Source organism: Calothrix sp. NIES-2098 (assembly GCF_963875125.1).
In the GTDB taxonomy this organism is placed as follows: domain Bacteria; phylum Cyanobacteriota; class Cyanobacteriia; order Cyanobacteriales; family Nostocaceae; genus Aulosira.
This window is the reverse complement of sequence record NZ_CAWNKJ010000001.1, coordinates 6,711,859-6,827,201: the sequence shown is the minus strand read 5'-3', so window position 1 is coordinate 6,827,201 and position 115,343 is coordinate 6,711,859. Positions and strand designations below refer to the sequence as shown.

The following is a 115,343-nucleotide window of genomic DNA, read 5'->3' as shown; positions in this document are numbered from 1 at the left end:
TGTATCTGCTCAGTAGGAGCAAACTTTAACTGCACCTGTGGCTTTAAGGCTTTCTGAAATTTATTAACTACTTGACCAGGTATAGAACCTTTTAATAGCTGTACTTTCAGTTGCGCCTGGTTACTTCCCCCACAGCCAATCAACAGTTGTGAAAGTGCTAATGTACCTGTGGCTAATAAGAATGAACGTCGATCCATTGAATTTGAATATAAATTTTAGATTATAACTATCTTAAGCATGGGAATACCAAGTTTTCTGGCATCAAGGCAAGATATATAGCAATCCGATTGGATTTTGAGAAATCACTCGTAGAGGTGGGGAACAGAGAATTGGCAATGGGGAGCAAAAAGAAGGGAATTTGAAGTGGAGGAAATTTGTTCCCAAATCTGATGAGATTTCGATATATACCAAAGCTAGTTGCTACTTTTTCAAATTATAGTTTTATCTCACTTCTGGTAGATGGTAATTATCAGCTGCCCTTGCTTTAATTGCCATAGGGGTAGTGGCCTAGATGCTGAAATCTATTGTATTTTTTATTTTGTAATTTTGAATTATTAATTTGTTAGGATTTAACTGCTGCTATTGGATTTACGATTATTTCTGAGTGAGATTTTTTTTAATTGTTTCGATCGCTTAATTCTTAATCATTTCTTCGGTTTCTCCCTTAATGTCAGAGTTACGTAATAAATCGAGTCAGGCAGCAATAGTCCAACGTGATTTTAATCACAAACTCATCTTTAACAAATTGAATAAGTTGGCTTGAAATAGGCTGATTTAGCCAATATTACCGATCAAATCGAACAGTTTACCCACTTTAATTGAGAGTATCGCTGAACAAGAGCAGCTAACTTCATTTTTCTTAACAAGACTATTTGGGTTTACTGAGAAAAATATTTAGATATATTTATAAGTAATGAATTTAATCTCACATTCATACAGAGTGTGGGAAAAATTAAATAATTCATAAGTATATTTAAGACTGACAGTAAATTGAATAACATAGAGAAAATATGCGGATTAGGGTATTAAATGGAGCCATTACAAAAGCAGATCATGACTCTGAGCTATAAACTGGACGCCCTCTGCCAAGTCATTGAAGAGCTTGACAGTAAGGTTTCTCAAACTTTATCAGAGTGTTCTTTAGCCAGAACTCAGGCAAGAGATAGTTATTCAGAAACTAGCGAAGCCGTGCATTATCACCAGTTCAAAACAAATTTAAATTACAATTCCGAACTGGAACACAAGGATGTATTGGCAGATGGCATTTATACAGATACAAATCGCCAGGGTGGAGAAAAAAGCCTGTCGCCGGAAATTCAAATACAACGACTAACAGCACAATTAACAGCAGCATATAATCGCATTGCAGCCTTAGAAGAACAATTACTGCGGGAGAGAATTCACTAATTTGACATTAGTCCAAGAAATTTATCTGAACTTTCTGAATCTTGGCATCCGCTATTGGTTATTGAATCTGCTCAATCGCTCAAGTTGTTTTTCAATGGCTTCCAAAAGTTGGTTTTGTTGCCAATCTAAACTCAGATGGGCAGCGATCGCAGCTCCTCCAGCACCCATGCCTTCTTTCACAAATCCCTGCTCGTAAGCTTGGAGTTGGGGATAACGAGAATCAGTAAAACTTAGTTCAGTTGCTAGTAAGGGTGGGGTTTTCCCGCCCTTAATTATGTCTTCTTTACCTAAGCTGAGGGCTAATTCTACCGTAGCCCCAGTTGGATCTTCGGCTACCCAGCGAGTTGTACCTACCACTACTTCTTCGGGTTGCCAAGCTAAAGTGTAAGTTTGAGCGATCGCATTCATCAGTGCATATACTGCTAACATTTGCGTCCCACCAGCCAGCAACACACCACAACTACGACTAGCTGCGATCGCCATTCCCGCTACTACCACCTGCATTGGATCGCCCACTGCGGCGACAAGTTGGAGAGGATCTACAGAAGCAGGGGTGCGAGAAAAAGTCTTTTCTAAACCTGCTTGTACCAATTCCCATTTTTGTTCGTGGTTACAAACAGGATGACTGCTGTTAACTTTCCCCTCAGCTGGTATTCCCAAGCCAGTTAAAATTGCCAAAGCAGTAGTAGTACCGCCAACTACACACTCGCTGAAAATTACATACCCTTGTTGGCTATTAGCAGCTAACTGAGAACCCCAAAGTAGCCCTTGTTCTAGCAAGTGGTGTACTGTTGCTAGTTCCATCGCGTTACCTTGGCTTAAACATTTAGCGGGAAATCCCCCTAAATTAATAGCGGGTACTGCTGGGGGTTGGGGTAAACCAGCATTAAATAAATAAACAGGAATTTTCAGCGCCTCCACTACCGCACGAGAAATTAGTACGGGTGAAGCCCCCGCAGTCAGTGGTGGAAGAGGATACTTGGGCTGATGTTCTGCACCGTAGTATAAAAATTCAGCATCCGCACAAGCTGTATACTTCCGATCCTCCGGAGTCAGCCCAGCCGCAGAAATCCCCGGAATTAACCCAGTTTCAGTAAATCCTAAAATACAGGCAAACACAGGTAAGCGATCGCGGTACTTAGCAATCCAAGCTTCACCCTGTGCTATTTGAGTATAAATATTAATCATGGGTCAAGGGTCAATAGTTATTTGACTTTGGACTCTGGACTTTTGACTCTTGACTTATTCATAATCCATCAAAACCTGTACCCAACGAGGCGGACGCGGAATGGGATTTCCCAGACGATCCAACAGCAGCCATGCTGCCAGGTGGACGATAAATAAATAGATAAAATTATTGAACATAATCAAAGCGATCGCTCCGATTTGAATCCAAAACACGCTAGGATTTACCAATAATTCCAGCTTTAGGAACAACCACTCCATTAGTTCTGTTACCTGGTTGATTGCATAAATCCAAAGATCTTCACCAGATAACACAGACAGTAACCATACCCGGAAAAACGCTCCCAAAGTACCTAGTAACATACCCAAGGTAATAGAAACTATCCAGGGGACACGACGATTCCATGTCGATCCTAATAGCACGCCCATAAAAGCATAAGGCATGACGAACAGCAGACTGCGAACTGGCCCCATCAACACTGCTAGCAGCAATCCAGATGTGACTGCTGCCATCCAAGCTGCTCTTTTGCCCCAACGGAGATAAACTAGAGCGATCGGTACGGGAAAAAATATTCGCAATACTGGCCCCAAGGGAAAGTAAAAATTAATAAACCAAATCAAGCTAGCAGTACTAGCTAAAAATGCCGTTTCTACCATTCTCAGGGGTGCATCAACCTTCAGTTGCGGAGGTCGCAGCGTGCTTTGATTCCCAAATTTGTCTAGCCGTTGATTGTGGTTAGTTTGAGATTCAGAGGATGGGCCTTGCTCTGGCTCATCTGGCAGAGAATCTAAAATGCTCATATTTGACAAGTTTTTAAACGATCATTCTTTCCAAGGCTGACAAATCAGGAATATGAATCATATCCTGATCTCGTCTAATCAACCCTTTTTTTTCTAGCCTTGTCAACACTCGTGTTACTGTTTCCCGTGCCAGTCCACTTAAACTGCTCAATTCCCGGTGCGGTAAATTGGGAATTTCTGTTCCTCCTGTCTGCGCCTTTTTTCCCTGTCCTTCTGCCAAAAATAGCAAAGTATCTGCCACCCGCGACTGACTATCAGATTCTCGTAGGCGCAGTCTGCGATTGACTTGTCGCAAGCGTCGCGCCATCAGTTGTGCCAATCGCATTCCTGCCATTGGTTCTGTCTGAAGTAACTTGACAAAATCTTGAGACGGCATACTGCCAATCACTGTGGGCGTTAGCGTAATTACATCGGTAGAGCGCGGTACTTCATCTAGCGCCGCCATTTCACCAAACAATTCTCCCTTGCCTAGAATATTCAACGTCACCTCTTTCCCTTCTAGGTTGTAGGTGCGAATTTTGACCCATCCTTCGACAATAAAATATACCGAACCACCCCAGTCATTTTCCAGTAGAATTACCTGATTAGCCGGGTGTGTACGGGTGACAAGATGGGTGAGGGCTGGTTCCACAACCAATTCTGGCAATCCCTGAAAAAAGGGAGCCGAGATCATCCAGGGATTTGTAGGTGTCTGTAGGCTATATCGGTCTTCCATTACTACATCTTGATTACATACTTATTAAATAAAGCTGTTGGATACACAACAAACGAGAGTGCTATGTTTAGCCTAAGCTATCAAAGCACAGCCCTTTACAAAAATAAAACTAAACTATGTTACACAAGAATGCGGTATGAGCGTTGTTTATCAATAATCTTTCACTATGGATTGAAACCTAGCGATCGCTATGCATTAAACAGTGTGTTACACTTCAAGGCCTTGTTGAAGGGCTAACTTTAGAACATAAGTAAACAACCTTAATGATACTCAAGGTAGTTAATTTTTGCTAACCTAAAACTTTTAGCTGTTGTCAGCAATATACAACGAATTACAACAAAGCTTCATATTTTGCTTGTTTTTTGATACACAAAGCGTTGGTTTACCAAAAGTAGTTTGTGCTGTTACAATTTTTTCTATTTTTTATGCTATGAAGTCTGAGAAGCTACAACATTGGTTGTCTGGTGAGATAGAAAAGCACCCAGTAGGCTGCCGTGCTGTTGAAACTGCCAAACGCCTAATTTGTAGCTGTCCAGCCGATCCTCTCAAACAGGTAGTAATTGACGATAGCCAAGATTCCCAAAATCAATAAGATATACAGAATGGCGCTCAGAAATCCGGCGGGTAAAAGTCAAGCCTCTTAATTTCCATAATTGTAAATTAATTTAAACAGCAATTGACGTAAATTTCTACATAAGGTATCTAAAGTGACTTCTCACACAGATGAAATTCAAAAATTGATCGCAGACATTGACAACTTACTTGCCAATAACGACAAGCGTCTGTCTAAGTTGTTGTCTACTCAGGCGCAGGAGCCAAGAGAGGTATTAGAGCGTACTCGCGACTTTCTCAATAAGCTGGGAGAAAGTGAGTCATTGTCTCAGGATGGTCAAAATAAATCCGCACACACCAAACCGCTATCACCTTTATTAGCAAAATTTGTCGATCAAAATAATCAGCAGGCTTTAAGCCAAAACAAGCAATACAACGAAGAACAGAGTACAGCGACGCTGCTGCAAAAATTAAATAGTGAAGTCTCAGTTTTGCTCCAGCCGTTGCAAGCAGAATTATCAGGATTATTGCAAGAGCGAGCTAATCTGGTGCAAGAAATTCGGCAATTAGAGCAAAGGCGATCGCAAAATTACTCTCTCAGCCAGCAGCTAGCAAACCAAGAACAGATAATTAACGACTGTTTACAGGCACTTACCAATCGCTTGGTGCCAACTTTATCCTCGCAGTTAGCTCAGAGTTTGGCAAATTTACCGATTTCTCACGCCACCAGTAATAACGCGAATTTAGATTCCACACCCAGCACCAATTCAGATCCGGTAGAGCGCTTAAATAGCTTAGGTAGAGAATTCGATCGACGCCTGCTGTCGTTGGATGGAACTGTGAATGTTGTTTTTGAAGCCCTACAGCGCAACATTCATACTTATCACGAATCTTTATCGCAAGCGATCGCCCGAATGCACTCTCAAGGATTGCAAGGCGAACAGGTAATGGCCAGCTTTTTGAATAACTTGACGCAGTATTTACAGCAATTTCCTGGTAAGACAGACAATATTAATTTCCAAAGCTTACAGTCAGCCGATCCCCAACCAGAGTTAGAAATTCAGCGATCGCTAATCCAACCAAAACAAGATACTGCTAACACAGAAGATTTAGATGCAGTGCTGTTGGAACTGGTTCCAGATGCACCACCATCTTCCCAAACAATTACAAATCCAACTCCAACTACATTACAGTCAGAGAGTTCCCCAGTAGATGAAGTAGACGAACTTTATGCCAGTTTGTTTCAAACTGAAGATCTAACTACAAAGGTTGTTGCTAATGACATATCACCACCAGCAGATGTGACTTTAGCGGCTATAGATATCATCGATAGCACACCTGTAGATGCGGCTGTAGAAACAACTGCGAGTATCAAAGAACAAAATTATCCTCAACTAGAAGCAATTCCAGATTCCCCTGCACAACCAACAGATTCATCAGTGGAATGGGAAGATTTATTTTTTGAGGAGGTTACAGATACAACTAGCTTGCCAGTAGCAGCAGTCACCGCCACAGAAAATCGAGCTAGCGTTGATACAATTGCAGCGTTGACAGACTTAGTAGTTGATTCAAGTACCGAACAGCAGGTAATTCCAGCTTCATCTCCTCCCAAAGAAGTTATCAAAACTACAACGATCGCACCTGCTGCGCAAAAACCGGAAGTAGTGATTCTTGATGAAGAACAAGATAAAGCCTTAGATAACTATATTGCTGCCTCACCACAGGAAAATTTACTTTCCCCAGAAGTAGCTGCTACGATGCCAGATATTTCATTGGATGATGAGCAGTTGCAGTTACTGGATCGAGATTTGGCTAACTTTGATGGCTTACTAAATTCCGCTGATGAAGAATCCTCTGTTGAGGAATTAGTCGAAAAAACTCCACCTGCGGCTTTTACCGATACACCTCAACCAGAAGTGGAGTTAGACTTTAGCCCAATAATTGAAAAAAAAACTTCGCTTTCTACTGCGCAAGGGTTAAAAAATCCCGAAGTTTCATCTCAAGAGATTCTCAAGTCGCGCTGGTATTTAGGAATTGATTTAGGCACAACTGGGATTTCTGCCACATTATTAAATAGCTCTACTTTTGTTGTCTATCCTATCTATTGGTCAGCAGAAAACCAAGCAGGAGCCAGTTCTTTTCAGCAATCATTTCGTTTACCAGCAGAAGTTTATCTGCCTACGGCTTCTGTTCCTCAAAATGCGACTGAAAGCGCAGAAAACTTGCCTAGCAATGCTGCACCAGCCAAAAATACTCTTTACTCAGCACAATTAAAACCCTATTTACAACTAGCTATTCCCTACAAAAATGCTAGGCAAAAATGGGAACCCGTACTGCAATTTAATGAGTTTTCAGCAGGGCCGTTAATTTGGGTTGTGCGATCGCTCTCAAAACTGCTATTAACTTTAAAATCCGATCGCCAAAGTACTACTCAAGGTTTGACTGCTGCGGCTGTTGGTTTAGATGAAGCAAGTTTCCGTACCATTATTAATAACCTGGCTGGTGCAATTTGTACTTGTCCATCTAGTTGCTCGGAACAATATCGCTTTAATGTGCGCGAAGCATTACTGACGAGCAAATTAGTTCAACATCCCCAGCAAGTATTTTTTATTGAAGAAGCGATCGCCAGTCTTTTAAGCGTACTGAATACTGCCAAAGGTGAAACAGTACAATTAAGTACTAATCAAGGTTTGCGTCCGGTACAAATCAACGAGCAACCACTATTAGGAAACACTCTGGCGTTAAATATAGGAGCCACAACCACCGAAATGGCTTTGGTTGATTTGCCAGAAAATTTATCAGAATTCACCCATCATGATTTCATGCTCCACAACTTTGCCTATGGAGGCAAGGGTATTGAGCAAGATATTATCTGCCAACTACTTCTACCACCAAAATCTCGGCGATCGCGAGCCGAAATTCAAGGTGATAGCTCTATCAGCAGTCAGCCTGGACTTTGGCAATCGACTATTCCTGGTTTAGACCAGATGCAGTGGCAAAGTTTGGGTTTGGAAGAATTGGAACTTCCACGAGTCGGAGAACCCGATATTAGCGCTCGCGTTCGCCTCCAGCAGCGTTTAGAAAGTTCGCTTTTAGGGCAAGCAGTACTTGATGCCGCACTAGCTTTGAAGTTGATTTTACAACACCAAGAATCTTTCACTTTAGATTTAGCCGACCAGCGATGGGTGTTGGAACGACGAGATTTGGAGAGCCAAGTATTAGTTCCATTTGTCCGCCGCCTCAACCGCGAACTTAACAAGTTGTTGGTAGCTCGTGGTATACCCACAGAAGCAATTAATCAAGCTATTTTGACTGGTGGAGGAGCTTCCATTTCCACAATCAACCGTTGGCTGAAGCAGAAACTCCCCAACGCCAAAATAATTCAAGATTCTTATTTGGGTGAAAATGGCGCTCCTAGTTGTAGCCGAGTTGCTTATGGTTTGGCGATGTTACCCCTACATCCCCTGGTTTTAGACATACCGAGACAACAATACACCGATTATTTCTTGTTTACAGAATTACTGCGGCTGTTACCAGACCGACCTTTATCTTTTAGTGAAGTTATCCACTTATTTGAGGGACGGGGCGTTAATACCCGCACTTGTCAGCAACGCCTCTTGGCTTTCTTAGAAGGTGAATTACCTGCGGGTTTAATACCCAATAGTCCTGATGACTCTTGGCTCACCCAAAGTTCTCAAGATAACCCAGATTATCATGCGATCGCCTCAGCCCCACTTTTTGAAAAACAAGGTAATCTCAGCTATCGCCCTAATTCCCAGCAACTTCTGTCTCTGCGTCGCTATCTCGAAGCAATCAAGGCTAGTACTCGCCAATCTTTAGAAGAACCATACACGCTGAATTTTTCTCTAGAGGTTGCGCATTCAGCATAATTACTAATTCGTAATTGGTAATTAAACCGAGGGTTAGAGTTCCCAACCTTAAATGGGTTGTAACGTTATGGGTGGGGTTTAAATCCCCATTCATAACGTAATTACTAATTAATACCAATTCAAATAATGTTTGCAACACATAAATTCTTTGTATGGGGACAGCACCCATAATCTTTTGGTATATCAAAATTATCTTACTGACGCCATGCCCCTACTTATCTGTCGCATTCTTTTTTCACATTGGTATAACTCTTAAAAACTGTTCGTAGTCAGAGCTAAAGTCTTGGCTACGAAGTCTTTACATATCACGTATTGACAAATTTTCCGAAAATATACTGAAACTTTATAATCTCAACCTAAATTCAAAGATTGTATAAAGTTAACGTAGAAACGTAAAAAAATTGTCTATATTAGCACTCAGTACACATCTCAGTAGAAACTGAAAATACAGTAGAAACGGTAAAATTCAGCGAAAACCGAAGGCCAATTATGTCCATGTCTACTTTTACTACTGATGAAAAAGGCTGTACTGTGGATAATCTAACTTTATTGAGTCACATTGATTCTGTTAATTTATCGCCACAGCCTTTACACCCTTCTATCAGCAGCACAACAAAACGATTAATCGATATTTTCGGTGCCATTATCGGACTAGCGATTACAGCCCTAGTAGCAATTCCTGTATCCCTTGCTACTTTTATTGATAATCCGGGTCCGATATTTTATTGCCAAGTGCGTTGTGGCCTTGACGGTAAACCCTTCCGTATGTGGAAGTTTCGCTCGATGATTGTCAACGCTGACAAACTTAAGCATCTGGTACAAAACCAAGCTCAAGGTCACATTTTTAAATCTGTAGACGACCCGCGTATTACCCGCGTGGGTAAATTTCTGCGGCGCACCAGTCTAGACGAATTACCCCAGTTTTGGAACGTTCTTTTGGGAGACATGAGCCTAGTTGGCACTCGTCCACCTACCCCTGATGAGGTAATCAACTACGAACCACACCACTGGGAAAGATTGCGAGTCAAGCCAGGTATGACTGGCGAATGGCAAGCAAACGGTCGTTCCAGCATTAACGATTTTGAAACTATCGTCAGCATGGATATCGATTATCAACGTAAGTGGTCTGTAGGTTACGACCTGAGTCTAATTCTCAAGACTATTCATGTAGTGCTTTTAAAAAGCGGTGCTTATTAATGTTGTTGCCACTCTTACCAATTAGGGTGCGCCTATCTCAAGATGAGACAAAGTTCAACATTATGAATTCAAACTCCAACTGTTGTGGGAATTTAGAGAATTTATAATATTGAATTTTGAATTGTTTAACCTTTAACCCCACTACCAGTTTCCGTAGGTACGATATAGCGTTGCAAGAAGAGAAAAAGTACCAATACAGGGGCAATAGATATTACCGAACCAGCAGCTACCAAACGCCAATCAAGAGAAAAAGTACCTGCAAGCTTTGCGACTCCTAGGGGAAGAGTATAGAGATTTTCGTCTTGAATAATAATTAACGGCCAAAGAAAGTCACTCCAAGAACCGATAAAGACGAAAATAGCCAGAGTCACAAGTGCCGGACGAATGGCTGGCAACATAATATACCACCACAAACCTAACTCGGAGCTGCCATCCATACGGGCAGCTTCTTCTATTTCTTTAGGAACGCTCATGAAGGCTTGGCGTAACAAAAAGATGCCAAAGGCAGAAGCTAAACTCGGAAAAATCATACCCAAATAAGTGTTTCTTAAACCTATTTGGACTGTCAAAATATATAGAGGAATCATCACGATTTGAAAGGGAATCATAATCGTGGAAACAATCCCGATAAAAATCCAATCTCGCCCAGGAAATGATAATCTTGCTAAAGGGTAAGCGGCTAAAGCACAAAAAAGCAGATTTAAAATAACAGTAAGTACCGCTACTAAAGTACTGTTATACAAGTACTGGGCAAAAGGTAGAGACTGCCAAACACTAGAGAAATTATCTAACGTTGGTTGACTGGGTAATAACTGCGGTGGTGACTGTAAAATATTTTCTGTGGGTGATTTGAGAGAGGTACTGATTAACCACAGTAAGGGGAACAGTGTGAGGATTGCGATCGCTCCCAATAGCCCATATATTCCTAATATTTTCAGTTCTGATTTGTGATTTTGCCAATTAATCATCTGCTTGGTTTCTATTGTTGATTATGATGGGGCAAGAAGATAGCCTCAAAATTTCTGTAAAAACCGAATTTTATAGTTTGCTCAATTTAGTTTCCGTAGCAACAAAATGTAAGGGTTTATCCCAATGTTCTACAGGTATTTGGGGTATATAAGCAAAATCAAACACAATTCCGATAGTGGGCTTTGTTGCCCATTCTGGAGAACTCAGCAAGCGATCGTAATAGCCGCCGCCATAGCCTAAGCGATATCCTTGGCGATCGCAAGCCAGACCAGGAACTAAAATTAAATCAACTTCTTCTGGCTTGATAACTGGCGCGTGGGGATGGGGTTCGCTGATACCATAACTACCGATAGCTAAACTATCTTCAGAATTCCAGAAGTGCCAATGCATAGATTTGCCTACACAACGCGGAAATCCCCAACGGTATTTATTATCTGTAAATAGCGGACTCAGGTCAGGTTCTTGGCGAAAACTGAAATAAGCAAGTATGGTTTTTGCTTGAGTAAATAAAGTAGAGGTTTGCAGTTGCGTACAGATGCGATCGCTTTTTTCTCTCCACTCATTTGTGTGCATTGATTGCCGTTTTTTCAGCAGCGTCCGCCTGAGTTTTGTTTTATCTAATTGTGAATGATGTAGTGTCATCCTATTCCAACATTTCCGAGTCAATTCCTAAAGCCTTGAGTTGTTCAGGCGAGAGATTACGCAACTTTTCGACAATTCGCTCCCGCTTTTCTCGTTCAATTATGGCGCGTTCCTCACCTGTTAATAATAAATTTCCTTGTGCATCCCACCAGCGCAACCAAGGTAACTCGGCATTTTGATACAATCCCTGCCAGATTCCTAACTCTACCCCTAATGGTGCAATGGGGTAGTGGCCGCGATCGTTGGGTGTCATTAGTTGATAGGCATTATCTCCCAGGTGATAAACTTCAACCTGCGCCTTTGCAACTTCGTAAATTCCATAATAGGGGACGCGAATTGCTTGTTCGTAGACCCAAAACTTGCCAACATTTCCTGCTTCCCCTTGAGATGGCGGCGTTCTATCCCTTTCCTCTGCGCCATCTCCAGAGACAAATTCCAACACAATCAACGGCGCAACATACTCTTTCCACAGCACGTAAGAACGCCGCATTTTGCCATCGAGAGTTGGCGGTACATTTGGTACATAAAACCAATCAGGCGCTTCCGCACCTTTTTCTGGCGGATCTGTTAATCGCCAGTAGATACCAGAATCTTGTCCAATACAATATTGACCGTCAGGATGCAGTTGTTCTAAGACAGGTTTAATTGAATCTGTAATTAGTATACTTTGGGGATGCTCCTGAAGATTTTTCGCGCCAGTTCGCACAACGGGGGGAACCCTCGCAAGCGACTGGCTCACGAAAGTACCATCTGAATCTGGTAGCTGAGTGTGGTCAGGTAAAGTTAATGCCGATAGGGAAGTCATAGGCTTTAACCAAGGGTTTATCTAAATTTTATTTTAGACTGAGATTTAAAAAATTTATGTAGATTCAACTTTGGCTAAACGCCACTGTTTTGCCATATTTGAATTAAGAAATTCGGTCATTTTATTGACAATTTTATAAGGGCACAACAATGTTGTGCCCCTATCCATCTGTTGCTTTATTTTGTTTAATTAAGATAAGCTAAATCCAGAGTTTTTCTGCAAATTCTGCAAAACATTCTGATGCTTTAACATCAAAGAGCGTTAGAATTAATTTGATTGTTATGAAACACCAGGATTATCGGAATTTTTTATCTGTTGCAAAATTTGCTCAACTTGATAAGCTTTTTCTTTTCTATTTTGTGATTTGAAGATATTTAAAGCCTTTGTGAGAGAAGCTAAAGCCTCGTCTCGCTTATTTGTTTGCCACAGTGACAGTGCTAAATTAGTTAATGCATCAGCATAATCAGGATTAATTTCTAAAGCTTTGCGATATTCAACCATTGCTTCATCCCAGCGGCTTTGGCTGGCATAAACAATGCCGATCGCATTGTAAGCTAAGGCATATTTTGGCTTGAGGCGGAGGGCTTCTTGATAGGAACTAATTGCTTCGTCTAATCTCTTTTGCTGAAACAGTACATTTCCGAGTTGAAAGTGTCCAAAAGAGTCTTCGGGGAATTTTTTGAGGAATTTACGCAAACTTTCCTCTGCACCTTTAAAATTGCCTTGGCTGTATAAAGCATTCGCTTGTTGAATAAACTGCGATCGCTCTTGAACAACTGAGTCTTCAAGCTGTGCTAATTTTTGCTCTCTAGTCTTAAAGTTTTCTTGCCCAGTGAATTTGTCAGCAGAAGTTTTAGGAGAATGTAAATAATTTTGTGCAGTTACGGCTAATACTGAGGGTGAAATCAAAATTGTAGTTATGATACTCAGTGTTATGTAACTAAGAGGTTGAACAAATACTGATTTAAATCCGTTGTTCAGCTTCATTGCCTCAATCCCTCAAGAGTGTTCCGATCCCTATGATAAATTGAGGTGCGTTAGCCGATCGCAAACACACCTCAATATTTATTGACTGGCAATGATGTGTCAAATGTTCCACAGTGAGTCATTAGTTATTGGTTATTCGTACTTTGACTTTTGACTATGGACTCTTGACTATTGAATAAGTTACGCTCCTTCACGCAGCTTATCTAATACACTGCGGTCTTCTAAAGTTGAGGTATCGCCAGCTACTTCTTGACCAGCAGCAAGATTTCGCAGCAATCGCCGCATAATTTTACCCGATCGCGTTTTTGGCAAAGCGTCTGTAAAGCGAATTTCACCAGGACGAGCGATCGCGCCAATTTCTTTGACAACGTGTTGCTTGAGTTCTTTACTCAAATCTTCACTGGGCTGGTAAGTACCTTCTAAAGTCACAAAAGCGACTACTTCCTCACCTTTAAGTTCATCTGGTTTACCAACTACCGCTGCTTCTGCAACCGCCGGATGGGATACCAAGGCGGATTCTACTTCCATTGTTCCCAGGCGATGACCTGATACATTCAGTACATCATCTACCCGTCCCATTACCCAGAAGTAACCGTCTTCATCTCTTCTTGCCCCATCACCAGCAAAATAAGTATACTTGCCATCTTGCGGGGGTATATGTTCCCAGTAGGTACGGCGGAAGCGATCGGGATCGCCGTAAACTGTGCGCATCATTCCCGGCCAAGGATGGCGTACTGCTAAATAACCACCTTGGTTGTTGGGTACAGAGTTACCTTCTAAATCTACGATATCTGCGAGAATGCCAGGGAAGGGAAGAGTTGCTGAACCGGGTTTGGTGGGAATTGCGCCTGGTAGGGGTGTAATCATGATACCGCCAGTTTCCGTTTGCCACCAAGTATCGACAATCGGACAGCGTTCGCCACCAATGACTTTGTAATACCACATCCAAGCTTCTGGATTAATTGGTTCGCCAACTGTTCCCAGCAAACGCAAGGACGACAAATTGCGTGATTTGGGATGGTGTTCGCCCATCTTAATAAATGCGCGAATTGCTGTAGGTGCAGTATAAAAAATGTTGACGCCGTATTTTTCAATCACATCCCAGAAACAGCCAGGATTAGAACCACGAGGCGCACCTTCATACATCAGCGTTGTTGCACCGTTGGAAAGGGGGCCGTAAACAATGTAGCTATGTCCTGTAATCCAACCGACATCGGCAGTACACCAATATACATCTGTATCTTGCAAATCAAAGATCCATTTTGTGGTCATGTGGGTATATAAGTTATACCCAGCCGTTGTATGCACCACACCCTTGGGTTTGCCAGTACTACCAGAAGTGTAGAGAATAAACAGCAAATCTTCGCTATCCATTGGTTCGGCGGGACAATCGGCTGACACACCTTTTTGTAAATCGTGCCACCAATGGTCGCGTCCTGGTTCCATATGAGTTTGTTGCTTTGTACGTTCGACGACAAGCACATTTTTCACGTTGGGGACAGCGTTATTTGCTAAAGCTTTGTCTACTTGTACCTTGAGAGGAACGATCGCATCTTTGCGCCAGCCACCATCAGCAGTGATTACCAATTTAGCCTCAGCATCGATTAAGCGATCGCGTAAAGCTTCCGCACTAAAACCACCAAAGACTACACTGTGAGGTGCGCCAATTCTCGCACAGGCTAACATTGCGATCGCCGCTTCGGGAATCATTGGCATATAAATACCGACGCGATCGCCTTTTTGAATTCCCAATTGTTTCAGCACATTGGCAAACTGGCAAACTTCCCGATGGAGTTGGGCATATGTCAGCGTCCTGGAATCCCCAGGTTCGCCTTCCCAAATCAGTGCAGCTTTATTCTTACGCCAAGTTGTAAGGTGTCTATCTAGGCAATTGTAAGAAATATTTGTCTTACCGCCGACAAACCATTTTGCAAAAGGCGGTTGCCAATCTAGTACTGTGTCCCATTTTTGGAACCAGTGCAACTCAGTTTCGGCTAATTCCGCCCAAAATTTTTGCGGATCGGCTTTGGCTTTGTCGTAAAGACGTTGGTAATCTTCCAGACTTTTAATATGAGCGTTTTGAGAGAATTCCGCAGCAGGTGTAAATAAACGCGTTTCTTGTAGGATTGATTCTATTGTCGGCTGAGACATGATTGTACTGAAATTGTTGACTGAAAACTATTCTGTACTGCAAGTTACTCAGAAATGTTTTGTTTTTCGTTAAGAAATCAGAAGTCTTGGCGAATAAAATTCGCAGCTATACCAACAAAGTTTGCTCCTACCGACTAAGACTAAATTGCAACCTGTATTTGTCAGTTTTGCTTGTGGAGTTGCGGTTTCTCACATCCTGAACTCTGTTAAATCTGTGCTTCTGGGTTAGGAAAAATTACTTTTTAACCATAGAAGCATAGATAAAAACTTATGAAAATAGACATCCTGCCTTCATATTTTATTTTCTAGGTTTAATGAGAGTGGGTAATTTGAGCTAGCCTGTAATTTTTCTGTATAAATTATGAAAAATTACCTGTCAATTTCACGCACATATTAGAGTATCTATAAAATCTGATTTAAAAACTCTATTAATGAAGCTAGATTTACAAAGATTTTTTGACAGTTGCAACCCCAGTAAGACTTTGGTCTTAGAAAATCCTGAGGAAAGGCAATATTATATTGATTTTGCTTCAGTACGGGGTGGCAAAGTAATTGAAGCGTTAGGACGAACTATTACACGGCTTGCGCCAAATAAGCCTACTTGCCAATTGTTTACTGGGCATATTGGTTGTGGCAAGTCTACGGAATTGCGGCGACTGGAAGCTGAGTTAAAACAGCAAAATTTCCATGTAGTGTATTTTGAGTCCACTCAGGACTTAGATATGGCTGATGTGGATGTTACAGATATTATGCTGGCGATCGCGCGGCAGGTGAGTGAAAGTTTAGAAGCTGTGAATATCAAAATTCGACCTGGTTACTTTACTGGGTTGCTGAATGAAGTTATCGATTTTTTGCAAACACCGATAGAGTTAAAGGCAGAAGCAGAGCTTTCTTTGCCGCTAAAAATTGCCAAAATTACCGCTAAAACTAAAGATAGCCCAAAGCTGAGAAGTCGCTTAAGGCAATACTTAGAGCCGCGCACTAATAGTATTTTAGATTCAATTAATCAAGAAGTTTTAGAACGTGCCACCCAGGAACTCAAAGCTAAGGGTAAAAATGGGCTGGTGGTGATTATTGATAACTTGGATCGAGTAGATCCGCGAGCAAAAACTACAGAGCGATCGCAACCTGAATATTTATTTGTCGATCGCGGCGAGCAGTTACGCAAACTCAATTGCCATGTAGTTTACACCATTCCTTTGGTGCTGATGTTTTCCAATGAAATTGAAGCGCTGAAAAATCGCTTGGGCGGAGGTATGGCTCCCAAAATTTTACCAATGGTGCCAGTGCAGTTGCGAGATGGGGGAGACTATGAGGAAGGATTAGCGCTTTTGCGACAGATGGTGTTAGCTAGAGCTTTTCCGGGGGTGAATCCTGACAGTCGGTTAGCTTTAATTACAGAAATATTTGATACACCTGAAACTTTAGATCGGCTGTGCCGTATTAGTGGCGGTCATGTGCGCAACTTGTTGGGGCTACTCTACAGTTGCCTTCAAGTAGAAGATCCACCTTTATCACGAGAATGTCTGGAAAATGCTATCCGCGAATACCGCGAAGGACTAGTATTAGCGATTACAGATGATGAGTGGGATGCACTGCGATTAGTTGTGCAGAAACAAAGCGTTAGTGGTGAAGTGAACTACCAAGCTTTATTACGCAGTTTGTTTGTCTTTGAATATCAGGATCGACAAGGGCGTTGGTTTGGGATAAATCCTGTATTAGCAGAAGCAAAGCAATTTCAGGTATGAGTGAGTCACTAAACCCCGATGATGTAACTGCCCAAAATGAGCGATCGCTTTCTACTCTCATTAGAGCAATTGTAAATGCCCAAGGTCGATTTTCGCTAATTTTAGTGCGCTGCAATTATGGCGGCATACAAGAACAGATATTAGCCGAAGTACGACAGCGTTCTGGGTTAGATATTTTAGCGATTAACCTGCAAAATTCATCAGGCAATCTTTATTCAATCATGACAGCCGAGATTGGCAAGACTCAACCAAATGCTGTCATGATATTTGGCTTGGAATCAGTAGGGAATTTAGATGATTTTCTCGTTTCGATTAATCGCTTACGGGATGATTTTCTGCACGATTTTCCCTTTCCTTTGGTGTTGTGGATTAACGATTTGGTGCTGCAAAAACTGATAAAGTTAGCACCAGATTTTTATAGCTATGCTCCTGTACCAATTCGGTTTGCGATCGCAACTCAAGAATTATTCAATTTTCTCCACAAAGAAGCAGAGGAAATATTTACCAAAATCTTAGCCGCTGGTGCAGATCAATTTCTCGATAATGCTGCGCTCAACTTAACAATAGGTGCAGGTAAACGCTTTGAAATTGAGTCAGCATTGCAGGAATTACAAAAGCGTGGATGCGAACAACCAGAAATAGCAGCTAGCCAGAAATTTATTTTAGGGCGTGATGCTTATGCGAAAAATCAAATGGAGGAATCGCGCCAACTTTATGCTCAAAGTTTAGCATTTTGGTGGCAGCAATTTATTGATGAAAATCACAATCAAGAATCAGCAGCTTTAATTCAAAAAAATTTAGAAAAGCAAGCCTGTATACTGTTCCATCTTGGTTTATGGTGGCGCAGATACGCAGTTTTACATCGCGCAGAATATGACAAAGCCTGTCGCTGTGCCCGGAATTATTATCAGCGATGTATTAAGAGATTGCAAAAAGCCAATCGTCCCGATCTAGCAGCTAATTTTATCAACGTCTTAGCAGAAGTTTTGCAACAGTTGGAGGAATGGGAAAAGTTAGAAACTATTGCTAAAAAAGCTGTTGAATTACACACAAAATATTACAATCCGATTAGATTAGCTAATGCTTATGCTGCCTTCGCTGAAGTAGCATTAGCTAAATCGCAATGGAAACAAGCCAAGGAATATGCAGAAATAGCTATTAATAAAATTTCCCAAACTTCCAGCCAAGACCAAAATTGGGGTATTCAATATTATATGAGTTGGTATTTGTTATTACTAGCTCAAAGTAAACGCCATCTTGGTCAGTTACAAGAAGCACTCAATAATCTGGAAATTGCTAAAGAAGAATGTAAGCCAGAATATAATCCTAAATTATATATTCGGATATTAGAAGAATTAAGAAATTTCTACTTTGAACAGCATCAATATTTAACAGCATTTCATCTTAAACAAGAACAAAGTTCTATTGAACAGCAGTATGGTTTACGCGCTTTTATTGGTGCAGGTCGCTTACAATCTCAAAGACAGGTTATTCATCCGGCTTTAGTAGCACTTAGCTCAGGTGAATTATACAACAGCGTGTTAGGGGCAGAGTCTAAAGAAGGGACTATTGCTCAAGAAATTGTTGCTTCTGGTCGCAAATATGATGTTGATAAATTAATTGAACGCATTAGCCGCGATGACCACAAATTAATAGTGATTCACGGCCCCTCAGGTGTGGGTAAAAGTTCTTTATTGACAGCGGGTTTAGTACCAGCATTGCATCAAATTACTGTATTTGAGGGTCGCAATATTTTACCTGTGGTGGTGCAGGTTTACACCGATTGGGTGGAAGAGTTGGGGAATTTATTGCAGAACACCACCCCAGAAGCGGAGAGAGGGGAAGGAGAAGGGGGACAAGGGAGACAAGGGGGAATTATTGAGGAATTGCGGCGAAATGTAGAGCTTAATTTGGTGACAGTTTTAATATTTGACCAGTTTGAGGAATTTTTCTTTAATTGTCCTAATCCAGTTGAGCGAAGAAAGTTTTGGGAGTTTTTACATCTTTGTTTAGATAGTTTTGATTTGCCTTATGTCAAGGTAATTTTGTCATTGCGGGAAGATTATTTACATTATTTATTAGAATGCGATAAGCTAACAAATCTGGAAGTTACTAAAAATGATATTCTTAATAAACAAACTCGCTATGCTTTTGGAAACCTTCAGCCAGAAGCAGCTAAGTTAGTTATTCAAAGTTTAACAGAACGGTCTTTTTATTTAGAGCCACAACTCATAGATGAATTAGTTAGAGATTTAGCAGGTGAATTACTGGAAGTACGCCCGATTGAGTTGCAAGTGCTAGGGGCACAATTGCAAACAGAAAATATCACAACACTGGAGAAATATCAGCAAAGTGGCCCGAAAGATAAATTAGTCGAGCGATTTTTAGATGCCATAGTTAAAGACTGTGGCGCAGAAAATGAACGTGCTGCCCAGTTAGTTTTGTATTTGCTGACAGATGAAAACAATACTCGCCCTTTGAAAACTAAAGCTGAGTTAGCAGCAGCTTTAGCAGCCGAAGCAGATAAATTAGATTTAGTATTAGAGATTTTAGTTACATCAGGAATCGTATTTTTAATTCCCCAATCTCCCGCCGATCGCTATCAGCTAGTGCATGATTATCTTGTAGCTTTTATTCGCCAACAACGGGGTGCGGAATTACTAGCAGAATTAGAAAGAGAAAAAGAACAGCGCAAATTGATAGAAGCGAAGTTAAATAAAGTTTTAAAACGGCGACTGCGCGAAGCTTATCTAGCAGGCTTAGGCTTGGCTACATTAGCAGTTGTAGCAGCAGTATTTGGTGTGCAATCATTTATTGCTAATATCAATGCCCAAATTAACCTTATAAGTACCTCTAGTGAAGCATTCTTTGCCTCAGAACAAGATAAAGAAACTTTAATTGAAAGTTTAAAGGCAGCAGTAAAACTGCAAAGCACACCCCAATTGTGGGTAGCATCTGATACTAGAACTCAAGTTATAGTGACATTGTGGCAAGCAATATATGGTGTAAAAGACATAGAACTCAAAAGCTTCACTGGTCATAACGATTGGGTTTTTAGCGTCAGCTTCGCCCCTGATGGCAAAACCATTGCCTCTGCAAGTCTTGACAACACTATCAAACTCTGGAGTCTGGATGGTAAGCTCGTCAAAACCTTCACTGGGCATAGCGCTGGGATTTATAGCGTTAGCTTCTCTCCCGACGGCAAAACCATCGCCTCCGCCAGTGCTGACAATACCATCAAACTCTGGAGTCTGGATGGTAAGCTCGTCAAAACCTTCACTGGGCATAGCTCAGAAGTTTATAGTGTCAGCTTCTCTCCCGACGGCAAAACCATAGCTTCCGCCAGTGCTGACAACACCATCAAACTCTGGAGTCTGGATGGTAAGCTCGTCAAAACCTTCACTGGGCATAGCTCAGAAGTTTATAGCGTCAGTTTCTCTCCTGACGGCAAAACCATCGCCTCCGCCACTCGTGACAACACCATCAAAATTTGGAGTCTGGATGGCAAAGAACTCAAAACCTTGACTGGGCATAGCGTCAGCTTCAGCCCAGACGGCAAAACCATCGCCTCTGTTGGTGGTGACAACATCATCAAAATTTGGAGTCTGGATGGCAAAGAACTCAAAACCTTCATTGGGCATAGGGGAGAAGTTTATAGTGTCAGCTTCGCCCCCGACGGCAAAACTATTGCCTCCGCCAGTCATGACAACACCATCAAAATTTGGAGTCTCGAAGGCAAAGAACCCAAAACCTTCACTGGGCATAGCGATTCAGTTTCTAGCGTCAGCTTCGCCCCCGATGGCAAAACCATTGCCTCCGCCAGCCGTGACAACACCATCAAAATTTGGAGTCTCGAAGGCAAAGAACCCAAAACCTTTAGCGGATATAGCACATATAATACTCCTGCATATATCAATCCTGAATATATCACTTCAGTTTCCAATGTTAGTTTTGCCCCAGACGGCAAAACCATCGCCTCTGTTGGTGGTGACAATGTTGGTCGTAACAATACCATCACAATTTGGAGTTTGGATGGCAAGGAACTCAAAACTTTCACTGGGTATAGCGTCAGCTTTGCCCCAGACGGCAAAACCATCGCTTCTGCCAGTCATGACGACACAATCAAACTCTGGAGTTTGGATGGCAAGCTGCTGAAAACCTTCACTGGTCATAGCGATTTGGTTTCTAGCGTCAGCTTTGCCCCCGATGGCAAAACCATCACTTCCGCCAGTCATGACAACACAATCAAACTCTGGAGTTTGGATGGCAAGCTGCTGAAAACCTTCACTGGTCATAGCGCCCCAGTTTATAGTGTCAGCTTCGCCCCCGATGGCAAAACCATCGCGTCCGCCAGTCGTGACAAGACCATCAAACTCTGGAGTTTGGATGGCAAACTGCTGAAAACCCTCACTGCGCATAGCGCCCCAGTTTATAGCGTCAGCTTCGCCCCCGATAGCAAAACCATCGTGTCCGCCAGTCATGACAAGACCATCAAACTCTGGAGCCTGGATGGCAAGCTCATCAAAACCTTCAAAGGGCATAGCGCCCCAGTTTATAACGTCAGCTTCGTCCCTGACGGCAAAATACTCGCCTCTGCCAGTCATGACAAGACCATCAAACTCTGGAGCCTGGATGGCAAGCTTATCAAAACCTTCAAAGGGCATAGCGCCCCAGTTTATAACGTCAGCTTCGCCCCCGACGGCAAAACCATAGCCTCTGCTAGTCGTGACAATACGGTAATTTTATGGAATCTAAATTTAGACAATCTTGTGGTTTTGGGGTGCAATTGGTTGCAAGATTATTTGCCTAATCATCCTGAGACTTTAGCAGAATTACAGCCATGCCAAAACCAGTTTATGCTAATGACAGCAGCCACAACTTTAGTTGCCCAAGGTGAGGAGTTAGCCAGCGTAGGTGAAGTGGAAAAGGCAGTTACCAAGTTTAAACAAGCAAAGCAATGGAACCCTCAATTACATATTAATCCAGAAACGAAAACAGAAACTTTAAACTTGATTTTTCAAGGCAAAGAATTGGCGAAACAAATTGATATTCAGGGTGCGGTCGCTAAGTTCAAAAAAGCACAGAATTTAACCCCTAATATCGACCTTGAGCTAAAAACAACAGGTTTAGACAATAATCCAGAAGCATTTGCTAGAAAGCTTGCAATCTCAGAATTAGATAGCCTAAAAAATGGACTGTCAAGCAAAGGCGATTTTAAAAAAGCTATTTCAGCCTATGCTAAAGCTGAAAAAATCGACCCAAAACTAGAAATAGCTGCTGACGATTGGAACATCCTATGTTGGGACGGTAGCTTGTATGGGTATGCAGCTAATGTCATGTTTGCCTGTGAAAAAGCAGTTACTCTTGCACCCAAAAATGGAGATATTCGCGATAGCCGTGGTCTTGCTAGGGCGCTAACTGGCTATAGTAAAGGCGCGATCGCAGATTTTCAAGCGTTTATTCAATGGTCTAATGATTCTGAGCAGAAATCAAAGCGCCAAGCTTGGGTTAATGACTTAAAGGCTGGTAAGAATCCGTTTACAGAGGAAGAGTTGCAGAAGCTACGCCAGTAGTAAGCTTAGAGCTAAGGCTGGAATTCCCAGCTCATCTTGCACACAAACAAAGTCCGCCTGCGCCAACTGAGAAAAAATGGAGTGTTTGAAACTTACGCAGGTAGGTTGTGTCTGTTTAAATGCGGCTTCTAACCACCCTGTTAACCGATCGCATTTTTTTTGCTACGCTTGCAGTTTTCGGCGTTGCGATCGCAGTTACTTTTTCAATAATTTCCACATCTGAACCTAGCACTTGCGGTTTTTGTTGTTGCGCTGGTGGTTACATTTGCTGCACTGGCGACTTTTTTTGCTGCGATCGCGGTTTCATTTGTTGCACTGGCGACTTTTTTTGTTACGCTCCCAGTTTAGATCTGTTGTACAGGCGACTTTTTTTGCTGTGATCGCAATTTTAATCCAGTATTTTCCCGCAAGCATTTTAGTTAATTTATTACTCAAGCTGATGTAGACACAGCTCGTCGTAGATATCGCTCTCTGATTTTGGTATTTTAGTCAAGCCAAAATACAGTCAAATCAAAGCTTTGGCGATGAAGGCTTAAAAAAGCGATCGCTCTCAATAACTTTCCTGCCTTCTGCCACGCCAGTCGCTACAAGTCGGCAAAGCCGCCCAATGCGCTGGCTCCCCTGCCTTCTGCCCTCTGCCTTCAAAACATTAAATTTTTTGGAGTGTCATGTTACACTCAACAGACCTTACTTACCCTGATATTGCGTGAATGCAACAGTCTTCAGAATGCACCACAGCCAAGTTAAGCTGGATAAAAGTAGCAATTTTTTGCGCTTTTGAGGACGAAATTCGCGCTTTGCTGTTAATTTTAATTTTCCCTGCTTGAGATACCTGGAATGCTAGATCGAATTTTTGATTATCTTAATTTTCACTTCAGCGTCGAAGCTCCTATAGTCCTGCTAATCCTGATTTTTTTAGAAGCGGTGCTATCTGCTGATAATGCGATCGCTCTCGCTGCGATCGCCCAAGGATTGGAAGACAAACAAGTTGAGCGTCAAGCCCTGAATTTGGGTTTGGTTGTGGCTTATGTGCTGCGGATTACCCTAATTCTGACTGCAACTTGGGTACAAAACCTCTGGCAATTTGAACTCTTGGGCGCTGCTTACTTGCTGTGGCTAGTATTCCAACATTTTACTTCCCAAGAAACCGATGAGGAGCATCACCATCACGGGCCGCGCTTTAAATCTATATGGCAAGCGATCCCGGTAATTGCCTTTACAGATTTGGCATTTTCATTAGATAGCGTGACAACTGCGATCGCGGTTTCTCAAGAAAAATGGTTAGTACTAACAGGCGCAACCATTGGGATTATTACCCTGCGCTTTATGGCAGAATTATTTATCCGTTGGCTAGACGAATTTGAAAACCTAGAAGACGCAGGCTATATGACGGTGGCTTTAGTAGGTTTGCGTCTGTTATTGAAGGTGGTGAACGACGATCTAGTGCCACCAGAATGGTTAATGATTACTGCGATCGGTCTAATCCTAGCTTGGGGATTTTCCAAACGCACTGCCAATACAGTACCCCAAGAACTGCCTGAAAAGAGTGAAGTGTCTAAGTAGAAGAAGGGAATAGGGTATTGGGTATGGGGTATTGGGAAGAAAACCTCCCACACTCCCCACACCTCCCAAACTCCCCTCCCTCTTCCTTAACTCTCTACTCGTGCAACCAAGGAGTTAATTCTGGTTGCCAATTAACCAATTCCTCATCCTTAAACCACAGAGCAACTTCTTTTTGCGCTGTTTCCGGAGCATCTGAACCGTGGATGATGTTACGACCGATGTTGATCCCCAAATCACCGCGAATGGTTCCTGGTTCTGCATTTAAAGGATTAGTCGCACCAATTAGTTTTCTTGCAGAGGCAATTACACCTTCACCTTCCCAAACCATCGCTACAACAGGGCCAGAGGTGATAAATTCTACTAATCCTGCAAAGAAAGGTCTTTCGCGGTGAACGTCGTAATGCTGTTCAGCTAATTCCCGGCTGGGTTTGAGCAGTTTTAAACCCACGAGGGTAAAACCTTTTTTTTCAAAGCGACCGATAATTTCACTTACCAATCCGCGCTGTACGCCATCGGGCTTAATTGCTAAAAATGTGCGTTCCAAAGCTATCTCCGAAAACTTAATAAATTTTTCAAGATCAATTATCTTATGCCAGTTGTAAGAAGGAAGATGTCAGGTGTATTTCCACTGACCGCTTAGTCCTGACTTTTGACTCTTGACCAATCAGAGTTTATCTCAGAAATTATCACTGGGTGCATTTGCGATCGCGGATGAATGCGTTAAATTGAAAATTCGTGGGTGAAACACAGAGGTCAGGAAGAAATGGGTGTTGAGTCAACTGCTACATCTGAAGAGGTAGTTAAGCTGTCGTCCAATGGACACAAACCGGAAGTGAAGAACAATAAGCAAAAAAAGCTTTTACCACCTAGTATTAGTACGGAAGATTCGCCTCGTTCCTGGAAAATAGAGGACAGCGAAGCTCTGTATCGTATCGAAGGTTGGGGACAACCTTATTTCTCGATCAATGCTGCCGGTCATGTGACTGTTTCCCCCAAGGGCGATCGCGGCGGTTCTCTAGACATGTTTGAATTAGTCAACGCCTTGAAGCAGCGCAACTTAGGGCTGCCGATGTTGATTCGCTTTTCTGACATTTTAGAAGACCGGATTGAGCGCTTAAACGCTTGTTTTGCCAAAGCGATCGCCCGCTATAACTATCCTGGTGTCTATCGTGGTGTATTTCCTGTCAAGTGCAACCAGCAACGCCATTTGATTGAAGATTTGGTCAAGTTTGGCAAACCCCATCAATTTGGTTTAGAAGCAGGTTCCAAGCCAGAATTAATGATTGCTCTAGCTATCTTAGATACACCGGGAGCATTGTTAGTTTGTAATGGCTATAAAGACCAGGAATACATCGAAACGGCGATGTTAGCTCAAAGGCTAGGACAAACCCCAATTATCGTCCTCGAACAAATTGAAGAAGTCGATTTAGTCATTGCTGCTAACCGTCAGTTAGGTATCAAACCTATCTTAGGAGTACGGGCAAAACTCAGTACCCAAGGTATGGGACGCTGGGGAACCTCAAGCGGCGATCGCGCAAAATTTGGTCTAACTATGCCTGAGGTAATCGAGGCAGTTGATAAGTTGCGCGAAGCTAACTTGCTCGATTCTTTGCAGTTAATGCATTTCCATATCGGCTCGCAAATCTCAGCCATTAATGTGATTAAAGATGCCATCCAAGAAGCCAGCCGCATCTACGTAGAGTTGGCAATGCTGGGTGCTGATATGAAGTATCTCGATGTCGGTGGTGGCTTGGGTGTAGATTACGATGGTTCCCAAACCAACTTCTACGCCTCGAAAAACTACAATATGCAAAACTATGCCAACGACATTGTGGCAGAGTTAAAAGATACCTGTGCGGAACGGCAAATTCCCGTACCAACGTTAATTAGTGAAAGCGGGAGAGCGATCGCTTCCCATCAATCGGTGCTGATTTTTGATATTCTCAGTACCAGCGATGTCCCCCTCGATCCCCCAGAACCTCCACAAGAGGGCGAATCCCCCATCATTAATTATCTGTGGGAAACCTACCAATCAATTAACAAAGAAAATTATCAAGAGTTCTACCACGACGCCGCCCAATTTAAAGAAGAAGCCATTAGCCGTTTCAACTTGGGTATTTTGCGCTTGCGAGAACGTGCTAAAGCCGAACGCCTCTACTGGGCTTGTTGTCATAAAATACTTAACATCACTAGACAGCAGGATTACGTACCCGACGAACTAGAAGACTTGGAAAAAATCATGGCTTCTATTTACTACGCCAATATATCGGTGTTTCAATCAGCACCAGATTGTTGGGCGATCGACCAATTATTCCCCATCATGCCCATACACCGTCTAGATGAAGAACCAATACGGCGGGGAATTTTGGCAGATCTCACCTGCGATAGCGATGGCAAAATCGACCGTTTTATTGATTTGCGCGATGTCAAATCTGTTTTAGAGCTACACACCTTTAAGCCAGGCGAACCCTATTATTTGGGAATGTTCCTCAGTGGAGCTTACCAAGAAATCATGGGTAATTTACACAACCTGTTTGGCGACACTAATGCCGTTCACATTCAATTAACGCCCAAAGGCTACCAAATTGAACATGTCGTCAAAGGCGATACCATGAGCGAAGTCGTCAGCTACGTGCAGTATGATTCTGAAGACATGGTAGAAAACATCCGCCAGCGTTGCGAAAAAGCTTTGGAAGAAAAGCGCATCACCCTAGCAGAATCGCAACGACTCCTGCAAACCTACGAACAGAGTCTCAGAAGATACACGTACTTGAATAGTTAGGTGAAAAGTCAAGAGTCCAAAGTCAAGAGTCAAATAACTAATGACCATTGACTCTTGACCCTTGACTTTTGACTAAATCACAGTCGTATTGAGAAGTTCTGCGATCGCTTGTCGCTCAGCTGGAGTTTGAGATGGCGGTGCTTGACGCGCATCGGTAATCAGCCAGTCTAAAGCCGCAGCTTGAACGTCAATCGTTGCGCCAGTTTTATCGACGCAGTAACGCCCAAACACCAGCTTATCGACTAAGCGGACTCCCGGCCCCAAACGCGACCATTCAAAAATGACGCTGTTTTCTACAGTCGCGCCACTGCATATCCAACAATTGGGGCCAATCATCGCGGGGCCCACAATTTTGGCTCCGTCTTCAATTCTGGTCATACCACCAATGTAAACTGGGCCTGTGATATCCACTTTGTCCCAATTCACAGCTACATTTAAGCCAGTGTAGATCCCAGGGGCGACTTCATGACCGGGGATTTGCACATTTTTAATTTCACCCAAAAGTACGCCCTGAATTGCTCGCCAGTAGTCGGGAACCTTACCAATATCTACCCATTCAAAGTCCATTGGGATAGCATAGAAAGGCGCACCAATTTCTACGAGTTTGGGGAAGAGCTGGCTACCAATGTCGTACTCAACTCCAGAAGGGATATAGTTAAATACTTCTGGCTCAAAAATGTAAATACCCGTGTTGATGTTAGTGCTGAGAGCTTCTTCTGTTGAGGGTTTTTCTTGGAAAGCTTTCACACGGCCATCGTCGTCAGTCACGACCACACCGTAGCTAGAAACTTCTTCTAAAGGTACTGATTTGGAAATAATGGTAGCGATCGAACCTTTGGCTCTATGCCATTTGACTGCTGCTGTTAAATCTAAGTCAATTAAAGCATCACCGCACAATACCACAAAGGTATCGTCAAAAAACGGCGAGAAATCTTGGATGCGCCGCATCCCGCCAGCCGATCCAATAGCTTCCCCAACTAGTTTACCGTCGTCATCAATTTTGCCTTCAAAAGAATAGCCAATCTGTACGCCGAACCGCTGACCATCACGAAAATAGTTTTCGATTTCTTCAGCTAAATGGCTAACGTTGACCATAATTTGGTCAAAACCATGTTGACGTAACAGTTCCAGTAAAAATTCCATCACTGGCTTTTGCAGGATGGGAATCATCGGTTTCGGGATTGTGTAGGTAATCGGACGAACACGAGTACCTTTACCCGCCGCAAGAATCATCGCCTTCATAAAGATTTATTCCTCAACCACAAGCCAGTTTACTTTCAACGAGTTATGCTTCATTGCTCTATTATGTTTTTATTCATCCCTGATAGCAAAAATTACGGGAAGTTGCGGGCTGTTGCAACTAGCGGTAGAGCGAAATAACAAGCGAACGGTGAGATTTTTATTTACTTAGATTTTAGAGTTTACTGATGCAACAGCGGTAGATTCTCTAGATAGCCGGATGAGAGTTGCTCAGTTGATTGGCTGCTCCAAGGGTTGGCAAGTGCTAGCGGAATCTCTGAGTAAGCGAATTTTAATCTCCTGGTAAAACTCTTCCTGCAATAGCTCTACTTTAGATTGAGCTGATAGCAGTAGTAGTGCCCAGAAAACACTTACTAAGTGACTGTGTTCTGATACATGGGCCGAGCCATTTTGGTGTGGTTGTTTGCTTTGAGTCCATAACTCTACAAGCTCCTCCAAATTCAGCCAGTTTTGCTCCAAATGTAACTTTGCTGCCGAAAGCTGCAACACCTGCTCTAGTTCCCCAGCTACTTCCGTCAGATTTTCCTGGTGAGCCAATTCTAGGGCAGCTCGCATAGATTGGACAGTTGGCTGACGCCGAGGGCGGGCAGGTTTGCTACTTTTTTGGACAAGTTTGAGCTGGTTCGCCATGATCTGCAATTGCTCGATTAACTCTTGCAGAGTCACGCGACGTTTTGGTGGTGGCATGGCTGCTGGACGGCGACGCAAGTGATGCTCTAGGGGCAGGCGAGGGGTTGGATGTAACAACCCATCTTCACTTTCAAGCAGTTCTTCATCTAGTGTAACTGCTTGTTCGTCTGCTGCTGTTTGTAATTGCATTAAGGTGTTGGCCTTAAATAACACCAACATTGATGCTGATAAGAAAGCCTGTCCAGATTGAGACAAGTCGGCTTCATAGCCTCTTGCTGTGGACTCCGGTGCCATTAGTTCTAAGTAACGGTCAATCACCTCAATGACCTGAACATCCCAAGGATCGATTTCTCCTTGTTCAGCTTGTTGAATTAGAAGTGTAATTGTTTCTAATAGCTCGGATGCATCCATTAATTAGTTTCTGTAATTAAGATAAAAGTACTTAAATTAAACATTGGACTGATGAGACTAGTAAGTGATACTTTGTTTGTAAAAGCATCATTTGCTACGATGTTAAGAAAAATTAGCACAGAGCTTATTTATCTCATTAAGAGTCAAAAATTACCTAGCAAATTATACTTAATTTTTCTAAAAATGGGGATTTAACTCTATTGTGAATTTTGATTTCAGATTGGGTAACTTTAATTGTCAGGCATTTTGAAATATAAATTAATTACAAATTAACTAATTAAGAGTATGGTTATGTGTTTAAAAACTCAAGTATAATATGATTATGTTTATACTTGAACAACAAGTATAAAACAGTAATTTATCATACTTTATACGGAAAAAATTTTGTATATTTGGTTAATTAAAATCGGTAATTTAGCTAAAAAATTGCTGAAATTACAAGATAAAACTTGAGTAAATTCTCGTGAGGCGATGTCTATGCTTTGGACAAGATAAAACCCGCAATCTAGAAGAATTTAGCTCGATTAAATTAAAATTTTTTAAGTTTTACTGTCTTCATCGCAGTCAGAATCATAAGTAATCTTAAAAGGCGAGACAAATTCCCCTGTTTGACCGCCCTTAATCGCATCAAAAGTGCCTTTGATAGTACCTGCAATCGGCACAGCAACGAGCGTTCCTAATAAACCAGCGATTTCAAACCCCATTAAAATAGCCACAAAAATCCAAATGGGGTTAAGTCCAATAAAGTCACCGAGTAACTTAGGAGCTAAAAGGTTATCTTTAACCTGCTGCAAAATAATCGCCGCCAAAGCAACTTGAACTGCTAACCACCAATTTTGCAGTAGCACTAGTATTGTTACTAAACCAATACCAAGAGTTGCACCCACAAAGGGAATCAATTCGGCTATGCCAATGACTATGGCAAACAATAAAGCAAATGGAACCCTCAGAACTAAAAAAACTGGAGTGAGGGTAACTACCATAAATAGCCCTAATAACAACTGACTGAGAAAAAAGTTCTGAAAATTTAAGCGTAAGGATGCAGTTAAGGGGATTCTGATATTAGATGGTAACAGACTTACTAGACCCAACCAGACGCGATCGCCATACAGAAGCATATAAAACGCCAGCACGACTACTAATACAGAATTCACCAATCCTGATAAGAGCGTTCCGGCAAATCCTACGGCACCCGAAGCTAGCTGCTGCACTAAATTCTGAATACTAGCATTAATTTGATTAGTTACCACTCGCAAATCTATGGGTAAACGCCGCTGTCTGGCCAAAGCTTCCACTTGTTCCAGGTTTCTTTGGCTGCTGCTTAACCAATCGGGGATTTTATTCAAGAGTTGAATTGATTGGTCAATTAGCATCGGCACTAAGGTTACACCCAAAATCACCACCAGTGTTAAAGTCACAAGCAAAACAACGATTACAGCTTGTGCATGAGTGATCCGCGCCCGTTTAAAAAAATGAACTGGATAATTTAATAAAAAAGCCAGAATTGCCGCAATGCTTAAGATAGTGATCGGATGCTGAAAATAATGAAATAGTACAGAGAGCAGCCAGACATTGAGAGCGATAATCGGGCCGCTCAGACCATAAATTAATAAACGTTGAAGGGAGGCTGAACGGCGCATCATACCAATTTAGGATTGAGGATTGGATTGTTAAGCACGATCTCAAATACTACCTATCCCAATTTGGTATTAAATGCAATCTTTTTTCAAGACTCCTCAAAAGAATTTGCTTAACTGGCATTGGTACAGCTCGCCATAATAGATATTTTGGACAAAGACATATATACGTATATCCGATCGCAAGGAAGTTAATCACGATGCATCAACCTATTGCCGACCTTCGCAAAGATTACACCTTACAAGATTTAAGCGAATCTGAGGTTGACCTTAATCCTTTTATACAATTTAAACAATGGTTCGAGCAGGCGTTGTCAGCCCAACTTCCCGAACCCAATGCTATGACTATAGCAACCGCCACACCAGACGGTAAGCCCTCAGCGAGAATGGTACTACTCAAAGATTTTGATGAACGGGGCTTTGTTTTCTTCACCAACTATAACAGCCGTAAAGGGCAAGAACTAGCAGAAAATCCCCAAGCGGCATTGGTCTTTTGGTGGGCAGAATTAGAACGCCAAGTTCGGATTACAGGAAGGGTAGAGAAAGTTTCCGAACCCGAATCAGATCGGTATTTTTACAGCCGTCCGGAAAATAGTCGCCTGGGTGCATGGGCTTCAAATCAAAGTGAAGTCTTAGCCAGTCGAGAAGAATTAGAGCTAAGGTTGCAGGAGCTCCAGCATAAATATGAAAATCAGGAGATTCCCAGGCCTGCTCATTGGGGAGGTTTACGAGTAATTCCCACAGAAATTGAATTCTGGCAAGGAAGGTCAAGCCGCCTGCACGATCGCTTGCTCTATACTCGTTTAGATAATGACAGTTGGCAAATCGAGCGTTTATCACCTTAATCACTGGTAGCCAAGATACCCGACTTTTAAAAGTCGGGTATCTAAATCGAACTACTTTATTCCGCAACAGCACTTTGAGAAACTGCTGCTTTAGGCGCAAACTGAATCCTAGGATCTGGCATAAAAGTATATCTGAGATACAGCCCACCCCAGACAAATAAAGCAATCAGCAACGCCCCAATACCGAGAGGACTGGGAAGCCAGAAAACTACTTCTATGTGGTTTAATTCCCCAGTTCTCAGTTTCCACACCAATTGATTTCTGTTCTTTTCCGGCTCGATCGCATTTTCGGCTATGGGAATGTTTTTGGCTCCGAAGGGGGCTTTCAAGCTAAAATCCAAATCGAGAATTGAACCTGTGTTCGTTAGAACGTTACCGTTACTGGCAATCAAAGATAGCGATCGCAAATCCAAATCATAAATTAAGCGATTCCGTACAAACAGTAAAAAGTTGTTCTGCTCTATGAGCAAGTTTGATTCAATTTTCGGCAATTCTGAATTTGATTCGGATTGCACAGCTTCAGCTTTTTGATTTGTGCGGGAATTAAAAAACTCGTTAAACTTCTCTTGGAGTTCTTGCCCATTATTGAAGGGAATTGTCACAATCACTTCTTCTGGAGAAATTCGCTTGGTTTTTCCCTCTAGTTTCCGAGCGCGACGTTCTATACTATTTAGCCATTCGTAGACATAATCGCCGCTAAAACTGGTGAGTCGTTCTCCTAGTTTAATATGCTGCACCAATTCCCCGTGATTGGAGTTGTCAAAGTTAACGCCTACATCGTACTTGACACAACCAGATAACAGCAAAGAAGCTAACACTACCATCCACAAAATCGGTTTGGGAATTTTAGCGTTGCGGCTGTTTTGTGGAGTAGCAAAGCTGCGGTTAATTGGCTTGGGAACAGTAAATTTTGTCAACAATTCTCTGTGTTTGCTCACAAAACTTAATGGGCTAATTAACCATACTAAAATCTTTCGTAAAAACGACCAATTCATTAGTATAAATCTCCGAAACTATGGAATATTTAACCAATCTTTACTTCTAACTCTTGGCACTGTTGATGTAAAGAAAGTTTTCCTTAAAAACTCAACCAAACCAAGTAAGAAAGTATTAAGCCAATGACAATTAATCCTAGCCAGATAAAGCGATTATCTCTGGTATTGACTTGGCTGAGATCGACAAATTCCGGTTCCGCAGATTTCTTTTGTCCAGAAGCTTGACGAGGATTGACAGTTACACGAACTTGTGAATCATTGTCTGGTAATTTGCCTAAATCGGGAATTTCGGTCATCCACTCACTAGGTCTTTTGAGTTTTGGTGCTTTTAAGATGTAGAGTAAATGCCGAGCTTGTTTGTTAGTTTCTGAATAAGGATGTCGCTTGAGTCGTTCGCAAAGTGCGATCGCATCCTCTGTTCTTCCAGCCGCTTCATAAGCTGTCACTAGCCAAATATCAACTTCACCCGCAAAGCGAGAATTGCGCGATAAAAGTGCGCTGGCTTTTTCCAGATTTTCTACAGCTTCTCGGTATTGCCCACTTTCAAAAGCAACTCTCCCAGCTTGGTAGCGAGATCTGGCAATTTCTAAACTTTCTGCATTCACGTTCTGTACACAAATTAATACTGCTTTAATTTATTTTGCCAATCTCGGTAATCTTTGTGGAATCTTTAATGAATCTGGCAAAATTAAATTAGAGAGAGATTTAAAATTTTCATTAAGTAGCTACAGGGATTTGTTAAGTATTTGTAGCTAATAATTCCAGGTTCTCAAAATTTACGGGGAAGCAAAATATGGATAACATCAAGAATTGGCTGGGTGCAGGTATAACTCTAGCATTGATGAGCGCTACAATTGCCCCCGCTGCTGCTCAAACAGTGAGGATTATTAATGGTGTCGTAAAAGAAGTACCAGCCGAGAGTTCGTATATTTACACAAGTCCGATTACTACTCCCATACCCATAAATCAAACAGAGGGCTCGTATATTTACACAAGCCCAACTGCGACGCCCATACCTCTCAATCAACCAGAGAGTTCGTATATTTACGCTAGCCCAACTGCGACGCCCATACCTCTCAATCAAACCGGGAGTTCGTATATTTACACTAGTCCAATTGCGACACCCATACCCATAAATCAAACCGGGAGTTCGTATATTTACATTAGCCCCATTGGGACACCCGTACCTTTAAATCGAGTGACAAGGTACAAACATACACCTAGCAACAATAATTTCTACTATCGCCGTCGCTCCAATTACTACCGACCCAGAACCACTATTTACTCTTATCCGCAATATCAGCGAACCATTATCAATCCCAGTATCACTTATCCGAACATGGTTAATCCCATCTTCCGCGACAAGCCCCTGAGAAATCCCGTGTTTGAGGAGCGTTCCCGGTATCATGAATACCGCCAACCTTCTAGAGGAAGAACACGGGGAATTTTCCTGTATCCGCGTTAATGGGAATTTTCAAGCGCAAAAATCCTTAAAATTGCCTAAAAATACATAGATAGAAGTAATTTTGCGTAGCTATGAAATAAAAACCCCTCTAACTCTCTTCGCCAGTTACGAAGGAAAGTAGAGGGGTTTTTACTAATGACAAATGACAAATGACAAATGACAAACTAATCAAAATCCCATTAACGGGTCTTTTGGTGTCGGTTGCGATTCCAAATATTTTAGAAAACCGTGTAATTCATCTTCTGTAAGTAAAGTCCGCCCTCGCTTACCGTAGGTTTTAATTAAATGCTCTCTTCCTTGTTCTGGCGTCCAGCCTAAGCGCTGAAGCTCAACATCAGTTTTGGCAATGACATCAGATAAATCCACGGGTTCGCTTTTCTTCTTTTTCTTCCCTGTCCCTGTTGGCGCAGTTGCATCATCTGAAGAACTATAACTGCGGGGTGTAAACGGAGTGACATTACTAGGAGTTACCGCTGTTAAGGGTGGGTTTTCCGGCTGACTAGCAGATGTAAGTTCTAAATTTTCGATTGGGGTATCAAATTGGGCTTCTAGGTTAGTACTTAAAGGAAAATTCCGATTGAAGTCTTGGCTGTAGATATCGCTTTTACTTGTGCTGTGGGTATCTATTGGTAATTTTTCCTTGTCTGTAGTGAGGGAATTTGGTTGGCTGTGCTGTTCGCTGGAAGGTGGTGTAAATACTTCCTTGCTACTGGTGACAGACCACTCACTGCTTGCAAAGTCCGGTTCTTTTGTAGAGGAATAAGCAGATTCATTCACACCACGAGTTTTACTCAAGGAAGGGTTAGTCTGTACTGGCGATGTGACTGGTGAAGAAAAGGCTGCTGTTTCCGCAGGCGTGTTTGCTATTCCCAAAACCATCAGCGCCCGATTTCGTGCTTGGTCTTCTGCTGCTTCCACTGTTTCTGCTGCTGCTAAACCAGTGGCACGGATAACGCCTTCAATTTGCACGCTAGCACGAACAATATATTTTCCTTGAAAAATTTGCACTAACTCTGAAATAAGACTACCTTTGGGATACAAGCTCTGGAATTGAGCCAACATAATACTGCCACCAATTTTAAGTCTGTTGAATAAGGGGGTTGATACTACCTATGTATACAAGCTAGTACCGCTTGCCGAGTAAGTCAAAATCCAAAATCTCAAATCATGACTTTGCCATGCTCTGATGAAGAGAGGTAATGTTCGCACCTCACTCCTGTGTCCCGATTGTAGCAGTAGCTCTTTTGCAAGAACATTTTTGGCTACTGCGGGCTAAATCTGAGTAGGATAGCCTTCAATGCTATACTAATTACCCAATTCGATATGCAGAACTATTTCTTAGAAGTGCGCTCTAAATCTACAATAATGAAGATAAGGTTCGCCCTCACTGCCCGTTAAGCTGCTTACCTAATTGTTACCGATTCTACATATGGGAAAGTTAGGTCGATCGGCAGTTTCTCCTAGTTAAAAATCAGAGTCTAATGGCGTAAAAGTACCTTGAGTCTAGACAATTAAACACCACATCCCCTGTATAACGTTTTTGGGTAGCATGGATATTTCTACCAACCCAGCACTCAAAAATCAGTCGCGTAATTACTTTGTGGGGCAAAATTCCGATCGGGCGTGCTTTGTCAGTTGGACTGGATAAAGGAACTCAAACGCAGGCTAACTCTGAGATTTTCGTGCAGTGAGAAGTTTGTAGACAATTCTGCGGATTTTCGCAGAGTGGGTCGGTTTCCTTTTCCCTGAGAACTTCAGAATCCCTGCTTGAGGGTATTTAGTTTCTAGCTAGTGTCTGTAGTTCGTAAGGGTATACAGGAAACAACCAAATTAAAAGAAAAATGATGTTTTGACCAAAGGTCGGTTCACTGCATGGAATTTTCAATCGCTACACTCCTTGCCAATTTCACCGATGATAAATTGGTAGCTCGTAAAGTTTTGGAAAAGAAACTTGGCTGCGAGGATGAAATTAGTTTACAAAAACTTCACATTGCCCTAGACATATTAGAGAAAATCGGGATTTTAGTTAAAGAACGCGGCAAATATCGCCGGGTTGTAGAAGAAGGATTGATCGAAGCAAAACTTCGTTGTTCTAGTAAGGGCTTTTGCTTTGCAATTCAAGATGTAGAAGGCGCTGAGGATATTTACATTCGTGAAAGCCATCTCAGTAATGCGTGGAATGGCGATCGCGTTTTAGTTAGAGTTCTCAAAGAAGGTAGTCGCCGCCGTTCTCCCGAAGGCGAAGTGAAGCTGATTCTCGAACGCTCTAATCACACTTTACTCGCCCGAATTAAGCAAGTCGAAAGCGGCTTTCGTGCGGTTCCTCTTGACGATCGCCTGCTGTTTGAACTCAAATTGCAAACAAATGGCATGAAATTAGAACAAGCCCTCGATCACCTAGCCCATGTGGAAGTGCTACGTTACCCCCTTGCACAATATCCGCCACTGGGTCGAGTGGTACAAATCTTAGGTAGCGACGCCGAAGCCGCTGCTGATATAGATTTGGTTACTTGTAAGCACGATTTAGGCCGTAATTTCCCTGAGGCAATTCTAGAAGCAGCTACCAAGTTGCCCAAAAGACTACTGAAAGCAGACCTGAAAAATCGCCAGGATTTACGCAGTTTGTTTACCTTCACCATCACCGGAGTCAACGGCGATCCAAAAGTGGTAGAAAATGCCTTGAGTTTGGAAAAAACTGCTAAAGGCTTTTGGCGTTTGGGCTTTCACATCAGCGATGTTTCTCACTTTGTCCAACCAGACGAAGCCCTCGATCGCGAAGCACTCAAACGGGGTAGGTCAGTGTATCTGGGCGAATTAGTACTGCCAATGTTACCCGATACAGTAGCCGATCGCTGTTCTTTAGTTGCAGGAAGCGATCGCTTAACTCTCTCATTTTTAATTACCATCGACCCGAAAACCGGAGAGATAGAAGAGTGGGAACTTCAACCCAGCGTGATTAATGTCGATACCGCCCTGACGAAACAACAAGCTCAAGCAATTCTCAATGGTGAATCGCACAAGCAATCCGAACAAGTTGTTCAGACATTGCAAGACCTGGAAGAATTACGGAAAGTTGTGAAACAGGTGCGTTTGGCTCGTGGTAGCTTGCAGTTAAATTTGCCGCCTAGTCAAAATCCCTACAACGATGAGGGAATTTTAGGAGCTGTGGTGGTCAATGATTTACCCGTGCATTCTCTGTTAACAGAGTTAGTACTGTTAGTAAATCAATTGATAGCCAGCCATTTCAGCGCTTTGGGAGTCCCTGCAATTTGGCGAGTTCAAGGTACGCCCGACGCCGAAGATGTGCAAGAAATGCTGAAATTGGCGATCAATTTAGGTGTGGAACTGGCGCTAGAACCAGAAGTAGATATCCAACCCCTAGATTATCAACATCTAACTAGGGCGTTTGTGGAATCTGCCTCCGAGCAAGTACTGACCTATTTGTTGCAAGATACACTCAAACCAGCGAGTTACAGTACTGCTAAAGCTCCCCACTTTGGACTGGCGCTCCCGCAATATCTGCACTTTACTGCTCCCTTGCGGCGATATCCAGATTTGCTGTTGCAGAGAGTGTATTATACGTTACTCGAACACGGACGCGATCGCCGTAACACCCGTGTCAGAGAACGTGTTAATCTGCGCCACTCCTCTTCCCATATAGAAATTAACTGGAACGTTTTACCCCCAGAATTACAACAAGAACTGCAAAGCGATTTGACGCGGGTAATTATCCAAATTAACGACCGCGAAAAAGAAGTTCAAGAAGCCGAAGCCGATTTAGCTGGGCTGCAAAAAGCTCAACTAATGAAACAGCGCATCGGTCAAGTTTTTCAGGGAGTAATTACAGGCGTACAATCCTACGGTTTCTTTGTGGAAATTGAAGTCCCCGCCGCCGAAGTTGAAGCTAGCACTCAACTGGGCGTACCACTGCGAGTCGAAGGATTAGTCCACGTCAGTTCCCTGAAAGACGATTGGTATGAATATCGCGCCAGACAACAAGCTTTATTTGGGCGGAAAAATCGCGCTTCTTACAGACTAGGCGATCGCGTTTCTGTCCAAGTCAAGAGTGTTGATTACTACCGTCAGCAAATTGATTTAGTCACTGTGGGTAGTGATGGCGTAGCTAAAGGTTTAGATATCAGCAGCCCAAATGATGATTTGTCAGACATTTACTTAGCATCTCATCTCGATCCTGCTGACTTAGAACCTTATGGGGAGGATGAGTAAATCCACGACAAATAAAGTGTTGAATAATACTCTTCCTTTAATTCTCGGCGTATCAGGTGCATCCGGTCTGATTTACGCCGTTCGTGCCCTGAAATTTCTGCTAGAAGCAGATTATCAAATTGAACTGGTGGCCTCCAGATCGACCTATATGGTTTGGCAATCAGAGCAGGATATCCGAATGCCAGCTGAACCCCCAGCTCAAGAGCAATTTTGGCGCGAGCAAGCTGGAGTAAGTGTCTCTGGTAAACTACGCTGCCATCCTTGGAGTGATGTTGGCGCTGGCATTGCTAGCGGCTCCTTTCGTACCTTAGGTATGATTGTCATGCCATGTAGTATGAGTACCGTGGCCAAATTAGCAGTTGGTTTGAGTTCTGACTTACTAGAACGAGCAGCGGATGTACAAATCAAAGAAGGTCGAAAGTTGGTAATTGTTCCCCGTGAAACTCCTTTCAGCCTGATTCATCTGCGTAATTTAACCGCCTTAGCAGAAACGGGTGTGAGAGTCGTGCCAGCAATTCCTGCTTGGTATCATAAACCAGAAACAATAGAGGATTTAGTTGATTTTGTAGTTGCTCGCGCTTTAGATCAACTAGATATTGACTGTATTCCCATTCAGCGATGGCAAGGTCGTCGTTAAAGTATGAAGTATGAAGTATGAAGTATGAAGTGTGAAGTAAAAAATTTTTATTCTTCATCCTTTAGACTTTATCCTTCATCCTTTATCCTTTATCTTTACTAATTTCTATGACTGTATTTCGCTTAATTTTGCTGGTGGCTATATTGGGGGGACTAACGCTGTTGTTAACCCAAAATTGGTCGCCTGTCATATCGTTAGTATTTTTAGGTATGCGGACTCAACCGTTACCCCTGGCTATGTGGATGTTACTTGCCACTACCGCAGGTGCTTTAACATCTTTATTGATTACTACTTTATTTAAAGTCTCAACTTATTTTGGCGGACAACAGCGCCAACAAACTCGCTTTAAAACAGCAGCCTCACCGCGTACCAAAGCCAGCTATCGGCCCCAACCTAGTCCTCCCCCTGCTAGCCCGCCACCAACCGCTAGTCAAACAGAAAATACTGCCAGCGATGATTTTGATGATTGGAATACCAACGGTCGAGATGATGACTGGAACTTTGAAGAAAAGCCACAAGCAGCATCTCAGCCCAGACAGCAAACCCAAGAATTTTCCGATTCTCGAACTTACGAGCGTCAACAAGAACCGAAAAGTTCTTCTCAATCTGGTTCTGTTTACTCCTACAACTACCGCGAACCAAAAAATACAGCAGTGGGAAAAACTGAATCCGTTTACGATGCTGATTATCGAGTAATTATCCCCCCTTATCAACCCCCGACTCCTAATCAAGCTGATGATGACGATGATGATTGGAGCTTTTTTGATGACGTAGATTCTACGGATGAGGATAAGCGACCACGTCGGTAAGCATACCTAGCTTGAATTAGGGACAAGGAGGACAAGGGAGATGATGGGGAGAATAACTAATGACAAATGACTATTGGATTTTGACCCTTGACTCTTGACTCTTGACTTTTGACCTTGGTCTGCGCAGTTCAGATTAACTACTTAATCCACAACGTTCGCGGGATTCCTGTCTGACGTTGCCATTCATTGCAGCTTCTTGCAAAGTCATGAAAGCATTTAAATCTTCTAAATCGTACCTAGTGGTCAACAGACGCCGTAATTGATTTTCTGCTTCCACAGTTAGATAACCACTTGCTAAAGCTTTTTGGACAACGTCACGAATTCTTGTCATGGTCGGCACCTCATACATACCACATTGATCGATCTGGAGTGATTCAGGTGAGAATTAGAGTATTTTTTGTGACTAAACCGTCAACTTCGCAAATATTTTTTGTACAATATTAGTTAGAAATTTAGTCATTATTTACACCTTGACCTACCAGATTGAGAGAGAAAAGCTTGCTAGAAGTGAATCTTACATCGCTTGTATTGTGTTAGTAAAAACACAGTATTTTGTAAAACCAATATCTTTCTAGCAAAGAGAGTATTAGCTATTTGGATTGACCGAATTTGTTCCCTTAAAGTTTCAAACAATCTTTATTAAATTTCAGTTAAGCCCAAGATAACTAAGTGACAACTGCTAAGTCACCTAACGAAAGTTATTAAATTCGTTAGAAATTCATCATTAATTTATTCTGATTTTATAAAAGAATCGTTAATATATTGCGTGAGTTACTTTTATTACATAAAAAACGCTAATGGCAGCAGAGGATTCTCATCGCCTAGAAGAAGATTTTATCGAAGCTAAAAATAATTGGGAATTAGAAAAATTATACGTAGATTTAGCGTCAGCTAAAGGAAAAGCTTTGACACCTGTAGAAAAAAAATTTCTCAGAGGCCTGCTTTGTGGGTGTAGCCCTGCGGAAATTGCTAAGGTGGTATATCAAAGCGGGACTAGCAGTACAGTCAGAGTTTATCTATCTAACGGACTATATAAATATATAGAAGAAATGCTGAGTAATCAGGTGGGAGACTCAGTAAAAGTTAAAACTTGGAGTCGGGTGACTCAGTTGTTAGAAAAGGCAGGTTATAAAAAAGGTTGGTTTAACTTACAATCAGGGATTAGTCCAATAAAAGTCCACAAAGACATGGAGTTGGATTTATTAGCTCATCAATCAACCCAGTTAGAAAATAATTCTGAATCCATTACTAACAGTGTATTCTACGGGCGGCGGCAAGAACTAGCTCAAGTTCGAGCCTGGATTTTGCAAGAGCGCTGTCGGGTTGTAGTAATTTTAGGTATGGGTGGAATTGGTAAAACCGCTTTTTCAGTGAAGTTGGCAGAAGAGATTCAGGATGGATTTGAATATGTGATTTGGCGATCGCTCCAATTTGCACCGCCTTTAGAGGTACTCTTAGATCAACTGATTCAACTGATATCTCCAGCATCTCATACCAATAGTGCAGAAACCGTAGAAAGTAAAATTTCGCAACTGATTGATTGTTTGCGCTCTTATCGGTGTTTGATTGTCTTAGATCGGGTTGACTCGATTTTAGGCTGTGGCGATAATGACGGTCTACAAGAATATCCTACACTGACAACTAACAGCGCGGGTATACAAAATTTGCTTACACCGCTAATTACCCCAATTCGATATCGTCGCGGATATGAGGGTTACGGCGAGTTAATTAGAAGATTAGGCGATTTACCACATCAAAGCTGTGTAGTATTTACTAGTCGAGAAAAACCTCAAGAAATTGCTGCTTTGGAAGGAGAAGAATTACCTGTTCGTTCTCTAAAATTAACTGGTTTAAATCCAGAAGAAAGTATTTTAATTCTTAAAGCTAAAGGCTTAACCAACAAATCTTCACCAGAAGAATGTCAAGTTTTAATTGAGCGATATGCAGGAAATCCGCTATTTATTAAATTTGTAACGACAACAATTCAAGAATTATTTGATGGCAATATAGCTGAGTTTATCGAACAGGGAACGATAGTTTTTGGCGACATACGCACTACTTTTGACCAGCAATTTAATCGTTTGTCTCAGTTAGAAAAACACTTATTATATTGGTTATCACTGCATCCAAATTTTATTTCTGTGAGAGATTTACAAAGAAATATTATTCTCCCAGGATTATCGCCGCAAATGTCGCGGAGATTAATCTTGGAGGCTATGGAATTCTTACAAAGACGTTCTTTAATTGAACGACAAGCATCCTGCTTTTCTCTGACTCCAGTTTTGATTGAGTATATAGTTGAACGATTAATTGAAGAAAACTTTCAATTAAGCAAAGATAAAGATGGTTACTTATTCATGAGCCATACAATTTTTGCAGAACACCTGAAGAATTATATTAGAGATAATGGACTGAATGCGGAGATTTAAAATTACAGCTAGTTTTTAGCTCGTGCAAAGATCCCAAGAAGAAGGCGATTGTGGTCTAATAATAATTCAGGAAAGATAATTCATAACTGGAGCGCAGTCATCAGTGAGTAGCTTATTGCAAGGAGTAAACCTGTACTTAATCGGGATGATGGGTAGCGGTAAGACAACAGTAGGACGCTTACTAGCCAAGCATCTAGGTTATGGATTTGTAGATACTGATGATGTGATTGTCCAAGCAGCCGGAAAATCTATCAATCAGGTGTTTGCTGAGTCAGGTGAGGCGGCGTTTCGTCAGTTAGAAAGTGATGTTTTAGCACAAGTTTGTGCCTTTACCAAGTTAACTATAGCCACTGGTGGGGGTATAGTTTTACGACAAGAAAATTGGGGTTACTTGCACCACGGTTTGATTGTTTGGTTAGATGCGCCAGTAGATTTACTTTATAGCCGCTTGCAAGAGGATACCACAAGACCATTACTGCAAGATGTCGATCCTCAAGGTAAATTGCGATCGCTTCTCGAACAACGACAACCGCTTTATTCTCAAGCCGATTTGCAAATCAGCATCAGCGCTAGGGAAACACCAGAAGCAATTGCGACGAGAGTGATTGAAGCTATACCCAGCGTGATGAAAAAGCCTGTTTCTCACCAAAATTAATTGCCGATCCCAAGGCTGTGAGCACTACAATGGCACAAAGTCATAGCCAGTAGCAGATTTACTACTAGGTTGCACCTTAACTAAGATAGCTGCGCCACTGCGATCGCCTGACGGGAGAAATTGAATTTTACCTGTAGCTCCATTTACTGAGAAACTAGAACTATGCAGCACCGTTTCCAAGCCATCGCGAGTACTAGTTTGTTGTAAACCTTTAGCGATCGCTATAGTCGCATCATAAGCTGTAGCTGTGCGCCAATTAACATTGCCACCCCAAAGTTTCACAGCATTTTGCACAAAAGGATTGGCAGGAATTGCCTGAGGATGCCAAGGTACAGGTAACACTAAGCCATTAACATCAGCTTTTCCCACCTGCAAAGTTTTAAATGTGTAAAGTGTATGGCTAGCAAACAGCGTTAATTTGCCGTTATTGGCGGCTGCTAGTTCTAAAGCTTTGTTAATTCTATCTACATTCGGAGCTAACACTAAACTATCCGCGCCACTACCAATAAATTGTGAAATCAATGTATTGGGGTCAAAATTCGCACTAGCAATATCACAATTTGTAGAATTAACTTTACCACCACCCGCCACTATACCTTTGATAAACTCATCCTTAAAAGATTGAGTATCAATCGATTGCGAATCAGCACAAATAGCAATGTTGGTTTTACGTGCCGTTTTGATTGTGTAACTAGCGAGGCGTTCAGCAAACGAACCGTTACTAGGAACAGTACGAAATATATAGCTACCAATCCCAGAAAGATTTTGAGCAGTGCTGCTAGGAGAGATAGTTACTAACCCTCCCTGCTGATAAATTGGCGCAGCCGCAATCGAAGCGTTACTAGAATTATGTCCGACTACAGCTAAAATACTGGTATCTTTGACTAACTCAGTGGCAATTTGTTGAGATTGACTTGGCTGATTATCATCGTTAGCGATCGCCACTTGCAGTAGATTACCATTGATGCCGCCACTGCGATTTACCTCATCTTGAGCTTGAGCCACACCTCGCAAAATCTCTTTGGCCACATCTAGATTCCCGCCAATAGGTACGCTAACAGCAATTTTCAGGGATTTGCTATTTTTGGCTTGGGAATTATTTAGATAAATTAAGGCTTCAGGATCGTTGCGATTTTTGAGCAGAGATGCTTTGAACTTAGCTGTAGCTGTGGCAAAATCACTCTTAGCAAAGGCTTGTACTCCAGCTTCTTTATCAGGACTAGTGTCAGCAATTACTAATATTTTCTCTCCTGTACTGATTCTTGCTGATGTAGCTCCTGAAGTTGATTGCTGATTATTACCCGGTAGTAAGGAATTTAAACTCTTACCTGAGAATTGATTCCACAACCAGAAGCCTAAACCTAATACACCAATAGTCAACAGCAGAGATAAAATTAGCAGCTTGGTTTCTTTTTGAGAATTCATAGATTAATTAATACTTAATATACCGATCGCAGTTAAAAAGATGAAGATTGGCAATGCAAAAAAACCTTGTTCTTTTACTAATATCTGGATTGCAGCAAAATAAGCATAAAATAATTATGCAGATTTATCGCTCCATGACTTGGTAGAGAAATATACTAATATCAAATGTAATACTTGAATTTTGCGTAAGAGATTGTTACCAGTTCCAAAGTCTTCTACACTGACTGGATAGGTGTTAATTCGCAAAAGCTCCTCATAATGGTCAACGATACTGAGTACATCAGGCAAGCCGAAGCCACTCGTGTACAAGTGCTAAGTGAAGCGCTACCTTATATTCAACAATTCGCCGGTCGCACTGTCGTTGTGAAATATGGTGGCGCGGCCATGAAAGATAGCACCCTCAAAGATAAAGTTATCCGCGATATTGTTTTCTTATCTTGCGTTGGCTTGCGGCCAATTCTCGTCCACGGTGGCGGGCCAGAAATTAACAGTTGGCTAGATAAACTGGGAATTGAAGCGCAATTTAAGAATGGTTTGCGAGTCACTGATGCGCCCACAATGGATGTGGTGGAAATGGTATTGGTAGGGCGCGTTAATAAAGAAATTGTCGAACTGATTAACCAAGCTGGTGGCTTGGCTGTAGGCCTGTGCGGTAAAGATGGTAACTTAATCACAGCCCGTCCCCAAGGCCAAGAAGGTATAGGCTTTGTCGGGGAAGTCAGCAATGTCAATATCAAAATTTTGGAAACTTTGGCTAGTAATGGCTATATTCCCGTTGTCTCAAGTGTCGCCGCCGACGAAACAGGACAAGCCTACAACATTAACGCCGATACTGTAGCTGGAGAAATAGCAGCAGCATTAGGGGCGGAAAAGTTAATTTTACTGACTGACACCAGAGGCATTTTAAAAGATTACAAAGATCCGTCAACTTTGATTCCGAAAGTAGATATTCCCGAAGCCAGGGATTTGATTAACAACGGTGTTGTCAGTGGGGGGATGATTCCCAAAGTAAATTGTTGTGTGCGATCGCTTGCTCAAGGAGTCAAAGCCGCCCATATTATTGATGGTCGCATTCCCCACGCTTTACTATTAGAAATCTTTACCGACGTTGGTATTGGGACAATGATTCTCAGTTCTCAGTTTAGATCGTAAACGAGGACAAGGAAGACAAGGGGGACAAGGGAGACAGGGAAGACAAGGAGGATAATTAATAAACTTGCCTATTGACTATTGACCCTTGACCCTTGACCCTTGACTTTTGACTTTTGACCCTTAACTAAACAACAGCCATTGGTCGGCTACCTGCGGAATGACGGTCAATAACTTGGTCAATTAAGCCATAGTCTCTTGCTTCTTCCGGCGACATGAAAAAGTCGCGTTCCGTATCTTCCGCAATGCGTTCAAGAGGTTGACCCGTGTGTTCGGCTAAATAGTCGTTCAACCGCTTTTTGTGATACAAAATTTCTCGCGCCTGAATTTCAATATCAGTTGCTTGTCCTTGCGCACCACCTAAAGGTTGATGAATCATAATCCGGGAATGGGGTAGACTCATCCGCTTACCTTTAGTACCCGCACTGAGCAAGAAAGCGCCCATGCTGGCAGCTAATCCGGTACAAATGGTACAGACATCAGGGCGAATATGCTTCATAGTATCAAAAATGCCCATACCGGCAGTCACTGAACCACCTGGAGAATTGATGTACAAATAAATATCTTTCTCCGGGTCTTCAGCATCCAAAAACAGTAATTGGGCAACAATCAAGTTCGCTATGGAGTTATCAACCTGTTGTCCTAAAAAGACGATCCTCTCACGTAAGAGCCGTGAGTAGATGTCAAAGGCGCGTTCGCCGCGACCCGATTGTTCAATGACTATAGGAATCATGCAGCCTGCTTGTAGCTATTTAAATCCATTTTATCGAGGACAACTGCTAATTGCTGTCTCTCACTACAGTAGAGCGCATTTCTTCTAAATTTGACAAATTTGATGAATTTGAACGGGCACTTTTTATCCGTAGTCGGGTCTTAGTAGGTATCCCCCAATCATCAGTACCCACCAAACCTCTAGTTTCAGGCTTTGCTACATAACATTTGTAGCTTGCTGAGTAGAGTAACCAACATATCCACAAATATTACTAGTGGAAATTTGTCAAGTGTTGGTAACTTTTTAAACATTTTTTCACTATTACTCTGGGCAATTATCCGGAATATTTATCTAAATCCGGTAATTGAATAGTAAGGGGTGTAGTTAGAGTAACGATTTTATTGAGAAATGCTGTCCATCGAGAGGGAGACCTGCCATGCTGGAAAAACTTGTGCAAGCCGCCATCATAACTTTTTTACTCCACCTAATAGCAGGGCTTAACCCAAATACTAGAGTTCAGACAAAGGCTGCAATACCTTTGTCAGATACACCAGCAGCAATTGTTAGCTTGGTGTTTCCTTCTTTGCGGTAACAAGATTTTGTGAAGTAACACACAAGAGTTCTGCATTCACTATACTTATGGGTTCTTGAATTGAGTCACTACTATTACTGCTATAAACTTGCCCCTTTAACAGTATCAAGCGTGCGCGCGATCGGTTAAAGGGGTAAGTTGTTTTTATACAAGTATTTGATTTTTGAAACAACTTCAGTACAAATCGAAGAACTTTCTTCCCTGTTGCCTATTGCCGGACTATGGCGCTTGTGCTGCGCGCACCACGCAAGTCAGTTCAGAAATCAAATCGGATTTCTAGAGAATTAGTTTGTGACAGATCCAAAACTAGCGCTAGGCATCGATCGGGGAGTAGGAAATCGCTTTTGTCCATCTCTATATATGGGAGACGCCATCATTAAAAGCATTTCCAACAGCATGGGAGCAATACGGTTACACCACACCGCTAAATAGCTTTGCCATCCCACCAATATCTCAGGGGATTCTTTATGTAGTCCAGTAATGAGTGCGTGAGCTACTTTTTCCGGAGTCATCGGCACTACCCAGCGAAACCACTGTAAATCTCGCACCATGTGAGTATCGGTTAGAGATGGTAGCAAAGCCATCACTTGAATATTATGTGCTGCTAGTTCACCACGTAAAGCTTGGGTGAAACCTAAAATCGCAAACTTAGTAGCTGAATAGGTAGCCATTGATGGTGCTGCAACTTTACCCATTAAGCTGGAAACATTCACAATCCTTCCTTGTCGTTGTACTGCCATCCGACGCGCAATCAGGCGAGTAATAGTGTACATTCCAATTAAATTAACGTTGATCTCTTCCTGCACCTGTAATAGTTGGGACTTTAAAAAGGGAACTTGGTGTGCTACTCCAGCACAGTTGACAAGTAGATCAATTGGGCCATAGTCTCGCCAAGCTTGAGCTAGTGCAATGTTCACCTCCACTAGCTGAGTCAGATCCAACGGTAAGATAACAGCTTCCACTCCTAGTGCCTCAATTTCCATAGCGACTTCAGTTAACTGTTGGCGATCGCGCGCCAGCAACAACAGACGTTTTGCTCCTTGTTTTGCCAGTTCTACAGCGATCGCTCGGCCAATTCCGCGACTCGCTCCGGTAACAAGAGCTATCTTTCCTTGAATGTTCATAAAATCAAGCCTCTAAAGTTGAAGTCTCAATGCGTTGAATGCCAATGTTGAGATGAAAGTTTTTGTTGCAGGTGAAGCTTTTTAGGCACACGCTAAGACAAAACATAAACCATTGAAAGTAAGAGATTGCTTAGAAGTTTGGCTTTCAAAGCCTTATACTTTTTGACAAATCTGAGACCCTTTTTTGGGTAGTCTTAAGCAAAATTTGAGTGTTACTGGAAATATCAACAATTGGTAAGTAACGGGGTGAAATATTTCTAAATGTCATTAAATGAGTAATCTAAATATTTCTCGACCATCGTGCCTCTGAGTCTATGTAAAGCAGTCGGAGAAATACCTTTCCACCATTTCTGGAATTGGCAATCAGTCAATAGATAAGATGGATATAAACTGAGTTCTAACCAGAAATTACTCCACCGTCACACTCTAACAAGGGGATCGAGTATCTGCTAAATTTACTCACAGAAACCGCAAATTGTAATCTATTTATATAAAGTTCTCAGAAACCAGGCATTCTATTCCAATTTAAAAAACATCTATCTACCTTTACAGTACATAGTTTCTAACTATTTAGTTCTCTTTGATCCAGCAAGAAAAATTATGAGAAAAAGCGTTGGCTACGGAGATTTTTACTTGTTGATGTTCAAAAATTGTGCGTGTTTCTAACTCCTCAACAATCAGTTTTTGAACCCAGCAATTAAACATCCAGCGACCAAGTACTTCTAAGGATGGAAAAGCGATCGCCACAAAATCAATAATGTAGTTGATAGTACTCAGCCCAAAAATGCGGAAACTCTCACCATACAAGTCAAATCGCAATTGAGATGTCTTTGCTGAGGTGTATAGCCCAGCAGAATCCATTTCTGAACACGCTAATCTCATCTCCGTTTTGTAAATAAATTGTTATAGTAGTTAATATAACTACACAAATCTGTCACACTCATGTGCCCAATACCTCATGAAGTGTATGACTTACCGACATCAGCGAGGTATTAGCTTCAGACAAAGATAGCCAGCATTGATCCTCTAGTTGTCGCCCAATTTGGGCACAGGAGCCAGCGATGAATCAGCCCATCAAATTATCTTTAGAACAAGAATTTAGCCTGAGAAGCTTTGCTGACCAAGTGCAGTATATGTCTCAGGAACAAGCCCAGGCATTTTTGCTCAAACTATACGAGCAGATGTTGATCCAGGAAACAACTTACAAGGAATTGCTGAAGCAGGAGTGGAAACTAGATTCAGATGCAGTCTCTGGGTAAAGCTGAGAAGCAAATATTAGGATTAAGCCGAAGAAGTTTTGCGGAGGCAAATTTCTATGTTTAACAGCCTTACCGATTTAACTAATCCTACTGGCGGTGATTGGGGAGAGCGTTTACTTAACACTGTTGCCAGCAAAACAATTCGCTACCTATTTACTCAAAGCGAGTCAGTAGAAGTCTTTGTCCAATGCAATCCATCGAGTAAACTGTTGCAAGGCAGCATCGATAGCTTCAAAATGAGGGGACGAGGGCTAATCATTCGTGGAGATTTCAGGGCCGAAGAATTATCCTTCCAGACCGATGCTGTAGTAATTGATTTCAGCAATGTTTTGAGAGGAAAACTCACTCTCAAGCAACCCACTCAAGCTATTGCTCAAGTTACCCTATCAGAAGCAAGTATTAACCAAGCTTTTAAGGCAGAACTAGTCAAAAAGCGGCTGCTAAATCTTTCTCTGCCTGCTTTAAAAGATATATCTGGCGGTGAGCTGGTCTCCTTTGAAGCTATGCAGCTCCAGTTGTTACCCAACAATCGGGTGCGAATTTCGGCTAAGGCCGACCTCAGCAATGGCGAACTCGTACCGATTAGCCTAAGTGCAACCATAGCCATTGAACGGCGGCGTCGCCTTGTCTTCTGCAACCCGAAGTTTGAAGCAGATACTGTGCCAGAATCTCAATGGAAAATTTCTGAAACTTTGAGCTATGCATTAGCTCCAATTTTGGATCGGATGGTAGATTTGGAGCGCTTTGATCTTGATGGCATCACTATGCGGCTCAACCGATTAGAAACTCAAGGCAAACAGTTAATTTTCAGTGGCTACGCACAAATTGAACGTATCCCCACTAGAACACCGATTTAGTAATAAGAGAGTACCAAAAAATAAATTACCTAATATTTGAGTTCGTAGTTAGGACTTTAGTCCTAACTACGAACTTATTTACCTAAGAGAAGTAATGACATGAAGCACTAGTCTAAGAAAAATTTTCTAGATTTTGGGTTTTCTTTGAGAGATTGAATAAAATCCTTTAAACTCAACAGCGTGCCTGTTAAGGTGAACTTAGGGGTGCCATTTCGAGAAATGATTCTCACCTCACCGTCTTGAATTTGAATCTGATTCTTAATACTTTCCCATAAAGTGTCGAAGCTCTCGTCATCCCTACAACCATTGGCTTCGAGGAACTTTTGACGCACTTCGGTTTTTAGCGATCGCTCTTCTGCTGCTTGGGTGCGCGCCTCAAAGTGTTTAATTACATCCTCATAGGCGCTTTCCCTGAGAATTTTGTTTTCAGCTTGAACTTGCTCTAACTGCGTTTTTATCGCTTGCAGTTGTGTTGCTAAAGCAGCTGACCTCTGGTATTGAACTTTTAAGGCAAGCTTTGCATTAGTTAACAAGGCTTTGTAATCTAGCTCCTGTTCGTTTTGAATTGTTTCGGATTCCTGCTCATTCATAAAAAATATAATCTATTAATTTTGCTCTATTAAATAAATTTTATCTTTTATTTAGAAACTTTATTAATAAATAATGCAAATTTTATCAATATCCAAGCCTCAACTTACTTCGCGCTCAGATAGTCCACAATAGCTGAAAAGCCCAAATACATATTTCTATCTTTAACAATGAAACGAAGAAGTTTCTGTCGTTATATGGCATTAGGTTCAGCCTGTTTCGCTGGAACTATTAGCAGTGATTCTGATGCCATGATGCCTAAATTATCCCAATCTAAATTACGTCATAATTGGGTGATTTTATATTGGATGCCCTACGATAACGACCTTGTAGAATTTGGCGAACTAATTATTAAAATGCTAGCCAAAGGAACAAAAAATTCCCCAGCAGCAGTGGTTGTTCAATCCGACTATTTTGGCGATCTTAAAATGCGCCGTCGTACCTTAATCGAGGGTGATATAAGGGAAGTTGATATTACAGCAAAAGATAGTAGCGACATATCAGCATTCTCTGCATATCTTGACTGGGCGTATCAAACTTTTGAGGCAGAACATTGGGCTGTTATTGTTGTGGGACATGGCGGTAAAATTAACGAAATTAGCCCTGATGACCAAGGATCGAGTTACAAAACACGCAAATGGATGAGAGTCAATCGATTTGCTAATGCAGTGAGTCGCTTTAATCAGGCTACTAACGGACGAGTTGAACTACTTTTCTTTCAAAACTGCAATAAAGCTACACTAGAAGTTGTATATGAAGTGAGGAATTGCGCTCGATATACGCTTGCATCGCAGATGGCTCTGGGTGCGCCAAATTATTACTATGAAGGCTTTCTCGAAATACTCAATCAGCCATCGATTGGTGGGCGCGAGGCTGCGATCGCAATCATCAAATCTGAAAGTGTGTATATGTACCATACGCTGACTTTGGTAGACAACCAAGCACTTCAAAATCTTCCTCCTAAGCTCTCACGGCTGATTCAACTACTTATTACCAATCACGCGCCAGCAATTGATTTATCTCAGGTATCAACTATTAGTTATTTTGATGAGCAGTGTTGTGATTTGCTAAATTTATTTGGCTATCTCTCCCAGAATATTTCTCAAACTAGTAATGCATTTACTGAGTTTGCTAACTTTCTCAAATCATCAGTAATTGCTCATTACCAAATAGGTGGAAGGCTTTATAGTCCTTATTTCAAAAAGAAATATGCAGACAAATTATCTGGACTTAGTTTGTATCTTCCAGAAAATAGACAAGCTATTTCTTTCTATAGTTCACTTGCTCTGTATCAAGAAGTTGATTTGGTCAGCTTATACAAACAAATAATTAGCAGTTAAGGGATTATATAAGAAGGCTTTTGAACGATAGACTGGGCAAAGAAGGCAACTCACTCCCATCCGATTATGACTAATCGTCTTGTTGAAGCCAAGAGTCTCTATCTCCGCAAACACGCTGAAAATCCCATTGATTGGTGGCCTTGGTCTGAAGAAGCACTGGCAACTGCAAGGGAAAAAAATCTACCGATCTTTCTCTCTATTGGCTACTCTAGTTGTCACTGGTGTACTGTCATGGAAGGTGAGGCTTTTTCTGACCTCACTATTGCTGAGTACATGAATGCCAATTTCCTCCCCATCAAAGTAGATAGGGAAGAAAGACCCGATATCGATAGCATCTATATGCAAGCTTTGCAAATGATGAGTGGTCAAGGGGGTTGGCCGTTAAATGTGTTTCTGTCTCCAGACGATTTAGTACCGTTTTACGCTGGTACTTATTTTCCTTTAGAACCGCGTTATGGTCGTCCTGGCTTTTTGCAAGTGTTGCAAGCGATTCGCCGTTACTACGATACAGAAAAGGCTGATTTGCAACAGCGCAAAGCTGTCATGGTAGAAGCATTACTTACCTCAGCCGTGTTGCAAGATGGTAAGGCGGACGATGTTGCAGAAAATGAATTACTCCGCCAAGGCTGGGAAACTTGCACAGCTATACTTACGCCTAATCAAACTGGGAATAGCTTCCCAATGATTCCTTATGGGGAATTAGTATTGCGCTTAAATCGGTTGAATTTTTCTTCTCGCTATGATGGCGCACAAGTTGTTACCCAGAGAGGGCTAGATTTGGCGCTGGGTGGAATTTACGATTGTGTGGGTGGTGGTTTTCACCGTTATACTGTTGACCCGACCTGGACAGTACCCCATTTTGAAAAGATGCTTTATGACAACGGTCAGATTGTCGAGTATCTGGCAAATTTGTGGAGTGCAGGAGTAGAAGAACCGGCATTTGAACGGGCGATCGCTAAAACTGTACAATGGCTCAAAAGAGAAATGACTGCGCCTGAAGGTTATTTCTATGCAGCCCAAGATGCTGATAGTTTCATCAACTCTACAGCCGCAGAACCAGAGGAAGGCGCATTTTATGTTTGGAGTTACAGGGAACTAGAGCAATTGCTCACTCCTGAGGAACTTACCGAATTACAACAGCAATTTACCGTCAGCCCTGAAGGTAACTTTGAAGGTCAGAATGTGTTGCAAAGGCGACATCCAGGGCAACTGAGCGACAAGCTAGAAATCGCTCTGGAAAAGTTATTTATTGCTAGATACGGAGTAAATGCTGAATCGCTAGATACTTTCCCCCCCGCACGCAATAACCAAGAAGCTAAAACCACTAACTGGCCGGGACGCATTCCTTCGGTGACAGATACAAAAATGATTGTGGCTTGGAATAGCTTAATGATTTCTGGTTTAGCAAGGGCGGCGGGAGTATTTCAACAACCATCGTACTTGGAAATAGCAGCAAAGGCAGCAAACTTTATTTTGGTGCATCAGTTTGTTGATGGGCGGTTTCACCGACTCAATTATGACAAGCAACCCCATGTTTTAGCTCAATCGGAAGATTACGCCTTTTTTATTAAAGCGCTGTTGGATTTACACCAAGCTTCTCTTGGGATGGGAAATGTCTCTTCCCCCGCTTTCTGGTTAGAAAAAGCGATCGCACTGCAAGATGAATTTAACGAATATCTTTGGAGTGTAGAATTAGGTGGCTATTGCAACGCTGCAAGTGATGCCAGTCAAGATTTAATTGTCCGCGAACGCAGCTATGCAGATAATGCTACACCTTCAGCCAACGGAGTAGCGATCGCAAATCTTGTGCGTCTCACCTTACTCACCGATAATCTGCATTATTTAGATTTAGCCGAACAAGGTTTGAAAGCCTTTAAGAGTATCATGGGTCGTGCGCCGCAAGCCTGTCCCAGTTTATTTACAGCTTTAGATTGGTATCGCAACTCAACTCTGATTCGCAGCAATACCGAACAAATCCACGCTCTTATCCCCAAGTATTTGCCTACTGTAGTATTTTCAACCGTATCAAATTTACCAGAAAACAGCATCGGCTTAGTTTGCCAAGGTTTGAAATGTCTTGCACCAGCAGAAAGCGTAGAGCATTTGTGGCAGCAAGTGCAGCAAAGTCAGAGTCGGGGATGAGGCAAGGGAGTGTGGGGAGTGTGGGAAGTGTGGGGAGACGAGGGAGAAATAACCAATGACAAATGACAGATGACAAATAACAAATTAACAGCCATCGTTCTCGCTGGTGGCCAAAGTTCTCGTATGGGTCAGGATAAAGCCTTGATTCCAATTCAAGGAATACCAATGCTACAGCGTGTTTTTAGTATTGCTCAAGCTTGTGCTGATACCGTTTATGTGGTCACTCCCTGGCCAGAACGTTATCAACACTTGCTTCTACCTGGTTGTCAATTTATCCAAGAATTACCTTCATCCCCCTCTTCCTTGTCCTCTCATACTCCCCACACTTCCCACCCTCCCTCATCCCCCTCCCACGGGCCACTAGTGGGTTTTGCACAAGGAATGGCGCAAGTACAAACCGAATGGGTGCTGTTGCTGGCTTGCGATTTACCTAAGTTAAAGGTTGAGGTGTTGCAAGCATGGATAACTAGACTTGATAGTGTGGGAGATGATGCGATCGCTGCATTGGCTCATCATGCTAAAGGATGGGAACCTCTGTGCGGTTTTTACCGCCGTCGCTGTTTACCAGAACTCCTAGATTTTATCAATCAAGGCGGGCGATCGTTTCAACAGTGGTTAAAACAACATCCCGTGCAAGTTCTCCCAGTCCTAGAAGCAGAAATGTTCTTTAACTGTAATACGCCAGAAGATTTAACTGGCAATGAATAGATTTTATCCAGAAGTTAGACAAAAGTTGAGTAATTACAGAATGTAACTTTTTTAAGTTTAATGTTTCTTTAACCATTACACAATCTAAATATCTGCAAAGAGCTCTATTTTCTGTATTAAAAATTGCAATTATCTGCAATCTCCAAGCTAAATATTAAAAATTTTGTAAATTATTAGCGAAGGTAAAAAAATTTACTAAAAACTCTTGAAAACTTCAGATATTTATTTTGTAATAGTAATAATTCATGGAACAATTCATCTATATTTAGATATAGATTTCTCAATAAACCTTGTATAGATGCTAGCGAGTAACGCAGTCATGTCTTCCTGGGGGATTGTGGCTTGTGTATGTACTCGCTTTTTTTATGGATAGAGGTTTGGAGATGAGTTGTTAAAAGTCTGCTAAACTCACGTTAATATACTGCTACGTTTGCTATTTATTTATATAGAATCGCTCAGGATTTTATAATGTATAGTCGTTGGCTATTATCTGCTTTAGCACTTTTATTGAGTGTATTTTTAGCTGCTTGTAACAATGCAAATATTCAGCAGCCATTGACACAACTACCTACTAACGCTCACTCTCAGGAATTACCAAAAGAATCTGTCAAAAGAGTTGTGGCTCTTTCCTCTCTTGCGGCGGATATTATCTATCAACTCGATAAATCAAAGTTAGTAGGTATAACTGGTAGTAAATTATTTAAAGACGATCCCAGGTTAACTAATATTCCTCGCGTGAGTGAGGGTCAAAGTCCGCCTAACTTAGAAAAAATTATCGCTCTCAAACCAGATTTAGCGATTGGTGCGGAAGGATTTTCTAACCAACCAATTCAAAAATTACAACAGTTAGGGATCAAGACTCTTCTTACCCAAGTTAAGAGTTGGGAATCATTAGAAAAATTGACTCGAACCTTGGCTGAATTAATCAATGCCGATCCTCAGCCTTTATTAAACAGCTACAATAACTTTTTAGCAGATAAACCCATCGATAGTCCTTCTACTTTAGCCATAGTTAGTCGTCAACCGATTTTAGCACCGAATAAAAACAGTTGGGCTGGGGATTTACTAGCGAAATTTCAAGCAAAAAACCTCGTAGCAGAATTACAAGGAAAAAGTCCCATCAGTGGGTATGTGACGCTTTCAGCAGAGAAAGTTCTAGAAGCAAATCCAGAGGTCTTAATAGTTGTCAATAATGCAGATCCACAACTTCTAGAATCTTTGAAAAAAGAAACATTTTGGCAACAACTGCAAGCAGTAAAAAATAATCGGGTTTATACTTTTGACTATTACGGGCTGGTAAATCCAGGTAGTATAGATGCAATAAAAAAAGCTTGTCAGCAATTAACGCAAGCTTTATCTACACCAGCAAGAAGTTAGATTAATGCTTTGTGTCTTTGTGTCTCTATGGTTTCAGATTTTTACCACGAAGACACAAAGAAACAGAGAGAAGAGATTTTTTCATTTCCTCGCGTATCCGCATCAGAAAGTCTCATTCTAGTTCATGCATGGCGATGAAAATTTTTTCATCGAGACTGCTTTCTGATACTAATCTTTTACTGGAGCGATGGGTTTTTGTGCAGATTTAATACTTTTGGTATTTTGCGGAGAACTACCAGTTATACTGCGGAAGTAAGCACCGCCGACGGTAAGCAAAAATGTTAAGTAACCTACTGCTTGTACGAGGTAAAGATTTTCTCGATAGCCAAACAAAGTTTTGAGAATAATGCCAGGAAGTTGTTCGTCGGGCAAGATTTTAGAAGTATTCCAAACCATTGGCCCTAAAATACAAGAGTGAACTTTAGTAAAACGTTCGTAATAGAAACACAGGCTTTCTGTAGCACGACTGCTAAGAGCAAGATTAGCCACAGATTCGTCAAAGTGTTTTAAAGCTGAAACTACTAAACCAGCAACTATCAAAACTAATAATACGCCCATTACTTGGAAAAATTGGCGAATATTGATTTTGACGCCCCATTTAAATAAAAGTACTCCAATGGCAATTGCTGTTATTAAACCAGCAATAGCACCTATAGCAGGCATAAAGCCTTGTTGAAAATTAGCAGCAATAAATAGAACAGTTTCAAAACCTTCGCGAATAACTGCAATTAAAATTAAGCTAAAAACACCCCAACCTGCATTTGAATTTTGGGTTAGCGCTTCTGTTACTGCTCCCTCAACTGTAGCCTTCATAACTTTGGCTTGCTTAGTCATCCACAGCAGCATCCAGCTGAGCATAATAATTGCTAATACGCTGAATATACCTTCTAGCATTGGTTCAACTACAGAGGTATATTGAGGATTAACTGCACCTAATGCTTGAATTACCCAGCTAAAAAGTACACCGATCAGCGCACTGACAACAATACCAACACCAACACCAGCATATACCCAAGAATTGAGACGAGATTGTTTGGCTTTTTTCAGTAGCGCCAGCACAATTCCCACAACTAAGGCTGCTTCTACTCCTTCTCGGAGTGTAATTACAAAAGTAGGTAAGGCAGTACTAAAATTCATTTTTAATCGTCCAAAGTCAACAGTCTAAAGTCAAAAAGTCCAAAGTCAACAGTCAACAGTCAAAATATTGACTTTTGACCATTGACTCTTGACTCTTGACTATTAACTAAAATCGCGTAACATTTTTTTCAGTTCAAGATTATGCATTTCTTCTTGACCAATCATGCTACGAGCGAACTCTTCTAGATAAATGCTGGCATTAGTGACAGTTTCTAGAAGATTTTTATACAAATCTAGCGCCTTCTTTTCATGGGATAAACTTTCTGCCAAAATATCTTTGACTGAATGCTGATAAGTTTCTTCCATTGGCGCAATTCTCAAAGAGGGATGTCCATCTAAACCTGTGAGAATTTCTCCGACTTGTTGGGCGTGAAGTAGAGATTCACTGGCCTGCGCTTTAAAAAAAGCCACAATTGGAATGCGGTTAGGGCCTGTCACCATCAGGGAATAATGAGTATATCTCACCACCCCTGCTAGTTCAAATTCCATAATTGCATTCAATAGGTCGATGGTTTTTTTGTGGTCAAGCTCTTGCATCTGTTGTTAAGTTAAGCAATGGTTACGAATGTAGCGTCATGAGTAATAAGTTAGGAGCGATACTCTTTTGAAGTGTTAAAAGTTGAGATGGTCTTCACTCTTAGCTCCTAATTATTTCCTCACTATTTAATCATTTTAAGCGCCTATTTCTACATCTTTAAATCTAATTAAATTGCTACTGCTGGGCTTGGGTGCTAGATTTATCGATCGCTTTTTGCGAATTTTGCTCAATGGTTTTCACTAGCTTGGTGACATCCTCAGGGGTTTTAACTGGCTGGGCTGGGGGGATAGCGGCGGGCCAAACTTTGACTAAGTCCGCAAAACTCGCTGCAATTGCTTTGTTGGCGTCGGGGCTTGTTTGGGCTACTTGGCTAGAAATACCTTTATACAATTCATTGGCGTAGACGACAAAGCCACGGGAGTCTTGATATTCAATGGCAGCAGCTATTTTACCATTGGCGATCGCAGCTCCATATTCGGAATTGGCTGCATCTAACAAGCCGTTGATTACCTGTAGCACAAATCCTGGTTTTGAGCGCTGAGATTCTGGTAAAGCGGCGATCGCGCCATCAACTGCTTGCACTGAAGAGGTAAAATCAGTTTTAACTTTGGCATTCTTAGGATTAGATTTGACTAAATCTTGCAAACTCACCAAAGTGGTTTTAAATTCTTTCACCTTGCGCTCGTTTAGTTGATCTTCAACATCAACATAAATCTCTTCAACTGGATGTCCAATATGCGGTTCAGCCTGTTTTGGTTGATCTCGATCCAAAAGTTCTTGTGCTACCAAAAGATGTCCTTTCATTAAGCCTAGCTTTGTCATGTAATCAACATCTTTGGCTTCACCTGTAAGTACTACTTCTTGAACTGTCACCTGGTCTTTAATTTGGTCGAATTGTTCTTGAGTAATTACTTTTTTACTTACCAAATCTTCTGGGTTTGCATAGGGACGGCTAGCTTGAATTTTATTTGATAATGCTGGCACACCTAGCTTGGCTTCAAACTTATCTAACTCGGACAAAATTGCCGTATTGATGTTAATTTTAGCTTTACTTCCATGACTATTGTGGCTTGCTGTTTCCGTAACTTGTGCTGGAGAATTAGCAGCAGGTACGGGTGAATTATTGGCAGTAGGCGTACCATTACTACAAGAACTGAGAGAAACTATGAAACAACTTGTCACAGCCAGGAAGATATAGCGTAGTTTAATCATTTTTGCTCCGAAAAAGTTTGCTATTTTGATAATTCAATGCATCCAACTTTTGTTGGGTATTATTGATATTATTTATGACTAACTATTATTTTCATTTATCATAATTAATATAATTTATCAACTTATAGTTTGAATATTTTTATAACCTTTAGTGATATTTCATTGAGCGATGTTTACTTGATTGCAGTTCCCAGATCAGAACCTGGGAATGCTAAAATGAAAACACAAGAAAATCTAATTCGACTCCCTATGGCTATCTATCTTGATGCTGTATGGGGTCTTTATTTTACAGACTGATTGGTTATTGTGCCGTCTATTTGCAAAGATTTCACATGATAACCTTGAAATTTAGGCTTTTGACTAACCCGAATCATAGCTGTAGGATAAGTAGCGATTAATAAAGTAAAAATCCCTACTAACATCCAAATATATTTGTGCATCAATTGGCTAGAAAGGTGGATTGTTTGTCTATCCATATTTCAAATTCTACGTAACTTTTGATTAACTCAAGGGTAAATAGGGAAATAGAGGATGCCAGATCATCGTAGTGGCAGCAATTAGTAAGGTAAACATCCAAAAAAAGATTGTTCTCGATGTAATCTGTTTGTTTTTCCAGAAAACAGATAAAATAGCCCAACTTATCAGCCAACCCAGCAATAATGCTGTTTCTTTGCCAGAATAACTGCCAATATTTCCCCAAAATTTATTCTGAAAATGGCTTCCTGGTATCCAGCTTCCCAGTGCCCAAACTGTTTTTTCTATATCTTTGGATGTATCTGATAAATGATGCACCACCATCATGAGAAAACAGCCAATTCCTGGGCTAATTAAAGCTGCTGCACCAGGACCGGAAATGCTGGGCGGATTTTTTGAACCTGCTGCTAATCCGCGAGGAAATCTCTTTAATCCCCGCCAAAGACGCACATATAAAGGTTCAGATGTAAGTTCTAATTCCGATGAAAAATTGAGTTTTTGAGACATTTCAGCAAACTCGAAAATTTAATTACAAAGCATGGATTTTAGCAACACCAATTCCACTGACTAATCCACCCATAGCAAAAAACATCATTGCCATTAAAGCCACACAAGTAGCTGTTAGCAGAGGACGATTTTGCTTTTCTAAAATTGAGTCACCATACTTCCACAAAACCCAGGTACAAGCTACTCCTAAAGGCAAAGTAAAAAGTACGCTAAATTCGTGGTATTCCATGAAAATATAATGTGCTAAAGGCGAATTTTCTTTGAGCCAAGCTCTAGCACCGCCAACTTCTGCGCCTGCACGGTAGCGCATATATGCTAAGTTACCCGTAGCGATTCCTAAAAAGGCGATCGCACTCGACCAAAATGTTAAAGTACGCATCTGCGGCAAAATTTGACCGACTCCCCGCAGTAAGGGAAAGGCTAAATGTCCGGTATATACAGTAACTACTGTGGCGAATAATGCCCCAAAGCCGTGTATCGTTCCTAGCCATCGCTGCCAAGGACTAGGATGCAATAGATTAATGAAGGGTAAAAATAAAAACATTCCCGCAGACAAAATGCTTAATCCATAAACAGCGACCTTGGCGATATCAAACTGTCGGGGAAAAGGGCCGGAAACTGAATCAACCTGCGAATCTACAGCCATACCAAAATTACCAAGCAATTGAAAATTCAAAGTCTCATCACAAATAGACAAATCATGCATTCATGACCTCAAATACACCCATGCAACCGTGTTCTGCGATCGCATCTTGATGGGGATGGAACATATACTTACCTGGATAGCGAAACGCAAATTCCAAGATGTGCCTTTCAGCTACGCCCATCGTGATGACATCGGTTTTCTCGCTAGGAGTTAGAGTCATCCCTGTGCGATAAACATCAAAAAAGTTGGCATGAAGGTGAAAAGTCACCGCCGGATCGTATTCAATGATGTTCAAGACATACAGCCGAACTAACTGATCTTTGTAAATTCGGATCGGATTGTCCATGTAGAAGTGGGGCAGTCCGTTGAAAGCGTAATATTCATTGTGGCTATCATCATTAATGTCATACCCAGCCATTACTAATGCGATTTCATCAGCTGGCGGACGGGGAGTAGGCGGATCGATGATAAACATTCCGTATAACCCTTTGGCAATATGACGGGTAACGGGTTCAATATGGCAGTGATACAAGTGAACGCCATAAGGTTCGGCGTCAAATTCATAGATTGTGGCACTACCATTACTGACTGGGCGAATCCCATCCATGTCTGATGAATGAATGCCGTGAAAATGTAAAGAGTGGGAATGTCCTGCCTTATTGAGAAATAGTATCCGCACCCGTTCGCCCTGTTTGACTCTGAGTGTCGGCCCTGGTATGTGACCGTTTAAATCCCAGATGTTGTAAGACACAGCGCTATTGAGCTGAAGGACAGAAGTACCCGCAGTCAAAGTAAATTCTCTGATGGTACGTCCATTTTCTTTTTTCAGCGTCCCATAATCGAAATTCCTTAGCATCTTCATGGGTTGAGCTACGCCTTCAGGTGCTGCTATTTCTAGGGGTGGAACTTTGACAATTGATTTTCTTTTGGCATTCGCCATGTGCCAAAGTGCTGCCACTCCCGTCACACCAGTGCCACATAGACCCAGCTTTAGCAGTTGACGACGGCTCCAAAGTGTTTCTTTCCCAAGAGCTAAGTTGTTGGGCATGACATTAATTAACGGTTAGCGTTACAATAAAAAGTTGCAAATTATTTGCAATTACTCTTGTGTATAGTAGAGGACTTAGGAATTATTGTCAATAATTCTGGGATTTGGAATTCAGGGCGTCAATCAAGTTAATTCGCTGCAACAAACTCGAAAAACGCTCTGGAATTTTCTATCTATTATTGTGTGATGTAATTATTTTTACTAACTCAAAAGTAAGAAATTTTACTAAAAGGTTCGATTCTTTTTTAGTCGTTGTCTGTATTTTCTGAGAAAGATTTTAATTGTATTAGTAAATCAAAAAAGAATATTTAATATTTTGCAATTAAAAAATATTTTGCTTGTAAAGTTTTAAATGTGATATTAATCACTTACTCAACGTTAAATTTAGTAATAAGCTCCCAATAAGTAATTTGTATATGATTAAATCTCACTATTTTGTCTGATAGGAATCTTTACTCCAGAGAGATATTTATTTTTACTCGCTGGCTCAGAAAATAGATAAATATCAAATAAATTTCCTACTAAACATAGATATATATAAATATTTGTCAATTCCGAAAAACCTGAAATAGCGCTCATATCATCTATTAACAGCGTAAATTCCGTAGTTAAGTATCTAAATCTAAAAATAAAATTAACAAAACTTTAAATATTAAAAAATAAGTATATTATTTAACGCATATTTTATTGTCAATCTACCGGAAGTATCACTATAAAATCCCCCAATAGGGCATTGTAAAAATAGTTGAATTTCTGCTTTTTATTAATTTAATGCCGCAGTTACATTGAGTAATTTGTGTGAATAAAAACATGACACACGGGGCACATCATGCATATTCCTGATGGATTTGTTTCTGTACCAGTAGCAGGAGCTACGGGTCTGGCGAGTGCGGCAGCACTCTTGATTGCTTTCAGGCGATCGCAAGAAGCTTTGGGGATTCGTCGCGCTCCAATACTGGGCTTAACTACAGCCTTTATTTTTGCTGCCCAGATGATTAATTTTCCAGTGGCAGGGGGTACTAGCGGCCACTTGCTAGGAGGAACTCTAGCCGCAGTTGTTTTAGGTAGTCCTTGGGCAGGAACATTGTGCATCTCTACAGTATTAATTATCCAAGCTGTGCTGTTTGCCGATGGTGGGATCACAGCTTTGGGAGCGAATATTTTTAACATGGCAGTGATTGGTGTTTGGGTTGGCTGGGGTTTAACTCAAACATTGCAACGGCTGTTTGGCGGTTCGAGAGGGCGCTTACCCCTAGCTGCTGGCATTGCCGCAGGTGTAAGTGTAGTAGTAGCTGCGATCGCCTGTGCTATTCAGCTAGCTCTTTCGGGCACAGCACCAGCAGGTATAGTTTTAGGAACCATGACGGGTACTCATATCTTGATTGGTATTGGTGAAGGGCTAATTACTGGGAGCGTATTGGTATACCTCGCCAGAGAAAGACCCGATTTATTACCAGGGGAACAACAGCAATTTCGTGGTTGGTTAGTACCGGTTGTCAGCATTGTTTTAGTCGCAGGTGTACTCTCACTTTTTGCCTCAGCTTGGCCTGATGGTTTAGAAAGAGTTGCCGAGAATTTGGGCTTTATTGACTTAGCCAAACAAGTGCGGGTGATTGTGCCCACACCCCTAGCTAATTACAGCGTTCCGGGTTGGGGAACAATTGGTACTAGTATTGCTGGGCTTGTAGGAGCTGCGGTGTGCTTTGCTGTCGCTTTTGGAATTGCCAAGGTAGTAAAACCGAATAATGCTTAAAATTCCCCTACCGCTACGCTTGCAACTTTCGCTGATAATTGTCATTGGTGCGGCTTTGTTAAAGCATCATGCTTGGTATCACCTGGGTGCATACGGAGCGATCGCACTTTTATGGGCTTGGGTGTTACGCGTGCGCATTCCCCAATTAGGAAAATTACTTGGTACTGAGTTGCTATTTTTATCTTTCCTAGCTTTGCCTTTGGGATGGGAGCGCGCTAGTTTTTTGCTAGTGCGTTCTCTCATCTGTCTCATTGCTATGAATAGTTTTTTGTTAACTTTACCGCCTCATAGCTTCGGCATCGCGCTCAAGAGCTTACCCCTACCATTACCGTTAAAAGAAAATTTGCTCTTAGCCGGACAGTACCTAGAAATTTTGCAGTTAGAAGTGACAAGAATGCAGCGTAGCGCTCAATTACGAGGTTTAAAAGGTTCTGCTGGCTGGCTGCGCTATACCAGTGCTGCCACGATCGGAGCCTTGTATCTGCGAAGTCTCGATCGGGCAGAGCGAGTCCACGCCGCAATGATCGCTCGTGGCTACAATGGGCAGCTACCGATAGATTCAATATTAAAACCCAAAGAGCGTTTTACCCTGTTAGCAGCTTGTGCGATCGCTGCTTGTTTAACCATTAGCTCCTACCAGTTAATCATTAACAGTTAATACTTAGTAGGAGCGCAGTTGTGAATCTTGAGTTGTGAATCTTGAAATCTTTAACTTCCAATCCCCAATCTGCAACCCGTAACCCCCACGCTGCTGTAGTGGAGGTTCAAAATTTGGTATATGCTTACACTAATCAAGAGCCAGTATTAAAAGATATTTCTTTTAAATTAAATCCAGGCGATCGCGTGGCGCTAATGGGTGCAACTGGTTCCGGGAAAAGCACCTTACTAGAAAATCTCATCGGCTTAAAACAACCACAAAGCGGAAAAATTTGGATTGATGGCATTCCTGTAGAACAGAAAACCCTATCTCAAGTACGCCGTCTAATTGGTTTTAGCTTCCAAGATGCTAACGACCAATTATTTATGCCGACTATCTTAGAAGACGTGACCTTCGGGCCGCGCAATTATGGTGTACCGCCAGCAGTTGCAATCGATCGAGCACGCCAGTTATTAGCTAATTTTGGACTGGAAGCCTACGCCAACCGTTCTGCTCACGAACTTTCTGGCGGACAAAGACGTTTAGCAGCCCTAGCAGCAATCTTAGCCTTAGAGCCGAGTATTTTGATTTTAGATGAGCCAACTAACGGTCTAGATCCTGCGTGGCGGCGTCACTTGGCGCAGGTGTTATTAAATTTGCCAGTGCAGGTAATTTTAATTGCTTCCCATGACCTCAATTGGTTAGGTAAAGTAACTCAACGTGCTTTGGTGCTGGCTAATGGTCGGATTCCCATCGACAGGGACATTCAACCACTTTTACAAGATGGAGATACTTTAGATCGGTTGGGTTTGCCAGTAGATTGGTAAGTCAAGTCGCTTCGTTGCAATTCGTAATTCATACCCCATGAATAAATTGGGCATTGCCCACCGTATCTAGCTAGTAGTCTGCCAGACAAATTATGAGAGGTCAAAAATCCCCGACTTTTTGAAAAAGTCGGGGATTTGAACAATAGACCTCTTGCACGAAAGCAAAATTTGCCCTCATCCCCCAACCCCTTCTCCCACAATTGGGAGAAGGGGAGCAAATTTCAAAGTTTCTCTCCTTTGGGAGAGGAATTTAGGGTGAGGACTTCTGATTCGCTAACAGTAGCCTACAAAATAAAGGTAGTAAATTATATAGATGTATCCAATTACGTTACTTCATCGCCAAATTACTGAATTATTGGATACTATGGTTGGGATTTTACTGCTGGTGGGTGTTCATGTTTGTTTTGCGTAAATATAACGTTATTTTTCCTGTTAGTCTGAGTATCGCGCTGCTGCTGACTGGTTGTTTTGAGAATAAAGCCTCCCAGTGTCAGCGACTAATTCAGGCGGTAAATGATGCAAATTCTCTAATTGATAAAAATAAAGGACAGCAGGTAATTACAAGCTTGCAACTGTCTAAAGATTTAGAAGCTGTGACAAAATCCATAGAGGAACTGAAATTAGAAGATCCGAAGTTAAAAGAATATCAAACTCGGTATGCTAAGGTTTTCAGGAATCTCAGTCAAGCGATCGCCAAAGCAGCTAAGGCTCTTGGTTCAGCTAAGACAGCCGAAGCCTCAGAAGCTGGAAGGGAAAAACTGCAAAAGGCTAGAACAGAAATCGACACAGCACTGACAGCAGCCGCTAAAACCGCAGGTAAAGATTCCGATAAGCTAGTAGGTGAGGTTAATAAATACTGTAGCGAACCTGAGTAAATCGCAGCTAATAAAAATTTTTCAGCATAGGGTAAAGCAGCATAACAAATATAAAGATATTTAAGTAAATTTCATAAAAAAGGGTGGTTTATGAGTTGCGAAGTTACTTTACGAATCGCAAGAGCTAGGCGAACAGTCGCAAGAGCTAGTTGACCAGTCGCCACAGCTAGGCGAACAGTCACAACAGCTAGCTGAACAGTCGCAATAGCTAGGCGAACAGTCACAACAGCTAGGCGAACAGTCACAACAGCTAGTTGACCAGTCACAACAGCTAGGCGAACAGTCGCAAGAGCTAGTTGAACTGTCACAATAGCTAGGTGAACCGTCACAATAGCTAGGTGAACCGTCGCAAGAGCTAGTTGAACAGTCACATGAGCTAGGTGAACCGTTGTAATCCCAATTCACGAAATTACTGATACAAATCACTTCCTCTGCTCCTCTGCTCCCTCTGCTCGTTATTTCGCAAAGACTACGATTTTTTCCTCCGTATCTTTTGTTCCCTATTTGCCATTCCCTCTATAAATGAAATAGAGCAAACCTAACTGTTCGGGTTTTCCAGTAGTGTGGGCAAATGCTGCAAATTACTCAAATTGCATTCAGGCGGAGGCTGCTCGGCGCGATCGCTCTGCCGATTATCTTACTATTACTATTGTCGGGGGTCTCCATCTGGCAAATTACCCGCCTGCTGTCAGCGATGCAGTGGGTCGATCATACCGATCGGGTGATTTCCCAAGCAAATTATTTGCAGAAATTGCTGCTGGATATAGAAACGGGAGTACGGGGTTATCAGCTGACGGGAACTCCAGAGTTTTTGGAACCTTACCAGCAAGCTAGCTCCAAAATTAACACTGCTTTCGATCGGTTGGGCGATCTAGTTGCCGACAATCCTACACAAGCTAAACGCTTAAAAGATATTCGATCGGAGCAAGTAACGTGGTACAAATCGATTAACCAAGCGATCGCTCGTCAACAACGCGGTGAAGTTGAATCTCTAGCAGGGTTGAAGGATCGCAAACAAATAACTGACTTGATGCGCCGCCAAATTGCTGATTTTATCGCTACCGAAGAGCAGCTACGCAATCAACGCGCCGACACAGCACAAAAGACTACTCAAATAATCATCCTCACGAGTATTCTTTTGTCAATCGCAATTGGTGGCTTGATTGGCTACTTTATCAAATGGCAGTTGGCAAAAGTTTCCCGCAGCTATGAAAATGCTCTCTCAACTGCCCAAGAACAAACAAAAAATGCCCAAAATTCTGCGCAAAGACTCGTAGCCTTACATGAAATTGACCTGGCAATTTTGGCGGCCGAGTCTATTGAATTACTGATCGTAGCTGCTTTGCAACAAATGCATCAATTAGTACCTTACCAGCAGGCTTTTGTTGCCCTATTCGATTTTAAAACAAGAACTGGTCGGATTATAGCTGGCCATAGTGTCACCGGAGAATTGCAACCTCCTGAAGGTACTCAAATGCCATTAACAGATTTTGCCCGAGAGCAAAGCTGGCAGCAAGATATTTATTGTGTAGAAGACTTGACAACTGAGAATTCCTATCCGCCGATTTTAGCTCAGTTGCGCTTAGGGGGAATTCGCTGTTGCCTGTGTATTCCCATGCTGGTTGAACAAACACTGCTGGGAGAACTTTACCTAACAACAACACAAACAGCCGCTTTTGATACTCAAACTCAAGATATTGCTCGTGAAGTCACCGCGCAATTAGCGATCGCCATCCAACAATCTCTGCTACGCGAACAACTGCAAAACTATGCTTCCGAGTTAGAGCAGCGTGTGAGCGATCGCACAGCCGACTTACAAGTAGCAAATCAAGAGTTAGAAGCTTTTACTTATTCCATCTCCCACGACTTACGCGCACCATTACGCACTATGCAAGGTTTTGCCCAAGCATTACTAGAAGACTACAGCGACCAACTTGATTCAATTGGGCAAGAATACATAGAGTATATTACTGAAGGTGCTGTGCAGATGGATACTTTAATCAACGATCTGCTCGCCTACAGTCGCCTCAGCCGTGTTGATATCCAACTCAATCCTGTGGATTTAACTTTGGTAGTAGAAGAAGCATTAAAGCAAATTAGCGCCCAGATTCAAGAGCAACAGGCTAAAGTCACAGTCATCTCACCCCTACCCCAAGTCATAGCCCACCGCCCTACCCTCATCCAAGTCGTGACAAATTTATTGAGTAATGCGATTAAATTTGTGAAACCAGGAATACAACCAGAAGTTAAGGTTTATGCGCAGGAACAAAAAGATTGGATAAACTTATGGGTGATAGACAACGGCATTGGCATTGCGCCCCAACATCAGGAGCGTATATTCAATGTCTTTGAGCGACTGCATGGTGTGGAAACTTACCCCGGGACAGGGATTGGTTTAGCCATTGTGCGGAAAAGTATTGAGCGCATGGGTGGCCGAGCCGGGGTTGAGTCGCAACCAAGTATCGGCAGTCGTTTTTGGATTGCTCTACCAAAAGCTAATTTCCATCCTCATGCCACAACCGACTCAAGCACTCAAGGTTCTAGTAATCGATGATAATCCAGGCGATCGCGCTTTAGTCATTCGCCAATTGCGACGAGAATTGACGCAACTCCAAGCACAAGAAATTCGCGATGCCACAGAATTATCAAATGCAATAGCAATAGATAATTTTGACTTGGTTATTACCGACTACCAGCTGCTCTGGAGTAATGGAATAGAAGTTTTACGCGCTATTAAGCAGCGCTATCCATCCTGTCCGGTAATTATGTTTACTAATACAGGTAGTGAGGAGATTGCTGTTGAGGCCATGAAGTCTGGCTTAGACGACTATGTTCTCAAACAACCCAATCGCTACACTCGTCTTGCAACTACTGTACGCGTGGTTTTAGAACGGTTAGAAATTCAACGCCGAGCCACCTTGTTAGAAGTTCGCCTGCAAGGATTGCTTAACCAATTAAAGTTAGGTGTTTTTCGTGCCACTGCTACGGGAGATTTGCTGGAGTGTAACCGAGCTTTTCTAGAATTATTGAGTGTAAATTCATTAGCTCAAGCTCAGGCAATGCAGCCATTTAACTTGCAAGAGAATTATACCCAACTACTAAATCTGCCTTCACCCCAGCAGCAAGAAATCGAGGTAGAGTTACGCCGTGCTGATGGAAGATTGATGTGGACTTTGTTAACTACAACCTTGAGAAAGATTGAAGGTGAAAGCGTAATTGATGGCTTAATTGAAGATATTACGGTTCGCAAACAGGCGGAAATTGAAAAATCCCAACTTAACGAAATTCTAGAGCAGCGAGTTAGAGAGCGTACCAGAGAGCTAGAAGAAACAAATCGCCAATTAGCTGTTGCCAATCAAGACTTAGAAGAATTTGCTTACACGATTTCCCACGACTTACGCGAACCATTACGGGCGATTTCTGGTTTCAGTTCTATCTTGCTGAGAAATCAAGACGCACAATCCCAAGCCAACCAAGATTATTTGCGCCGGATTATCGACAGTACCCAGCAAGCAGATCGCCTCATTGAAGATTTACTCGCTTACAGTCGTCTCAGCCGCACGGATATACCAGTGCAACCGATTAATCTATCGATATTAATTTCAGAAATTCTCAGGCAGTTACAACCAGAATTACAGCAGCGTCAGGCACAAGTGCAAATTGCACAACCTTTAGCTGAAGTTATGGGCAATCGTACAATTCTCATCCAAGTGATTACCAACCTTCTAACCAACGCGATCAAGTTCGTTTCCCCAGGCGTAACACCGCAAATACGGGTATGGAGCGAACAACGAGAAAACCGCATCCGTCTATGGGTAGAAGACAACGGTATTGGGATTGCACAACAGTATCAACAGCAAATATTTCAAGTATTTAATCGCTTACACAGTAATGAAGTTTATCCCGGTACAGGTATTGGTTTAGCTATTGTCCGCAAAGGAGTCGAACGTCTGGGAGGAAACGCTGGTGTGGAATCCCAGCCCCAACAGGGAAGCCGATTTTGGATAGAATTATTAAAGGCTGTTGATTAAAAATGAATCCACACCGAGATGATATTTTGCTTGTAGAAGACAACCCTAAAGATGTTTTGCTAATTCAACGAGCGCTGCGTAAGGCCAATATCTCCAATTCGCTTCAGATAGTCAATGATGGCGATGCCGCTGTGCTGTATTTATCTGGAGAGGAACCTTATAGCGATCGCACTCTTTATCCTTTACCCGTACTGATCTTACTCGACCTCAAACTACCACGCAGGTCTGGGTCGGAAGTGCTAAGGTGGTTACGCCAGCAACCATTACTCAAGCGCATACCTGTAGTGGTTCTCACCTCTTCTAAAGAGTATGCCGACATCAACCTGGTCTACGATATGGGTGTCAATGCTTACATAGTCAAACCTGTTGCCTTCAACGATCTAGTAGAAATCGTCAAAACGCTTAACTTACATTGGATCGTTTTTAATGAAAAGCCACAAGTTGAAACTGCGTAACATTATGAATCAAGGCACATGGCAAACCCAATGAAAAAATTTTACAGCCATAAATAACAAGTTCTCTTCTCTCCGTGTCTTGGTGTCTCTGTGGTTCGATATTTTTTTACCACAAAGACACAAAGTATTTTTAACTTAAGTATCCACGCCCTGTTTTGAACGAAGCTAGAAAATTCTGACTGCTTGCTCCTTCTTTCTGCTCTATTTCCCAGCTACTTTATAGAACCTCAATGTTACGCATTCTCCTAATTGATGACAATCCTAATGACCGTCATCTGGCGATTTATGCCCTACAACAAGAATTTTCTCATCTTCAAATCCAGGAAATTGGACAAGCACAGGATTTTGAGCAGGCATTGACGGCGGGAGAATTTGACTTGGTAATTACCGACTACCAGCTGCGGTGGAGTGATGGTTTAACTGTACTCAAGGCCATTAAAAGTCGCTATCCTGACTGTCCAGTGGTGATGTTTACCAATAGTGGCACTCAGGAAATTGCCGTTGAAGCCCTGAAATCGGGCTTAGACGATTACGTCATCAAGTCTAACAGGCAATCTTTGCGCTTACCCAAAGCCGTGCGTCGCGCCTGGGAAAATACTGAAGCTCAACGCAAAGTTGCAGGATTAGAGACACGCTTGCAAACCCTGCTGAATAATTTAAATGTCGGGGTGTATCGTTTACAGGCAGATGGAACATTATTAGAAGGTAATCCAGCGTTTTTCCGTCTAGTCGGTTTAGATCGCATCAACACTATCCCCGAAAATCAAACTCTTGAATCTTATTTTCAGCGAGAAGAGTATGCCGAACTTCTGAGCCAATTAAAACACAATAGCCCAGGACGCGATCGCCAAGTTCCAGAGAACGAGGTGCGGGAAATTCCCCTGCGACGCGCTGATGGCACAACCGTATGGGTAAGGCTGAGTAAAACCTTCACTACCGTTAATGGCATCACTATCATTGACGGATTGATGGAAGATATCACCGAACGCAAACAATCCGAGCAAAAACTGCGTGACTCGCTAGCACGGGAACAAATACTTCGTACTAAAGCTGAGGCATTAGAGCATCGCTCTAGTTTTTTGGCTGAGGCCAGTCGGTTATTAGTTTCTTCTTTAGACTACCGCACAACCTTAGCCCTCGTGGCTCGTTTGGCAGTGCCTACTCTGGCTGATTTATGTTTGGTAGATGTTGTGGGTGAAAATAACTTCATCGCCTATAGCGAACCAATTGTAGCGGCATCTAACTCAGAACTAGAAGCACTAGCACTCGAACTGAGAAGTAGCAATCCACCGCGTGCTAATGCTAATTATGGTTCCCCTAAGGTGCTAAGAACCCAACAGCCAGAGTTAGTTATAGAAATTCCCGATCCAGTAACAGGCTCCAACACAAAAGATCCAACTCATATCAACTTTATTCAAAAACTTCATATCACTTCTTACGCGATCGTGCCCCTGACAGCAAGGGAGCGAAAACTAGGCACAATAACTTTTGCTGTAGTTCAATCGGAACGTCGCTATGGTCGAGCAGAGTTAGAGATATTTCAAGAACTGGCTCAACGAGTTGCTTTAGCAATTGATAACGTCAGGCTTTATCTCGATGCCCAAAAAGCTAACCGGGTAAAAGACGAGTTTTTGGCGATCGTTTCCCACGAACTACGCACGCCGCTAAACGCCATGCTGGGATGGACGAACTTGCTCAGAACTCGCCAGATGGATGCCGCTACTCAAGCAAAAGCCTTGGAGACGATGGAACGCAACGCCAAACTCCAACGCAAGCTGATTAATGACATTCTTGACATTTCTCGCATCACTCAAAAAAGCCTGCATTTGAATCTACAACCGATTTACCTGCCTCTTGTTGTCAAGTCCGCGATCGAAGACTTACAGATCGTTGCGCAAACTAAGTCCATCGTTGTTGAGTCAAACCTCGATTCTCATGTCAAACCAGTATTAGGCGATACAGAGCGATTGCAGCAAGTCATGTGGAATTTATTATCTAATGCTCTCAAGTTTACTCCTCAGGGCGGACGAGTCAGTGTTGAACTCAAGCAAATTAATTCCTGCGTTCAGCTAACTGTTAGCGACACAGGACAAGGAATTAGCGCAGATTTCCTTCCTTACTTATTCGATGCTTTCCGTCAGGCGGATGCAACCACAACTCGAACCCATGCAGGATTAGGATTAGGGCTGGCGATCGTCCAACATTTAGTGGAAATGCATAACGGTATGGTTTTTGCCACTAGCGATGGCGAAGGTAAGGGAGCCACATTCACAGTGCAATTGCCTATCTATCAGCCTCAAGTTACCCAACCCAATCGAGTTGAGCAAACCAGACAGCAGGATTTTCCATCGCTTCCAGGCTTACGGATACTAGTAGTAGATGATGATGAAGACACCAGGCAAATGCTCGCATTCATCCTTGAGCAATGCGAAGTACAAGTGACAACAGCAGCATCAGCCACAGAAGCTTTAAACATCTTTTCCCAATCTAAACCGGATATTCTGCTGTGTGATGTAGGAATGCCACATGAAGATGGTTACTCCTTGATTAGCAAGATTAGAAGCCAAGAAGATGACAGACAAAGGATACCAGCCGTTGCCTTAACTGCCTTTGCTAGAGATGAAGATCGACAACAGGCGATCGCCGCAGGATTTAACCAACATCTAGCTAAACCAGTCAATCTCTATGAGTTAGTGGCAGTAGTTGTCAGCTTGGCTCAACAAACTGCGATCGCCTAGCTGAATAACTTAGTATTAAATGTTGCCAAGCGTATAAGGTTATTTTCCCTGAACAGTTTACTGAGCAATGAAATTGCCAAATTGATAATTGCATATTCTTATTGAAGAGTATGTAATGATTGTTATTACATAGACTTTTTTTATGGGGCAAATTTGCCTCTAATAATTTTCTGGTTATACTAGTGGGTTAGCCGGCTTAATTAACATATGAGATACTAGCCATTTTCTATATCGGATATATTAATAACCATGTTCTGATTATTTTGCTCATCTTATAGCGTGTATTAGAGTCCTACGAACATAAAAATATTGTCTGGCGTCTCAGGAAATAGGTTTGATTGAGGCATAACAAAAATAGCAGTCTAAATCTTGACTATAGTTTTGTGCCAATCAATGAAGTTAACAACAAATACATACTAAATCTATATCAATTACACCATTGCGAGTTAGCATCTATGAAAGCAGAACTGATTGAATTGATAACTAAATTATTCCAAGTCCTACAAATCAATATGAGATGGATGACTTGGAATTTGTTTCTCGCTTTTATACCTTTAGCTTTAAGTGTCTGGCTGTTTCGGAGAAATCGCGGTAGATCTTGGGTCTGGTGGCTAGGATTCTTAGGTTTCTACGCCTTTTTACCAAATGCCCCTTATCTGTTAACAGATGTAATTCACCTGATAGATGATATCCGCACAATTCAATCAGTGTGGGTTATTACTTTAGTATTAATTCCCCTGTATATATTAGTAATTTTTGCTGGATTTGAAGCTTACGTCATATCTTTAATTAATTTAGGTTATTATTTACACCGAATTGGCAAGAGCCAATGGATTTTATGGGTTGAGTTAATTACTCATGCACTCTCTGCTGTGGGCATTTATTGGGGACGGTTCTTGCGTTTTAATAGTTGGGATTTCATTACGCAGCCAGATGCTGTACTAACCAAAGGTCTAGAGGAACTTCTAGGCAAACAGCCTTTGGTAATAATTGCGATTACTTTTATCATCCTTATAGGTTTGTACGCAATTATGAAACGAGTGACTTTAGGATGGGTTCGGCAACCAAAAACCGAGATACCCATCAATTCACAACAAACCAAAAATGGATAGCGCAGGAAGTAGAGGAGACAAGGGAGACAAGGAAGATGAAGGAGTGTGGCGAGCAATAAGACAAGGGGGACAAGGGGGACAAGGAAGTAGAGAAAGCAGGGGAGGAAAGAAATAATTATTGCCTTTTGACATTTGACTCTTGCCCAATACCTAATGACAAATGACCAATGACCAATGACAATATATATGCCAGTTGCGTAAGCCCTGAGAAAGATGAAACTTTACCTTCCTTGACGTGAAATAAATCCATGTCAAACGGTTGTGGCTTAAAATGCCGCATCTAGAACGCATTTCATCAGACTTTGAAGTAGTAACGTTCTGATGTGATGTGTCTCTAGTCACGTTGCTTAGGAGGGATATAATTATGCAAATAATTTCTAGAGAGGAGATTAGGCCGCTACTAGAACAGCCAAAGGGAAATTGCATTTCAATTTATATGCCAACGCACCCAGCCGGGCCAGAAGTGCGACAAGACCCTATTCGGTTTAAAAATTTAATTAAGGAAGCAGAAGCTCGCCTAGTTGATGCAGGTTTGGAACCGCAAGAAGCAACGGCGTTGTTACAAAAAGCTATCGATCTGGATACCCAAGAATTTTGGGAGCAATTGGGAGAGCTGGGATTAGCAATTTTTATTTCTAAAGATTTTTTCCGTTACTATACTCTGCCACTCAATTTTCAAGAATTGGTAGTAGTTACAGACAGATTTCACATCAAGCCACTGTTGCCGATTTTAAATGGTAATGGTCGTTTCTATATCTTGGCTTTAAGCCAGCAAGATGTCAGATTTTTTGAGGGAACACACTACACTATTAACGAAGTCGAAGTAGAAAATCTGCCTAAAAGTCTCGAAGAAGCTCTCAACCAAGATGAAACTGCCAAAGAAGGTCAGTTTCGCATCGCTAGTTCCAAAGGAGGAACTGCTAATACCTTTGTACAGCCTGGTGAATTTCACGGACAGGGAAGCCCTGATAGAGATCAACACCAAGAAGAAATTCGGCAATTCTTTTACATTATTGATAGAGCATTGCACGAAAAACTCCGTGATGACACAGCACCTTTGGTATTGGCTGGGGTAGAATATCTCCTACCTTTGTACAGACAGGCAAATACTTACCAACACTTGATGGCAGAAGGGATCGCTGGTAATCCAGAAATTCTCAGCGCTCAAGAGTTACACGATCGCGCTTGGCCAATTGTTGAGGCTGAATTTCAAAAGTCACAACAAGATTTTATGGAGCGTTTTCAACAGTTGTTTGGTGGTGATACTGGCAAAGCTACCAACGATCTCAAACAAATCATTCCCGCCGCTTATTATCAACGCGTAGACTCATTGTTAGTTGCAGTTGGTCAACAGCAATGGGGTTTGTTCGATCCGAGTTCGGAAAATGTTTATATACATGAAGAAAAAGAAACTGGTGATGAGGATTTGTTAGACTTGGTTGCTACTCATACCTTATTAAACGGTGGTACTGTCTACGCCGTTCCGCCAGAACAAATACCTTTTAGCACACCTGTGGCAGCAATTTTCCGATATTGATGATTATGATGGTGTTGTATAAAATCTAGCTTATTATATACAACACCAATAATGAGTTCTATTCGATACTTCTTCAGGCATTCTTTAGTCTCTTTGGCTATTTTGAGTTCTGCGGTATTAGCCCAAGTTGCTACAGCAGAAACCATTACTGGTAAATCTGGTGATGTGCAGGCGCAAATATCCTACGAGAAACCACAGGAATATCAGTATAAAAATGTACGATTAAAAATTACTCGTTCAGGTCAAACGATTTTAGATCAAAAGCTACCCCAAGACAGTGAATATGACCGACCTATAGGGGATTTGTTGGAAGCTCCAGACAATAAGTTACCAGTGTTAGATTTAGACGGTAATAAAGAACCGGAAGTCATAGCCGATTTCTTCACAGGGGGCGCACATTGCTGTACTTATTCGCTGATTTATCGTTACAACAGTAAATCAAACCAGTACCAAAAGATTCGCCATGAATGGGGTAATGGTGGCTATCGACTGCGAGATTTAGACAAGGATGGATTACCAGAGTTTGATAGCCGAGACGATCGCTTTGCTTATGCTTTTAGTTCCTACGCGGCTTCTGGCTACCCACTGCAAATTTGGCAATATCGTCAAGGCAAAATGGTTGATGTTACCCGTCGCTATCCCAAGTTAATTTCTAGCCATGCCACCGAGCTATGGCAGACTTACACTGAGGCACGCCGACAAGGCGATGATGGTAAGGGATTTCTCTCAGCATACCTAGCAGATAAATATATGCTGGGTCAGAGTCAAGATGGTTGGCAGCGAGTGCAGCAGGCTTATAAAAAGAGCGATCGCTCTCAATTCTTCGCGGACTTACGTAAGTTTTTACGGGAAACGGGATATATAAAATAGGTATTTGTTATTGGGCATAGGGCATTGGTCATTTGTCTGATTTCCCCCCACACTCCCCACACTCCCCACACTCCTTTACCCTCCCTTCAACTGACGCCGCGCAGCTTCTAAAATCAGGCGCTGTTCGGCACGGGCGATCGCTTGATATGTTCGCTCTACGGCTTCTGGTTCTACAGATATTGCCGTAATCCCCCATTGCACTAATCTGTCGATAATTTCTGGATAAATTGCTGGGGCTTGTCCGCAGATTGCACAAGGAATTCCGGCATCTTTAGACATTTCAATTAGTTGAGCGATCGCACCCATGACGGCTGGATGCAGTTCGTTAAATTTTTTTGCTAGCTGTTCTTGTTCTCGATCTACTCCCAGCAGCAGTTGTGTGAGGTCATTCGTCCCAATGGAAATTCCCGCTACGCCTGCTTTGACATATTCTGGCAGCAAGAACAGCACGCTGGGCACTTCTGCCATGATCCATAGTTGAAATTGCGGAATTTGGGTTAATCCGGCTTGCTCAACTTTTTGGCGGCAAAGGGAAAACTCTTCTACACTGCGAACAAAGGGTAATAAGAGGTTAATATTGCTGTAACCGGCTTTTTGTACAGCTGCTAAAGCCGCTAATTCTAATTCAAAGATTGTGGGATTTAGTAAATAGCTAAAAATGCCACGTTCGCCCAAAACAGCCTGTGATGAAGATTGGTATTGATGGGGAAACGATGGTAACTCATGCGATCGCCAATCCAAGGAGCGATATAAAACTGGTCGTGGTGCAAAGCCACGAGCAAATCGCATAATCTGGTCAGTCCATAGCTCTAATAATTCTGCCTGACGCCCATCTACTAGCCAGCTATTAGGGTGTTGTCCCTCCAGTATGGTAAGCATCATTAGTTCTGAGCGCAACAAACCTACCCCATCTACAGGTAAGCTTTGTACTTGCGCGATTAAACTGCTTTGACTCAAGTTCAACAGCAGTTGGGTGGCAATTATCGGTTGGGGAGCAGAAAAAGCAGATCTAGGGGTGAAGGTTTCCCTGGAATTGGAGTCAGCAGGCAATGAGGGCATGGAAGACGGAGAATAATTGAGTTCTAGATTTTCTCCTGAACTCCATCTTGGTGGAGTTCTTTCTGCGGCTGTATTTTCTCTGGCACGAGAAACTTCACCGCGATCGCCATCTACATGTAGTCGTTCGCCAGATTGAATTAGGGCGGTGACATCTGTAGCACTGACTACTGCGGGAATTCCCAACTCTCTAGCTAGAATTGCTGCATGGCTAGTCAATCCTCCTTGTTCTGTAATAATACCTGTAACTCGTTGCAATAAAGGCAACCAATCAGGCTGGATCGTTCTGGCAACTAAGATCGCTCCTTGGGGTAGCTGTTCTGGTTTAGACGAAGAATTGGTAATTACGAATGCAGTTCCTGTCACCCGCCCTCTTGCTGCTCCTAACCCCTTGATGATTTGGAGATGGGGAATTGCAGATTGAGGGGTGCTAACTTGTGTGAGATAGAGTTTGGGTGTAGGAGTTTCTTGGGAAATTGTCCATTTAATATCAAAATTGTTACCTAATTCAGTTAAAAGTTGATTCCCTAAACCAATTATTTTGTGCAAATAATCTGTTGATAAAGCGTAATCTTTCTGTTGGTTTTCTTCCAGCAGGTAGGCAACTAGACTAGTATTCTCTAATGACAGTACTGAGGGCGGTAACGATCGCAAGTCATCTTTAGCTGCGATGTTGTCAAGACGATAGGCTAAGATTTTATTGCCTAGCTGTTGTTCGATTAACTGTCCTGTTTCTGGTTGAATATAGTAGACATCGGGTAAAACTTCACCATTCGCGATCGCTACTTCCAATCCGCAGGTAGCTGTAATTTCCCATCCTGATGTATTAGCGTTGAGTAAGCCGCTGGCAATAGCATCGCGAATCGGTTGTACCAAAACTGCTAAATTAACTTGTTGAAGATTGGTGCTTGAGCGCTGCCAATAAAGTAAACTTCTGGCACGAAATAACTGACTCCAAGCGCGCTTTAATCCTAAGGCGATCGCTTCTGGATTACAAGGACAAAAAACTGACTCCAGCAACCCAGATATATTGCCTACAGGCTGGGTTGTATTGGCAACCATTACTGTTGGACGCAAAATTAGATGCTCGCTTTCCCATTTTCTTGCTGCTGTGAGAATTTTGCTTACCCAAGACTCTGGTACATTGGCCGTAATAATTTCCTGACGCAAGCGGCCAGCTACCTGCTGAAGTTGACGCCAATTAGCGACATCTAGATGTAATGAAGAATGCGGTAAGTCAGCAACTAAGGACTCCGAACTATTAAGAGTCTCTAAAAATTCCTGCAAAACTTCCGCCCCAATTACAAAGCCAGGTACTACCGGGTAGCCGCGCTGCATAATTCGGCTCAAGTAAAATGCTTTGTCACCTACTTTGGCGCGGTCTTGGAGTTTAATTTGGTCAAGCCAGTAGAGTTTGTCCACTCAATTTTGTTGTTCTCAGTTGTGATTCATTTGCTAGAGCCACCTTAGTGACTTGGTGTAACACTTCAGAGCAAAACTTTTTTCTCTGACTGTGATTTAAACTCCATGCTCTCTCACCATGCAAGTGCCCTCATCTTTATGTGGGAGTTAGTACTTTACCAGAATACCTTCTTAGGTAAAGACGCGATCGCTTACGAGCAAAGCAGTCGCCATACATACTTCTTCATAAACAGCGATCGGTCTTATAACTGCTGGCTCTGTTAGTGATGTAAGTCTACTTTTTTACCTGATTTCAGCTACAACTAAATATCTATAAAATCAGAAGTCAAGTCTGAGATCTATGCCAAGATTAGCTTTTTTCAAAATTGAGACTCTTAGTTATTGCTTGAGTCTCGTTAGCTTGTAAATGCATAGTTTTTATTGTTTCACCCTACCCGCACTCTTTAAAAGTGATATCTTCTTCCTTCAATTCTTGAGTGTATAGTTAAATTTAGCAATTTGCAGTAAAATTTTACGAATACATGATTTGATATAATTAAAAAATCATATAATCAATAATCTTAATTTCCTAAATTTTATCAGGATTATAAATAATCTCGCGGTTCTTGATTGACTCAAATTCTAATATGCGCTCTTCTCATACGGTTGGTAAAGTGAAAACCATATTTATTACTTTTGATAACTAGATTACCAACTAAAGTAAGATGCACAATCAAATATACTCAAGCAAGTATTATTCAGTACTAATTATATTGATCGCTCAATGAGCAATGATTTGTTAAGTATAGTTTTTAGACTATTTATAGCACTACTAAGTGGTGCGATTATTGGCTTAGAAAGGGAACGGAGACATAAACCAGCGGGTTTAAGAACTCATATGTTAGTAAGTCTAGGTTCAGCGATTTTTACTGTTATACCCCTGTATACAGTAGAACTCAAACCTAGTGCTGATGCTCTTAGCCGAGTGATTCAAGGTATTGCGGCTGGTGTAGGATTTCTGGGTGCGGGAGAGATTTTACGCGAATCTTCTCAAGAATCACAGCGTTCTGAAGTTCACGGACTTACATCAGCGGCGGCTGTATGGGTTTCCGCCGCTTTGGGAATTGCTGCTGGGTGTGGCTTGTGGCAATTAGGATTAATTGGCGCTTTGCTAACTTTTTTAGTTCTCTATGTTTTCAAGCGATTTGAAAAAAGAAATTAGTTATGGGTGAGTAATAAATATATTGATTAAATAACAAGTAATCACAGGCTAATTAAATAATTTCAGCGCCTTGGCAAAAATTGTCTCTGTTGCTCTAGTTTCTAAAATTGATTTAACTAAATTAACAAATTCCCAATTAGTTTCAATATCATTTTCGATTGTTTTACTAGCGGCATAAAAGCTGACATCATTATAATGTAATTCATTAGTAGTGCCTGTTTGTAATTTTGCTTTTCTACTATCCCAAGAAAGAGCTTTACCACGCAAAGTAAATTGAAACCATATTATTTCATCATTTTTTAATTCAAAGAAAACATCAAAATAAGGTTCTTCTCCTTGGAACCATATTCTTTTTATTCCTGATTGCTGCGATTGTTTGAGTAGTTTCTGCTCAATTCCTCTTAATGATGTACCTAGTGCCACAATCTCATCTTTATTTAATATGTGATTTTGTTGAGACATACCTAAAATTTTTTGTAACCTATACAGTAAAGGGAAAGGAAAGATTCAAGCTCCTCAATGACAAACTTGAGAAAAGGCAAAATTCAAAATCTACAATTCAAAAAACTTTATTGTAGAATTTTTAGTTGTTTTGAATAATCTTTGTATTTCTGCTGATGTGTAGTAAACTACTGTATTTTATCCACATCAGCCCGCTAGGATTTATCATAAACGAAAAATAAGCTAGTGTGAGATAACGAGCGTTAATTTCACTAATTTTAAATAAAAAATTATAATTTTTACTAGGAATAAAATTGTTGAGGAATGATATTTATCGTTAATTTACTCAAACAAGATGATGAAAAACTGCTAATTTTTGAGGAAAATATTCTACATTTAACTGAGAAGTATATTGATAATTGTTAGCAAAATTTTCACTTTTGTCCGGATTTAGTAAATATCATTTGGTAGTGAGATCTCTCCTGCCTTGACAAGCAAAATTTGAGATGAATTCAACCACTGTGAGTCAAAAGAACCGAGGTGAGTTGTCGTAATTAAAGTTTGAAATCGATCTTGAATAGCATCAAGTAATTGATTTTGACGGTACAGGTCTAGTTCTGCTAAAACATCATCTAGCAATAGCAGTGGTGGCTCTCCTACAACTTCTTCAATGAGTTGTAATTCTGCTAATTTCAAAGCTAGTACTAGGGTGCGCTGCTGACCTTGGGAACCGTATTGACGTGCGGGTGTTTGGTTAATAATTAATTCTACTTCGTCGCGATGAGGGCCAACCAATGTAGTACCTTGGCGAAGTTCGGCAACGGCGCGCTGTTGAATTTTGTCTAAAAAAGCTTGCTGTACTTCTTGGGGATAGTTGTCCCCTAAAGGCACGCTAGGCGCATACTCGATCTGGAGCGTTTCCGTACTACCACTGATACTAGAGTGCCACTTAGTAGCAATCGGCGCTAATCTCTGTATAGCTCGTTCGCGCCGCCTAATTACTCTGGTTCCTGTGGTAGCTAACTGTGCATCCCATACTGCCAATTGTTCTGCGTGCTGAGTGCTGAGTGCTGAGTCTTGAGTATGTTTCAAAAAAGCATTGCGCTGTCGCAAAACCTGATTGTACTGGTGCAAAATATGAGCATAAACAGGTTCGAGTTGGATTAGTAGGGTATCTAGCCAACTGCGACGGCCTTCTGGGCCACCGCGCACCAAGTCTAAATCTAGACTAGAAAACTCTACTGCATTCAAAACGCCGAGAAAGTCCATTTGACGGCGCACAGACTCGCCATTCAGAGCAACAGTACGACGACCATTCCGGCGCAGAGTTAAGCTCAGGTCACTAATACCAGTTTGACGCTCTAAGGAAGCGTTCACTTGAGCGATCGCTTCTCCTTCTTGAACTAAATCGCGATCGCGTGCCATACGATGAGATCGCAATGTCGCCAACAACTCCACCGCCTCTAACAAATTCGACTTTCCCTGAGCATTGTTACCTACCAAAATTGTTTTGGCAGCAGAAAACTCCACTTTTTGGTCTGTGTAATTGCGAAACTGTCGGAGGTGAATCGATTTGAGAAACATAGTGGAGAGTTGAGGAGTAACGAGAGATGAGAGAGATAGGGAGAGAAGAAAAGCCTGAAAAGAAGCTTTTGCCTTCTCCCGATCTACTCATTTAGTCATCACGGGATATTTCAAGATTTGACTTTATCAAAAAGTGAATGGATTATTTTTGGTTGCTAACTTTACCTGTAGGATTCAAAGTCGGTGGTTCACTTATGGGAGTAGGTCTTGCAGTAGATATAGAATTTTGCCCTGATGGAGTAGCTTTCGGTTGAGAAGTAGTAAACATGTTAATAATTGCACTACCTATAAGACTAAGAACAGTAAGAGTAATTGGTACAATTACATGTTGCCACCAAGGAAGGGTAGATGGAGGTTGAGGCGTCCGCTCTTCAAACCTAGCTCCTTCATTGATTAAACTAAGTCTTGTCCTTTCATCAAGTCTTTCGCTTTCTTTAAAGGAAGCATCGAACACGCTTGTTCCATCAAATCGAGCATCTGCGAGCCTTGTATTTTGCATATTAGCTCTGTCTAGATTCGCTCCAGTCAAGTTACAACCACGTAAGTCTGCTCCTTTGAGATTGGCTTCAGACAGATCAGCACCACACAACTGAGCCTGTGTTAGATTCGCACCACATAAGTTAGCGCCACTGAAGTTACAACCATTGAGCCTAGCGCCACTGAAGTTACAACCATTGAGCCTAGCGCCACTGAAGTTACAGTTTCTGAGATCGCGATTTTGAAAATCGTAACCCCTTAAATCACAACCACTGAAGTTACAGTTTCTGAGATCGCAGTTTTGAAAATCGTAACCCCTTAAGTCCTGACCACTAAAATCGTTGTTATACATGTGGATTTTACTCCTCATCTAGGTATATGGGTAAAATCCTTCAAAACAGCTTTCAGATACGCCGATAGTTATAGTGAGTTTTGATCTTATGACTCACAGAGAATCAATACTTAATGAGTAGACAGTACCAAAGGGCTTTGCTACGATTAAGACGCAATTAGTTACGGCTCGAGATCCTCAGCTATAATGAAGGATTTCGGGTCCTTTCTTAAAATGGCAGCAAGAATTCACATAGCTGCCAATTTAAAGTCTTATATTACTCCATCTTTTCTAATCTATCCTTACCCTTACACAGTCTTTTTGCCCATTAATCGGAAGAATATCTTCTCCAATTCCACCCAAACAAACATTAAGGCACTAAAACCAATACAAACCGCTAACTCTCCAGGTGGTAGCCAGTGAGTACCAAAGAAATCTCGCAAGGGTGGAACGTAAACTAGCATCAGCTGCAATAAGGTTGTAACCACTACAGCCCCTAACACAAACAGATTAGAGAAAGGATTCATCTCGATAGTTAGTTGGTTATTGGAGCGAATAGCTATAGCATGACCCATCTGGGCAATACACAAGGAAGTGAATACCATTGTCTTCCAGCGTTCCGGGTCGAGTCCTGGCCCGGTTACTGCTTTGGAATGAAAGTATGCCCATTCCATGAGAATAATCGTGATAATCGCAAAGATAATCCCAATGCGAACCATATAAGAACCCAATCCCCTGGCAAAGATACTTTCGCGGGGGCTGAAGGGCGGACGCTTCATCACATCTGGTTCTGGGGGTTCTACAGCTAAGGCTAAGGCTGGTAAACCGTCTGTAACTAAGTTCATCCAAAGAATTTGTAAGGGGGTGAGGGGAACGCCTCCCAGCCCTAAAAGTGGTGCGGCGGCAATTGTTAGCACTTCGCCAATATTACTGCCGAGGATGTATTTAATAAAGCGGCGGATGTTGGTGTAAACTACTCTACCTTCTTTGGTAGCGGCAACAATGGTGGCAAAGTTGTCATCTAGCAGCACCATGTCGCTAGCTTCTTTACTCACATCGGTGCCTGTGATGCCCATCGCAATACCGATGTCTGCTTGTTTCAATGCTGGGGCATCATTGACGCCATCACCAGTCATGGCCACAAATCTACCACGACGTTGCAGGGCTTTGACAATTCGCAGTTTGTGTTCTGGGGAAACACGAGCATAAATGCTTACCAGGTCAACATTTTGCTCTAGTTCCTCATCACTCATGCGCTGTAATTCTTGTCCTGTGAGGACGCGAGCGCCTTCCTCGGCTATACCGAGATCGGTAGCGATCGCTCTGGCTGTCAATTGGTGGTCGCCAGTAATCATCACTGGACGAATACCTGCTTGCCGACATTCTTGCACAGCGGCCCTTACCTCTGGGCGGGGTGCATCCAGCATCCCTACCAATCCCAGCCAAACTAACTCTTGTTCTGAGGTTTCGTCTGAACCTTCTGGGGGGATTTCTCTCAAGGGTTTGTAGGCAAAACCCAGCACTCGCAACCCCTTACTCGCCATTTGGTCATTTTCTGCCAAGATTTTTTGGCGTTGTTCTTCAGTTAAGGGGACTGCGTGCGTACCCAGATAAATTTGGCTGCAACGCGCCAAAATTAACTCTGGAGAACCCTTAGTAAACATTAAGTAATTTTCCGATTGCAAAAATCCGGCGATCGCTGGGTCAATTCCCCTTAAAGAAGATTCACCTGTGGCGATTTCCTCAACTTGAGAAATAACGCTCATGCGCTTGCGTTCTGAGGAAAAAGGAAACTCTGCAACCCTCGGCAATTTACTATTCCATTGGTCTTTTTCAATACCAGCTTTTCCTGCCAAGGTGAGCAATGCACCTTCGGTAGGGTCGCCTAAAATCGCCCATTCACCTTTTTCTTTTTGCAGCACTGAGTCATTACAAATAGCACAAGCAACTAGTAAAGCAGCAATTTCGGGACGTTCGTCTACAGCAATTTTTTGCTCGTTTAATTGAAAATCCCCTGTGGGTGCGTAACCTTCCCCAGTCACGCGAAAAGTAGAATTATTTGTGAAAACTGATTGCACAACCATCTTGTTCTGAGTTAGCGTGCCAGTTTTATCAGAACAGATGGTAGTTACAGAACCTAAGGTTTCCACTGCTGGGAGTTTGCGAATCAAGGCATTGCGGCGTACCATGCGCTGAGTGCCCAGTGCCAAGGTGACAGTGATGACGGCGGGTAAACCTTCAGGAACTACAGCCACCGCCATACTTAAGGAAACTTCCAAAAGTTCTTGTAAGTTGCTAAAACCTCTAGCCTGGATAATACCGCCGATGACGACGATCGCGACAAGAATCAAAGAACCGGTAACTAGAACATTTCCTAGTTGCGTCATCCGCTGTTGCAATGGCGTTGGTTCGCTTTCCACCGCTTGCAACATGGCAGCAATTTTGCCCAGTTCGGTTTGCATCCCGGTATTGGTGACTAGCACCTTACCTCGCCCTTGGACGACTTCTGTGCCTTGAAAGACGACATTAAGGCGATCGCCTAATCCCGTGTCTTCGGGCAATTGCAATGTCGCCTGTTTATTTACGGCTTCGGCTTCACCAGTTAGCGCCGATTCCCGGACTTGTAAATTAGATTGTTCAATTAAGCGTCCATCAGCGGCTATGTGTACCCCCGCTTCTAGCAGCATCACATCCCCTGGGACTAAATCTTTGGCTGCTACGTCCACCAATTTGCGATCGCGGATGACTCGCACTAAGGGAGAGGATAGTTTTTTCAGGGCTGCCAGGGCTTTTTCGGCGCGGCTTTCTTGCACGTAGCCGAGGATGCCATTGAGGATGACAATCGCCATAATCGCGATCGTATCTTTAAATGGTACTTCACCAGGCTTTAAGTTGCCTCCTCGCCAAGCCAACAGATCTAAAACCCCAGAAATGATCGCTACAGCAATCAGCATCAACAACATGATGTTCTTGAACTGATCCAACAGAATCTCCCAAGCGCTGCGGCCACCATGTTCTTCAAGTTCGTTGGGGCCGTATTTTTGCAACCGCTGCTCAACTTCTTGGGGTGTCAAGCCACTGTCTGCGTTACTATCAAGCAGGTCTAGCGCTTTATCAACTTCTAAATTATGCCAAACGGCGGCACCTTCAGGCAGAGAATTAGCAGACATCGTGTAAGTCACAGGAAATGGTTACAGAATTCGATCATAATCTTAGTGATGGTTGGAAAACCATCAACTAAAGTTACATAAAGGCTCTTGCCAAATTGTATTAGTGTAGATGTGATTCCTAGCATTTGTCACTTTCTCATCTTGAGACTTGTGTGTTATTTCCTACGGGAGAGTTTTTTTGGAACACATTGCACTGATAATTGTAAGTAACACCAGTCTGAAGCTTGGTCACATGGGACGTACCACAATTTATTCTAGGCGTGCTAAACGGTTAAATGAATATGCTTAATATGAGTTTTGCACTCCCCACTATGACCGTTAGCCAGATGTTTGGGCAAAGAACAATTCGACCGCTTAGTGCTGCCGCATTAGGTGGCATTGCTTTCATTAAAGATACACTTATCGCTATTGATACTGTTAAAGGACATCTGCTAGAAATTGACCCAATATCTGACAATAGTAAAATTCTCAATCCTCACCAAGTTCAGGAATTTACTGAAGTCACAGGTCTAGCAGTCTGGGAAGACGCCCTTTGGGTAACTCGTGGCAAAAGTGTTTATCGTTGCAAGCTGAATGCTTTAGGTCTAGAACATTTTGTCACATTGCCTTATCCGGCTGACGGGGTTGCTGTTTGGGAATCAACAGTTTATGTCAGTTGTCAGAAGCTAGGCTATATCTTGATTTATGAGGCAGATAGCCGCAAAGAAATTACGAGGTTTTATGCACCTGGAGTCGGTGTAGAAAATTTAGCCGTAAGTAATGATACTCTCTGGGTGAGCGATCGCACAGAACAAACGGTCTACTCGCTAGATCGGGCTACTGGAGAAATTCAATTCAGCGTCCTCACACCTTTTGACTCGCCTACAGGGATAGCGGTACATAAAGATGCGGAAACAGGAAAAGAAAGCCTTTATGTCGCTTATGCCTCTGAGGAACCTTATATTCGGGATAATCCCAATGCCGATCCGAATCACGAGCTAACATACCGCGATCGCACTTTTATTCATCCCCTGCATTATCATTACGAGCCAGAGAAACGCTACGCCCTCTCTAATGGCTACCTCATCGAAATGTCCTACGCTGAGGAGATTGCTCCTTTAGAAGAGGTTTATTTAACAGATTTGGAGTGGCGAATCGCCTTACCTTCAGAAACCGAACGCCAAAAAGTTAAACACGTTGAACCGATTGGTTTACCTTTTACCGAAGAAGTAATTGATGGACAACGGGTAGCAGTATTTAAATTTGATACCCTCACCCCCGGCGAACGTCATATATTTGGCTGGAAAGCAATTTTGGAAGTCCGAGGAATCAAGTATCGCATTACGCCTAAAGATGTTGAAGATATTCCGGAACTTTCACCAGAATTTGAAACTCGATATCTAGTGGATGACGACGATTTAGCAATGGATACAACCATTGTTCGTCGTTCTGCTAGGGATGCTGTCGGCTCAGAAACTAATCTGCTGCGGAAAATGTACAACATCCGCAATTATGTTTACGATGAATTATCGTATGGTATTAAACCATACATTGATACCCCAGATATTGTTTTAGAACGGGGTGTGGGTTCCTGTGGTGAATATGTGGGCGTTTTATTGGCGCTGTGTCGTTTGAATGGGATTCCCTGTCGCACAGTAGGTAGATATAAATGTCCGCCGCATGGCGAACTACAGGGCGTACCCCTACAACCCGACTTTAATCATGTTTGGTTAGAATTCTACATCCCCAATATTGGCTGGTTGCCAATGGAATCGAATCCCGATGATGTCGGAAACGCCGGCCCCTATCCCACGCGCTTTTTTATGGGCTTATGCTGGTATCACATCGAAATCGGCAAAGGTATTCCTTTTGAAACCATTTCTAGTCAAGGTGTACGTTTAACTAAAGAAGATATCCCCATTGGCGACCTGGCAATTAATCATATTCGGTTTACGATTCTGAAAGAATTGCCGCCGTTTTGAATTTGTCATTGGTCATTTCTTATTTGTCTCCCCACACTCCCCACACTTCCCACACTCCCTCATCTCCCCAATCCCCTATGCCCCATTCACCTTTAAAATGGGCATGGCAAAAGCCTGTGGCTGCTTAACATCAGCAAAATCGCAGATGGAGCGAAATGGGCAAAAACGGCAGTGAGAACCGGGATTAGGTGGGAAGATTTGACTGAAATCCTCTGTTTCTTGGTGATATTTTTGTAAATCTCGCTGGTGCTTTTGGGCAATGTGAGCCAACTCAAATTCTAAAGAAGCTAATTCGCTACGATCGATCCGGATTAATTCGGATTTTTTACCAAGTTCTAAATTATAGAACGATGCGACAGCTTCATGTCCAGGGTAAAGATAACGCGCAGCTAGGAGATAAACTAATGCCTGTCGCTGGTCAAAAGCAGCTTTACCTGTTTTAAAATCTAAAATGTGCAGCGTGCGATCGCTATCAATAAAGACACAATCCATCGCCGCATATAAACGGAAGCAATAATCATCCTGGTCAATTAAAATTGGTTTGGGAAAGCCTTCATCCCCTGGAGTTAATTGCAGGATGTTTTTATTCAACAGCAAAGGAGCATTGTGATATTTTTGCAAGATTTGCAACACGCGCTGTTGAACTTCCTCAGAGGCATGGCTTAACTGTAGTAATTGGGCAACTTTTTCTACACCGTCTGATTGCTTTAACAAATGTCGATGATGATGAAATTCATAAACGCCTTTTTGGGCGAGTATCCCAATTCGCTGGGGTGCTGTAGCCTTAGCTAACAGTGCTTTAACTTGTGGTTCGTGCTGACGTGCTTTGACAAACCCCCGTCTCATTTGGCAATGCCAACGTTCTTGCCCTGTAGCTGGGGCAACTAAAGACCAAAGGTGATAACTGGCAAAAGGTCGGTCGGGGATTGACATTGCTAACGAGCAGTGAGAAAAATAACGATGTAGATACTTGCGGCTACGCACGCTTTGCGCGAAGCTTCCTAATAGTAATGAAGTTGGACGGGAGCCTGTGGCAAAATGAGCGCTAGTAGCAAATCCAGCAAGATCAAATTTGGCACCGATGGCTGGCGGGGAATTATCGCCGATGATTTTACTTTTCCCAATGTAAGAAAAGTTACAAGAGCGATCGCTAGTTACCTGGAAACGGCCTATAGCAAAGACAGGCCAGTTCTAGTTGCCTACGATACTCGATTTTTAGCTGACCAGTTTGCCCAAACAGCCGCCCAAGTCTTGGCTGACTTGGGTTGGACAGTAAAAGTTACCGATCGGGATTGCCCCACACCAGTAATTGCCTACAACGCCCGCCACCTAAATTCAGCAGGGGCGTTGATGTTTACGGCAAGTCATAATCCTGCACCATACTGTGGGATTAAATATATCCCTGACTATGCTGGCCCTGCCACTCCAGAGATTACTGATACTATTGTGGCAAACATCGAAAGTGCATCGGATGAGCCGCCAAGTGGTAGCCCATCAGGTTCTATCTCTATTTTCGATCCGAAACCCGATTATCTGCAATTCATCTACACCCTAATTGATGTAGAAAAAATCAAAAGTGCCCAGTTAAAGGTAAAATACGACGCTTTGTATTCTACTTCTCGCGGTTATTTAGATGAAGTTTTGCAACAAAGTGGCGTGCAATTAGAAAGTTTTCACACCTGGCGAGATGTGCTATTTGGCGGTGGGATGCCAGAACCTAAAGGCGAACAACTCGTTGAGTTAGTCGAAGCAGTCCGCACCGATAAAGCAGATTTAGGTTTAGCAACAGATGGCGATAGCGATCGCTTTGGTATTGTTGACGAACAAGGTAACGTTCTTACACCTAACACTGTGCTGCTATTGCTAGCACGTCATTTAATCAAAAATAAAGGCAAAAGCGGCGCTATTGTCCGCACTGTAGCCACAACTCACCTTTTAGATAATTTTGCCGCTAAATACGGGCTGCCAATTTATGAAACAGCAGTTGGCTTTAAATACATTGGTGAAAAAATGCGGGAAACCACCGTATTGATTGGTGGAGAGGAATCAGGCGGTTTAAGCGTCATTGGGCATATTCCCGAAAAAGATGGCGTTTTAGCCGATATGCTAGTAGCCGAAGCGATCGCCTATGAAGGTAAGCCTCTGAGTCAACTAGTCAAAGAAGCGATCGCCGAAGCAGACGGCCCGCTTTACAATAATCGTCTGGACTTACACCTCACCGAAGCCCATAAAACCGCCGTCATCGACTCCTTTACCAAAAATCCGCCCACAGAAGTAGCGGGAATTAAAGTCAAAGAAGTTGGTCGCAAAGACGGGATTAAGCTTTACTTAGAAGAAGGTAGCTGGATTCTATTGCGTCCCTCAGGTACAGAACCTCTGGTGCGCGTTTATCTAGAAACCAACTCACCCGAAAAACTGACGACAATCGCTCAAGAAATGGAAAGTGCGATCGCTAAACTAGAGTAAGAGTTTAAACCGCCGATAAACGCAGATGAACGCTGATATTTATCGGTGTTCATCTGTGTTTGTTTTTGGTTTGATTTTTTTATGAAAACTATTGCTAATTTGCTGATATCTGTAATTGTCGCTGTGTGGGTAATGGCGATCGCGCTGCTCTCTGTCCAAAACGCCACACCAGTACGGTTAAAATTCTTATCATTACAATCGATTCAAATACCAGTAGGTTTATTGCTGGCTTTTTGTGTTTGTCTCGGCTTAGTTGGTATAGCGGTACTGCAACCTCTGTGGGGTCTTGCTGATTCTCGGCGGGGTAATTCTCGCTTAGATGAGGATGCCGAATTTTTTGTTGATGATGAAGATTTTTGAGGGATAAATTAACCGCCGATACACACCGATAAACGCCGATCAATTAATTTGTATTGGTGAGTTTTGCAAAAGTTGCTTTTACTTCTTCATCACTGGCAAAATCTGCTGTTTCAGCTTCAGTAATTCCCCTTTGAATCTCTTCGATTTGCCAATGATGCATTTCTAAATAAGCGTCTATTGCTTCATTCAATACGTAACTGCGATCGCGGTTGATTCCTGAGGCAATTGCATCCAGTGCAATCTTCTTATCGCTATCTATCTGAAAGGTAATGTTTTTTTTTGCTCATCGTCCGATCGGATCAATTTGCATTACAAAATATACCATTGTATTGCAACGCAATGCAAAAATGAAGCCCTAGTAAAGGTATAAGCAATCAAGCCTTTAGTCTTGGAAGCTGGTGTCTAAAGGCTTTTAGAGTTTTTGGGAAGGCGATCGCCTACACATCACCAGATAAACTAAAAATGAGCGACCGCTTAAGTTTAGGTTAGTTGTAGTTTTAGAAAATCAATAAAATCCAACAGTTCGGTATCAGAGAGATGGTGACGCGATCGCCTGCCATATTTCTGCTGTAAATACTCCCTTCCTTGCTCTGGCGACCAATTTAATTGTGCTAAATATGTATCTGTTTGTGCTATTAAAACTGCGTGGAGTTCAGATTGAGACGTATTACTAGATGTTTGTATTTGTTCTGGCTTTATGTTTTGATGTCCATTAATTTTCACGCTAACTTTCTGTTCTAAAGCTTGCCAGTTCAATTCCTTATATCCATCCCAACTTACGCCTATAGAACGATAACTTACGGGATCGTAAATATTACAAAATACTACTTTTTTATCTCCAGGACTCACTGCAATAGTCAGTGGATGACGCAGTTGTTCCAAAGTAAGAGCATCTAAAGATAACAATAAACTTTTAGAAAAATAAGAATCGCTTCCTGAACGAACAATATAAGGTTTGTCCGCCAAAATATATAAATCGGTTTTTTCACTTTCTCCAAAAGATGTTTCAATCTTTTTATTAACTTCTATGGCTGTAATTACTCCAGTCAAAGCTTTTTCATAGATGGGAATATGTTTTTTATCTTCGGCGAGCATATACCAACAGTAATCATTTTCTCTGTTGACAAATACATATTGAGGTTTGGGGATAGATCCGAAACCTAATTTAACATTCATAGTTTTGATGATGGTTTTTGTAAATAGATTAATTTGGCAACAATTTTTGAGTAATTGCGCCATCAAGCGATTATTTCCTTTACAAATATAATTCCCTAACCATCAGGCAAATTAACATGAATGTAGCTAAGGCTCTATATCTAAATCTTTTAACCTCTCTTCCAGCATTCGTGCCCGTTTTTCTACTGCTACGCGTTGCTGTTCTTCAAAAGTAAATCGCTCTTCTGCTTCTTGAATGCGTTCTTCTGGTGCGAGTATCCTTTGTCCTTCCTCGTCGTACCAGTACAACCACTCCCGTACAATACCTTGATAAATTCCTCGTTCTCGCCCAATTCCTAAACCAATTTCTGGTAGCCAAACAGGACTCCCTGACAGGAGTAAATATTCACCATCTACAAGGCGATATACTTCTAAAGAGGATTTTTTTCGTCGGAGAGGATTGTAAATAACGTAGTATAAAATTCCTAAGTTTTTGGCATAAAATTCTTTTTTAGTACTATATTCTCCCCGATGTATTTGAGAAATTACCTCTAATGCCAAAATTGGAGATTCATTTTCTTCCCATAGCACGTAACTCAAGCGTAAATATTCATCAACAAAACGCTTGACTCCCAAACTAAGAAAACCATCAGGGACAATTGCTGGTTGATTGGCGTCATAATAAATTCCCATATTTACACCAAAAAACCAATCCCAACGGTCTGACCAACTTAGAGCCAGTGTACTTTCGAGCAAAGCAGGGATGAGATGTTGTAATTGATTATCCACAGGAGTGTCATCAGAGTTAGGTAACTCTTCGGAAGATGGCGAACAGTGCAACGGGTTGTAGTTTAACATGAGCAGTATGCTAAATGCTGACTCTAGATAGATTATAAAAAAGGAATGGAAGATTTCTGTTGTTGATACTTAAGTAATGCTGAGGTTTTAGATAGAATTAAGCTAGATAAAACCAAAATCTAATTTGATATAAATATTCTCTAATGCCATACAGCCAATTCAGTATAGAAAATATTGAGGCGAATTTTGATATCACAATTACAGAATCCGTAGGAATTTTTGCTGATATATCCTCTGTAGAATACAGCAGCTTTTTAGAGCAAACTCTCAAAAAATATGTACCCTTAGCATTAGCAATTGGTACTGAAAAATCACGTTCAGAATTAATATTGACACCGATACTAGTAGAATTAAAAGAAAGATTTCAAAATAAAATCAGTTTATTTTCAGGTCGAGAATTTAATGTCAGCCCTGAAAAAGGTTTAACAGGTTTTTGTGATTTTCTTATTAGTAAATCTCCCGAGCAAATAATTATTAAAGCACCAGTCGTTGCCTTAGTAGAAGCTAAAAACGATAATATTCAATCTGGTTTAGGACAATGCATAGCAGAAATGATAGCTGCACAATTATTTAATCAACAGAAAGGGAATGAAATTGAGGCTGTTTATGGTAGCGTAACTACAGGTACTAACTGGAAATTTCTGCGGCTTACTGGGAAAATCATCGAGATTGACTTAAATGAATATTTTCTCAGCGATGTTGGTAAAATTATCGGCATTTTAAGCAGCTTTATATAAGATAACAATAGGTGCGTTAGCCTGCGACATAACTCACTCTAATTTGATGAATATAAACTTTATGCGCGTGTATTGAGAGTCAATTATTGATTTGATGCTGTCACAAACAAAAAAGGACGGGTATATAACCCGCCCTCTAATCAATTGTAATATCGCTTATCAATTTTCACTTAATTACCAATTTCTGGCGCAACTAAGGAAACTTTTGGTGCTTCTTTTTGCTGTGCTAATGTTGGCACTGAATCACGCAACCTTGCTGTTAACTGCACTGTTGTAGAGTCATACATCTGAGTCAGCAATTTGGGATAGAAACCAATACCAATAATTGGCACTAACAAACAGGCGATGATAAAGACTTCACGAGGTTCGGCATCTATGAGTGCTTGGTGAGAAACTAATTCTTCGTTCTCTTGACCGTAGAAAATTTCCCGTAACATTGATAGCAAATAAATTGGCGTTAAAATTACACCAACTGCCATCAAGAATACCACGATGACTTTAAATGTAGAGCTATATGCATCGCTGGTAGCAAAGCCTACGAACACCATTAATTCTGCTACGAAACCACTCATTCCTGGCAAAGCCAAAGAAGCCATTGAACAGGCGGTAAACATAGCAAAAATCTTCTGCATTTTCTTACCAACACCACCCATTTCATCCAACATTAGGGTATGTGTTCGGTCATAAGTTGCACCAACCAGGAAGAACAAACTTGCCCCAATTAATCCGTGGGAAACCATTTGCAACACTGCCCCACTTAATCCCAAATCTGTGAAGGAGGCAATACCAATGGTGACAAAGCCCATGTGCGAAATTGAGGAGTAGGCAATTTTCCGCTTCAGGTTTCGCTGGGCAAAGGATGTGAGGGCGGCGTAGATGATATTCACTACCCCCAATATCACCAACACCGGTGCAAAATAAGCATGGGCATCTGGTAGCATCTGGGCATTCATCCGAATTAAGGCGTAACCGCCCATTTTCAGCAGAATACCAGCCAGTAACATGTGTACGGGAGCTGTAGCTTCACCGTGGGCATCTGGTAGCCAGGTGTGTAGGGGAATAATGGGCAACTTGACAGCGTAGGCAATCAGGAAGCCACCATAAAGTAAAAGTTGGAAATTTAGGGCGTAGTCTTTGAGTCCGAGCGATCGCATATCAAAGGTGACTGTATCGCCATAAAAGGCCATTGTCAAAGCGCCTAACAAAATAAACAGCGAACCGCCTGCGGTGTACAAAATAAACTTAGTCGCTGCATATTGCCGCTTTTTACCGCCCCAAATCGCTAGCAACAGGTAAACCGGAATCAATTCCAGTTCCCACACCAGGAAAAACAGCAGCATATCCTGGACGGCGAACACGGCAATTTGACCGCCATACATCGCCAAAAGCAAAAAGTAAAATAGCCTGGGTTTGAGTGTCACAGGCCAAGCTGCTAAGGCCGCCAGGGTGGTAATGAATCCAGTCAAAATAATTAGGGGCATAGATAAGCCATCCGCCCCTACTGACCATTTCAAATCCAATTGCGGTACCCAAGGGTAACTCTCCACCAACTGTAAATCGGGATTGGAGAAATCATACCCAGTATAAAAAGCGTAAACAATCAGTGCAAAATCAATCAATCCCACAACCAAGGCATACCAGCGCACTGTTTTACCGTCTTTATCTGGGATGATAGGAATCAGTAGCGACGCGACTATCGGTAACAAGATAATCGTCGTCAGCCACGGGAAGTTAGCTGTATTCATCGCCATTCGCCTGCAATCAAAATCATTTTTGGCAAAAAGTCACTAGCTATTAAGTAGCAGCTTTTTTGGGATTTGGCCTCCCTTATTAGGTTGATTTAACAAAAATGAAGAAAGATGAAGGTAGGTAAATGTATCAGCCTGCCTTCATCTCAATCAAAGATATTATTTGACTGTCTGCTAAACACTGAGCTATCAGAAGTGATTGCTCACAACAGGAGTATTGACTCCAAATTCTCTTACTACTCAAAACTCAGGACTCAGAACTGAACTTAGGTAATACCAAAGACAATCACCAAGCCCAAAACTGCCCCAAATATAATCAAGGCGTAGAATTGAGCGCGACCGTTTTCTAGGTATTTTAGGCCTTCGCCACTCACAAGGGTGAAAAAGCCTGTGAGGTTAACAGCACCATCAACAACCCGGAAATCAACTTCCATGACTTGTCTAGCTAGGCGACGCAAGCCCATGACGAAGATACGATGGTAAATGTCATCAAAGTACCATTTGTTGAGAGACAGCTGATAAAGTGGTTTGATTTTTTCCGCGATCGCAGCTGGGTCGATTTTACCGCGCAAATACATCAAGGAAGCCAAGGTAATCCCAATTAAGGAAATACCTACGGAAGCCCCCGCCATAACGTAAAATTCCGTCGGGTTGAACTCGGCGGCTTTTTCTACAACTTCAGCTAGGGTTTCTGAGGGCGGGAAGATGAATTCCTCAAAGTAGTTGGCGTAGGGTGTGCCTACCAAACCAATCAAAATCGACGGTACAGCTAAAAGTGCCAATGGTAGAGTCATTGTCCACGGTGACTCATGGGGCTTATCGCTGTGATGCCCGTGGGAGTCATGGGAGTCATGATGTCCGCCTGTAGCAGCCAATTCACCTTTTTTCATTGCCCCAGGGCCAAAGGTTGGGGCTGGTTCTGCCGACTCTAATTCCAAGATGATTGTCGCTGCTTTCTTGAGCTTGTCTTTGATTTTCTCGTCAGTACCCCGGAATTTGCCTTCAAATGTCATGAAATACATTCTGAACATATAGAAAGCGGTAATTCCGGCAGTGGCCCAGCCAATCAACCAGAGAAATGGATTAGCCTCAAAGGCATTCCCCAAAATTTCATCTTTTGACCAGAATCCAGCAAAGGGTGGAACACCAGAAATTGCCAAGCAACCAATCAAGAAGGTAATTCCGGTGATGGGCATATACTTGCGCAATCCACCCATCAATCGCATATCCTGGGCTAATGCAGGGTCGTGACCCACGACTCCTTCCATACCGTGAATTACGGAACCGGAACCCAAGAACAGCATCGCCTTGAAATAGGCGTGGGTCATGAGGTGGAACAATCCCGCGCTATAGGAACCTACTCCCATTGCCATCACCATGTAACCCAACTGGGAAATGGTGGAGTAAGCTAAACCTTTTTTGATGTCATTTTGGGTAATGGCAATTGTTGCTCCCAAGAACGCCGTAAATGCCCCTGTAAAGGCAATGACGTTCATGGCTGCTGGGACGTGTTCAAAAACGGGGTACATCCGGGCAATTAAGAACACCCCAGCTGCCACCATTGTTGCCGCGTGGATTAAGGCCGAAATCGGAGTGGGGCCTTCCATCGCATCTGGTAGCCACACGTGTAGAGGAAATTGGGCTGATTTCGCCACCGGGCCGAGGAAGACCAAAATCGCAAACAGAACAGCCAGAAAATTGCTGATAGAACCCGATTGTACGAGTTGGGCAAGGCGATCGCCCATTACACCAAAATCAAAGCTGCCTGTCGCCCAGAACAGCCCCAAAATGCCGAGTAATAAACCGAAGTCTCCAACGCGGTTGGTGACAAATGCTTTTTGGGCGGCGTCTGCTGCTGACTTGCGATCGTACCAAAAGCCGACCAGCAAGTAGGAGCACATCCCTACAAGTTCCCAGAAAATATAAACCTGCACTAGGTTGGAGCTGACCACCAGACCCAACATCGAAGAGCCAAATAAACTGAGGTAGGCATAAAACCTGACGTAGCCTGGGTCATGAGCCATGTAGCCATCGGTGTAGACCATGACTAAGAAAGCTACCGTGGTCACAATCACCAGCATCAAGGCTGTCAGGTGGTCAATTGTGTAGCCCATACTCAGGTGAAAATTACCTGCTGCTGCCCATTCTAGGGTGCGGATATAAGTTGGATGTCCTTGAATTTGGCTCCACAGCAAGGCAAACGACAGCCCCATCGCTGCTCCCATCAGGGAGATAATTACTACAGCGTTCAGCTGTCGTAGGCGGTTTGTCACCTGATTTATCGAAATTAATCCTAGACCTACCAGCATTGCCCCGAAAAGCGGCAATACAGGAATCAGCCAGGCATATTGATAGATTACTTCCATCACTGACGCTTACTTTTATGATTCTTGACTAAGTTAGGACAGTGCTGCCGACGGTCTTGAGAAGACTGGGACACAGAGAAAAGTTTGTAGACACTGTCTGCGATCGCCAGAATTGTACTCTCTTGAAGAACCCTCAGGGTAGCAAGTGGCATTTTTCAGGGCCAAGACGACTGCGATCTTCGCATCATAACTTTAAACCAATCTCCGTTGCGGTCAACTGTCCGTCTTCAGACAACTGTCTATGTCGAACTGTTAATAATTGTGACACACACCCTTTAGCATAAAATACCCCACCCGGAGGTCATTGGGTGGGGCGTTAAGGTTGGTTTTATATTTGCTATACCAAAGTGGTAATTAATAAGCGATTGTCAAGAGAGAATAACCTCTATTTTGAGGATTGACTTTTGAGATTTTTATACTTTGCGACATCCTAAATCTAATTCTTTTGGGCTATTGTAGGCTTGAGAACGCTGACTGTAGCTAGCTTTAATCTCTTCTAAAGCTTGACGTAAATCATCTCTGCCACGAAAACCCTCAAGACGATATTGGATGGTGCCATTTTCAATTAACAATAAAGTTGGCAGTGATTTAAGTCGATAAGTAGTAGACAGCTTGAAATTTTGGTCAGCATTAACCCCGACTAATTTAATTTGCTCCCCGCATTGGGCTTTAAATTGCAACAACAGGGGGTGGATAATGCGGCACAAGCCACACCAAGGTGCTTCAAAATTCACTAAAACCGGAATAGGAGATTCTAAAACTTCTTGAGTAAATGTCCGCTCACTAACCGACAACACCATGACGCCTCTAGTTTTATAGGGTTTTGATATCAAACTAACTATCAGCAGGTAGTATTGGCAAGCCAGTTACTGCCGATAGACGCTCTCAGGGCACAGATAGTTAGACAAAATTGATTGCGTTGATTGCGGTGCCGATCGAAAAGCCACCATGAATCTTGCGCTGGCTTTTTTGGATGTTCAAATCTTGGTAGCTACTGTGGCCTAGGGATTTAGGCTGAATCTGCTATTTACTTCTTAGCAAAAGTGATTTACCAGCAACTACCAATATAAAATCTCAAACCGACTACGTGCACCCCCACTGACAGCTATTTGAATTTATCCTACATTGATTTGGTAGCAATTGATAAGTTGTGATTTTCACCAATTTGAACAGTATCTGATGATATTGGGGATCGCCTAAAGCTACCATGTTAACTTACTAGTTGCTGATAATAACAGGGGGTGCGACCACCAAAGTAAAACCACAAAAATGGCAACTCCTAAATAGGCAGGACGAAGAAATTCTGACAATTTAAGACATTGACGACCTGCGATAATTGCGCGAAAGGGAATAATTGAAGTCCGCTGTTTCACACTTTCAAAGGCTTCGCCATAGCGTTGACTCAGGCGGCGATCCCCGTGCCATACACCAAATAAATGATGTAACACTAAGCCAATTGAGGTAATCAGTGTAAAGGTAGTACCTAACCAAAGAGTATGGGCAACACACCAAATTATTTGTCCTACCATTTGGGGATGACGAGTGATGCGAATAATTCCCGTCTCGTAAAGATGGACTTGAGGCTTTTGGATGGCGGCAATTTCTAGTAGATTGAAAGTAGCAGGATACAAAAACAAAAAGGAAATCGCTGATAGCACCCAAACTAAAATCTGCACGCCAGGTACATCTTTCACCTGCCAAAGTTGCAAGCCATCATAACGGTGATTAAAAAAGTAAATAATTAAGATTACAGCTAATGGCAGACTGACTAAGGCAAATAAAATCCGATAAAGCCTTGGCCCAATGTATTTTTCTGCCAAAGGCCTGAAGGCAGCTCCCCCACTGTGAGCGATCGCAAAAACTAACTGTAGCCCCAATATGACAAAATGACTGGGGGTTAACCAAGAAATCAGCATCATATCTTATACGTAAGTGAAGTAAATTAAAGGAAACTTAGTTCAGTACAACCAATACCACAAAGTATTTACACAGGAACTTTAGTCAATGATGTTGTGCTACTGTCTTTTCCCAGTCAATCTTCCAAGTTTAAGATGCCATCAATCATGCCGAATTTCCTTGGTGTGAAATGCTGATTTCTTGCCAAAGTCGCTCCTTTCTTGTTTGTGGGTTTAGCCTATGTCTGACCTTCCTTTCACTTTAGATCAGTTACGTATTCTCAAAGCGATCGCCGTAGAAGGGAGCTTCAAGCGCGCCGCTGATAGTCTTTATGTCTCCCAACCTGCCGTTAGCTTGCAAGTGCAAAACTTAGAACGGCAGCTGGATGTCCCTTTATTTGACCGTGGAGGACGCCGCGCCCAATTAACTGAAGCTGGACATCTACTTCTGAGTTATGGGGAAAAAATCCTCAGTCTGTGTCAAGAAACCTGTCGGGCGATCGAAGATTTACAAAATCTCCAAGGTGGCACTTTGATTGTCGGTGCTTCTCAAACCACTGGCACCTATCTGTTGCCCAAAATGATCGGTATGTTTCGACAAAAATATCCCGATGTAGCTGTACAGTTACACGTCCACTCGACTCGCCGGACAGCTTGGAGTGTCGCTAACGGACAGGTGGATTTAGCCATCATTGGCGGCGAAATTCCCGGTGAATTGGCAGAATCTTTAGAGATTATTCCCTATGCCGAAGATGAGCTGGTGCTGATTTTACCGATTTTCCATCCGTTTACCAAACTCGAAACTATCCAAAAAGAAGACCTTTATAAATTACAATTCATTACTCTAGATTCCCAATCGACTATCCGCAAAGTTATTGACCAAGTGCTAGCACGCTGTGAGATTGATACGCGGCGTTTTAAAGTCGAAATGGAATTGAATTCCATAGAAGCAATTAAAAATGCGGTGCAATCTGGTTTGGGGGCCGCTTTTGTTTCCACCTCCGCGATCGCCAAAGAGTTACAAATGGGCGTTTTGCACTGTGCTCCGATTGAAGGCGTCGTTGTGAAGCGCACACTGTGGCTGATTTTTAATCCCAATCGTTATCGATCCAAGGCAGCAGAAGCTTTTAGTCAGGAGATTCTACCCCAATTTGCTACCCCTGGATGGAACCACAATGTGTTAAAACTATCGCAAAAAAACTTAATGATAAATACATTAGATGCAGTGACGCCCCTATCTGCCGATGAAGATTAACCTCTGTTACTAGTTATTTAGTCATTAGTCATGAGTCATTAGTCATGAGTCATTAGTCAATTAGTTCACAAGACAATTACTGTTAGGTTTACTCTAGGCTTGTGTCTAGTATTGCAGAGCCAAAGCGGCTACTCTTATTCTTGCTGGGTGTCAGCAGCGTTCTGTTTTTCGACGAACACTACTAACGCCAAAATTGTAGATGGGAGTTATTTATTGACGCGCCCACTGTACGATGGACTACTGACTATGGACTATTGACTATGGACTATTGACGAATAACTACAATGGAAGTTTACTGCACTCGTCCACGCTGTCCGCGTCCACAAAACTATTTTGCGGATTTAGACGATCACACCACACTGAAAACAGCCCAGCAAAAATACTGTACTACCTGTGGAATGCCTTTAATGCTTGATGGTCGATATGTACCAATGAAGCTCTTAGGTAGGGGAGGGTTTGGCGCAGCATTTTTAGCACGCGATCGCCGGATTCCGGGAATGCGTCAATGTGTAGTGAAGCAATTTCAACCTACAGGGAACTTAACCACTGCTCAACTGCAAATAGCCCAACAGCTATTTGAAAGAGAAGCAGAAGTTCTAGCACATATAGGTAACGAACACGAGCAAATTCCTGATTTGTTTGCTTTCTTTCCGATGACAGTTCCTAGCTTACAACCAGGACAGCAAGACCAATTTTTTTATTTAGTACAAGAATATATTAACGGGCAAAATCTTGAGGAAGAATTAATTACTAAAGGTAGATTTTCTGAAACAGAAATTTTAGAGGTACTGCAAGAAATCCTCAAAATACTTAAGTTTGTTCATGAAAAAGGTATTATTCACAGAGATATTAAACCCTCTAATATCATGCGTCGTCGTGATGGCAAACTCTTCCTATTAGATTTTGGTGCAGTGAAACAAGTCACAAATGCACCTGCGGCTTCTTCCACAGGCATTTACTCTATGGGATTTGCACCGCCTGAACAGATGGCCGGAAATCAAGTTTTTCCATCTACAGATTTATATGCTCTAGCTGTAACTGTTTTGACCTTATTGACTGGTCAGGAAGCAACTAAGTTATTTGATGGCTATAGCAATCAGTGGAAATGGCGAACACAAGTCGCGATTAATCCTCGTCTAGCTGATATTCTAGACAAAATGCTCCTCCCTGCTGCTAATCAACGGTTTCAGTCAGCGCAAGAAGTTTTAGATGCACTTGCAGAAATTTACCAGGCACAAATAATACCACCTACACACATTACACCCACATCTTCGCCTGCAACACATAGTTCTAGTCCAGCTATCTCACATACTCCAACAGCTATCCCAGCCTTTTCTACATGGGAATTGTTAGGGGGAGCTGCCTTTAGCGGGTTTGAAGGTGCATTAATTGCGATCGCTTGTTTGAGCCTGATACATAACCCCGTCATTACCCTAGGTATTTCTGTTGTAATTGTAGGAATACTGATTTTTGCCCAAACGAGAAGGTGGATTGAAAAACTAGATTTATTAATTATTCCTGGAGTTACTTTTGCTCTAATATTTTTCGTACCTTTGTTACGTGGTGAACTTGGCATTCAGCAAATATTGATACTAGCATTTGCCGCAGCTTTAGTAAGTATTGCCTTAACTGCACTATTTCGCCTGATTTATAAATTACTTTCTCTAATTCTTTAAATGCTTACTAGTGTAATTACTTAAAGCAAGTTGCTTGACCAGCAAAAATCAACCTTTAACCTAATCTTAACCTAGCATCAACTTCAAAATGGGACATTGCCTTTAAAGATAAAAATCAAAATAACAGCTATGTCGCCAAAAAACGGAACTAATGAAACTGGAGTTTTGGCTATAACTTTAGTAATTACACTAGGGTTAGTAGGTGGTGTATTTTGGTGGTTGGCTAATAATTCTGGCGTAATTAATAGTTTAACTATTAACCAAACTCGCCCGGATAAAGATACATTGACCCAAAACATAAATGTTCCTTCAGGATTGTTTAGTTATGGGGGAAGTACTACTTGGGCGACCATTCGCAAAGAAGTAGACCCAGAAATTCAAAAGCTTTGGCTTAAATATCAATTACGCTACACCGATCCTACTACTGGTGCTCCTGGTTCTGGTACGGGAATTAAAATGCTTTTAGATAACCAACTAGCTTTTTCTCAATCATCACGCTCTCTTAAAGATGAGGAATACCAAAAAGCAAAACAACGGGGTTTTCAACTAAAAGAAATTCCTGTAGCGATTGATGGAATTGCGATCGCCGTAAATCCCAATCTGCAAATTCCAGGTTTAACGTTAGCACAGCTTAAAGATATTTACACGGGCAAGTTGACTAACTGGCAACAGGTGAATGGCCCTAATTTATCCATTACACCCTACTCTCGACGTTTAGAAGAGGGAGGCACGATTGAATTTTTCGATCAAAATGTCATGGGAGGAGAAAAATTTGGTGCCAATGTTAAATTTATTCCGACTACAACTCAAGCCTTAAAAGAATTGGCAAATAATCCTGGGGGAATTTACTATGCTTCTGCCCCAGAAGTAGTTGGACAATGTACTGTTAAGCCCTTACCCATAGGACGAAAATCCGATCGACTTATTCCGCCTTATAAAGAGCCTTTTACTTCCCTGCAAAACTGCCCGCAACAACGTAACCAAATTAATGCAGTCGCTTTCCAAAAAGGTGAATACCCAATCACTAGGCGGCTATTTGTAATTATTAAACAAAATGGACAAAGCGATCAACAAGCCGGAGAAGCTTATGCTAACTGGCTGATAACAGATCGAGGTCAGGAATTAATTGGTAAAGCTGGATTTGTTAGAATTCGTTAATTAAGTTGAAATTTGGAATTTTAGATTTTACATTGATCCTTGCCTTGTAATGCTTGGCAGAGACTTAATGTATATAGGAGCTTGGATAAGCAATTTTAAATTGTCTTTAACAGTATGTTTTGATGATTTAAAATACTTACTTTGTCAATTTTTAAATTAAATTTTGCCAGAGCAAATATTTCAATCCAAAACTTAAAATTAAAAAATTTTAACATTTAGTCACTAGTTGTATTTAACCGACATACAAGGTTACGTGCTATGTCCCAAAAAAATGAAATACCTATTCTAATCTTGTCTCTAGCAATCACTGCTGGGCTGATAGGTGGTGGCTTCTGGTGGTTTACCAAAAATTCTGGTTTTAATCTTAATCAAACTATTTCTAACAAAACAAATAACCCCCAGGCTTCCACAGGAAAACCCAGCGGCAAAACCTTTACATCTATACAAAATGTTCCTACAGGATTATTTAACTACGGAGGCAGCACATCTTGGGCACCAATTCGACTAACAGTTGACCCAGCAATCACAGTAGCCAGACCAGAGTTTCGCTTACGCTATGTAGAACCCAGCAATGGGTCTCCTGGTTCTGGTACGGGTATACAATCGCTAATCGACGGTCAGCTAGCCTTTGCTCAGTCCTCTAGGCCAGTTTTAGATCGAGAATTAAGCCGCGCCCAACAGCGTGGATTTAGTCTAAATCAAATTGGTGTAGCAATCGATGGATTAGCAGTAGCAGTTAATCCCAATTTAAATATTCCAGGGCTGACCTTAGACCAGCTCAAATCTATCTATACTGGCAAAATCAATAATTGGAACCAAGTAGGTGGCATAAATCTTCCGATTAAGCCTTATTCTCGACGCATCTCTGATGGCGGCACAGTAGAACTTTTTGTCCAAGACATTTTGGGTGGTCAATCTTTTGGATCGCAAGTGGAATTTGTCTCCACTACCACCCAAGCCTTGCAAAAATTGGCTAGTAGTCCTGGTGGTATTTATTATGCTTCTGCCCCAGAGGTGGTTCCTCAATGCTCAATTAAACCCTTACCGTTGGGGCGAACGCAAGGGAAGTACGTTGCTCCCTACCAAGAACCATTTGTCTTCCCCAATGAATGTCCTGGCAAAAGAAACAAATTGAACATTGAGGCTTTCCAATCTGGAAAATACCCGATTACACGCAATCTGTTTGTGGTGGTCAAACAGACTGGTCAAATCGAGCAGCAAGCAGGTATTGCTTATGCCAACTTACTTTTAAGTGAGCAGGGACAGGAACTGATAACCCAGGCTGGGTTTGTCAAAATTCGCTGACACCTGCTTATTGACAGCAGATCTGAACTTTAGCTGGCTCTATTAATCGACTCTGCTGGTAAGCAAATTAGATTATCTCCTTGGGTAAGGATTAAGCCACGTTGACGTAACTTGCCCATTAAACGGGTAACGGTAACACGAGTCGAACCGATTGCGCTACCAATTTGGGCATGGGTTAGGGGGAAAGGCAGACAATAACCACGGATAACATCGGGATCGGTTTCGCTCATTGCAGGCTCGCCATATTCCTCAATCAACAAAGTGAGGAATCCTAGGAGTCGGTCAATTGTACGGCGTTGTCCCAAGGCACTCAGCCACAGCAACTTACGTTGGTGCTGATATCTAAAGGCATCCATAACTTCGCGACGGAAGTGAGGCCAGTTATCCAAGTCGTGCCAGTACATCCACAGCACCGCAGTTTGGTCAACATGAGCGTAAGCCTGGAGTGTGAATGGTGACTGAGCAACAATTTCAAACGGTTGTCCGGCTCCAACAAAACCTAAGAAAGCTTCTTCTGGAGTTCTGTTAATGCGTCGAGATGTTAACTGACTGGCAGTAGCGCTGACTTGGGCGGTTCCTACCATACGAATCGCACCTCTTTGCACCAAATATAGCAATCCAGGTCTAGCTGGAATGCGTTCATCTTTGCTGAAAGTGCGGCAGCGATAGTGTTCTTGAGCCCAATCAAGAATGCGTTGCCAAGTCAAAAAAGGACGTGAAGCCTCTGAAAAGGAGGATGGAGATTGCATAGGTAACAAAGAGCGTTCGGCTGAAGACAAAGACGTCATAAAAAGGTGCAAGGAGTGTCTTTGTGTTGGCGAGACAGGCTTAACGCCTAATCAGCGCCAGCCATCCAAAGAACAGAAAGCAATTTGCTCTCTACTCTTTTTGTTATACTTCTTACTGTACAATGATGGTAGTAAAGTTTACCCACTATTCATTGAATATTCATCAAATTTTATTCTACTCTCATTTTTCTTTATCAGGAAGAAACTTATAACTTTTGATAGATGACAGAAAATCCACAAATTGGAGATGAGGCTGTCTTCATCAATAACTACGTGCGTTTTCAGCTACTAGTTAGTAAATACACAGCAATTAAGCAGTTAACATATAGCTACATCAAAAAATCTTTAAGTGTTTATACCTGTGAAGCTGAGAATGTATGCATAAAACAAGGAAAATTTCCTCTATATAAAGGTAGAGATGAAAAAAGAATTTTATATATTTCTGGTATAGCCCTGCGGTTAGAAAAATCTCAGAATCAAAAAGCTGTGGACATAGCAAATGCGATCGCCTCCGACTTATGGAAGACTTGTGGCGACGTTTTTCAAGTTGAAGTAGTTCCCCCTGGCTGGATTTATTTAGAATTGTCTCACTTAATGTTAGCGGCTTGGTTACAACATCTGACTATGGGGAGTTTAGGGCAACAGATAAGCAAAACAAATAATTTAAACATTATAAATCCACAAAGCTTATTTGCCGTGCAATACGCCCATGCACGCTGCTATTCGCTATTACAGCAGGCTCACCGCGAGGAATTAATTCAACTCCAAGACGTGCTTACAGATACAGCAATAAGTCGGGAGCAGCAAAAACCACTACTCAGCATCGCCGGACAAGCTTTGGCGAGTATCCTTTACCCTAACCCTATACCTTGGCTTAACAACGAAGAAAAACTTCGCCTCAATCATCCAGCCGAAGGTCGTTTAATTAGTAAGTTAGTCGAGGTAGTAGATAATCTCAAATGCGATAGTTTTGGCAGTGCAATCAATTGGGAAAAAGTCGCGCTAGATTTGAGCCAAGCTTTTGAAAATTTCTGGAGCCAGTGTCGCATTTGGGGCAAAGTAAAAATTAAGTCGCCACTGCTAGCGCAAGCCAGACTGGGATTAGTGATGGCTACTCAACATGTATTGAAGTTATTACTCGAAGAAAAACTAGGAGTTTTTGCTCCTTTAGAGCTATGAATCAAGTGGTTTTCAATAGCAAAGGATTTGTCAGTAAACCCTCTGAAGGAAGAAATATAAATTTATATAACATCTATTGACTGAATTAATCACATCGGCTATATTATCAGGTGTGTGAGGAGCGAACCAGCAGGGGCACCGAGACGAAACACGGCCAGTCGTCGGTGTCCTTTCTGATTTTATAGAAAGCAAATTTTTTCGATAGCTCTAAGACAGTAAAAGTTGTTCAATTGCTACAGCGGCTCCATCTTCCTCTACAGTAGGAGCTACCCAGTTAGCGATCGCTTTTACTCCTGCTGGTGCATTACCCATAGCGACACCAACGCCAGCATACTCTAGCATTTCCACATCATTGAAGTTATCACCAATAGTCATCACGTTGGAGCTTTGCAATCCTAGTAATTCTTCGGCTAGGTAACGCACAGCAGTTCCCTTGTTTACAGAGGCGTTAGTCGCCTCAAAAAAGGTAGCAACGGATGTTGTCAGGTAAAGTTCTGCTGGTGTGTATTGAAGGCGCAAATTGCCCAAGATCTTTTCGATGACATCAGTGTCATCACACAAAGCCAAAACCTTGGTCGGTTCATTATTTAAAGCTTGACGCAAATCTCCTACGGGAATCGCGGTGATACCAGAACGTTGTGCGTAGATTTTGGTTTCTGTTGTTAACTCTCGCACATAAAGCTGGTCGTTGATATAGAAATGAACGGATAGAAGCGATCGCAACTGCGGCTGTTCAAAGTAGTCTAGTAACTGGGATGCAATTTCTCTAGAAACAGTCAAATGGCGATGAAGCTTCTGGGTAGCTGGGTCTTGAATCCAAGCTCCTTGATAAGCTGCTAATGGTAAAACAGAGCCAATTTCTTGGTGAAAACGCAAAGCCGAACGATACATTCTACCTGTTGCGATCGCTACTTGAATTCCTCGCGCTTGCGCTGCGGCGATCGCTTGTTTTACAGGCGTGCTGATGGTGTTAGACTTTCCTGAGATTGTGCCATCTATATCTAAAACCAGTAGTTTAATTTCTTCTGTTGCGATCGCCGGTTTGGCAGTTGATGCAAAATGAGTAGCAGCTGCGTTATCCATAAATTCCCCACTTTGTGAACTTCCAGTAAGAGGTTATACCATTTTGGATTTTCACAACAGCAATTTATATTGTTTGATCGACATAGCAAAAACCCGGATTAATTCAAATCCGGGTTCTATATATAGCCAACTGTCAAAATCATCTGCGAAACAGTACCGATCGACCAGTATAAATCAGCTATTATGCCATCATTGACAATGATTAACTATAGCATCAACAAGTTAATTTCTTTAATGGCAAAGTAAGAAACACTGCTGATACAAGGATTAAAAATTTGGCATTTTTAGTCTATTTTTCTTATTTTTTGCTAACATACCAATTCCTGCAATTAAGCCCAGCCCAAGAGCCGCAGATGGTTCAGGTACAGATTTCAAATCATCATAGTCATACGTGACTTTTATACCTGCTTTAGCTTCTGTGGTGATGGAGGTAATCATGTTCCCCGATCCCGTAACCCCTGATTGAGCTAAAGCTGAGAACAAAAATTCTAAGTTACCACTACCAATAAAAGACTGCAAAAATTGGCTATCAGTGTAGGTTTTGGTATCAGATTGTGAAGCTGATAATCCTGTGACAGTTTTTCCAGAGGTACCGCCAAAATCTATGACACCATCAGCTCCACCAAGTTGATAGTTAAACGAATTTTGGGGATTGAGCGTAAACAAAGATTGATTATTCAGTTTTAAGCCTAGGTTACTGGCAAGATTTACTGTTAGTGGAGTGGAACTGGGGCTGAGATTTTCAAATCTTGCTGTTCCTAATAAATCTCCGGTAAAGTCTATTTTTACACTCTTGAGCGTACCAAGAGACGCATCAAACTTTTGGACGCTAAGAGGTGAATCAATAATATTTGTGAGTCCAAATCCTGTAGAACTTGAACTTGAGATAGTAGCTGCATTAGCTACTCCACTTGTAGCGACAATACCTGCAAAGGTTGTAGCAGTAGCTAAAGCTTGAAAAAATTTGGAATTCATAGACTAATGATTTTCTGAAACTATGATTGCATTATTCCTCGTTTATTTCTAACTTTGAATGATTATTTTTGGGCTGGACAAATCTACTTAATTTTATATAAATTTTTGATAAAGCGATAAAAACTCACTACACGTAATAAGTATTTAAAAGCTATTTATTTAAAGTTTAATGAGTAGACATATTAAAACTGCTATAGACATAAAAAGGCATTTATTCTAGCTTTTGCAGCCTTTTATGGATGGAGATATTTAGCGTTAAGACAGTGAGTAGTTCGGAGGAGGGTTTCCCTTTGTGAGAAACTGCGGTAGGGTATTTTGACCAGTGCAATCCTAAAGCTGCGTCGCTGTTAGTTCCGAGACTTAAGCTTCTGGTTACAATAAACTTATGTCCCAAAATTCCCTTCCTACAACCGCAACACGCCCCACATTCATCCTTGTAGATGGACACTCGCTGGCCTTTCGTTCCTACTTTGCTTTTGCTAAGGGACGAGATGGCGGATTACGTACAAAAACGGGGATTCCGACTAGTGTCTGTTTTGGCTTTATCAAGTCTCTGTTGGAAGTCATGACAACACAACAGCCACAAGCAATGGCTATAGCCTTTGATTTAGGTTTGCCAACTTTCCGTCATGAAGCTGATGATACCTATAAAGCCGATCGCCCAGGTACACCAGAAGATTTTGTACCGGACTTAAAAAATCTTCATGAGTTGCTTGCAGGTTTCAATTTATCTATTTTCACGGCTCAAGGCTATGAAGCAGACGATGTTTTAGGGACTTTAGCACAAATCGCCACTGCTGCTGGGTATCAAGTAAAAATTCTCACAGGCGATCGCGATTTATTTCAACTCATCGACCTAGAAAAGCAAATCACTGTTCTCAATTTTAGTCCAGATGCCTGGAAACGCTCTACAAATGGCATCACAGAATTTGGCCCGGAACAAGTTAAAGAAAAGCTGGGTGTTTTACCAGAGCAAATTGTTGATTTTAAAGCTCTTTGCGGTGACAAATCAGATAATATTCCGGGTGTTAAGGGAATTGGGGAAAAAACAGCAGTACAGCTACTTACTACCTACGGTTCCTTAGATAATATTTATGCTCAATTAGATGAAATCAAAGGCGCAACTCAGAAAAAACTTGTAGAAGGGAAAGAAGATGCTGAAAAGTCACGCTACTTGGCAAGAATAGTTATCGATGTTCCTTTAGAAGTAGATTTAGAAGATTGTAAGTTAACAGGATTCGATCGAGACGTTCTCGTACCAATTTTAGAAAAATTAGAATTTAATCGTTTTTTAGGTCAAATTAACGAACTACAGCAAAAATTTGGCGGACAAGTTGCAGAAGTTTCTCCACCAGAAACACAACTCAGCAATGACGATAACGATGGCGATTTGTGGTTCTTTAGTGCTGCTGATACAGCCGCAGCTATACAAAAGCCAGCTTCCGCAATTCAACCACGCATTATTAATACTGAAGCGAAGCTCAAAGAGTTAGTCAACTCATTACAACAATTTACTAACCCAGAGACACCCGTTGCTTGGGATACGGAAACCACTGATTTAGAACCACGAGATGCTGCTTTAGTCGGAATTGGTTGCTGTTGGGGAACAGAAGCAGAGGAAATAGCTTATATTCCCGTTGGTCACAAAACTGGAGAGAATTTAGATCGAGATTTGGTACTAACAGCACTCCGTCCAATTCTCGAAAGTGCTGATTATCCTAAAGCTTTGCAAAATGCAAAGTTTGATCGTCTAGTTCTTAGATGTCAAGGCGTAAAATTGGCGGGAGTGGTATTTGATACCATGTTAGCCAGTTACCTGTTAAATCCAGATAGTAGCCATAATTTGAGCGATCTAGCGCAAAAATATTTGGGTTTAACGGCTAAAAGTTATGTAGATTTAGTTCCTAAAGGCAAAACTATTGCTGATGTAGATATTGCAGATGTAGCCGATTACTGCGGTATGGATGTCCATTGTACATTTGGATTAGTACCAAAGTTACGTGAGGAACTACAAAAAATCCCAGCTTTATATCAGCTATTGCAGAAAGTAGAACAACCGCTAGAAGAAGTTTTAGCGGAAATGGAATATACAGGTGTTCGGATTAATTCGACTTACCTTAAAGAACTTTCGCAACAGTTAGAAACAGATTTAGCAAAATTGGAAGCAAAAGCTACTGAGATAGCTGGAGAAAAATTCAATTTAGGTTCTCCCAAACAATTGAGCCATATTTTGTTTGAAAAATTAGGTTTAAGTACTAAGTATTCTCGTAAAATTCAAACCGGTTACTCTACAGATGCAGCGACATTAGAGAAACTTCAGGAAATCGATCCAACAGGTTTTGTTGATGCCATTATTGAGTACCGTACTCTATCTAAATTAAAGTCCACGTATGTGGATGCATTACCAGCATTAGTACGTCCCGATAGTCATCGAGTACATACAGATTTTAACCAAGCGGCAACATCAACTGGTAGGCTATCTTCTTCTAATCCAAATCTACAAAATATTCCGATTCGCACAGCTTTTAGTCGCCAAATTCGGAAAGCATTTTTACCCGAACCAGGCTGGTTAATGGTGGCTGCTGATTATTCGCAAATTGAGTTACGGATTTTGGCTCATTTAAGTCAAGAGCCTGTTTTAGTGCAAGCATATCAGCAGAATGAAGATATTCACACTGTAACAGCAAGGCTGATATTTGAGAAAGAAGATGTGACATCTGACGAACGGAGATTAGCAAAAACTATAAATTTTGGTGTGATTTATGGTATGGGTTCTTTGAAGTTTTCTCGTTCAACTGGTATAGATAAAGCCATTGCTAATGAATTTATTAAGCGATTTAACGAACGCTATGCAAAAGTATTTGCATATTTAGAGCGTGTCAAAAAAGAAGCGATCGCTCAAGGTTATGTAGAAACAATTCTCGGTCGTCGTCGTTATGTTGAGTTTACCAGCAATAGTTTACGCCAATTAAAAGGCAGCGATCCAGAAGTTATTGATTTGAGTAAATTAAAGAATTTAGGTGCTTACGATGCAGGTTTACTTCGTGCCGCTGCTAATGCACCAATTCAAGGTTCCAGCGCTGATATTATCAAAATTGCAATGGTAAAACTGCATGAGGTTTTGAGTAAATATCAGGCGCGATTGTTATTACAAGTTCACGATGAATTAGTGTTTGAAGTTCCGCCGCAAGAATGGGAAGAATTGCAACCACAAATTAAGTCTGTGATGGAAAATGCCGTAAAGTTAACTGTGCCTTTACTAGTGGATGTCCGTGCGGGAGAGAATTGGATGGAAACGAAGTAACACCAATTATTGATTGCGACAGAACTTGCGATCGCCATCATGTTCGGGGTATTGCCAGGAATAAGCAAAATGGCTCACTCCCTTGATTTGGGGAGTAAATTGGCGCAGGGCTTGCATTTGTGCTTCTAGAGATGGACGATTATTAATTGACTCTCCCCATGTACCTGCTAAGGCAGGAAACACTTGCGTACCTGGTTTGGCCATACTCAAAACCCGTTGTACCTGCGCCACAATACAACTGACATCGCCGCAAGTCGCATAAGCCATTGGATGCCATTGTAAGGAACTAGGAAACCTATCCCAAGGCTGTAAACGCGAATCATAGCCTTGTCCTAAAAGCTGGTTCCCTTCAGGGAAAAACACTGCACCTGCGGGAATACCTAATTGTTGCGCTGGATGACTTGCTAAGGCGACAAAATCTAAGATACCTTGCATAGCGTGGGCAACAGCGAGCTGCCACAAATCCCATTGTAAAAGCGGTTGTCTGTCGTTGGGATTGAGAAGAGATTTTTGTGCTGCTGATAAAGTGCGACCTTGCCACAAGGCTTCTTGTTCTTGAGGATAAAGTTGATCGACTTCAGCAATATCGGCTGCGGTGACATATCCTTTACTCAAAAAGCGGCGAATCAAATCTAGCCCTTTATTATTTTGGGCGCGTCGAAATAAAGCTTCTTGGGTTGCTGGACTAAATAGCCATAAGTCTGTGACTTTGGTGGCGATAGAATCGCTTCCTGATTGACGCGGATAGCGCACATAGTCAAACAGTATCCCATCTGGGCGGCGGCGCAGCACTTCCTGCACCAAGAGGTAGTAGTCGCGTTTTGCTTGGACGTTATATGGGTCGATAAATACATGAGTGCCGTTATCTACAACATATAAGCTGGTTTGACCTTTGCCATTGCGGGCGATCGCTGCTTCTCTATCTCGACGCTGGGCATAGCTATAGCCAAAATTGATAGTATACATCCAGGCGTAAACCTTCAAACCCCGTTCTCGCCCTTTTTTAATCGCCATCGCCAGTAAATCTACTTTTTCTGCACCTGGGTTACGAATTATAGATGGCCAAATCGTAGGGTTACTTGCTGCTGGTAAAAGTACCTGCCCGTCATAAAACACTTCTAAGTGGACTTGGTTATAGCCACGGTTAATAATCCGATCCATAAGTTGATCGAGTAAACCGGGTTGAGCGTCACAAGGATACAAGCGTAGCCAAATTGCTTGGTTTTGCGGCCAGGTACGATTACGGCACGCTTTTATTTCTTGGGCGTGTTGTTTTAATATCTGCTTGTAGCGTTTTTGAGCATCTGCATTACCTTTAAGTGCTGCAAGTCGTAAATTGTCTTTTTCTGTGACTGCTTTTGGCGATAACTGGCAATATTCTTGAACTTGCGCCTGCACTGGTTGGCTCCCAAAATTGGGAATCAATAGACTACTACTGAAGACGGTAGCTAATAGGCGTCTGATAACTAACTGTGATTTTGTAACTTTCAAGGAACGGTTAAACATACTTCAAGGTAGCAGGGCAAAATAGGAGACTTCTTGTAGAAGTTAGGTAAACGGCAAAAATAAAATCAAGACTAAAGGATGGGAATTGCACTTTCCCCCATCAACCTTTCGTTATCTATTGCCAACAGCACTTGTACAACAGGTCTACTAATCAACCTCAAATTACATAAAGCTGAGGCTGATAGGTGTCGAATTCTATATTTAAAAAATAGGGATTTTGAAGCCTATTTTTGAAAGACTGTCAAACCCCTATTTCTGTTGCCGCAATTTATTATTTATTTAACTTTTTAAGAGATGCTGAGATAATTTTTTCCCCATTTCTGGTGATTTGCTTTGTCGTCAATGATAATAAGTCGGTATATATTTAAATCAAAATTTAAAACTTGTTTACTTGATTCAATTAAACTTAACAAATTAGTCAAGAGTCTCAATCTAGTTGCGACTCTTGACTCTGCTTTATTGACAGTTATGCACCGCGTCTCAGCGCCGCCTCTACCTGATTGAACTCTTGTTCTAAGCGATCTTTGAGCTTTTGTGGTACAGGACGATTTGGGTAAGAACTGTAATGTCCTGCGAGGGAGTTTAAGGCTGTTCGCATTGTGGTAAAGGAACTAAGACCGGAAACAGAATTAGCCCGTTGGTAACGAGCTGAAAAGTCATTTATTTTTTGACGCGCTTCTGCTTGAACTGCTGCTTTATTTGGTGAATCTTCTGATAACTCTAGAACGTTTCTCAAAATTTGGACTACCGCTAAGGTGTCTTGACGATAATCCCCTGTCAAACTGTCAGGACTAGAACAGCCCATTAAGCTGATGGCTACAACTAAAACCAGGGCAAGCAGACGCGACCAATAGCGCTTCATAAGCATTTACTGAAACAACGCATAAATCAACGTCCATAGTATCTTGGATTGGTATCCTGGGGATCATTTCGGCAGGATCGAGGATAAAGGAAGAATTCAAAGTTTTTGATATAGAGTGTCTCTTTGTTGGTAAGGTCGCCCTAAAGAAGCGATCGCTTTTTGTAATGTTTCTACTTCCATTGATGTCCCGCCCAAGGCTCCTGCCATTGTAGTAATGTGTTCTTCCATCAATGTGCCGCCGATATCATTGCAACCCCAAACTAAAGCCTCTTTAGCACCAGCCAGCCCCAGTTTTACCCAACTCGGCTGATGATTGGGAATCCAATTACCTAAAAAAATGCGCGCTACAGCAGTCAGTAATAAGCTATCAGCTAAAATCGGTTGATC

97 protein-coding genes (2 of these 97 only partly in view) are annotated in these 115,343 nt (G+C 42.0%); 47 read left to right on the top strand and 50 right to left on the bottom strand.

The window, feature by feature from the left end:
- Positions 1-197: the start of an extracellular solute-binding protein gene (locus tag AACU33_RS28540; RefSeq protein WP_096593222.1), read on the bottom strand. 955 nt of this gene lie to the left of the window's left edge; 197 of the gene's 1,152 nt are visible here — the first part of the coding sequence; its start codon is at positions 195-197; the stop codon falls past the left edge of the window.
- Between the two features lie 832 nt (positions 198-1,029).
- Here AACU33_RS28540 and AACU33_RS28535 point away from each other — a divergent pair.
- Positions 1,030-1,407, top strand: a complete 378-nt coding sequence (locus tag AACU33_RS28535; protein ID WP_096593220.1) for a hypothetical protein — start codon at positions 1,030-1,032, stop codon at positions 1,405-1,407.
- Between the two features lie 51 nt (positions 1,408-1,458).
- On the opposite strand, the gene cobT is transcribed toward AACU33_RS28535, so the two are convergent.
- From cobT to AACU33_RS28520, 3 genes are read right to left on the bottom strand one after another with little or no spacing between them, the layout of a single operon-like run.
- Positions 1,459-2,595 carry a nicotinate mononucleotide-dependent phosphoribosyltransferase CobT gene (gene cobT / locus AACU33_RS28530; protein WP_096593217.1) on the bottom strand — a complete coding sequence of 379 codons (1,137 nt, stop codon included), beginning with the start codon at positions 2,593-2,595 and terminating at the stop codon, positions 1,459-1,461.
- A gap of 54 nt (positions 2,596-2,649) precedes the next feature.
- The gene (locus AACU33_RS28525) at positions 2,650-3,393 is read right to left on the bottom strand and encodes a DUF2232 domain-containing protein (protein WP_096593214.1); all 744 of its coding nucleotides are present in this window, start codon (positions 3,391-3,393) and stop codon (positions 2,650-2,652) included.
- Between the two features lie 13 nt (positions 3,394-3,406).
- A complete protein-coding gene (locus AACU33_RS28520) occupies positions 3,407-4,108 on the bottom strand; it encodes a Crp/Fnr family transcriptional regulator (protein WP_096593212.1) in 702 nt (233 codons plus the stop codon).
- Positions 4,109-4,538: 430 nt separating this feature from the next.
- On the opposite strand from AACU33_RS28520, the gene AACU33_RS28515 reads away from it, so the two are divergent.
- From AACU33_RS28515 to AACU33_RS28505, 3 genes are all read left to right on the top strand, one after another.
- The gene (locus tag AACU33_RS28515) at positions 4,539-4,700 is read left to right on the top strand and encodes a hypothetical protein (protein ID WP_339376345.1); all 162 of its coding nucleotides are present in this window, start codon (positions 4,539-4,541) and stop codon (positions 4,698-4,700) included.
- 115 nt (positions 4,701-4,815) lie between these two features.
- Positions 4,816-8,550, top strand: coding sequence for a hypothetical protein (locus tag AACU33_RS28510; RefSeq protein ID WP_096593207.1), 3,735 nt, complete (start codon positions 4,816-4,818; stop codon positions 8,548-8,550).
- 489 nt (positions 8,551-9,039) lie between these two features.
- Positions 9,040-9,747 carry a sugar transferase gene (locus tag AACU33_RS28505; RefSeq protein ID WP_445291770.1) on the top strand — a complete coding sequence of 236 codons (708 nt, stop codon included), beginning with the start codon at positions 9,040-9,042 and terminating at the stop codon, positions 9,745-9,747.
- Positions 9,748-9,872: 125 nt separating this feature from the next.
- Here the strand turns inward: AACU33_RS28505 and AACU33_RS28500 are convergent, their stop codons facing one another.
- The 5 genes from AACU33_RS28500 to acs all read right to left on the bottom strand — a co-directional run bounded on the left by AACU33_RS28500 (position 9,873) and on the right by acs (position 15,301).
- Complete coding sequence (locus tag AACU33_RS28500; RefSeq protein WP_096593202.1) at positions 9,873-10,715, bottom strand: carbohydrate ABC transporter permease; 843 nt, start codon at positions 10,713-10,715, stop codon at positions 9,873-9,875.
- A gap of 70 nt (positions 10,716-10,785) precedes the next feature.
- Positions 10,786-11,358 (bottom strand): 5-formyltetrahydrofolate cyclo-ligase, encoded by a 573-nt coding sequence (locus AACU33_RS28495; protein WP_096593199.1) that lies wholly within the window; start codon positions 11,356-11,358, stop codon positions 10,786-10,788.
- Between the two features lies 1 nt (position 11,359).
- Positions 11,360-12,163, bottom strand: a complete 804-nt coding sequence (locus AACU33_RS28490) for a Uma2 family endonuclease (RefSeq protein WP_096593197.1) — start codon at positions 12,161-12,163, stop codon at positions 11,360-11,362.
- Positions 12,164-12,442: 279 nt separating this feature from the next.
- On the bottom strand, positions 12,443-13,150 hold the full coding sequence (locus AACU33_RS28485; RefSeq protein ID WP_096593194.1) for a tetratricopeptide repeat protein: 708 nt from the start codon (positions 13,148-13,150) through the stop codon (positions 12,443-12,445).
- A 180-nt stretch (positions 13,151-13,330) separates the two neighbouring features.
- Positions 13,331-15,301, bottom strand: coding sequence for an acetate--CoA ligase (acs, locus tag AACU33_RS28480; protein WP_096593192.1), 1,971 nt, complete (start codon positions 15,299-15,301; stop codon positions 13,331-13,333).
- A gap of 431 nt (positions 15,302-15,732) precedes the next feature.
- Here acs and AACU33_RS28475 point away from each other — a divergent pair, with 431 nt between their 5' ends.
- The 3 genes from AACU33_RS28475 (at position 15,733) to AACU33_RS28465 (ending at position 24,185) form a co-directional block, all read left to right on the top strand.
- Positions 15,733-17,049: a P-loop NTPase fold protein gene (locus AACU33_RS28475; RefSeq protein ID WP_096593189.1), complete on the top strand. Its 1,317-nt coding sequence runs from the start codon at positions 15,733-15,735 to the stop codon at positions 17,047-17,049.
- A complete protein-coding gene (locus AACU33_RS28470) occupies positions 17,046-22,622 on the top strand; it encodes an nSTAND1 domain-containing NTPase (RefSeq protein ID WP_096593186.1) in 5,577 nt (1,858 codons plus the stop codon). The genes AACU33_RS28475 and AACU33_RS28470 overlap by 4 nt, the downstream gene beginning before the upstream one ends.
- Before the next feature lie 837 nt (positions 22,623-23,459).
- A complete protein-coding gene (locus AACU33_RS28465; RefSeq protein ID WP_096593181.1) occupies positions 23,460-24,185 on the top strand; it encodes a TerC family protein in 726 nt (241 codons plus the stop codon).
- Between the two features lie 94 nt (positions 24,186-24,279).
- Here the strand turns inward: AACU33_RS28465 and ndk are convergent, their stop codons facing one another.
- The gene (ndk, locus tag AACU33_RS28460) at positions 24,280-24,729 is read right to left on the bottom strand and encodes a nucleoside-diphosphate kinase (RefSeq protein ID WP_096593179.1); all 450 of its coding nucleotides are present in this window, start codon (positions 24,727-24,729) and stop codon (positions 24,280-24,282) included.
- 219 nt (positions 24,730-24,948) lie between these two features.
- Between ndk and speA the strand changes: the two genes are divergently transcribed.
- On the top strand, positions 24,949-26,967 hold the full coding sequence (gene speA, locus AACU33_RS28455) for a biosynthetic arginine decarboxylase (RefSeq protein ID WP_096593176.1): 2,019 nt from the start codon (positions 24,949-24,951) through the stop codon (positions 26,965-26,967).
- Positions 26,968-27,039: 72 nt separating this feature from the next.
- On the opposite strand, the gene AACU33_RS28450 is transcribed toward speA, so the two are convergent.
- The 3 genes from AACU33_RS28450 to AACU33_RS28440 all read right to left on the bottom strand — a co-directional run bounded on the left by AACU33_RS28450 (position 27,040) and on the right by AACU33_RS28440 (position 30,908).
- Positions 27,040-28,209 carry a sugar phosphate nucleotidyltransferase gene (locus AACU33_RS28450; RefSeq protein ID WP_096593174.1) on the bottom strand — a complete coding sequence of 390 codons (1,170 nt, stop codon included), beginning with the start codon at positions 28,207-28,209 and terminating at the stop codon, positions 27,040-27,042.
- 228 nt (positions 28,210-28,437) lie between these two features.
- Complete coding sequence (locus AACU33_RS28445; RefSeq protein WP_096593171.1) at positions 28,438-29,268, bottom strand: segregation/condensation protein A; 831 nt, start codon at positions 29,266-29,268, stop codon at positions 28,438-28,440.
- Positions 29,269-29,807: 539 nt separating this feature from the next.
- Positions 29,808-30,908 (bottom strand): AI-2E family transporter, encoded by a 1,101-nt coding sequence (locus AACU33_RS28440; protein ID WP_096593169.1) that lies wholly within the window; start codon positions 30,906-30,908, stop codon positions 29,808-29,810.
- 197 nt (positions 30,909-31,105) lie between these two features.
- On the opposite strand from AACU33_RS28440, the gene pdxH reads away from it, so the two are divergent.
- A complete protein-coding gene (pdxH, locus tag AACU33_RS28435; protein WP_096593166.1) occupies positions 31,106-31,750 on the top strand; it encodes a pyridoxamine 5'-phosphate oxidase in 645 nt (214 codons plus the stop codon).
- Positions 31,751-31,806: 56 nt separating this feature from the next.
- Here the strand turns inward: pdxH and AACU33_RS28430 are convergent, their stop codons facing one another.
- Both AACU33_RS28430 and AACU33_RS28425 read right to left on the bottom strand, forming a co-directional pair.
- Positions 31,807-32,574 carry a DUF3153 domain-containing protein gene (locus AACU33_RS28430; RefSeq protein WP_445291800.1) on the bottom strand — a complete coding sequence of 256 codons (768 nt, stop codon included), beginning with the start codon at positions 32,572-32,574 and terminating at the stop codon, positions 31,807-31,809.
- A gap of 254 nt (positions 32,575-32,828) precedes the next feature.
- Complete coding sequence (locus tag AACU33_RS28425) at positions 32,829-33,350, bottom strand: tetratricopeptide repeat protein (protein ID WP_096593161.1); 522 nt, start codon at positions 33,348-33,350, stop codon at positions 32,829-32,831.
- A gap of 188 nt (positions 33,351-33,538) precedes the next feature.
- On the opposite strand from AACU33_RS28425, the gene AACU33_RS28420 reads away from it, so the two are divergent.
- On the top strand, positions 33,539-34,210 hold the full coding sequence (locus AACU33_RS28420; RefSeq protein WP_339376344.1) for a hypothetical protein: 672 nt from the start codon (positions 33,539-33,541) through the stop codon (positions 34,208-34,210).
- Positions 34,211-34,378: 168 nt separating this feature from the next.
- Here the strand turns inward: AACU33_RS28420 and AACU33_RS28415 are convergent, their stop codons facing one another.
- Positions 34,379-35,272, bottom strand: coding sequence for a hypothetical protein (locus tag AACU33_RS28415; protein ID WP_096593159.1), 894 nt, complete (start codon positions 35,270-35,272; stop codon positions 34,379-34,381).
- Positions 35,273-36,082: 810 nt separating this feature from the next.
- Between AACU33_RS28415 and AACU33_RS28410 the strand changes: the two genes are divergently transcribed.
- From AACU33_RS28410 to AACU33_RS28400, 3 genes are all read left to right on the top strand, one after another.
- The gene (locus AACU33_RS28410) at positions 36,083-38,437 is read left to right on the top strand and encodes a ribonuclease R family protein (RefSeq protein WP_096593156.1); all 2,355 of its coding nucleotides are present in this window, start codon (positions 36,083-36,085) and stop codon (positions 38,435-38,437) included.
- Between the two features lie 16 nt (positions 38,438-38,453).
- On the top strand, positions 38,454-39,074 hold the full coding sequence (locus tag AACU33_RS28405) for a UbiX family flavin prenyltransferase (protein WP_096595421.1): 621 nt from the start codon (positions 38,454-38,456) through the stop codon (positions 39,072-39,074).
- A 107-nt stretch (positions 39,075-39,181) separates the two neighbouring features.
- Positions 39,182-39,883, top strand: coding sequence for a hypothetical protein (locus AACU33_RS28400; RefSeq protein ID WP_096593153.1), 702 nt, complete (start codon positions 39,182-39,184; stop codon positions 39,881-39,883).
- A gap of 133 nt (positions 39,884-40,016) precedes the next feature.
- On the opposite strand, the gene AACU33_RS28395 is transcribed toward AACU33_RS28400, so the two are convergent.
- On the bottom strand, positions 40,017-40,214 hold the full coding sequence (locus AACU33_RS28395; protein WP_096593151.1) for a hypothetical protein: 198 nt from the start codon (positions 40,212-40,214) through the stop codon (positions 40,017-40,019).
- 466 nt (positions 40,215-40,680) lie between these two features.
- On the opposite strand from AACU33_RS28395, the gene AACU33_RS28390 reads away from it, so the two are divergent.
- Both AACU33_RS28390 and AACU33_RS28385 read left to right on the top strand, forming a co-directional pair.
- Positions 40,681-42,312 carry an NB-ARC domain-containing protein gene (locus AACU33_RS28390; RefSeq protein ID WP_096593148.1) on the top strand — a complete coding sequence of 544 codons (1,632 nt, stop codon included), beginning with the start codon at positions 40,681-40,683 and terminating at the stop codon, positions 42,310-42,312.
- Between the two features lie 103 nt (positions 42,313-42,415).
- The gene (locus AACU33_RS28385) at positions 42,416-42,967 is read left to right on the top strand and encodes a shikimate kinase (protein ID WP_096593145.1); all 552 of its coding nucleotides are present in this window, start codon (positions 42,416-42,418) and stop codon (positions 42,965-42,967) included.
- A gap of 24 nt (positions 42,968-42,991) precedes the next feature.
- Here AACU33_RS28385 and AACU33_RS28380 read toward each other — a convergent pair whose 3' ends face one another.
- Entirely contained in the window at positions 42,992-44,392 is a 1,401-nt protein-coding gene (locus AACU33_RS28380; protein ID WP_096593143.1) for an ABC transporter substrate-binding protein, read from the bottom strand.
- A 255-nt stretch (positions 44,393-44,647) separates the two neighbouring features.
- Between AACU33_RS28380 and argB the strand changes: the two genes are divergently transcribed.
- Positions 44,648-45,544, top strand: coding sequence for an acetylglutamate kinase (gene argB / locus AACU33_RS28375; protein WP_339376525.1), 897 nt, complete (start codon positions 44,648-44,650; stop codon positions 45,542-45,544).
- Between the two features lie 124 nt (positions 45,545-45,668).
- Here argB and clpP read toward each other — a convergent pair whose 3' ends face one another.
- The gene (clpP, locus tag AACU33_RS28370; protein WP_096593139.1) at positions 45,669-46,274 is read right to left on the bottom strand and encodes an ATP-dependent Clp endopeptidase proteolytic subunit ClpP; all 606 of its coding nucleotides are present in this window, start codon (positions 46,272-46,274) and stop codon (positions 45,669-45,671) included.
- A 50-nt stretch (positions 46,275-46,324) separates the two neighbouring features.
- Here clpP and AACU33_RS28365 point away from each other — a divergent pair, with 50 nt between their 5' ends.
- Positions 46,325-46,477 carry a hypothetical protein gene (locus tag AACU33_RS28365; RefSeq protein ID WP_339376343.1) on the top strand — a complete coding sequence of 51 codons (153 nt, stop codon included), beginning with the start codon at positions 46,325-46,327 and terminating at the stop codon, positions 46,475-46,477.
- A gap of 212 nt (positions 46,478-46,689) precedes the next feature.
- Entirely contained in the window at positions 46,690-46,845 is a 156-nt protein-coding gene (locus tag AACU33_RS28360; protein WP_339376342.1) for a hypothetical protein, read from the top strand.
- 284 nt (positions 46,846-47,129) lie between these two features.
- Here the strand turns inward: AACU33_RS28360 and AACU33_RS28355 are convergent, their stop codons facing one another.
- Together AACU33_RS28355 and AACU33_RS28350 are read right to left on the bottom strand one after the other, a co-directional pair.
- Positions 47,130-47,969, bottom strand: coding sequence for an SDR family NAD(P)-dependent oxidoreductase (locus tag AACU33_RS28355; RefSeq protein WP_096593136.1), 840 nt, complete (start codon positions 47,967-47,969; stop codon positions 47,130-47,132).
- A 570-nt stretch (positions 47,970-48,539) separates the two neighbouring features.
- Positions 48,540-48,851, bottom strand: a complete 312-nt coding sequence (locus tag AACU33_RS28350; protein WP_339376341.1) for a hypothetical protein — start codon at positions 48,849-48,851, stop codon at positions 48,540-48,542.
- Between the two features lie 179 nt (positions 48,852-49,030).
- On the opposite strand from AACU33_RS28350, the gene AACU33_RS28345 reads away from it, so the two are divergent.
- Complete coding sequence (locus AACU33_RS28345; protein ID WP_096593130.1) at positions 49,031-49,228, top strand: NblA/ycf18 family protein; 198 nt, start codon at positions 49,031-49,033, stop codon at positions 49,226-49,228.
- A gap of 56 nt (positions 49,229-49,284) precedes the next feature.
- Positions 49,285-50,085 (top strand): LmeA family phospholipid-binding protein, encoded by an 801-nt coding sequence (locus AACU33_RS28340; protein WP_096593128.1) that lies wholly within the window; start codon positions 49,285-49,287, stop codon positions 50,083-50,085.
- 107 nt (positions 50,086-50,192) lie between these two features.
- On the opposite strand, the gene AACU33_RS28335 is transcribed toward AACU33_RS28340, so the two are convergent.
- A complete protein-coding gene (locus AACU33_RS28335; RefSeq protein WP_096593125.1) occupies positions 50,193-50,675 on the bottom strand; it encodes a hypothetical protein in 483 nt (160 codons plus the stop codon).
- Between the two features lie 168 nt (positions 50,676-50,843).
- Between AACU33_RS28335 and AACU33_RS28330 the strand changes: the two genes are divergently transcribed.
- The 4 genes from AACU33_RS28330 (at position 50,844) to AACU33_RS28315 (ending at position 56,240) form a co-directional block, all read left to right on the top strand.
- Complete coding sequence (locus AACU33_RS28330) at positions 50,844-52,013, top strand: clostripain-related cysteine peptidase (RefSeq protein WP_096593122.1); 1,170 nt, start codon at positions 50,844-50,846, stop codon at positions 52,011-52,013.
- Positions 52,014-52,079: 66 nt separating this feature from the next.
- Positions 52,080-54,155 carry a thioredoxin domain-containing protein gene (locus AACU33_RS28325; RefSeq protein WP_096593120.1) on the top strand — a complete coding sequence of 692 codons (2,076 nt, stop codon included), beginning with the start codon at positions 52,080-52,082 and terminating at the stop codon, positions 54,153-54,155.
- 69 nt (positions 54,156-54,224) lie between these two features.
- On the top strand, positions 54,225-54,863 hold the full coding sequence (locus AACU33_RS28320) for a molybdenum cofactor guanylyltransferase (protein ID WP_096593117.1): 639 nt from the start codon (positions 54,225-54,227) through the stop codon (positions 54,861-54,863).
- Between the two features lie 468 nt (positions 54,864-55,331).
- Positions 55,332-56,240 (top strand): ABC transporter substrate-binding protein, encoded by a 909-nt coding sequence (locus AACU33_RS28315; RefSeq protein ID WP_096593115.1) that lies wholly within the window; start codon positions 55,332-55,334, stop codon positions 56,238-56,240.
- 168 nt (positions 56,241-56,408) lie between these two features.
- Here the strand turns inward: AACU33_RS28315 and AACU33_RS28310 are convergent, their stop codons facing one another.
- The 7 genes from AACU33_RS28310 to AACU33_RS28280 all read right to left on the bottom strand — a co-directional run bounded on the left by AACU33_RS28310 (position 56,409) and on the right by AACU33_RS28280 (position 61,802).
- On the bottom strand, positions 56,409-57,377 hold the full coding sequence (locus AACU33_RS28310; RefSeq protein ID WP_096593113.1) for an FTR1 family iron permease: 969 nt from the start codon (positions 57,375-57,377) through the stop codon (positions 56,409-56,411).
- 102 nt (positions 57,378-57,479) lie between these two features.
- The gene (locus AACU33_RS28305) at positions 57,480-57,914 is read right to left on the bottom strand and encodes a ferritin-like domain-containing protein (RefSeq protein WP_096593110.1); all 435 of its coding nucleotides are present in this window, start codon (positions 57,912-57,914) and stop codon (positions 57,480-57,482) included.
- 175 nt (positions 57,915-58,089) lie between these two features.
- The gene (locus AACU33_RS28300; protein ID WP_096593108.1) at positions 58,090-59,127 is read right to left on the bottom strand and encodes a ComEA family DNA-binding protein; all 1,038 of its coding nucleotides are present in this window, start codon (positions 59,125-59,127) and stop codon (positions 58,090-58,092) included.
- A 281-nt stretch (positions 59,128-59,408) separates the two neighbouring features.
- Entirely contained in the window at positions 59,409-59,603 is a 195-nt protein-coding gene (locus tag AACU33_RS28295) for a hypothetical protein (RefSeq protein ID WP_096593105.1), read from the bottom strand.
- Positions 59,604-59,628: 25 nt separating this feature from the next.
- On the bottom strand, positions 59,629-60,108 hold the full coding sequence (locus AACU33_RS28290; protein WP_096593103.1) for a hypothetical protein: 480 nt from the start codon (positions 60,106-60,108) through the stop codon (positions 59,629-59,631).
- Between the two features lie 22 nt (positions 60,109-60,130).
- The gene (locus tag AACU33_RS28285; RefSeq protein ID WP_339376340.1) at positions 60,131-60,814 is read right to left on the bottom strand and encodes a hypothetical protein; all 684 of its coding nucleotides are present in this window, start codon (positions 60,812-60,814) and stop codon (positions 60,131-60,133) included.
- Positions 60,807-61,802 carry a multicopper oxidase domain-containing protein gene (locus AACU33_RS28280; protein ID WP_096593100.1) on the bottom strand — a complete coding sequence of 332 codons (996 nt, stop codon included), beginning with the start codon at positions 61,800-61,802 and terminating at the stop codon, positions 60,807-60,809. The genes AACU33_RS28285 and AACU33_RS28280 overlap by 8 nt, the downstream gene beginning before the upstream one ends.
- 829 nt (positions 61,803-62,631) lie before the next feature.
- Here AACU33_RS28280 and AACU33_RS28275 point away from each other — a divergent pair.
- The 4 genes from AACU33_RS28275 (at position 62,632) to AACU33_RS28260 (ending at position 65,894) form a co-directional block, all read left to right on the top strand.
- On the top strand, positions 62,632-63,555 hold the full coding sequence (locus tag AACU33_RS28275) for an energy-coupling factor ABC transporter permease (RefSeq protein ID WP_096593097.1): 924 nt from the start codon (positions 62,632-62,634) through the stop codon (positions 63,553-63,555).
- Entirely contained in the window at positions 63,548-64,213 is a 666-nt protein-coding gene (locus tag AACU33_RS28270; RefSeq protein WP_096593095.1) for an energy-coupling factor transporter transmembrane component T family protein, read from the top strand. The genes AACU33_RS28275 and AACU33_RS28270 overlap by 8 nt, the downstream gene beginning before the upstream one ends.
- A 41-nt stretch (positions 64,214-64,254) precedes the next feature.
- Positions 64,255-65,019: an energy-coupling factor ABC transporter ATP-binding protein gene (locus AACU33_RS28265; protein ID WP_096593093.1), complete on the top strand. Its 765-nt coding sequence runs from the start codon at positions 64,255-64,257 to the stop codon at positions 65,017-65,019.
- 395 nt (positions 65,020-65,414) lie between these two features.
- Positions 65,415-65,894, top strand: coding sequence for a hypothetical protein (locus tag AACU33_RS28260; protein WP_096593090.1), 480 nt, complete (start codon positions 65,415-65,417; stop codon positions 65,892-65,894).
- 71 nt (positions 65,895-65,965) lie between these two features.
- Here AACU33_RS28260 and AACU33_RS28255 read toward each other — a convergent pair whose 3' ends face one another.
- The gene (locus tag AACU33_RS28255; RefSeq protein ID WP_096593088.1) at positions 65,966-66,265 is read right to left on the bottom strand and encodes a hypothetical protein; all 300 of its coding nucleotides are present in this window, start codon (positions 66,263-66,265) and stop codon (positions 65,966-65,968) included.
- A 200-nt stretch (positions 66,266-66,465) separates the two neighbouring features.
- Here AACU33_RS28255 and AACU33_RS28250 point away from each other — a divergent pair, with 200 nt between their 5' ends.
- The 7 genes from AACU33_RS28250 (at position 66,466) to AACU33_RS28220 (ending at position 76,637) form a co-directional block, all read left to right on the top strand.
- Complete coding sequence (locus AACU33_RS28250; protein WP_096593085.1) at positions 66,466-68,448, top strand: CHASE3 domain-containing protein; 1,983 nt, start codon at positions 66,466-66,468, stop codon at positions 68,446-68,448.
- Positions 68,405-69,925 carry a sensor histidine kinase gene (locus tag AACU33_RS28245; RefSeq protein ID WP_096593082.1) on the top strand — a complete coding sequence of 507 codons (1,521 nt, stop codon included), beginning with the start codon at positions 68,405-68,407 and terminating at the stop codon, positions 69,923-69,925. The genes AACU33_RS28250 and AACU33_RS28245 overlap by 44 nt, the downstream gene beginning before the upstream one ends.
- A 2-nt stretch (positions 69,926-69,927) precedes the next feature.
- A complete protein-coding gene (locus AACU33_RS28240) occupies positions 69,928-70,380 on the top strand; it encodes a response regulator (RefSeq protein ID WP_096593079.1) in 453 nt (150 codons plus the stop codon).
- A 230-nt stretch (positions 70,381-70,610) separates the two neighbouring features.
- A complete protein-coding gene (locus AACU33_RS28235; RefSeq protein ID WP_096593077.1) occupies positions 70,611-73,118 on the top strand; it encodes a response regulator in 2,508 nt (835 codons plus the stop codon).
- A gap of 455 nt (positions 73,119-73,573) precedes the next feature.
- Positions 73,574-74,230 carry a DUF1361 domain-containing protein gene (locus AACU33_RS28230; protein ID WP_096593074.1) on the top strand — a complete coding sequence of 219 codons (657 nt, stop codon included), beginning with the start codon at positions 73,574-73,576 and terminating at the stop codon, positions 74,228-74,230.
- A 364-nt stretch (positions 74,231-74,594) separates the two neighbouring features.
- Positions 74,595-75,767, top strand: coding sequence for a baeRF3 domain-containing protein (locus tag AACU33_RS28225; protein WP_096593071.1), 1,173 nt, complete (start codon positions 74,595-74,597; stop codon positions 75,765-75,767).
- A 51-nt stretch (positions 75,768-75,818) separates the two neighbouring features.
- Positions 75,819-76,637 (top strand): hypothetical protein, encoded by an 819-nt coding sequence (locus AACU33_RS28220; RefSeq protein ID WP_096593068.1) that lies wholly within the window; start codon positions 75,819-75,821, stop codon positions 76,635-76,637.
- 75 nt (positions 76,638-76,712) lie between these two features.
- Here AACU33_RS28220 and AACU33_RS28215 read toward each other — a convergent pair whose 3' ends face one another.
- On the bottom strand, positions 76,713-79,115 hold the full coding sequence (locus tag AACU33_RS28215; RefSeq protein WP_096593066.1) for a putative PEP-binding protein: 2,403 nt from the start codon (positions 79,113-79,115) through the stop codon (positions 76,713-76,715).
- 105 nt (positions 79,116-79,220) lie between these two features.
- Between AACU33_RS28215 and AACU33_RS28210 the strand changes: the two genes are divergently transcribed.
- The gene (locus AACU33_RS28210; RefSeq protein WP_339376339.1) at positions 79,221-79,379 is read left to right on the top strand and encodes a hypothetical protein; all 159 of its coding nucleotides are present in this window, start codon (positions 79,221-79,223) and stop codon (positions 79,377-79,379) included.
- A gap of 499 nt (positions 79,380-79,878) precedes the next feature.
- The gene (locus AACU33_RS28205; RefSeq protein ID WP_096593062.1) at positions 79,879-80,316 is read left to right on the top strand and encodes an MgtC/SapB family protein; all 438 of its coding nucleotides are present in this window, start codon (positions 79,879-79,881) and stop codon (positions 80,314-80,316) included.
- A gap of 48 nt (positions 80,317-80,364) precedes the next feature.
- On the opposite strand, the gene AACU33_RS28200 is transcribed toward AACU33_RS28205, so the two are convergent.
- From AACU33_RS28200 to AACU33_RS28185, 4 genes are all read right to left on the bottom strand, one after another.
- Positions 80,365-80,778: a hypothetical protein gene (locus tag AACU33_RS28200; protein ID WP_096593059.1), complete on the bottom strand. Its 414-nt coding sequence runs from the start codon at positions 80,776-80,778 to the stop codon at positions 80,365-80,367.
- Between the two features lie 429 nt (positions 80,779-81,207).
- A complete protein-coding gene (recF, locus tag AACU33_RS28195) occupies positions 81,208-82,341 on the bottom strand; it encodes a DNA replication/repair protein RecF (RefSeq protein WP_096593057.1) in 1,134 nt (377 codons plus the stop codon).
- 142 nt (positions 82,342-82,483) lie between these two features.
- The gene (locus AACU33_RS28190) at positions 82,484-83,170 is read right to left on the bottom strand and encodes a pentapeptide repeat-containing protein (RefSeq protein WP_339376338.1); all 687 of its coding nucleotides are present in this window, start codon (positions 83,168-83,170) and stop codon (positions 82,484-82,486) included.
- 287 nt (positions 83,171-83,457) lie between these two features.
- Positions 83,458-86,319: a cation-translocating P-type ATPase gene (locus AACU33_RS28185; protein ID WP_096593052.1), complete on the bottom strand. Its 2,862-nt coding sequence runs from the start codon at positions 86,317-86,319 to the stop codon at positions 83,458-83,460.
- A gap of 281 nt (positions 86,320-86,600) precedes the next feature.
- On the opposite strand from AACU33_RS28185, the gene AACU33_RS28180 reads away from it, so the two are divergent.
- The gene (locus tag AACU33_RS28180) at positions 86,601-88,280 is read left to right on the top strand and encodes a transglutaminase domain-containing protein (RefSeq protein ID WP_445291799.1); all 1,680 of its coding nucleotides are present in this window, start codon (positions 86,601-86,603) and stop codon (positions 88,278-88,280) included.
- 75 nt (positions 88,281-88,355) lie between these two features.
- Here the strand turns inward: AACU33_RS28180 and AACU33_RS28175 are convergent, their stop codons facing one another.
- Complete coding sequence (locus tag AACU33_RS28175; RefSeq protein ID WP_096593046.1) at positions 88,356-89,213, bottom strand: PD-(D/E)XK nuclease family protein; 858 nt, start codon at positions 89,211-89,213, stop codon at positions 88,356-88,358.
- A 105-nt stretch (positions 89,214-89,318) separates the two neighbouring features.
- On the opposite strand from AACU33_RS28175, the gene AACU33_RS28170 reads away from it, so the two are divergent.
- Together AACU33_RS28170 and AACU33_RS28165 are read left to right on the top strand one after the other, a co-directional pair.
- Entirely contained in the window at positions 89,319-90,746 is a 1,428-nt protein-coding gene (locus AACU33_RS28170) for a phosphoglucomutase/phosphomannomutase family protein (RefSeq protein WP_096593044.1), read from the top strand.
- 81 nt (positions 90,747-90,827) lie between these two features.
- A complete protein-coding gene (locus tag AACU33_RS28165) occupies positions 90,828-91,106 on the top strand; it encodes a lipopolysaccharide assembly protein LapA domain-containing protein (RefSeq protein WP_096593041.1) in 279 nt (92 codons plus the stop codon).
- Between the two features lie 43 nt (positions 91,107-91,149).
- Here the strand turns inward: AACU33_RS28165 and AACU33_RS28160 are convergent, their stop codons facing one another.
- The 3 genes from AACU33_RS28160 to AACU33_RS28150 form a co-directional block, all read right to left on the bottom strand.
- A complete protein-coding gene (locus AACU33_RS28160) occupies positions 91,150-91,296 on the bottom strand; it encodes a CopG family ribbon-helix-helix protein (RefSeq protein WP_339376337.1) in 147 nt (48 codons plus the stop codon).
- Between the two features lie 290 nt (positions 91,297-91,586).
- Positions 91,587-92,282, bottom strand: a complete 696-nt coding sequence (locus tag AACU33_RS28155; protein ID WP_096595419.1) for a hypothetical protein — start codon at positions 92,280-92,282, stop codon at positions 91,587-91,589.
- A 126-nt stretch (positions 92,283-92,408) separates the two neighbouring features.
- Entirely contained in the window at positions 92,409-93,119 is a 711-nt protein-coding gene (locus AACU33_RS28150) for a Uma2 family endonuclease (RefSeq protein WP_339376336.1), read from the bottom strand.
- Positions 93,120-93,262: 143 nt separating this feature from the next.
- On the opposite strand from AACU33_RS28150, the gene AACU33_RS28145 reads away from it, so the two are divergent.
- Complete coding sequence (locus AACU33_RS28145; RefSeq protein WP_096593034.1) at positions 93,263-93,856, top strand: hypothetical protein; 594 nt, start codon at positions 93,263-93,265, stop codon at positions 93,854-93,856.
- 170 nt (positions 93,857-94,026) lie between these two features.
- On the opposite strand, the gene ndhD1 is transcribed toward AACU33_RS28145, so the two are convergent.
- The 5 genes from ndhD1 to AACU33_RS28120 form a co-directional block, all read right to left on the bottom strand.
- Positions 94,027-95,601 carry a photosynthetic/respiratory NAD(P)H-quinone oxidoreductase subunit D1 gene (gene ndhD1, locus AACU33_RS28140; protein ID WP_096593031.1) on the bottom strand — a complete coding sequence of 525 codons (1,575 nt, stop codon included), beginning with the start codon at positions 95,599-95,601 and terminating at the stop codon, positions 94,027-94,029.
- Between the two features lie 269 nt (positions 95,602-95,870).
- A complete protein-coding gene (locus AACU33_RS28135) occupies positions 95,871-97,970 on the bottom strand; it encodes an NAD(P)H-quinone oxidoreductase subunit 5 (protein WP_096593029.1) in 2,100 nt (699 codons plus the stop codon).
- Positions 97,970-98,122, bottom strand: a complete 153-nt coding sequence (locus AACU33_RS28130; RefSeq protein WP_339376335.1) for a hypothetical protein — start codon at positions 98,120-98,122, stop codon at positions 97,970-97,972. The genes AACU33_RS28135 and AACU33_RS28130 overlap by 1 nt, the downstream gene beginning before the upstream one ends.
- A gap of 261 nt (positions 98,123-98,383) precedes the next feature.
- A complete protein-coding gene (locus AACU33_RS28125; RefSeq protein ID WP_096593027.1) occupies positions 98,384-98,770 on the bottom strand; it encodes a thioredoxin family protein in 387 nt (128 codons plus the stop codon).
- A 402-nt stretch (positions 98,771-99,172) separates the two neighbouring features.
- Positions 99,173-99,889 (bottom strand): NnrU family protein, encoded by a 717-nt coding sequence (locus AACU33_RS28120; protein WP_339376334.1) that lies wholly within the window; start codon positions 99,887-99,889, stop codon positions 99,173-99,175.
- Positions 99,890-100,106: 217 nt separating this feature from the next.
- Here AACU33_RS28120 and AACU33_RS28115 point away from each other — a divergent pair, with 217 nt between their 5' ends.
- The 4 genes from AACU33_RS28115 (at position 100,107) to AACU33_RS28100 (ending at position 105,259) form a co-directional block, all read left to right on the top strand.
- Complete coding sequence (locus AACU33_RS28115) at positions 100,107-101,120, top strand: LysR family transcriptional regulator (RefSeq protein ID WP_096593022.1); 1,014 nt, start codon at positions 100,107-100,109, stop codon at positions 101,118-101,120.
- A gap of 284 nt (positions 101,121-101,404) precedes the next feature.
- Complete coding sequence (locus AACU33_RS28110; protein ID WP_096593019.1) at positions 101,405-102,796, top strand: serine/threonine-protein kinase; 1,392 nt, start codon at positions 101,405-101,407, stop codon at positions 102,794-102,796.
- A 129-nt stretch (positions 102,797-102,925) separates the two neighbouring features.
- Positions 102,926-103,954 (top strand): PstS family phosphate ABC transporter substrate-binding protein, encoded by a 1,029-nt coding sequence (locus AACU33_RS28105; protein WP_096593016.1) that lies wholly within the window; start codon positions 102,926-102,928, stop codon positions 103,952-103,954.
- A gap of 258 nt (positions 103,955-104,212) precedes the next feature.
- Entirely contained in the window at positions 104,213-105,259 is a 1,047-nt protein-coding gene (locus tag AACU33_RS28100) for a PstS family phosphate ABC transporter substrate-binding protein (RefSeq protein WP_096593014.1), read from the top strand.
- Positions 105,260-105,288: 29 nt separating this feature from the next.
- Here AACU33_RS28100 and AACU33_RS28095 read toward each other — a convergent pair whose 3' ends face one another.
- Entirely contained in the window at positions 105,289-106,047 is a 759-nt protein-coding gene (locus tag AACU33_RS28095) for a Crp/Fnr family transcriptional regulator (protein WP_017654928.1), read from the bottom strand.
- Positions 106,048-106,269: 222 nt separating this feature from the next.
- Here AACU33_RS28095 and AACU33_RS28090 point away from each other — a divergent pair, with 222 nt between their 5' ends.
- Positions 106,270-107,226, top strand: coding sequence for a DALR anticodon-binding domain-containing protein (locus AACU33_RS28090; RefSeq protein ID WP_096593011.1), 957 nt, complete (start codon positions 106,270-106,272; stop codon positions 107,224-107,226).
- A 207-nt stretch (positions 107,227-107,433) separates the two neighbouring features.
- Here AACU33_RS28090 and AACU33_RS28085 read toward each other — a convergent pair whose 3' ends face one another.
- A complete protein-coding gene (locus tag AACU33_RS28085; RefSeq protein ID WP_096593009.1) occupies positions 107,434-108,309 on the bottom strand; it encodes a Cof-type HAD-IIB family hydrolase in 876 nt (291 codons plus the stop codon).
- A gap of 267 nt (positions 108,310-108,576) precedes the next feature.
- Positions 108,577-109,284 (bottom strand): choice-of-anchor E domain-containing protein, encoded by a 708-nt coding sequence (locus AACU33_RS28080; RefSeq protein WP_096593006.1) that lies wholly within the window; start codon positions 109,282-109,284, stop codon positions 108,577-108,579.
- A 385-nt stretch (positions 109,285-109,669) separates the two neighbouring features.
- Here AACU33_RS28080 and polA point away from each other — a divergent pair, with 385 nt between their 5' ends.
- Positions 109,670-112,588, top strand: a complete 2,919-nt coding sequence (gene polA / locus AACU33_RS28075) for a DNA polymerase I (protein ID WP_096593004.1) — start codon at positions 109,670-109,672, stop codon at positions 112,586-112,588.
- A 6-nt stretch (positions 112,589-112,594) separates the two neighbouring features.
- Here the strand turns inward: polA and AACU33_RS28070 are convergent, their stop codons facing one another.
- From AACU33_RS28070 to cofH, 3 genes are all read right to left on the bottom strand, one after another.
- Positions 112,595-114,094, bottom strand: a complete 1,500-nt coding sequence (locus AACU33_RS28070; protein WP_096593001.1) for a family 10 glycosylhydrolase — start codon at positions 114,092-114,094, stop codon at positions 112,595-112,597.
- A gap of 466 nt (positions 114,095-114,560) precedes the next feature.
- Positions 114,561-114,956, bottom strand: coding sequence for a photosystem II protein Psb27 (psb27, locus tag AACU33_RS28065; RefSeq protein WP_096592999.1), 396 nt, complete (start codon positions 114,954-114,956; stop codon positions 114,561-114,563).
- 96 nt (positions 114,957-115,052) lie between these two features.
- Positions 115,053-115,343, bottom strand: the end of a protein-coding gene (gene cofH, locus AACU33_RS28060) for a 7,8-didemethyl-8-hydroxy-5-deazariboflavin synthase subunit CofH (protein WP_096592997.1). The gene runs 843 nt beyond the window's last position; the window shows 291 of its 1,134 coding nt (coding positions 844-1,134); its start codon lies off the right edge, out of view; it ends in the stop codon at positions 115,053-115,055.

Bases quoted from the DNA above. Each gene is read 5' to 3' on its own strand.
- AACU33_RS28390 (WP_096593148.1), top strand. From the start codon at position 40,681: ATGGCAGCAGAGGATTCTCATCGCCTAGAAGAAGATTTTATCGAAGCT.
- AACU33_RS28295 (WP_096593105.1), bottom strand. From the start codon at position 59,603: ATGGATAGACAAACAATCCACCTTTCTAGCCAATTGATGCACAAATAT.
- AACU33_RS28125 (WP_096593027.1), bottom strand. From the start codon at position 98,770: ATGGTGTTGTCGGTTAGTGAGCGGACATTTACTCAAGAAGTTTTAGAA.
- AACU33_RS28350 (WP_339376341.1), bottom strand. From the start codon at position 48,851: ATGAGATTAGCGTGTTCAGAAATGGATTCTGCTGGGCTATACACCTCA.
- AACU33_RS28320 (WP_096593117.1), top strand. From the start codon at position 54,225: ATGACAAATAACAAATTAACAGCCATCGTTCTCGCTGGTGGCCAAAGT.
- AACU33_RS28500 (WP_096593202.1), bottom strand. From the start codon at position 10,715: ATGATTAATTGGCAAAATCACAAATCAGAACTGAAAATATTAGGAATA.
- AACU33_RS28465 (WP_096593181.1), top strand. From the start codon at position 23,460: ATGCTAGATCGAATTTTTGATTATCTTAATTTTCACTTCAGCGTCGAA.
- AACU33_RS28080 (WP_096593006.1), bottom strand. From the start codon at position 109,284: ATGAATTCCAAATTTTTTCAAGCTTTAGCTACTGCTACAACCTTTGCA.
- AACU33_RS28345 (WP_096593130.1), top strand. From the start codon at position 49,031: ATGAATCAGCCCATCAAATTATCTTTAGAACAAGAATTTAGCCTGAGA.
- AACU33_RS28335 (WP_096593125.1), bottom strand. From the start codon at position 50,675: ATGAATGAGCAGGAATCCGAAACAATTCAAAACGAACAGGAGCTAGAT.
- polA (WP_096593004.1), top strand. From the start codon at position 109,670: ATGTCCCAAAATTCCCTTCCTACAACCGCAACACGCCCCACATTCATC.
- AACU33_RS28135 (WP_096593029.1), bottom strand. From the start codon at position 97,970: ATGGAAGTAATCTATCAATATGCCTGGCTGATTCCTGTATTGCCGCTT.
- AACU33_RS28245 (WP_096593082.1), top strand. From the start codon at position 68,405: ATGCCACAACCGACTCAAGCACTCAAGGTTCTAGTAATCGATGATAAT.
- AACU33_RS28290 (WP_096593103.1), bottom strand. From the start codon at position 60,108: ATGTCTCAAAAACTCAATTTTTCATCGGAATTAGAACTTACATCTGAA.
- AACU33_RS28410 (WP_096593156.1), top strand. From the start codon at position 36,083: ATGGAATTTTCAATCGCTACACTCCTTGCCAATTTCACCGATGATAAA.
- AACU33_RS28185 (WP_096593052.1), bottom strand. From the start codon at position 86,319: ATGTCTGCTAATTCTCTGCCTGAAGGTGCCGCCGTTTGGCATAATTTA.
- AACU33_RS28450 (WP_096593174.1), bottom strand. From the start codon at position 28,209: ATGAAGGCGATGATTCTTGCGGCGGGTAAAGGTACTCGTGTTCGTCCG.
- cobT (WP_096593217.1), bottom strand. From the start codon at position 2,595: ATGATTAATATTTATACTCAAATAGCACAGGGTGAAGCTTGGATTGCT.
- AACU33_RS28380 (WP_096593143.1), bottom strand. From the start codon at position 44,392: ATGAATTCTCAAAAAGAAACCAAGCTGCTAATTTTATCTCTGCTGTTG.
- AACU33_RS28330 (WP_096593122.1), top strand. From the start codon at position 50,844: ATGAAACGAAGAAGTTTCTGTCGTTATATGGCATTAGGTTCAGCCTGT.
- AACU33_RS28210 (WP_339376339.1), top strand. From the start codon at position 79,221: ATGCTCTCTCACCATGCAAGTGCCCTCATCTTTATGTGGGAGTTAGTA.
- AACU33_RS28170 (WP_096593044.1), top strand. From the start codon at position 89,319: ATGAGCGCTAGTAGCAAATCCAGCAAGATCAAATTTGGCACCGATGGC.
- AACU33_RS28310 (WP_096593113.1), bottom strand. From the start codon at position 57,377: ATGAATTTTAGTACTGCCTTACCTACTTTTGTAATTACACTCCGAGAA.
- AACU33_RS28105 (WP_096593016.1), top strand. From the start codon at position 102,926: ATGTCGCCAAAAAACGGAACTAATGAAACTGGAGTTTTGGCTATAACT.
- AACU33_RS28110 (WP_096593019.1), top strand. From the start codon at position 101,405: ATGGAAGTTTACTGCACTCGTCCACGCTGTCCGCGTCCACAAAACTAT.
- AACU33_RS28520 (WP_096593212.1), bottom strand. From the start codon at position 4,108: ATGGAAGACCGATATAGCCTACAGACACCTACAAATCCCTGGATGATC.
- AACU33_RS28490 (WP_096593197.1), bottom strand. From the start codon at position 12,163: ATGACTTCCCTATCGGCATTAACTTTACCTGACCACACTCAGCTACCA.
- AACU33_RS28085 (WP_096593009.1), bottom strand. From the start codon at position 108,309: ATGGATAACGCAGCTGCTACTCATTTTGCATCAACTGCCAAACCGGCG.
- AACU33_RS28325 (WP_096593120.1), top strand. From the start codon at position 52,080: ATGACTAATCGTCTTGTTGAAGCCAAGAGTCTCTATCTCCGCAAACAC.
- AACU33_RS28475 (WP_096593189.1), top strand. From the start codon at position 15,733: ATGAAGCTAGATTTACAAAGATTTTTTGACAGTTGCAACCCCAGTAAG.
- AACU33_RS28525 (WP_096593214.1), bottom strand. From the start codon at position 3,393: ATGAGCATTTTAGATTCTCTGCCAGATGAGCCAGAGCAAGGCCCATCC.
- AACU33_RS28275 (WP_096593097.1), top strand. From the start codon at position 62,632: ATGCATATTCCTGATGGATTTGTTTCTGTACCAGTAGCAGGAGCTACG.
- AACU33_RS28360 (WP_339376342.1), top strand. From the start codon at position 46,690: ATGCTGGAAAAACTTGTGCAAGCCGCCATCATAACTTTTTTACTCCAC.
- AACU33_RS28445 (WP_096593171.1), bottom strand. From the start codon at position 29,268: ATGGATGCATCCGAGCTATTAGAAACAATTACACTTCTAATTCAACAA.
- AACU33_RS28505 (WP_445291770.1), top strand. From the start codon at position 9,040: ATGTCCATGTCTACTTTTACTACTGATGAAAAAGGCTGTACTGTGGAT.
- AACU33_RS28260 (WP_096593090.1), top strand. From the start codon at position 65,415: ATGTTTGTTTTGCGTAAATATAACGTTATTTTTCCTGTTAGTCTGAGT.
- AACU33_RS28095 (WP_017654928.1), bottom strand. From the start codon at position 106,047: ATGACGTCTTTGTCTTCAGCCGAACGCTCTTTGTTACCTATGCAATCT.
- AACU33_RS28285 (WP_339376340.1), bottom strand. From the start codon at position 60,814: ATGCATGATTTGTCTATTTGTGATGAGACTTTGAATTTTCAATTGCTT.
- speA (WP_096593176.1), top strand. From the start codon at position 24,949: ATGGGTGTTGAGTCAACTGCTACATCTGAAGAGGTAGTTAAGCTGTCG.
- AACU33_RS28230 (WP_096593074.1), top strand. From the start codon at position 73,574: ATGAAAGCAGAACTGATTGAATTGATAACTAAATTATTCCAAGTCCTA.
- clpP (WP_096593139.1), bottom strand. From the start codon at position 46,274: ATGATTCCTATAGTCATTGAACAATCGGGTCGCGGCGAACGCGCCTTT.
- AACU33_RS28200 (WP_096593059.1), bottom strand. From the start codon at position 80,778: ATGTCTCAACAAAATCACATATTAAATAAAGATGAGATTGTGGCACTA.
- AACU33_RS28250 (WP_096593085.1), top strand. From the start codon at position 66,466: ATGCTGCAAATTACTCAAATTGCATTCAGGCGGAGGCTGCTCGGCGCG.
- AACU33_RS28340 (WP_096593128.1), top strand. From the start codon at position 49,285: ATGTTTAACAGCCTTACCGATTTAACTAATCCTACTGGCGGTGATTGG.
- AACU33_RS28225 (WP_096593071.1), top strand. From the start codon at position 74,595: ATGCAAATAATTTCTAGAGAGGAGATTAGGCCGCTACTAGAACAGCCA.
- AACU33_RS28305 (WP_096593110.1), bottom strand. From the start codon at position 57,914: ATGCAAGAGCTTGACCACAAAAAAACCATCGACCTATTGAATGCAATT.
- pdxH (WP_096593166.1), top strand. From the start codon at position 31,106: ATGCATCAACCTATTGCCGACCTTCGCAAAGATTACACCTTACAAGAT.
- AACU33_RS28515 (WP_339376345.1), top strand. From the start codon at position 4,539: ATGAAGTCTGAGAAGCTACAACATTGGTTGTCTGGTGAGATAGAAAAG.
- AACU33_RS28090 (WP_096593011.1), top strand. From the start codon at position 106,270: ATGACAGAAAATCCACAAATTGGAGATGAGGCTGTCTTCATCAATAAC.
- AACU33_RS28155 (WP_096595419.1), bottom strand. From the start codon at position 92,282: ATGAATGTTAAATTAGGTTTCGGATCTATCCCCAAACCTCAATATGTA.
- AACU33_RS28415 (WP_096593159.1), bottom strand. From the start codon at position 35,272: ATGTTGGCTCAATTCCAGAGCTTGTATCCCAAAGGTAGTCTTATTTCA.
- AACU33_RS28240 (WP_096593079.1), top strand. From the start codon at position 69,928: ATGAATCCACACCGAGATGATATTTTGCTTGTAGAAGACAACCCTAAA.
- AACU33_RS28190 (WP_339376338.1), bottom strand. From the start codon at position 83,170: ATGTATAACAACGATTTTAGTGGTCAGGACTTAAGGGGTTACGATTTT.
- AACU33_RS28535 (WP_096593220.1), top strand. From the start codon at position 1,030: ATGGAGCCATTACAAAAGCAGATCATGACTCTGAGCTATAAACTGGAC.
- AACU33_RS28145 (WP_096593034.1), top strand. From the start codon at position 93,263: ATGCCATACAGCCAATTCAGTATAGAAAATATTGAGGCGAATTTTGAT.
- AACU33_RS28270 (WP_096593095.1), top strand. From the start codon at position 63,548: ATGCTTAAAATTCCCCTACCGCTACGCTTGCAACTTTCGCTGATAATT.
- AACU33_RS28175 (WP_096593046.1), bottom strand. From the start codon at position 89,213: ATGTCAATCCCCGACCGACCTTTTGCCAGTTATCACCTTTGGTCTTTA.
- AACU33_RS28205 (WP_096593062.1), top strand. From the start codon at position 79,879: ATGAGCAATGATTTGTTAAGTATAGTTTTTAGACTATTTATAGCACTA.
- AACU33_RS28070 (WP_096593001.1), bottom strand. From the start codon at position 114,094: ATGTTTAACCGTTCCTTGAAAGTTACAAAATCACAGTTAGTTATCAGA.
- AACU33_RS28280 (WP_096593100.1), bottom strand. From the start codon at position 61,802: ATGCCCAACAACTTAGCTCTTGGGAAAGAAACACTTTGGAGCCGTCGT.
- acs (WP_096593192.1), bottom strand. From the start codon at position 15,301: ATGTCTCAGCCGACAATAGAATCAATCCTACAAGAAACGCGTTTATTT.
- AACU33_RS28420 (WP_339376344.1), top strand. From the start codon at position 33,539: ATGGATAACATCAAGAATTGGCTGGGTGCAGGTATAACTCTAGCATTG.
- AACU33_RS28100 (WP_096593014.1), top strand. From the start codon at position 104,213: ATGTCCCAAAAAAATGAAATACCTATTCTAATCTTGTCTCTAGCAATC.
- AACU33_RS28355 (WP_096593136.1), bottom strand. From the start codon at position 47,969: ATGAACATTCAAGGAAAGATAGCTCTTGTTACCGGAGCGAGTCGCGGA.
- recF (WP_096593057.1), bottom strand. From the start codon at position 82,341: ATGTTTCTCAAATCGATTCACCTCCGACAGTTTCGCAATTACACAGAC.
- AACU33_RS28400 (WP_096593153.1), top strand. From the start codon at position 39,182: ATGACTGTATTTCGCTTAATTTTGCTGGTGGCTATATTGGGGGGACTA.
- AACU33_RS28235 (WP_096593077.1), top strand. From the start codon at position 70,611: ATGTTACGCATTCTCCTAATTGATGACAATCCTAATGACCGTCATCTG.
- AACU33_RS28300 (WP_096593108.1), bottom strand. From the start codon at position 59,127: ATGATTAAACTACGCTATATCTTCCTGGCTGTGACAAGTTGTTTCATA.
- ndhD1 (WP_096593031.1), bottom strand. From the start codon at position 95,601: ATGAATACAGCTAACTTCCCGTGGCTGACGACGATTATCTTGTTACCG.
- AACU33_RS28165 (WP_096593041.1), top strand. From the start codon at position 90,828: ATGAAAACTATTGCTAATTTGCTGATATCTGTAATTGTCGCTGTGTGG.
- AACU33_RS28470 (WP_096593186.1), top strand. From the start codon at position 17,046: ATGAGTGAGTCACTAAACCCCGATGATGTAACTGCCCAAAATGAGCGA.
- AACU33_RS28115 (WP_096593022.1), top strand. From the start codon at position 100,107: ATGTCTGACCTTCCTTTCACTTTAGATCAGTTACGTATTCTCAAAGCG.
- AACU33_RS28315 (WP_096593115.1), top strand. From the start codon at position 55,332: ATGTATAGTCGTTGGCTATTATCTGCTTTAGCACTTTTATTGAGTGTA.
- AACU33_RS28130 (WP_339376335.1), bottom strand. From the start codon at position 98,122: ATGCCACTTGCTACCCTGAGGGTTCTTCAAGAGAGTACAATTCTGGCG.
- AACU33_RS28440 (WP_096593169.1), bottom strand. From the start codon at position 30,908: ATGCGCCGTTCAGCCTCCCTTCAACGTTTATTAATTTATGGTCTGAGC.
- AACU33_RS28220 (WP_096593068.1), top strand. From the start codon at position 75,819: ATGAGTTCTATTCGATACTTCTTCAGGCATTCTTTAGTCTCTTTGGCT.
- AACU33_RS28430 (WP_445291800.1), bottom strand. From the start codon at position 32,574: ATGGTAGTGTTAGCTTCTTTGCTGTTATCTGGTTGTGTCAAGTACGAT.
- AACU33_RS28395 (WP_096593151.1), bottom strand. From the start codon at position 40,214: ATGACAAGAATTCGTGACGTTGTCCAAAAAGCTTTAGCAAGTGGTTAT.
- AACU33_RS28150 (WP_339376336.1), bottom strand. From the start codon at position 93,119: ATGTTAAACTACAACCCGTTGCACTGTTCGCCATCTTCCGAAGAGTTA.
- psb27 (WP_096592999.1), bottom strand. From the start codon at position 114,956: ATGAAGCGCTATTGGTCGCGTCTGCTTGCCCTGGTTTTAGTTGTAGCC.
- AACU33_RS28180 (WP_445291799.1), top strand. From the start codon at position 86,601: ATGCTTAATATGAGTTTTGCACTCCCCACTATGACCGTTAGCCAGATG.
- AACU33_RS28485 (WP_096593194.1), bottom strand. From the start codon at position 13,150: ATGAAGCTGAACAACGGATTTAAATCAGTATTTGTTCAACCTCTTAGT.
- AACU33_RS28120 (WP_339376334.1), bottom strand. From the start codon at position 99,889: ATGATGCTGATTTCTTGGTTAACCCCCAGTCATTTTGTCATATTGGGG.
- AACU33_RS28495 (WP_096593199.1), bottom strand. From the start codon at position 11,358: ATGACACTACATCATTCACAATTAGATAAAACAAAACTCAGGCGGACG.